Source organism: Mesorhizobium sp. G2-6-1 (genome assembly GCF_055809095.1).
Map to the genome: position 1 here is coordinate 1,209,267 of NZ_CM147896.1, position 115,343 is coordinate 1,324,609.

Annotated in this window: 94 protein-coding genes, 2 tRNA genes and 9 pseudogenes (2 of these 105 cut by a window edge); 43 read left to right on the plus strand and 62 right to left on the minus strand. The window is 56.6% G+C overall.

Annotated elements, in window-relative coordinates:
* From AC0L7S_RS05755 to AC0L7S_RS05775, 5 genes are all read right to left on the minus strand, one after another.
* Window positions 1-366 carry the 5' portion of a DUF4870 family protein gene (locus tag AC0L7S_RS05755; RefSeq protein ID WP_473473471.1) on the minus strand. 21 nt of this gene lie to the left of the window's left edge, so 366 of the gene's 387 nt are visible here — the first part of the coding sequence; the start codon lies at window positions 364-366; its stop codon lies beyond the left edge, outside the window.
* Window positions 363-1,619 (minus strand): FAD-binding protein, encoded by a 1,257-nt coding sequence (locus AC0L7S_RS05760; RefSeq protein WP_473473472.1) that lies wholly within the window; start codon window positions 1,617-1,619, stop codon window positions 363-365. Before AC0L7S_RS05760 ends, AC0L7S_RS05755 begins: the two co-directional genes overlap by 4 nt.
* Window positions 1,620-1,792: 173 nt before the next feature.
* Window positions 1,793-2,185, minus strand: a complete 393-nt coding sequence (locus tag AC0L7S_RS05765; protein ID WP_473473473.1) for an FAD-linked oxidase C-terminal domain-containing protein — start codon at window positions 2,183-2,185, stop codon at window positions 1,793-1,795.
* On the minus strand, window positions 2,107-3,288 hold the full coding sequence (locus AC0L7S_RS05770; protein ID WP_473473475.1) for an FAD-binding protein: 1,182 nt from the start codon (window positions 3,286-3,288) through the stop codon (window positions 2,107-2,109). Before AC0L7S_RS05770 ends, AC0L7S_RS05765 begins: the two co-directional genes overlap by 79 nt.
* A gap of 158 nt (window positions 3,289-3,446) precedes the next feature.
* Window positions 3,447-4,769 (minus strand): DUF3422 family protein, encoded by a 1,323-nt coding sequence (locus AC0L7S_RS05775; protein ID WP_473473476.1) that lies wholly within the window; start codon window positions 4,767-4,769, stop codon window positions 3,447-3,449.
* A 200-nt stretch (window positions 4,770-4,969) separates the two neighbouring features.
* Here AC0L7S_RS05775 and AC0L7S_RS05780 point away from each other — a divergent pair, with 200 nt between their 5' ends.
* Genes AC0L7S_RS05780 through AC0L7S_RS05790 form a run of 3 tightly spaced genes read left to right on the plus strand, consistent with a single transcriptional unit; the run spans window position 4,970 to window position 7,767 of the window.
* Window positions 4,970-5,773, plus strand: coding sequence for an FCD domain-containing protein (locus AC0L7S_RS05780; RefSeq protein ID WP_473474195.1), 804 nt, complete (start codon window positions 4,970-4,972; stop codon window positions 5,771-5,773).
* Between the two features lie 47 nt (window positions 5,774-5,820).
* Window positions 5,821-6,957, plus strand: a complete 1,137-nt coding sequence (locus AC0L7S_RS05785) for an alpha-hydroxy acid oxidase (RefSeq protein ID WP_473473477.1) — start codon at window positions 5,821-5,823, stop codon at window positions 6,955-6,957.
* A gap of 24 nt (window positions 6,958-6,981) precedes the next feature.
* Window positions 6,982-7,767, plus strand: coding sequence for a metallophosphoesterase (locus tag AC0L7S_RS05790; protein WP_473473478.1), 786 nt, complete (start codon window positions 6,982-6,984; stop codon window positions 7,765-7,767).
* On the opposite strand, the gene AC0L7S_RS05795 is transcribed toward AC0L7S_RS05790, so the two are convergent.
* Together AC0L7S_RS05795 and AC0L7S_RS05800 are read right to left on the minus strand one after the other, a co-directional pair.
* Window positions 7,748-7,879, minus strand: a complete 132-nt coding sequence (locus AC0L7S_RS05795; protein ID WP_473474389.1) for a hypothetical protein — start codon at window positions 7,877-7,879, stop codon at window positions 7,748-7,750. The genes AC0L7S_RS05790 and AC0L7S_RS05795 overlap by 20 nt on opposite strands.
* 273 nt (window positions 7,880-8,152) lie before the next feature.
* Window positions 8,153-8,851, minus strand: a complete 699-nt coding sequence (locus tag AC0L7S_RS05800) for a type 1 glutamine amidotransferase (protein WP_473473479.1) — start codon at window positions 8,849-8,851, stop codon at window positions 8,153-8,155.
* 129 nt (window positions 8,852-8,980) lie between these two features.
* Here AC0L7S_RS05800 and AC0L7S_RS05805 point away from each other — a divergent pair, with 129 nt between their 5' ends.
* From AC0L7S_RS05805 to AC0L7S_RS05820, 4 genes and pseudogenes are all read left to right on the plus strand, one after another.
* Window positions 8,981-9,643, plus strand: coding sequence for a hypothetical protein (locus tag AC0L7S_RS05805; protein ID WP_473473480.1), 663 nt, complete (start codon window positions 8,981-8,983; stop codon window positions 9,641-9,643).
* Between the two features lie 31 nt (window positions 9,644-9,674).
* Window positions 9,675-10,409, plus strand: coding sequence for a 16S rRNA (uracil(1498)-N(3))-methyltransferase (locus AC0L7S_RS05810; RefSeq protein ID WP_473473481.1), 735 nt, complete (start codon window positions 9,675-9,677; stop codon window positions 10,407-10,409).
* 174 nt (window positions 10,410-10,583) lie between these two features.
* Window positions 10,584-11,956 (plus strand): annotated as a pseudogene (locus tag AC0L7S_RS05815) (glutamate--cysteine ligase).
* A 157-nt stretch (window positions 11,957-12,113) separates the two neighbouring features.
* A complete protein-coding gene (locus tag AC0L7S_RS05820) occupies window positions 12,114-13,025 on the plus strand; it encodes a DUF937 domain-containing protein (RefSeq protein ID WP_473473482.1) in 912 nt (303 codons plus the stop codon).
* A 187-nt stretch (window positions 13,026-13,212) separates the two neighbouring features.
* Here the strand turns inward: AC0L7S_RS05820 and AC0L7S_RS05825 are convergent, their stop codons facing one another.
* Window positions 13,213-13,497, minus strand: a complete 285-nt coding sequence (locus AC0L7S_RS05825; RefSeq protein WP_473473483.1) for a YjiS-like domain-containing protein — start codon at window positions 13,495-13,497, stop codon at window positions 13,213-13,215.
* Between the two features lie 170 nt (window positions 13,498-13,667).
* Here AC0L7S_RS05825 and AC0L7S_RS05830 point away from each other — a divergent pair, with 170 nt between their 5' ends.
* From AC0L7S_RS05830 to AC0L7S_RS05840, 3 genes are read left to right on the plus strand one after another with little or no spacing between them, the layout of a single operon-like run.
* Entirely contained in the window at window positions 13,668-14,624 is a 957-nt protein-coding gene (locus AC0L7S_RS05830; RefSeq protein WP_473473485.1) for a LysR substrate-binding domain-containing protein, read from the plus strand.
* A gap of 59 nt (window positions 14,625-14,683) precedes the next feature.
* Entirely contained in the window at window positions 14,684-16,264 is a 1,581-nt protein-coding gene (gene xseA, locus AC0L7S_RS05835; protein ID WP_473473487.1) for an exodeoxyribonuclease VII large subunit, read from the plus strand.
* Window positions 16,265-16,291: 27 nt separating this feature from the next.
* Window positions 16,292-17,416: a DmpA family aminopeptidase gene (locus AC0L7S_RS05840; RefSeq protein ID WP_473473488.1), complete on the plus strand. Its 1,125-nt coding sequence runs from the start codon at window positions 16,292-16,294 to the stop codon at window positions 17,414-17,416.
* A gap of 44 nt (window positions 17,417-17,460) precedes the next feature.
* Here AC0L7S_RS05840 and AC0L7S_RS05845 read toward each other — a convergent pair whose 3' ends face one another.
* The 3 genes from AC0L7S_RS05845 to AC0L7S_RS05855 form a co-directional block, all read right to left on the minus strand.
* Window positions 17,461-17,718, minus strand: a complete 258-nt coding sequence (locus tag AC0L7S_RS05845; protein ID WP_473473489.1) for a hypothetical protein — start codon at window positions 17,716-17,718, stop codon at window positions 17,461-17,463.
* Between the two features lie 166 nt (window positions 17,719-17,884).
* Window positions 17,885-17,961: transfer RNA gene (locus tag AC0L7S_RS05850), tRNA-His, on the minus strand.
* Between the two features lie 286 nt (window positions 17,962-18,247).
* The gene (locus tag AC0L7S_RS05855) at window positions 18,248-18,706 is read right to left on the minus strand and encodes a phasin (protein ID WP_473473490.1); all 459 of its coding nucleotides are present in this window, start codon (window positions 18,704-18,706) and stop codon (window positions 18,248-18,250) included.
* 250 nt (window positions 18,707-18,956) lie between these two features.
* Between AC0L7S_RS05855 and AC0L7S_RS05860 the strand changes: the two genes are divergently transcribed.
* A complete protein-coding gene (locus AC0L7S_RS05860; RefSeq protein ID WP_473473491.1) occupies window positions 18,957-22,430 on the plus strand; it encodes an ATP-binding protein in 3,474 nt (1,157 codons plus the stop codon).
* Window positions 22,431-22,807: 377 nt separating this feature from the next.
* Here AC0L7S_RS05860 and AC0L7S_RS05865 read toward each other — a convergent pair whose 3' ends face one another.
* Window positions 22,808-24,778 (minus strand): acetoacetate--CoA ligase, encoded by a 1,971-nt coding sequence (locus tag AC0L7S_RS05865; RefSeq protein WP_473473492.1) that lies wholly within the window; start codon window positions 24,776-24,778, stop codon window positions 22,808-22,810.
* Window positions 24,779-24,991: 213 nt separating this feature from the next.
* Here AC0L7S_RS05865 and AC0L7S_RS05870 point away from each other — a divergent pair, with 213 nt between their 5' ends.
* Window positions 24,992-26,854, plus strand: a complete 1,863-nt coding sequence (locus AC0L7S_RS05870; protein WP_473473493.1) for an AsmA family protein — start codon at window positions 24,992-24,994, stop codon at window positions 26,852-26,854.
* Between the two features lie 20 nt (window positions 26,855-26,874).
* Here the strand turns inward: AC0L7S_RS05870 and AC0L7S_RS05875 are convergent, their stop codons facing one another.
* The 5 genes from AC0L7S_RS05875 to AC0L7S_RS05895 all read right to left on the minus strand — a co-directional run bounded on the left by AC0L7S_RS05875 (window position 26,875) and on the right by AC0L7S_RS05895 (window position 32,285).
* Window positions 26,875-27,693, minus strand: coding sequence for an ABC transporter permease subunit (locus AC0L7S_RS05875; RefSeq protein WP_473473494.1), 819 nt, complete (start codon window positions 27,691-27,693; stop codon window positions 26,875-26,877).
* Between the two features lies 1 nt (window position 27,694).
* Window positions 27,695-28,663, minus strand: a complete 969-nt coding sequence (locus AC0L7S_RS05880) for an ABC transporter permease subunit (protein WP_473473495.1) — start codon at window positions 28,661-28,663, stop codon at window positions 27,695-27,697.
* A gap of 10 nt (window positions 28,664-28,673) precedes the next feature.
* Window positions 28,674-29,813 (minus strand): ABC transporter ATP-binding protein, encoded by a 1,140-nt coding sequence (locus tag AC0L7S_RS05885; protein WP_473473496.1) that lies wholly within the window; start codon window positions 29,811-29,813, stop codon window positions 28,674-28,676.
* Window positions 29,814-29,884: 71 nt separating this feature from the next.
* On the minus strand, window positions 29,885-30,982 hold the full coding sequence (locus AC0L7S_RS05890) for a polyamine ABC transporter substrate-binding protein (RefSeq protein WP_473473497.1): 1,098 nt from the start codon (window positions 30,980-30,982) through the stop codon (window positions 29,885-29,887).
* Between the two features lie 346 nt (window positions 30,983-31,328).
* Entirely contained in the window at window positions 31,329-32,285 is a 957-nt protein-coding gene (locus AC0L7S_RS05895) for a DMT family transporter (protein ID WP_473473498.1), read from the minus strand.
* Between the two features lie 210 nt (window positions 32,286-32,495).
* Here AC0L7S_RS05895 and AC0L7S_RS05900 point away from each other — a divergent pair, with 210 nt between their 5' ends.
* Window positions 32,496-33,416 (plus strand): fatty acid desaturase family protein, encoded by a 921-nt coding sequence (locus AC0L7S_RS05900; RefSeq protein WP_473473499.1) that lies wholly within the window; start codon window positions 32,496-32,498, stop codon window positions 33,414-33,416.
* 17 nt (window positions 33,417-33,433) lie between these two features.
* Here AC0L7S_RS05900 and AC0L7S_RS05905 read toward each other — a convergent pair whose 3' ends face one another.
* Window positions 33,434-34,876 carry a helix-turn-helix domain-containing protein gene (locus AC0L7S_RS05905; protein WP_473473500.1) on the minus strand — a complete coding sequence of 481 codons (1,443 nt, stop codon included), beginning with the start codon at window positions 34,874-34,876 and terminating at the stop codon, window positions 33,434-33,436.
* Window positions 34,877-35,122: 246 nt separating this feature from the next.
* Between AC0L7S_RS05905 and aceA the strand changes: the two genes are divergently transcribed.
* The 4 genes from aceA to pyrC all read left to right on the plus strand — a co-directional run bounded on the left by aceA (window position 35,123) and on the right by pyrC (window position 38,638).
* Complete coding sequence (gene aceA, locus AC0L7S_RS05910; protein WP_473473501.1) at window positions 35,123-36,412, plus strand: isocitrate lyase; 1,290 nt, start codon at window positions 35,123-35,125, stop codon at window positions 36,410-36,412.
* Window positions 36,413-36,459: 47 nt separating this feature from the next.
* A complete protein-coding gene (locus tag AC0L7S_RS05915) occupies window positions 36,460-36,702 on the plus strand; it encodes an SMc00767 family acetate metabolism repressor (RefSeq protein WP_473473502.1) in 243 nt (80 codons plus the stop codon).
* 310 nt (window positions 36,703-37,012) lie between these two features.
* Entirely contained in the window at window positions 37,013-37,384 is a 372-nt protein-coding gene (locus AC0L7S_RS05920) for a response regulator (RefSeq protein WP_473474196.1), read from the plus strand.
* Between the two features lie 156 nt (window positions 37,385-37,540).
* Entirely contained in the window at window positions 37,541-38,638 is a 1,098-nt protein-coding gene (gene pyrC / locus AC0L7S_RS05925) for a dihydroorotase (RefSeq protein WP_473473503.1), read from the plus strand.
* Between the two features lie 170 nt (window positions 38,639-38,808).
* On the opposite strand, the pseudogene AC0L7S_RS05930 reads toward pyrC, so the two are convergent.
* Together AC0L7S_RS05930 and pdxR are read right to left on the minus strand one after the other, a co-directional pair.
* Window positions 38,809-40,400: pseudogene (locus AC0L7S_RS05930) on the minus strand (trimethylamine methyltransferase family protein).
* 181 nt (window positions 40,401-40,581) lie between these two features.
* Window positions 40,582-42,069 (minus strand): MocR-like pyridoxine biosynthesis transcription factor PdxR, encoded by a 1,488-nt coding sequence (pdxR, locus tag AC0L7S_RS05935; RefSeq protein WP_473473504.1) that lies wholly within the window; start codon window positions 42,067-42,069, stop codon window positions 40,582-40,584.
* 301 nt (window positions 42,070-42,370) lie between these two features.
* Between pdxR and pgi the strand changes: the two are divergent.
* Window positions 42,371-43,977: pseudogene (pgi, locus tag AC0L7S_RS05940) on the plus strand (glucose-6-phosphate isomerase).
* Window positions 43,978-43,982: 5 nt separating this feature from the next.
* Window positions 43,983-44,687 carry an HAD family hydrolase gene (locus AC0L7S_RS05945; protein WP_473473505.1) on the plus strand — a complete coding sequence of 235 codons (705 nt, stop codon included), beginning with the start codon at window positions 43,983-43,985 and terminating at the stop codon, window positions 44,685-44,687.
* A gap of 68 nt (window positions 44,688-44,755) precedes the next feature.
* Here the strand turns inward: AC0L7S_RS05945 and AC0L7S_RS05950 are convergent, their stop codons facing one another.
* A complete protein-coding gene (locus tag AC0L7S_RS05950) occupies window positions 44,756-45,916 on the minus strand; it encodes a hypothetical protein (RefSeq protein WP_473473506.1) in 1,161 nt (386 codons plus the stop codon).
* A gap of 224 nt (window positions 45,917-46,140) precedes the next feature.
* Between AC0L7S_RS05950 and AC0L7S_RS05955 the strand changes: the two genes are divergently transcribed.
* Window positions 46,141-46,216 (plus strand) — tRNA-Thr (locus AC0L7S_RS05955).
* A 344-nt stretch (window positions 46,217-46,560) separates the two neighbouring features.
* Here AC0L7S_RS05955 and AC0L7S_RS05960 read toward each other — a convergent pair.
* The 5 genes from AC0L7S_RS05960 to AC0L7S_RS05980 all read right to left on the minus strand — a co-directional run bounded on the left by AC0L7S_RS05960 (window position 46,561) and on the right by AC0L7S_RS05980 (window position 53,216).
* Entirely contained in the window at window positions 46,561-47,799 is a 1,239-nt protein-coding gene (locus tag AC0L7S_RS05960; protein ID WP_473473507.1) for a Coenzyme F420 hydrogenase/dehydrogenase, beta subunit C-terminal domain, read from the minus strand.
* 81 nt (window positions 47,800-47,880) lie between these two features.
* Window positions 47,881-48,654, minus strand: a complete 774-nt coding sequence (gene cysQ / locus AC0L7S_RS05965) for a 3'(2'),5'-bisphosphate nucleotidase CysQ (RefSeq protein ID WP_473473508.1) — start codon at window positions 48,652-48,654, stop codon at window positions 47,881-47,883.
* Window positions 48,655-48,657: 3 nt separating this feature from the next.
* Window positions 48,658-50,562 carry a sulfate adenylyltransferase subunit CysN gene (gene cysN / locus AC0L7S_RS05970; RefSeq protein ID WP_473473509.1) on the minus strand — a complete coding sequence of 635 codons (1,905 nt, stop codon included), beginning with the start codon at window positions 50,560-50,562 and terminating at the stop codon, window positions 48,658-48,660.
* Window positions 50,562-51,530: a sulfate adenylyltransferase subunit CysD gene (gene cysD, locus AC0L7S_RS05975; protein WP_473473510.1), complete on the minus strand. Its 969-nt coding sequence runs from the start codon at window positions 51,528-51,530 to the stop codon at window positions 50,562-50,564. The genes cysN and cysD overlap by 1 nt, the downstream gene beginning before the upstream one ends.
* Before the next feature lie 75 nt (window positions 51,531-51,605).
* Window positions 51,606-53,216, minus strand: a complete 1,611-nt coding sequence (locus AC0L7S_RS05980) for a sulfotransferase-like domain-containing protein (protein WP_473473511.1) — start codon at window positions 53,214-53,216, stop codon at window positions 51,606-51,608.
* 108 nt (window positions 53,217-53,324) lie between these two features.
* Between AC0L7S_RS05980 and AC0L7S_RS05985 the strand changes: the two genes are divergently transcribed.
* A complete protein-coding gene (locus AC0L7S_RS05985) occupies window positions 53,325-54,242 on the plus strand; it encodes a LysR family transcriptional regulator (RefSeq protein ID WP_473473512.1) in 918 nt (305 codons plus the stop codon).
* Window positions 54,243-54,283: 41 nt separating this feature from the next.
* Here AC0L7S_RS05985 and AC0L7S_RS05990 read toward each other — a convergent pair whose 3' ends face one another.
* Both AC0L7S_RS05990 and AC0L7S_RS05995 read right to left on the minus strand, forming a co-directional pair.
* Entirely contained in the window at window positions 54,284-55,582 is a 1,299-nt protein-coding gene (locus AC0L7S_RS05990; RefSeq protein WP_473473513.1) for an aspartate aminotransferase family protein, read from the minus strand.
* Complete coding sequence (locus AC0L7S_RS05995; protein WP_473473514.1) at window positions 55,575-58,052, minus strand: FAD-dependent oxidoreductase; 2,478 nt, start codon at window positions 58,050-58,052, stop codon at window positions 55,575-55,577. The genes AC0L7S_RS05990 and AC0L7S_RS05995 overlap by 8 nt, the downstream gene beginning before the upstream one ends.
* 63 nt (window positions 58,053-58,115) lie before the next feature.
* On the opposite strand from AC0L7S_RS05995, the gene AC0L7S_RS06000 reads away from it, so the two are divergent.
* The 10 genes and pseudogenes from AC0L7S_RS06000 (at window position 58,116) to AC0L7S_RS06045 (ending at window position 69,149) form a co-directional block, all read left to right on the plus strand.
* Window positions 58,116-59,033, plus strand: coding sequence for a MurR/RpiR family transcriptional regulator (locus AC0L7S_RS06000; RefSeq protein ID WP_473473515.1), 918 nt, complete (start codon window positions 58,116-58,118; stop codon window positions 59,031-59,033).
* Entirely contained in the window at window positions 59,030-60,133 is a 1,104-nt protein-coding gene (locus AC0L7S_RS06005) for an aromatic ring-hydroxylating oxygenase subunit alpha (RefSeq protein WP_473473516.1), read from the plus strand. The genes AC0L7S_RS06000 and AC0L7S_RS06005 overlap by 4 nt, the downstream gene beginning before the upstream one ends.
* Window positions 60,126-61,579, plus strand: a pseudogene (locus AC0L7S_RS06010) (aldehyde dehydrogenase family protein). Before AC0L7S_RS06005 ends, AC0L7S_RS06010 begins: the two are co-directional and overlap by 8 nt.
* Window positions 61,580-61,591: 12 nt before the next feature.
* Complete coding sequence (locus tag AC0L7S_RS06015) at window positions 61,592-61,972, plus strand: carboxymuconolactone decarboxylase family protein (RefSeq protein ID WP_473473517.1); 381 nt, start codon at window positions 61,592-61,594, stop codon at window positions 61,970-61,972.
* 116 nt (window positions 61,973-62,088) lie between these two features.
* Window positions 62,089-63,195: a mandelate racemase/muconate lactonizing enzyme family protein gene (locus AC0L7S_RS06020; RefSeq protein WP_473473518.1), complete on the plus strand. Its 1,107-nt coding sequence runs from the start codon at window positions 62,089-62,091 to the stop codon at window positions 63,193-63,195.
* 15 nt (window positions 63,196-63,210) lie between these two features.
* Window positions 63,211-64,326, plus strand: coding sequence for an alcohol dehydrogenase family protein (locus tag AC0L7S_RS06025; RefSeq protein ID WP_473473519.1), 1,116 nt, complete (start codon window positions 63,211-63,213; stop codon window positions 64,324-64,326).
* 152 nt (window positions 64,327-64,478) lie between these two features.
* Window positions 64,479-65,705 carry a M24 family metallopeptidase gene (locus AC0L7S_RS06030; RefSeq protein WP_473473520.1) on the plus strand — a complete coding sequence of 409 codons (1,227 nt, stop codon included), beginning with the start codon at window positions 64,479-64,481 and terminating at the stop codon, window positions 65,703-65,705.
* 289 nt (window positions 65,706-65,994) lie between these two features.
* Complete coding sequence (locus AC0L7S_RS06035; RefSeq protein WP_473473521.1) at window positions 65,995-66,960, plus strand: ABC transporter substrate-binding protein; 966 nt, start codon at window positions 65,995-65,997, stop codon at window positions 66,958-66,960.
* A gap of 90 nt (window positions 66,961-67,050) precedes the next feature.
* Window positions 67,051-68,082 carry an ABC transporter permease gene (locus AC0L7S_RS06040; RefSeq protein WP_473473522.1) on the plus strand — a complete coding sequence of 344 codons (1,032 nt, stop codon included), beginning with the start codon at window positions 67,051-67,053 and terminating at the stop codon, window positions 68,080-68,082.
* Window positions 68,079-69,149 (plus strand): quaternary amine ABC transporter ATP-binding protein, encoded by a 1,071-nt coding sequence (locus AC0L7S_RS06045; protein WP_473473523.1) that lies wholly within the window; start codon window positions 68,079-68,081, stop codon window positions 69,147-69,149. Before AC0L7S_RS06040 ends, AC0L7S_RS06045 begins: the two co-directional genes overlap by 4 nt.
* A 171-nt stretch (window positions 69,150-69,320) precedes the next feature.
* Here the strand turns inward: AC0L7S_RS06045 and AC0L7S_RS06050 are convergent.
* The 9 genes and pseudogenes from AC0L7S_RS06050 to AC0L7S_RS06090 form a co-directional block, all read right to left on the minus strand.
* Window positions 69,321-70,596: pseudogene (locus AC0L7S_RS06050) on the minus strand (4-aminobutyrate--2-oxoglutarate transaminase).
* Between the two features lie 127 nt (window positions 70,597-70,723).
* A complete protein-coding gene (locus AC0L7S_RS06055) occupies window positions 70,724-71,959 on the minus strand; it encodes a xanthine dehydrogenase family Fe-S subunit (RefSeq protein ID WP_473473524.1) in 1,236 nt (411 codons plus the stop codon).
* A complete protein-coding gene (locus AC0L7S_RS06060; protein WP_473473525.1) occupies window positions 71,956-72,795 on the minus strand; it encodes an FAD binding domain-containing protein in 840 nt (279 codons plus the stop codon). Before AC0L7S_RS06060 ends, AC0L7S_RS06055 begins: the two co-directional genes overlap by 4 nt.
* Window positions 72,792-75,155 (minus strand): xanthine dehydrogenase family protein molybdopterin-binding subunit, encoded by a 2,364-nt coding sequence (locus tag AC0L7S_RS06065; RefSeq protein ID WP_473473526.1) that lies wholly within the window; start codon window positions 75,153-75,155, stop codon window positions 72,792-72,794. Before AC0L7S_RS06065 ends, AC0L7S_RS06060 begins: the two co-directional genes overlap by 4 nt.
* A 357-nt stretch (window positions 75,156-75,512) precedes the next feature.
* Entirely contained in the window at window positions 75,513-76,898 is a 1,386-nt protein-coding gene (locus tag AC0L7S_RS06070) for an NAD(P)(+) transhydrogenase (Re/Si-specific) subunit beta (RefSeq protein WP_473473527.1), read from the minus strand.
* Window positions 76,895-77,206, minus strand: coding sequence for an NAD(P) transhydrogenase subunit alpha part 2 (locus AC0L7S_RS06075; protein ID WP_473473528.1), 312 nt, complete (start codon window positions 77,204-77,206; stop codon window positions 76,895-76,897). The genes AC0L7S_RS06070 and AC0L7S_RS06075 overlap by 4 nt, the downstream gene beginning before the upstream one ends.
* 151 nt (window positions 77,207-77,357) lie before the next feature.
* A complete protein-coding gene (locus AC0L7S_RS06080) occupies window positions 77,358-78,116 on the minus strand; it encodes a Rossmann-fold NAD(P)-binding domain-containing protein (RefSeq protein WP_473473529.1) in 759 nt (252 codons plus the stop codon).
* 30 nt (window positions 78,117-78,146) lie between these two features.
* Window positions 78,147-78,368 (minus strand): annotated as a pseudogene (locus AC0L7S_RS06085) (NAD(P)(+) transhydrogenase (Re/Si-specific) subunit alpha); the annotation flags it as partial.
* Window positions 78,305-78,496, minus strand: coding sequence for a hypothetical protein (locus AC0L7S_RS06090; protein ID WP_473473530.1), 192 nt, complete (start codon window positions 78,494-78,496; stop codon window positions 78,305-78,307). The gene AC0L7S_RS06090 and the pseudogene AC0L7S_RS06085, both read right to left, overlap by 64 nt.
* A 313-nt stretch (window positions 78,497-78,809) precedes the next feature.
* Here AC0L7S_RS06090 and AC0L7S_RS06095 point away from each other — a divergent pair, with 313 nt between their 5' ends.
* Together AC0L7S_RS06095 and AC0L7S_RS06100 are read left to right on the plus strand one after the other, a co-directional pair.
* Entirely contained in the window at window positions 78,810-79,145 is a 336-nt protein-coding gene (locus AC0L7S_RS06095) for a GntR family transcriptional regulator (protein ID WP_473473531.1), read from the plus strand.
* Window positions 79,099-79,575, plus strand: coding sequence for a UTRA domain-containing protein (locus AC0L7S_RS06100; RefSeq protein WP_473473532.1), 477 nt, complete (start codon window positions 79,099-79,101; stop codon window positions 79,573-79,575). Before AC0L7S_RS06095 ends, AC0L7S_RS06100 begins: the two co-directional genes overlap by 47 nt.
* A gap of 22 nt (window positions 79,576-79,597) precedes the next feature.
* On the opposite strand, the gene AC0L7S_RS06105 is transcribed toward AC0L7S_RS06100, so the two are convergent.
* Entirely contained in the window at window positions 79,598-80,791 is a 1,194-nt protein-coding gene (locus AC0L7S_RS06105) for a diaminopropionate ammonia-lyase (RefSeq protein WP_473473533.1), read from the minus strand.
* 102 nt (window positions 80,792-80,893) lie between these two features.
* On the opposite strand from AC0L7S_RS06105, the gene AC0L7S_RS06110 reads away from it, so the two are divergent.
* Window positions 80,894-81,394, plus strand: coding sequence for an Lrp/AsnC family transcriptional regulator (locus AC0L7S_RS06110; protein WP_473473534.1), 501 nt, complete (start codon window positions 80,894-80,896; stop codon window positions 81,392-81,394).
* Between the two features lie 142 nt (window positions 81,395-81,536).
* On the opposite strand, the gene AC0L7S_RS06115 is transcribed toward AC0L7S_RS06110, so the two are convergent.
* The 23 genes and pseudogenes from AC0L7S_RS06115 to AC0L7S_RS06225 all read right to left on the minus strand — a co-directional run bounded on the left by AC0L7S_RS06115 (window position 81,537) and on the right by AC0L7S_RS06225 (window position 106,369).
* Window positions 81,537-82,814 (minus strand): ArgE/DapE family deacylase, encoded by a 1,278-nt coding sequence (locus AC0L7S_RS06115; RefSeq protein WP_473473535.1) that lies wholly within the window; start codon window positions 82,812-82,814, stop codon window positions 81,537-81,539.
* A gap of 76 nt (window positions 82,815-82,890) precedes the next feature.
* Window positions 82,891-83,844 (minus strand): LLM class flavin-dependent oxidoreductase, encoded by a 954-nt coding sequence (locus tag AC0L7S_RS06120; RefSeq protein WP_473473536.1) that lies wholly within the window; start codon window positions 83,842-83,844, stop codon window positions 82,891-82,893.
* Between the two features lie 24 nt (window positions 83,845-83,868).
* Complete coding sequence (locus AC0L7S_RS06125) at window positions 83,869-84,639, minus strand: CoA-transferase subunit beta (RefSeq protein ID WP_473473537.1); 771 nt, start codon at window positions 84,637-84,639, stop codon at window positions 83,869-83,871.
* A complete protein-coding gene (locus tag AC0L7S_RS06130) occupies window positions 84,632-85,597 on the minus strand; it encodes a CoA transferase subunit A (protein WP_473473538.1) in 966 nt (321 codons plus the stop codon). Before AC0L7S_RS06130 ends, AC0L7S_RS06125 begins: the two co-directional genes overlap by 8 nt.
* Before the next feature lie 35 nt (window positions 85,598-85,632).
* Window positions 85,633-87,129, minus strand: coding sequence for a pyridoxal-phosphate dependent enzyme (locus tag AC0L7S_RS06135; protein WP_473473539.1), 1,497 nt, complete (start codon window positions 87,127-87,129; stop codon window positions 85,633-85,635).
* A gap of 130 nt (window positions 87,130-87,259) precedes the next feature.
* Window positions 87,260-88,780, minus strand: a complete 1,521-nt coding sequence (cofH, locus tag AC0L7S_RS06140; RefSeq protein WP_473473540.1) for a 5-amino-6-(D-ribitylamino)uracil--L-tyrosine 4-hydroxyphenyl transferase CofH — start codon at window positions 88,778-88,780, stop codon at window positions 87,260-87,262.
* An 8-nt stretch (window positions 88,781-88,788) separates the two neighbouring features.
* A complete protein-coding gene (cofG, locus tag AC0L7S_RS06145) occupies window positions 88,789-89,679 on the minus strand; it encodes a 7,8-didemethyl-8-hydroxy-5-deazariboflavin synthase CofG (protein WP_473473542.1) in 891 nt (296 codons plus the stop codon).
* Window positions 89,676-90,383: a 2-phospho-L-lactate guanylyltransferase gene (cofC, locus tag AC0L7S_RS06150; protein ID WP_473473543.1), complete on the minus strand. Its 708-nt coding sequence runs from the start codon at window positions 90,381-90,383 to the stop codon at window positions 89,676-89,678. The genes cofG and cofC overlap by 4 nt, the downstream gene beginning before the upstream one ends.
* On the minus strand, window positions 90,380-91,387 hold the full coding sequence (cofD, locus tag AC0L7S_RS06155; RefSeq protein ID WP_473473544.1) for a 2-phospho-L-lactate transferase: 1,008 nt from the start codon (window positions 91,385-91,387) through the stop codon (window positions 90,380-90,382). The genes cofC and cofD overlap by 4 nt, the downstream gene beginning before the upstream one ends.
* Window positions 91,384-92,153: pseudogene (gene cofE / locus AC0L7S_RS06160) on the minus strand (coenzyme F420-0:L-glutamate ligase). The gene cofD and the pseudogene cofE overlap by 4 nt, the downstream one beginning before the upstream one ends.
* 8 nt (window positions 92,154-92,161) lie before the next feature.
* The gene (npdG, locus tag AC0L7S_RS06165; protein ID WP_473473545.1) at window positions 92,162-92,827 is read right to left on the minus strand and encodes an NADPH-dependent F420 reductase; all 666 of its coding nucleotides are present in this window, start codon (window positions 92,825-92,827) and stop codon (window positions 92,162-92,164) included.
* A 271-nt stretch (window positions 92,828-93,098) separates the two neighbouring features.
* Window positions 93,099-93,818 carry an ABC transporter ATP-binding protein gene (locus AC0L7S_RS06170; RefSeq protein WP_473473546.1) on the minus strand — a complete coding sequence of 240 codons (720 nt, stop codon included), beginning with the start codon at window positions 93,816-93,818 and terminating at the stop codon, window positions 93,099-93,101.
* Window positions 93,811-94,605, minus strand: a complete 795-nt coding sequence (locus AC0L7S_RS06175) for an ABC transporter ATP-binding protein (RefSeq protein ID WP_473473547.1) — start codon at window positions 94,603-94,605, stop codon at window positions 93,811-93,813. The genes AC0L7S_RS06170 and AC0L7S_RS06175 overlap by 8 nt, the downstream gene beginning before the upstream one ends.
* Entirely contained in the window at window positions 94,605-95,648 is a 1,044-nt protein-coding gene (locus AC0L7S_RS06180; protein ID WP_473473548.1) for a branched-chain amino acid ABC transporter permease, read from the minus strand. The genes AC0L7S_RS06175 and AC0L7S_RS06180 overlap by 1 nt, the downstream gene beginning before the upstream one ends.
* Window positions 95,645-96,517 carry a branched-chain amino acid ABC transporter permease gene (locus tag AC0L7S_RS06185; RefSeq protein ID WP_473473549.1) on the minus strand — a complete coding sequence of 291 codons (873 nt, stop codon included), beginning with the start codon at window positions 96,515-96,517 and terminating at the stop codon, window positions 95,645-95,647. Before AC0L7S_RS06185 ends, AC0L7S_RS06180 begins: the two co-directional genes overlap by 4 nt.
* 551 nt (window positions 96,518-97,068) lie before the next feature.
* Window positions 97,069-98,226, minus strand: coding sequence for an ABC transporter substrate-binding protein (locus AC0L7S_RS06190; RefSeq protein WP_473473550.1), 1,158 nt, complete (start codon window positions 98,224-98,226; stop codon window positions 97,069-97,071).
* 304 nt (window positions 98,227-98,530) lie between these two features.
* On the minus strand, window positions 98,531-99,613 hold the full coding sequence (locus AC0L7S_RS06195) for a D-alanine--D-alanine ligase family protein (protein WP_473474197.1): 1,083 nt from the start codon (window positions 99,611-99,613) through the stop codon (window positions 98,531-98,533).
* A 99-nt stretch (window positions 99,614-99,712) separates the two neighbouring features.
* Window positions 99,713-100,590 (minus strand): annotated as a pseudogene (locus AC0L7S_RS06200) (SMP-30/gluconolactonase/LRE family protein).
* Window positions 100,590-101,228 carry a 2-dehydro-3-deoxy-6-phosphogalactonate aldolase gene (locus AC0L7S_RS06205; RefSeq protein WP_473473551.1) on the minus strand — a complete coding sequence of 213 codons (639 nt, stop codon included), beginning with the start codon at window positions 101,226-101,228 and terminating at the stop codon, window positions 100,590-100,592. The pseudogene AC0L7S_RS06200 and the gene AC0L7S_RS06205 overlap by 1 nt, the downstream one beginning before the upstream one ends.
* On the minus strand, window positions 101,225-102,169 hold the full coding sequence (locus AC0L7S_RS06210; protein WP_473473552.1) for a 2-dehydro-3-deoxygalactonokinase: 945 nt from the start codon (window positions 102,167-102,169) through the stop codon (window positions 101,225-101,227). Before AC0L7S_RS06210 ends, AC0L7S_RS06205 begins: the two co-directional genes overlap by 4 nt.
* Entirely contained in the window at window positions 102,166-102,933 is a 768-nt protein-coding gene (locus AC0L7S_RS06215; protein WP_473473553.1) for an SDR family NAD(P)-dependent oxidoreductase, read from the minus strand. Before AC0L7S_RS06215 ends, AC0L7S_RS06210 begins: the two co-directional genes overlap by 4 nt.
* A 155-nt stretch (window positions 102,934-103,088) precedes the next feature.
* Window positions 103,089-104,437 (minus strand): annotated as a pseudogene (locus AC0L7S_RS06220) (putative bifunctional diguanylate cyclase/phosphodiesterase).
* Between the two features lie 132 nt (window positions 104,438-104,569).
* Complete coding sequence (locus tag AC0L7S_RS06225) at window positions 104,570-106,369, minus strand: GtrA family protein (protein WP_473473554.1); 1,800 nt, start codon at window positions 106,367-106,369, stop codon at window positions 104,570-104,572.
* Between the two features lie 117 nt (window positions 106,370-106,486).
* On the opposite strand from AC0L7S_RS06225, the gene AC0L7S_RS06230 reads away from it, so the two are divergent.
* Window positions 106,487-107,500 (plus strand): glycosyltransferase, encoded by a 1,014-nt coding sequence (locus AC0L7S_RS06230; protein ID WP_473473555.1) that lies wholly within the window; start codon window positions 106,487-106,489, stop codon window positions 107,498-107,500.
* An 8-nt stretch (window positions 107,501-107,508) separates the two neighbouring features.
* A complete protein-coding gene (locus tag AC0L7S_RS06235) occupies window positions 107,509-107,883 on the plus strand; it encodes a GtrA family protein (RefSeq protein ID WP_473473556.1) in 375 nt (124 codons plus the stop codon).
* Window positions 107,884-108,187: 304 nt separating this feature from the next.
* Here the strand turns inward: AC0L7S_RS06235 and ehuR are convergent, their stop codons facing one another.
* Window positions 108,188-109,594 carry a MocR-like ectoine utilization transcription factor EhuR gene (gene ehuR, locus AC0L7S_RS06240; RefSeq protein ID WP_473473557.1) on the minus strand — a complete coding sequence of 469 codons (1,407 nt, stop codon included), beginning with the start codon at window positions 109,592-109,594 and terminating at the stop codon, window positions 108,188-108,190.
* 887 nt (window positions 109,595-110,481) lie between these two features.
* Between ehuR and AC0L7S_RS06245 the strand changes: the two genes are divergently transcribed.
* The 7 genes from AC0L7S_RS06245 to AC0L7S_RS06275 all read left to right on the plus strand — a co-directional run.
* A complete protein-coding gene (locus tag AC0L7S_RS06245) occupies window positions 110,482-111,690 on the plus strand; it encodes an ABC transporter substrate-binding protein (RefSeq protein ID WP_473473558.1) in 1,209 nt (402 codons plus the stop codon).
* Between the two features lie 129 nt (window positions 111,691-111,819).
* The gene (locus tag AC0L7S_RS06250; RefSeq protein ID WP_473473559.1) at window positions 111,820-112,071 is read left to right on the plus strand and encodes an ABC transporter permease subunit; all 252 of its coding nucleotides are present in this window, start codon (window positions 111,820-111,822) and stop codon (window positions 112,069-112,071) included.
* Window positions 112,071-112,679, plus strand: a complete 609-nt coding sequence (locus tag AC0L7S_RS06255; RefSeq protein WP_473473560.1) for a branched-chain amino acid ABC transporter permease — start codon at window positions 112,071-112,073, stop codon at window positions 112,677-112,679. The genes AC0L7S_RS06250 and AC0L7S_RS06255 overlap by 1 nt, the downstream gene beginning before the upstream one ends.
* 108 nt (window positions 112,680-112,787) lie before the next feature.
* Complete coding sequence (locus AC0L7S_RS06260) at window positions 112,788-113,735, plus strand: branched-chain amino acid ABC transporter permease (RefSeq protein WP_473473561.1); 948 nt, start codon at window positions 112,788-112,790, stop codon at window positions 113,733-113,735.
* Window positions 113,735-114,505 carry an ABC transporter ATP-binding protein gene (locus AC0L7S_RS06265; RefSeq protein WP_473473562.1) on the plus strand — a complete coding sequence of 257 codons (771 nt, stop codon included), beginning with the start codon at window positions 113,735-113,737 and terminating at the stop codon, window positions 114,503-114,505. The genes AC0L7S_RS06260 and AC0L7S_RS06265 overlap by 1 nt, the downstream gene beginning before the upstream one ends.
* Window positions 114,502-115,215, plus strand: a complete 714-nt coding sequence (locus tag AC0L7S_RS06270) for an ABC transporter ATP-binding protein (protein ID WP_473473563.1) — start codon at window positions 114,502-114,504, stop codon at window positions 115,213-115,215. The genes AC0L7S_RS06265 and AC0L7S_RS06270 overlap by 4 nt, the downstream gene beginning before the upstream one ends.
* Window positions 115,216-115,221: 6 nt before the next feature.
* On the plus strand, window positions 115,222-115,343 hold the start of the coding sequence (locus tag AC0L7S_RS06275; protein WP_473473564.1) for an aspartate/glutamate racemase family protein. It continues 619 nt past the right edge of the window; 122 of the gene's 741 nt are visible here — the first part of the coding sequence; its start codon is at window positions 115,222-115,224; its stop codon lies off the right edge, out of view.

The window sequence follows — 115,343 nt, forward strand, 5'->3', positions numbered from 1 at the left end:
TTGCGGGTTTTTGATCGGTTCGTTGCGCTGCAACGCCTGAAGGCCAATGATGCAACGGGCAATGATCCAGACGGCGACTGCCAGCATCAAAACAAAGCCGATGACGACGAACATCAGCACGGCTGAAATCAGTGCATAGAGAAAGCCAATCCAGAATGTGCGGATCAGCCATGTGTAGTGATTGTCAATGACGCCACCGGCCTTGCCGCGATTGATATAGGCGAAAACGATGCCGATTATTCCGGTGATGCCAACGACGAAGCTGGCGAGATAAAGAATATAGATGACCTGCACATTGGTGGGGCCAGCCTCCATCCAGCGATCGGTCTGGCGCGGCGTGGGCGGTGTCGGGTTCGTGTCGCTCATGTCGGTCTCCCTTCTGCAAAAGAAACAGTATTAGCAGATGGTTTGCTCGCGGCCATACGCCCCGGATTGAGAATGGCTTTCGGATCGAATTCGGATTTCAAGCGTTGCGACAGTGCCGCATGGGCTGGCGATTGCGGCTCGAAAACAGGCAAGGCCAGGCGATCAGCGCGTGAAGCGCGCACCAGCGTCGCATGGCCACCACCGAATTTCGCGATGAGTGCGCGCAGTTGGTCCGCTTCAGGCTCTCCATTCGGCATGGCCAGCCAGATCAAACCGCCCTGCCAGTCATAAAATGCCTCAACGGCGGCTTGCATGCGCAGCGCCATGACCATTTGATGCCCTTGCGACGGGGCCATGGACACGCGCCACACCGGTTTTTGGCTGCCATCGGCAAACGGCTGGCAATCGCGAATGTCACGCCAAACCGCGCGCGACGCATCACCGGCAATTTCTTCGAGCGGACCGGCATCCTTCAACAGATTTCTCAGACTGCCGATACGATAGGCGACCGAGGGGCCAAAACCCTCGACCCGCAACAATGTTGCCGCCTCATTGCCGAGGCTGGCACCGGCCACGCGCGCGACAGCGGGATAAGGCAGATGCGCGGCGCTCGAAACCTCCGCGCTGGAACCGAGCGCCAGCGCCATAGCGGCTACCGCATTGTCATCGAGCAAACCACGCACAATGAGCGTGGTTTCCATTTCGGCTGCCGGCAGAACCTTGAAGGTGACGTCGGTGAGGACGGCCAGCGTGCCCCAGCTATTGGCCATGACCTTGGACAAATCATAGCCGGTGACGTTCTTGACGACACGACCACCCGATTTGAAGGCTTCACCACGCCCCGAGACAGCATGGATGCCCAGAATATGATCGCGCGCGGAACCGGCTTTCAGACGCCGCGGCCCGTTGAGATTGGCCGCCAATGCACCACCGATTGTACCCGCACCCGCATTGCCGCCCAGCAAAGGGCTGTAATCCATCGGCTCGAAGGCGAATTGCTGGCCGTTTTGGGCGAGTAGTTTTTCAATTTCGGCAAGTGGCGTTCCGGCTTTGGCCGACAGTACAAGTTCAGCCGGCTCGTAAAGCGTGACGCCCGACAATTTCGATGTGTCGAGTGTGTGTTCGGTCTGTAAAGGGCGACCGATGGCGCGCTTTGTGGCGTGACCGACAATTTCGAGCGGCATGTCCTCACCAGCCGCCCATTGGACGATAGACAGCACATCTTCAGCGGTGATGGGGGTAAAAATGGTCATGGGCGTAGGGATAACCGTGCAGAGACGTCGCGTTTTGTCGCGCCCCCTCTGTCCTGCCGGACATCTTCCCCTCGCGGGGGGAGATTTGCGAATGGGGCCGCCGTTGTTGGTCTCCTGCGACGAGGGGGGCAACATAAAAAGCCGTCATTGCAAGACTGGTCCACTTGCCATCATCAAAACCTCGGAATGTCGGGGAACGGCAATTTGCCGCCCGAAATATGCATACGGCCAAGCTCGGCGCAGCGGCGCAATTGCGGAAATACCTTGCCCGGATTGAGCAAATGGTTTGGATCGAAGGCGCATTTCACGCGCATCTGCTGGTCGAGATCGACTTCGTTGAACATTTCGGGCATCAGGTCGCGCTTTTCGACGCCGACACCATGCTCGCCTGTCAGCACACCGCCGACCTTGACGCAAAGCCTCAATATGTCGGCCCCAAACGCTTCTGCCTTATCCAATTCTCCCGGCACATTGGCGTCGTAGAGAATCAGCGGGTGCAAATTGCCATCGCCAGCATGGAAAACATTGGCCACGCCAAGCCCATAGTGTTCGGAAAGCTCACGCATGCCATGCAGCACTTTCGGCAGTTGCTGGCGTGGAATGGTTCCGTCCATGCAATAATAATCGGGTGAGATACGACCGACCGCCGGGAAAGCCGCCTTGCGGCCCGCCCAAAAGTCAACCGCTCGTCTTCGTTTTGGGAGACGCGGCAGGTGGTGGAACCATTGCGAATGGCAATGTCTTCCACGAGGCCGATCAGGTGGTCCACCTCCACACCCGGACCGTCGAGTTCGACGATCAGCAGCGCCTCGACATCGAGCGGATAGTCGGCGTGAACAAAATCCTCCGCCGCATGAATTGCGGGGCGGTCCATCATCTCCATGCCGCCGGGAATGATCCCCGCGCCAATGATGTCGGCGACACACTGGCCACCCTGTTCACTGGTGGGAAAGCCGATGAGCAAGGCGCGCGCCGTTTCGGGCTTTTTCAAAATGCGCACGGTGACTTCGGTGACAACGCCGAGCAACCCTTCCGAGCCGGTCATGACGCCCAACAGATCATAGCCTTCGCTATCCAGATGCTTGCCGCCGAGGCGGATCACCTCGCCATTCATCAGCACCATCTCGATGCCGAGGACGTTGTTTGTCGTCAGCCCGTATTTCAGGCAATGAACGCCGCCTGAATTCTCCGCAACATTGCCGCCGATCGAACAGGCGATCTGGGAGGATGGATCGGGGGCATAGTAAAATCCCTCCTGCTCGACGGCGGTGGTGATGCCGAGATTGGTGACGCCGGGTTGGGCCACGACGGCGCGGTTGGGAAAATCAATTTCGAGGATACGGTTGAAGCGGCTCATCACCAGAAGGACGGCATCTTCCAGTGGCAATGCGCCGCCCGACAACGACGTTCCCGAACCGCGTGGAACAACACGAATGTTGCGCTCGTTACAATATTTCAGAATGCGCGAGACCTGCGCCACGGTTTGCGGCAACACGACCACCAACGGCATCTGGCGATAAGCGGTCAGCCCGTCGCTCTCGAAAACACGCATCTCGTTGAGCGTGTCGACAACGCCTTCACCGGGAACGATAATGCGCATATCGGCGACAATTTCAGCGCGCCGACCGAGCGTCGCTGCATCTGGTTTGGGCATAACGAGGCCGGACATCGGCATCACCTTCGATACACTGGTAAAAAGCTTTTACCAGTTACGCAGGCTGCATGCAAATTGTGCTTTGGGCGAATGGGTTATTGGCATTGCACTGGACTTTACGCAGCGTCAATCTGACGCTGCGCCGCTATGAGCGCGGGCGCTGCGCGACAAGATCACTCCCCTGCGATCTTGCCGGTTTCGGCGTGCTGTCGCCTTATGCGGCGCACCGCCCACCAGACCAGAAGCACAACGATGGGAACGGCTGCGGCGGTGGCGACCTCCGGTGCGAAAACATGATCGAAGGTGGACGCGCCCTTGAAGAGATGGCCAACCAGACCAACGACATAATAAGAAACGGCGGCCACGGACAGGCCTTCCACGGTTTGCTGCAGGCGCAGTTGCAGGCGGGCGCGGTTGTTCATCGAGGCCAGCAAATCGCGATTCTGCTTTTCAACCTCGACATCTACCCAAGTGCGCAACAGCGTGGTGGCGCGGGTAAGTTTGCGCGACAGATTGGCTTGCCGCTCTTCAACGGAACGGCATGTACGCATGGCCGGTGCGACCCGGCGCTGCAGGAAGCCTGCCCAGGTGTCGTAGCCGGGAACGACCTCTTCATCGAGTGCGTCCAGCCGTTCACGCACGATACCATCATAGGCTCGACTGGCACCAAAGCGATAAAGGCTTGACGCCGCATCCGCCTCCAGTTCGGCGGCAAGTTCGGTCAGATCGGCCAACAAGGTCTGACTGTCGCGCGTTTCGGCAACCTTCATCTCGCGGGTGATGATGGCCAGCCGGTCCTCGATGCGGCGAACCCGCCCCGACAGCGACAGGGCAAGCGGCAAGCCCAGCATGGCCAGAGTGCGGTAGGTTTCAATGTCGATAAGGCGCTGTGACAGCGCGCCGGTCCGCGCCGGAGTGAGACCGCGATCCAGCACCAACATGCGGGTCAAACCGTCACCATCCTGACGAAAATCGGTGATAATGGCGGCATTACCGCGTTCCACCAGTGAGTAGCAAAGGCTGGTCGGGTCAAAACTCGCAATCAGTTTTTCGTTCGCCACTGTCCATTTGCGAATTTCGAGCCTGATCCCTGAAATCACCGTGCCGGGCGGGGAAAACCCGTTGCCAAAGGGCGAATCTTCATTGGCCCTGCCATTTCCGGTGAGCGGCCCCTCCCAGAGATAGGTCGAAAACTCCGTGTGGCGCTCCCATTGCAGCGACCCCTTGCCCCATTTCATTGCATGGTGGCGGGCCTGACGGTCGGGAGCGGCAATGCCGAGGCGCCGCGACAGTTCGGAAAGAACGGCCTGATCGACGCTGGAGCCACCTTCGGTCATGAAAGAAAGCTGAACCAGAACACGCGGCTTCTCGACCAGCGGATGGGGTCTGGAATGGACTTCGCCCAATGCGCCGGGGCGTCCCTCATGAGCTGGAAAGCCCATGACGCTGCCCGTCGCGCGTGGCTTGAATTCGAGATTGGATGGTTCGTCCGACACGTCTGGTCCCCGCAAGTCCTGCGTGCAACGCGTTCCTCTAGAGCCAAAAGGCTAAGGACGCAAACGGGATGTACAAGGTCAATCGGCACCTCGGCATGGCGACGCAATCGACACGCCGCTTCAGATTGGATAAATAATTTGACCAGTTGGTGTCGCTGCCTTTATTCTAGGCTGCAAAATTCACCATGGCTGGCATCTCGTTGAACGACATTTTTTCCAAGATCGAGCATTCACGCACGGCCGACGAGGTTGTGCAGCAGATCGAGAGCCTTATTCTCGAAGGTGTGCTGCGCACCGGCGACCGCCTGCCCGGGGAGCGCGAACTGGCGCGCCAGTTCGAGGTTTCACGACCGATCCTGCGCGATGCGCTCAAGGTTCTGGAGTCTCGCGGGCTGATTGCCACCCGGCCGGGCGGTGGCACCTATGTTGCCGATGTGATCGGCCAGGTTTTCTCAAAGTCGGTCGTGGACCTCATTTCAACGCACCGCAAGGCTGCGGGCGACTATCTCGAATATCGCCGCGAGATCGAGGGCATAGCTGCCGAATATGCGGCGAAACGCGCGACCGCAGACGACCTTGCCCTGATCGCACAGATTATGACGCGCATGGAAGAAGCGTATCGAAGCGGCGACTTTGTCAATGAAGCGGAAACCGACGTCGAGTTTCACCATGCGATTTGCGAATGTGCGCACAATATCATCCTTCTGCATACCATGCGCTCGTGCTACCGGCTTCTCTCCGAGGATGTGTTCCAGAACCGGCTGATGGTGTTTTCGATGCCTGGCGCACGCGAGGCCCTGCTTGCGCAGCATCGGGCCATCCACGATGCTGTGAAGGCGGGCGATCCTGAAGGTGCACGCAAAGCCGCGATGGATCACATCACCTATATCGAGCATTCAACGGCGCAAGCCGAACGCACCGGGGACTGGCAACGCGTGTCCCGGCTAAGACTACGGCAGCGGCGGGACCCTGATGAGGCAGAGGCGGCACGGTCGCGTTCCTGACCTCACTTCATCAACATCAATTTTGATCATCACCGAACGGAAAACCCATGAGCGAAATTTTTACCATCGACGACCTCAAGAAACTCGCGCGACGACGCGTGCCGAAGATGTTCTTCGACTATGCCGATTCCGGCTCATGGACCGAAAGCACCTATCGCGCCAATGAGGAGGATTTCGCCAAGATCAAGCTGCGCCAGCGTGTTCTGGTGGACATGACCGACCGGACGCTGGAAACGACAATGCTGGGTGAAAAAGTGTCGATGCCGGTTGCATTGGCACCGACTGGCATGACAGGCATGCAGCATGCGGACGGCGAGATAAAGGCAGCGCAGGCGGCTGAGCAATTTGGCGTGCCATTCACGCTTTCGACCATGAGCATATGCTCGATCGAGGACGTCGCGGAGGCAACGACAAAACCGTTCTGGTTTCAGCTCTACGTCATGCGCGACAAGGACTTCGTTCGCAGGTTGATCGAACGGGCGAAAGCCGCCAAATGTTCGGCACTGATGCTGACGCTCGATCTTCAAATCCTGGGACAACGGCACAAGGACCTTCGCAACGGTCTTTCCGCGCCCCCGAAATTCACGCCGAAACATATGTGGCAGATAGGGACACGGCCGAAATGGTGCCTGGAGATGATGGGCACGAAACGCCACACATTCCGAAACATTGTCGGGCATGTGAAGGGTGTCGAAAACCTGACCTCCATTTCCGAATGGACGCATGCGCAATTCGATCCGAGCCTATCGTGGGACGATGTCGCATGGATCAAGGAAATATGGGGTGGCAAGCTGATCCTGAAAGGGATACTCGACAAGGAAGACGCCGTCATGGCCGTTAAAACCGGCGCCGATGCGATCATCGTATCCAATCATGGCGGGCGGCAACTCGACGGCGCACCATCCTCGATTTCGATGCTGGAAGAAATTACAGAGGCGGTTGGCGACAAAATCGAAGTGTTCATGGACAGCGGCATTCGCTCGGGTCAGGACGTGCTGAAAGCCATGTGTCTTGGCGCAAAGGGCACATTTATCGGGCGGCCGTTCCTCTATGGGTTGGGCGCACAAGGCAAACGGGGCGTCACCAAGTCACTGGAGATCATCCAGAAAGAGATGGACATGACGCTGGCCTTGTGCGGAAAACGTGACATCAAGGATGTCAGCAAGGATCTCCTTCACCGGTAGCTAAAACTCGGAGTTGAAAAACCAGTGACGACGCCAGGTATCCATTTTCTCGACGCCAGCGGGCCACAAAATATGCGTATCTATGCCATCGGGGATGTGCATGGGCGGCTCGACCTGCTTGAAGCGATGCACAAGGCAATTGCTTTGGAACTGGAGCGCGAACAACCGGCAGATTGGCGTATCGTTCACCTGGGCGACTATGTCGATCGCGGGCCGGCTTCGAAGGGCGTTCTCGATTTCCTGATCGAAGCGCGCCAGCGCGACGCGCGTAACGTGATGCTTGCGGGCAATCACGATTTTGGGTTTACCGAATTTCTCGATCAACCCAAGCCGGGTGGGCTTTTCATGCTCTATGGCGGCGTTGAAACGGCGCAGTCCTATGGCATAAATCTAGGTCGGAAAGGGTTGCTGGCGAAGGCGCAGCAAGCGTTACTGGAAAACCATGCAGCCTTAGCCGCCGTCGTGCCACCGGCGCATACCGGATTCCTGCGGGAGCTACTTCTGTCGGTCACTTTCGGCGATTTCTTCTTTTGTCATGCCGGGATACGGCCGGGGGTCGCGCTTGAAGAACAAGTGCGCGAAGACCTGATCTGGATACGTGGTGAATTCCATGCCTGCCCCGATCTTTACCCGAAAGTCATCGTGCACGGTCATACGCCGGTTTTCGATGCCGAGGTGATGGGAAACCGCGTCAATGTTGACACGGGTGCTTATCAGTCCGGGCGCCTTACCGCGCTTGCAATTGATGGCTCAAGCAAACGAATTCTGTCGATGACAATTGACAAGGGTTTTAGCGAAACGCCGTTGTGACGCCATAGCCGTCGACGGCATTGTGCTCGTTCGCGGCGTCTGCGGAATAGATGCCGAGGCCGCCAAGCACGATGGCTGAGAGCATGGCAAAGGACAGAAGTGCTGCTTTCACGGGCGTCATCTCTTGTTGGGCTTTCTGATATTGCAGCACAGATACGATTACCAATGCGTTGAAATCGGCATTTTTAGATAAATTTTAGGAACCAATGGAAATCGGATGTCCCGATTGGCTGTATGTCGCCCGGAAATCGCGAGAATTCATTGCGATTTACGAGCCAAGCAGCGCGGTTTCTAGCGAGCGGACCTGACACAAGCCAAGCGCAAAATGACGAGCCACGGCGGTTTAACTGCTACGTGCCATTTTTGCCACGCGACCGGCGTGCCGTCAGATCACCGCAACCCAGGCACGCGCGATCGCCAATCCGGCTGCATCAGCCGAGGGGGCATTGCGCGCGGTTTCATCATCCAGCCGATCTGCCCAGTCCGGATGTTTTTGGGCAATCAGCGCGGCGAAAATTCCGCTCCAATCCCGGACGACCACCCGATCTGCCTCGAAATGAAACTGAAAGCCATAGACGGCGCGACCGATGCGAAATGCCTGGTTCTCAGTGACATTATTGGTTGCAAGCCGCACCGCATCAGGGGGTAGCGAGAACGTATCATCATGCCATTCAAAGGTGGAAAACCGATCAGGCAGAGAACCCAGCACGGCATCGGTGCGCCCTTGCTGCGTCCGAGAGACATGGTGCCAGCCAAACTCGGTGGTGGTACCAATGGTGTTGGTGGCACCGAAGGCACGCGCGATCAATTGACCGCCAAGGCAAATACCAAGGACTGCGCGATCTTTTCTGGCAAAATCCCTTATCAATTCGAGCAATTCCGGGAAATACGGGTATTGGTCATCAGCGAGGGCATTCTGGCCGCCACCGAGCAGGATCATGGCGTCATGCGCATCCGCGTTGGGAGGAAGCGCCTCGCCAAGATAGGGGAGGTTCATGTCAATCTCACCGCCGACTTCGGCCAGGGCAGGACCAAGTTGACCAATTGCCGTATTTTCGTAGTTCAGGACAACCAAAACACGCATTGGACCCTCTGAGATATTCCGTTGCCTATGACAAAACTGGCTCAAGCGATATCATGAGGGCCGTATACGGGCCTAGAACCGAATACGCCGATACGTTATGCCAAATTCAACCCCGGTGGAGCGCCATTGATGCCATTGCAGAACCGGGTCGATCCGTTTGGTGCCATTCACGCTGTGCCGGAACGCGGTCTTTTTACCGGCAATCGCGGTATTCTCCATGACCCCGATACAAAAACACTGCTGAAACGGCGATGGACGCTGAAAGCCTGGATCATCTGCGTGTGCGAGTTTCGCGGCGTGCGCCGGGTGCCGATGGGACGCAACCGGCAAGGTAACGGCCAATCTCAAGCCAGGGCCGGGTGGACAGAATTGTTCTTCCTCGACGAGGTCACTGCACTGGCGGCTGGCCATCGGCCCTGTTTCTTCTGCCAGCGCGAAAGGGCCAAGGACTTTCTTGGACGATTTGGCGCTGCGTTCGCTGTTTGCGATCCGCGCGCACCGCAGATGGATGCCCGCCTGCATGGCGAAAGGCTGGCATCGGGTGGACGATTGACCGCCATCCCGGCCAATGACCTCTCCAATTTGCCAGACGGGGCGATGGTCGCCGATAGCGGCAAAGCCTATGCCATTTGCAACGGCAAAGCGTTACCCTGGTCGTTCAAAGGCTATGGGCGGGGCATCAATTTCAGCGAATTTTCAGGCCGCTCCCTCCACTTGCTGACACCGGCAACAACACTTGGTGTGCTGGAGCACGGTTACGCGCCCACATGGCACTCAACCGTGGAGGCTTGACGCAACAACGAGCCTGCCGCATTCCTCGAGGATGCGCGCAAACTACAAACTGCAACGAATTTTCGTTCCCGATGACCTGACCAACGGCCATGAATGTGAAACGAACCAGCAGCAAAGCCACTACCTCCTCCATGTCTTGAGACTTGGCGAGGGCGCAAAAGTGCTCCTGTTCAACGGGCGCGACGGCGAATGGTCGGCAACGATCACTTCCAAGACCAGAAAAGCGGCTCGCCTCGAAGTCGGTGAATTGCAGCGTCCGCAGCCGGTGTTGCCCGACCTCATCTATTGCTTCGCGCCATTGAAACAGGGCCGGCTCGATTATCTCGTTCAAAAGGCGGTCGAAATGGGTGCTGGCGTGCTGCAACCGGTCATCACCCAGCATAGCCAAGTGGCGAAACCGGGCATTGAGCGTATTGCAGCCAATGTCATCGAGGCCGCGGAACAATGCGGCGTTCTGGCGGTTCCGCAGGTACGCGATGGCGTAAAACTTGAGAAATTGCTGGCCGACTGGGACCGCAGCCGACGGCTAATCTTTTGTGATGAAGATGCGGACGGCGACAATCCGTTGGCGGCCCTCAAACAGGTCAAGGAGCGCAAGCTCGCCTTGCTGATTGGCCCGGAGGGCGGTTTTTCCGACAATGAGCGCAAGATGCTGCGGGGGCTGCCATTTGTCAGCGCAATTCCGCTCGGCCCGCGCATTTTGCGCGCCGACACGGCGGCGGTTGCGGCACTGGCCTTGATGCAGGCAACCATAGGCGATTGGTGACATGATGCGCGCGCCTAAAAACCCTCAAACACATGGATCGGAAGGTCGAAAATATTCGTCAGGATACGAAATCAATTTCTATTGACACGTATGTCAGGATTTTTCGCTTGATCGGCTTATAGCATATCGTCCAAGTAGCCCGGCGGTTTTACGGGCCGCTATTCAGAGGTACTCATGGCGCGCGACACGACTGATTTCCACCCGATCGAAAGCATCGACGAGCTTGTCGCCTATCTGGCTGTCGGCAACAAACCGCGCGAGATGTGGCGTATTGGCACGGAGCACGAGAAATTTCCGTTCTATATCGACGGCAATGCGCCCGTACCCTACGGCGGCAAGCAAGGCATTCGCGCCATTTTGGAAAGCATGCAGGAAAAACTCGGCTGGGACCCCATCCTTGATGCGGGGCGCATTATCGGCCTTGTCGAGCCGACCGGCCAGGGCGCAATTTCACTGGAGCCGGGTGGCCAATTCGAGCTTTCAGGCGCACCACTGGAGACGCTTCATCAGACCTGCCGCGAGGGCAATGCCCATCTGGCGCAGGTGCGCGAGATTGCAGAGCCGCTTGGCATACGCTTTCTTGGCCTTGGCGGCAGCCCGAAATGGACGCTTTCCGAAACGCCGAAGATGCCGAAATCACGCTATGAAATCATGACGAATTACATGCCCAAGGTCGGGACCAAGGGCCTCGACATGATGTATCGCACCTGTACCATTCAGGTGAATCTCGATTTCGAGAGTGAAGCGGATATGCGCCGCAAGATGCAGGTCTCGCTAAAGCTGCAACCACTGTCGACGGCGCTGTTTGCCAATTCACCCTTCACCAATGGCAAGCCAAATGGTCTGCAAAGCTGGCGCGGCGATATATGGCGCGACACCGACAATCAGCGATCGGGGCTGCTCGATTTCTGTTTTTCGCCTGATTTCGGCTTTGCCGATTATGTCGAATGGGCGCTGGACATACCGATGTATTTCGCGATCCGTGACGGTCACTATCATGACATGACGCATGTGACCTTCCGCCAGTTCATGGCGGGTGCTGCCCGCAACGACATACCCGACGGCATGGCGACGATGGGCGACTGGGCAAATCACCTCTCGACGCTGTTTCCCGATGTGCGGCTCAAGCGGTTTCTTGAAATGCGGGGGCTGACGGTGGACCGTGGCGGCGCATTTGTGCGTTGCCGGCGCTGTGGGTCGGGCTTTTATACGATGAAGAGGCGCTGGCGGCGGCCGAAAGCCTGACAGCAGGCTGGACCTATGAGGACGTTGGGGCAATGCGCGATGCCGTGCCCGAACTTGGCATATCGGCACAGTTTCGAAATGCCTCGTTGCGTGACCTTGCCCGCGAAGTTCTGACCATCTCGCGGCTTGGGCTGACGAACCGTGCCAAACTCAATCATGACGGCTACGACGAAGCGTCATTCCTGCACACGCTGGACGAGGTGGTTAGCCGCGGCACGACCAGCGCGGAGGAAATGCTTTCCGCCTATCACACGCGCTGGGGTGGTTCGATCGAACCGGCTTTTACGGAATATGCCTATTGAGCTTTCATGAGGGGAATATTCTGAAAACCGGATTCCACTTTTCGGTCCGATGCCCGAATACGTTGACTGAGCATCGGAATATTCCGAAAACCGGATTCCACTTTTCGGTCCGATGCTCTAGGCTTGCCATTGAGGAACCGCGCCCGAGGAGAAAAACATGCTTCCCTTGTTCGACATGCTCACCCAGGCCCAGAACGGCCAAGGCATGAACATTCTGGCCAAGCAATTCAACCTGTCGCAGCAGCAAGCGCAGCTTGCGGTGGAGTCGCTATTGCCGGCGTTTTCGCAAGGTCTCAAACGCAATACGGCTGACGCTGGCGGGCTTGGCGGATTTTTGAACGCGATGGCCAGCGGCCAGCACGCGAAATATTTCGAAGATGCGCAAAAAGCGTTCTCGCCGCAGGGGGTCGATGAAGGCAACGGTATTCTGGGCCATTTGTTCGGCTCGAAGGATTTGTCGCGCGCAGTCGCATCACAGGCCGCGCAAGCCACCGGCATTGGCCAGCAAGTGCTGCAACAAATGCTGCCAGCGGTTGCCTCGATGATCATGGGCGGGCTTTTCAAGCAATCAACGAACCAGATGCAGGCTGCCGGCGGATTTGGCGGAGGTAACAATCCCCTTGGCCAGATCATCGAACAGATGATGAAACAGGGCGGTGCCATGATGGGCGGTCAGGCAGCGCCGCAACAAATGCCTGAACCGCAAAACCAGGCAAACAACCCGTTTGGCAACAACCCTCTTGGCGATTCGCCATTCGGCAAGGTTTTGCAGGACATGTTCGGCGGCGCGCAGGCCGCACCTCAAGGTGGCACGCAGCCAACGCAAAATCCACTTGGCGACAACCCGTTTGGCAAGGTGTTGCAGGATATGTTTGGCGGTGGCCAGCAGGCGCCTACTCCAGAGCCGCAACCGCAACGTCAGAACAATCCGGGCGGGCAGCCGAAAAACCCTTATGATGATATTTTCGGCAAGATGTTTGAAACCGGACGCCAGCAGCGCGACGACTACCAGAAAAATGTCGAATCGGTGTTCGATCAGTTTTTAAGCGGCATGGACCGCAACCGATAGAGCAATCTTGAGCGCGGCTATCTATTCATAAAAAAAGCCCGGTCCACCAGGAACCGGGCAATTTTGCAGGCGGCCGGAAGGGTGCCGGCGAGCGTGGGGAGCCTGCAGTATTTCTTTGCCGGATTGAGGGCTTAAGCCGCGCGGCCGGTCAGATTCCCGTTTTCTGAAATCATGCAGAAAATTCAACCTATCGCCGTGCCATTTCCTCAATGTTTTCAGCCCGTTCTGCTACGATGTCACGCAGGAATTCAGTCGGATCGTTTCTGATCGACCTGGAATCTGCAACCGCCAGATCGGCGCGGACAAGGCCGATATCGGCAAGTTCAGCATCGGACATTTCGTCAAGCTGGTAAAAGGCGCGGCGATTTCTAAAGGCGCGAGTGAAATTGACAATGGAATTGGCCACACGCGTCACACCAACCGGACGCGGGGAAATGCGCGATGTTTCGGCAGCGCAATCATACGCAGTCATGTCATTCTCCTTCAGGTTCTCGAGCGCAAACCGTCCGGGCGATGCTGCTCGCCGGACATTGGCTCATTTCACATGGTGTCATGTGGACGATGACAATTTGCAGCGAAACGATTGATAAATCCAACGAATGTTTCTAATGTTTATCATCAATCATGATGATGGATTACCTCATGAAACCGCCACTCGATCTCGACCAATTGAAAACATTTATCTCGATTGCCGACAGCGGCAGCTTTACGCGCGCCGCAGAAGAAGTGCACCGCACGCAGTCCGCCGTGTCGATGCAGATGCGTCGGCTGGAAGAGCGCGTCGGCAAGCCGCTATTTGCCAAGGACGGGCGCACGAACAGGCTGACCGAAGACGGAGAGCGGCTGTTGGCTTATGCGAGACGGCTGATGCAGCTCAACCGCGAAACCCTTGCCGCGTTCGACGACAACCGGCTTGAAGGCACGATCCGCATCGGTACGCCGGACGATTATGCCGACCGCTTCCTGCCGGAAATCATGGCCCGCTTTGCCCGATCCAATCCGCATGTCGAGTTGACCGTCATCTGCGAGCCGACACCCGGTCTGGTCGATCATATCAAACGCGGTAATCTCGATATTGCTCTGGTGACGCACAATGATGCCCGTGGCCAATCCGAGGTGGTGCGTCGCGAACCGCTGTTGTGGGTGAGTTCAATCAACCATCCGACCCATGAGCAGGCGGTGCTGCCGATGGCCTTCGGCAGGCCCAATTGCATCTGGCGGCGCGCCGCTTGCGAGGTCCTCGACGCTGTGGGCAAGGACTATCGTATCCTGTTTTCAAGTTTCTCGGCCACGGTCGTTGCGGCTGCCGTTCTTTCAGGTCTTGCCATCTCGGTGCTGCCGGAATGCGCGCTGCGTCCCGGAATGCGGGTATTGGGCGAAGCCGATGGATTTGGGACACTACCGGATTGCCATATCGGCATTGTGCGTGGTCAAACATCCAAGCACGAGATCGTTGATGCGCTGGCTCGCCACATCTCGGAAAGCCTGGATAACATCTCCGTGCCGGCAAGCGAAGAAGGCGGAAGTTTCGACTTCGCCTCACTTGCCTTCACCAAGATGAAACGAACCAGACCAAACCAGATCCTGCCGGGTTGGTGAGGCGATAATGGAACGATACGGCTCTTGACCGGAGGAGGCAAAAGCTTCCCTATCGAGGCATGAGCGATCCAGTGTCCGAATCACGAACCAATGCCACCGAATATACGGTGAGCGAAATCTCCGGCGCGTTGAAACGCACGGTCGAGGATACTTTCGGCAATGTGCGCGTGCGCGGCGAGATTTCCGGCTACCGCGGGCCACATTCTTCGGGCCATGCCTATTTTGCCCTGAAAGACGAGCGCGCCAAACTGGATGCCGTCGTCTGGAAAGGCACTATGGGACGCCTGAAATTCCGCCCCGAAGAGGGAATGGAGGTGATCGCCACCGGCAAGCTGACTACCTATCCCGGCAGGTCAAATTACCAGATCGTCATCGATAATCTGGAACCGGCGGGTGCCGGTGCGCTGATGGCATTGCTGGAAGAGCGCAAGCGAAAATTGCAGGCGGAAGGTCTGTTCGATCCCGCCCGCAAGCAGCTCTTGCCATTCATGCCGCGCGTGATTGGCGTTGTCACTTCGCCGACGGGTGCGGTTATTCGTGACATTCTCCATCGTATCAAGGATCGCTTCCCGCTGCATGTGATCGTCTGGCCGGTGCGCGTGCAAGGCGAGACGGCGGGTGCAGAGGTCGCTGCCGCTGTTGAAGGCTTTAACGCTTTGGTCCTGGACGGGCCGATCCAGCGACCCGATCTGCTGATCGTGGCGCGTGGGGGCGGCAGTCTTGAAGACCTCTGGGGTTTTAACGACGAGGCACTGGCGCGCGCTGTGGCGGATTCCAACCTGCCGGTGATTTCCGCAGTCGGGCATGAAACGGACTGGACGCTGATCGATCTGGCGGCCGACGTGCGCGCGCCGACGCCGACGGGGGCTGCCGAAATCGCGGTGCCGGTCAAAGCCGATCTCGAAGCAACATTGTCGGCTCTTGTATCGCGGCTACGCGCCTCGATTTCGCGCCGGTTGGAGCGTGAGCGAAATGCCGTGCGGGCAACCGCGCGGGCCTTGCCCTCCGCCGATCAATTGCTGGCGCAGCCGCGCCGACGCTTCGACGAGGCTGAAAGCCGTCTTGGACGGGCGTTGAAAGTTGGCGTTGAACGAAAGCGGGCGCGGTTGACGGCCCAACGGCTGACCACGGCAACTCTGGCGCGACGCATGAATGAAGCGCGGACGCTGATCGGACGCGACCTTGCCCGCGCACAGGCCGCATTTTTTGCCATTGCCCGCGAAAAACGAGCGCGTTTTGCCCGTACCGCCGCCAGATTGACGCCGACGCCGATCATACGGCAGCACAAACTGCACGCCGATGCGCTCACCGCGCTTTCGCATCGCGCAGATATGGTGATGACGGTGAGGCTTGAGCGGGCGCGAGGGCGGCTGACGCAGGCGAACAGGTTGTTGTCGACGTTGAAACTATCCGAACAGGCAATCCTTGAACGCGGTTACGCGCTGGTGCTCGACACATCAGGCAATCTCTTGAAACGGGCGGCTGAAGTGAAGCCTTCGCAAGCGCTGGAATTGCGGTTTGCCGATGGCGTGACGCATGCCGTGGCAAGCGGGGGCACGCCGCCAACCAGTGCGCCAAAGGCTTCAACCAAGCCCGCTGCCAAGCAAAAAGACCCCGGGCGACAAGGATCTCTGTTTTAAGGATCTCTGTTTTAGAGTGTGAATGCGATGACAATTGCCGCAACTTACCGCGCCACGCCGTCAGGTAAACCGAGGTCTCGCGGCTATGGCATCGAGTTCGACGGCAGGCCCGGTCCATTCAACGCCATTACCGATGTTCCCGGCGTAACGGTCGGCTATACGACCCTGATTGAGGGTCAAGGCCCCCTGGTCGTGGGAAAGGGGCCGGTTCGCACCGGCGTGACGGCAATTCTGCCTCGACCTAAATCCGATCTTGCCGTCCCGGTCTTTGCCGGGCTTTTCAGCCAGAATGGCAATGGCGAAATGACAGGGTCGCACATTATCGAAGAAACCGGCGCTTTCGATTTTCCCATCACCATTACCAATACCCATTCTTGCGGAGTTACGCGCGATGCCACACTTGCCTGGATGCAGCGTGAATTTCCCGAAGCGCTGGAAAGCGGGTGGGGGTTGCCGGTGGCCGCAGAAACCTATGATGGTTTCCTGAACGACATTAACGGCCACCATATCGTTGCCGATCACGTTTTTTCGGCCCTCGACAATGCAGCGGGCGTGTCAATCGAAGAAGGCAGTATTGGCGGTGGAACCGGCATGATTGCCTTCGGGTTCAAGGCTGGATCGGGCACGGCTTCGCGCGTTGTCGAATGGCAGGGCGAACATTTTACGGTAGGTGCCTTCGTTCAGGCGAATTTCGGACGGAGGACCAATTTCATGCTGCGCGGCCTGCGTGCCGGTCGCGAATTGACGGAGCCGGCGATTCGCGAAGCTACGCCGCGCGCCGAAAAGGGTTCAATTATTGCGGTGGTGGGCACCGATGCGCCCTTGCTGCCACACCAGATGAAGCGGCTGGCAAGACGCGTTCCGCTTGGCGTCGCCATGACCGGGGGTTATGGCTACCACAGTTCCGGCGACATATTTCTGGCTTTTACCACGGCCAATGGGCAAGCGGCGCTAGGCCGTTCGGGTCAACTTGCCAGCGCAAACTTCATTCCCGACACGGATATCGACCGCTTTTTCGATGCCGTGGTGCAGGGTGTGGAAGAAGCAATACTCAACGCCATTATCGCCAATGAGGATATGACCGGGCGCGATGGAAATTTCGTTCCTTGCCTGCCAAAATCCTGGCTTGAGAAAAAATTTGGCAGATCGTGAAATTTGCCGCGCATTGAACAGCGGCCAAGGCCGCATGCGCTCTATCAGCCGTTAGACTGGTTCTTGGTATCCAACGGGTCTTCCTCAACCTCGACAGCATCTTCAAGACGCGAGGCGATGAGATCCTGGATGTCGCCAACTTCCTCCTGGATGTCTTCAAGCGGAATACCGGCGGCCGCCGCCCTGGCAGCGCATTCACGCGCCAGCGTTTCGGCGTGCTGGTCGATTTTCATGGGCAGAGTGGGTGATTGGCATTTCTCGCCGATCCACTCTTGAAGAAACTTGATCGCATGGTCGCTCATTCGGATGCCTTGTCCTACCTAAGCTGGTTTCGGTGTCGTTAAACGTGCAACATCTCAAAAAGATGCCGTATGCTTTTCAAACTGCGTTCCCATCGATCACGCCTATCATGCCTTGCGTATATGGTGCGATGGAGTTCAAGATTTCAACAGCTTCGTTGTTGGAAAATGGTACCGTTGGCTGGGCTCGAACCAGCGACCTCCGGATCCACAATCCGGCGCTCTAACCAACTGAGCTACAACGGCGCATTGCCCTAGCAAGATCGGTAAAATTCCCATTCTTTGCAAAAAGCTGCGTTGTTCGGCGATGCGTCCTTACGGGTTAATGGAATCTAATTCAAGGCTTTTGGGAGGGCAAAAGGTCGCCTTGTGAGATGCGTGGCCGTGATAAAGCCTTGCGCGTGCTTGTGCTGGCTGCGCTATAGAAAAAGGCCGACGAAAAAACGTCGACCTTTTCAATGCGATATTGGCGGGTCAATAGTGCCTGCCAGTTATTCCCAGTCACCGGAAAAATCAGGCGACCCTGTTCAAATCAAGCAACTTTGAGTTCCTTGAACGCCTTTTCAAAGACGCTCTTGACAGGCTGGGACATTTCTTCGGCAGCTTTCGAAGTAGCGGCCTGGAATTCCTTCGACTGCTCAACGGTCTGCTCGACGCGCTGGCGCAAGAAAGCGGTCTGCAATTCGAAGACTTCCGAAAGCGACTTGGCGCCTACGAGAGCTTCCATGTGCGAGAAATTGGCTTCGGCGGTGGAGCGCAAGGCTGCGATGGTCTTGAGAGAAAGATCGCCGGAAGCGGTCTTGGCTGTCTCGAAGCTTGACTCGAGAGCTTTTTGGGCGTCTTCCGTGCCGGTCTTCATCTTGGCATAAGCCTCTTTCGACTGCTCAACGCCCTTCTCGGCGAAAGCGCGGATCTGGTCGGTGGCCTTGGTAGCGTCAAAGCTTGGGAATTCGACATTACCAATGGTGTCTGTGGTTCTGGATTTGGTCATTTTCCGTCCTTTTTTAGCGTGGCGGCTTTGACAAGAAAGCCATCTTGTTCATGTATGGAGCTCTATATAGAGCATCCTCTTGTGCAATGCAACATAATTGTTGCAACGCAGCATATCAACAGTTGCGCCTGTTAACCACGCGCTCAGAATTCGGGTTCGATTTGCTATGAGATATGGACCTTCGCGTCTTCGGCTTTTATTAACAAAGTGTTAACTGCAACGGTCCGAATTGCGAGGGTCCGCCATACATATGCCGTCCGACAGCTACTCGTTCCTTGACGTCGCCGTTCTCGACGAAATCCGTCAGCGCTTCGCTGCGGGTGATGCGCTGGCTATCGTCTCCGCAAATCTGGAGCAGGTTTTGTGGGCGAACGGGCCGGGCGCTGCACTATTCGGCTATGACGACATAGAGGCTATCATCGGTGCTTCGGCCCGCTTGCCATTGATTGCGCGCCGCCAGGTCATGGCGACCAGTGGCTTCCCGGATATCGGCACCAACCGGGCGCTCTTGATACGCCTGGCCACCGGGCTGTCCAGCCACGCCGTAGCCTTCCATGCCAGCGCAATCACCATGCCCGATGGCGAAAAGGCCGTTCTTCTGGCTGTCCCGGCTGCGCCGGCAGAACCGCTCAAATCAGGCGAGCTTCTCGCACGGGCGATTGGCGGCTTTACCGAAGAAGGCCATTTCCTTGCCTTCGTTGATGGAAACGGTGCAGTTGAAGCCGCATCTGATGGCTTTGCCAGGCTTGCCATTTCACAGCAAACACTTGCCGCGCTTGTTGCCGACGTGGCGAACGAGCGCGATCGCATTGTCAAACGCCTCGTTCCGGCCGGTACTCGCTCCTATCCCGCAGGTCTGGCCCGGTTGACAGATGAGCCGGCGCGCCATCTGCTGGTCGTGATAGACGAGGGACAGTTCAGCAATTTTGCACCTGATGTAATCGCGAGTCGGGAAAATTCCCCTGTTTCCGGCAGCCCGATAGTCGATCCGGCAGCATCGCCCGAGCCGAACGAGCCCTTGTCACGTACCGCAGCCGCCGAGGAACACGGCGAAACCGGCCAGTCCAACATCTACGAAGCGCCTCGGTCTCAGCGTCTTTGGTATGTCGAGGCCGGTATAGATGAAGATGCGCGCAAAGCCCGCTCGAAAGAGAAAGAGCCTGCGCAAGAACCGGACAATGCCTCTGGCGCGCAGAATGCTGGCGCGACGGGCGACAAAGGGGCCGGTTCGACGCAAAGCGAGGCTGATCCTGCCAGCAAACGCAACCTGTCACCGGTCCGTTTCGTGTGGCGCATTGATGAACAAGGTCAATTCAGCGCCATGTCACCAGAATTCGGCGCGGCTGTCGGCCAGCCGGCTGCCGATGTCGTTGGCCGTCGGTTCCATGATGTGGCCACGACATTTGGCCTCGACCCGACAGGCGAGATCGAAGGCCTTCTCGACCGTCGTGACACGTGGTCAGGCCGTTCGGTGCTGTGGCCAATCGCCGGTACGGAATTAAAGGTGCCTGTGGACCTGGCGGCGTTGCCTGTTTACAGCCGCGACCGCGAATTTGAGGGGTTCCGAGGCTTTGGCGTCGCGCGCATGGCCGATGCGGCGGCCGATCCGGAAAAGATCGGCATGGCGCTTGTCCCCAACGGGCATGGACCTGCTGCTCGTGTGGAAACGGTCGAAGAACCGGCCGGGGATGACGTGCCCGACCCCTTCCAGGGGGAGGTTCCGGTGCTGACCATCACGGCGCAACCCGAACGACGCTTCACCGACAAGGTGATTCGGCTTGCCGAGCATCGGCCTGCGACCAGCGACAAGGGACTGTCGACGCTGGAACGCAGCGCCTTTCGCGAAATAGGTGAACGCCTGAAGAAAGAAAATACACCTGCTGCCGAACCGCCTTCCGGCGACGACAGCGCAGCACTTTCCGATATTGGCGATGACGTGGGTGCAAGCGATCCCGTTCAACTCAAGAGTGAACCTTTGCCTGCGCCAGACATTGAGGCTGCGGCCGACCACGACGAGGCTCGCGGCGATGGAGACATTGCTGAAGCGGTCGAGGAGAAGCGCACCGACGGCGCGGACCCGTCGGAAGTCGCGCCCGCGCTACCCGAAGACGAAGAAGCCACTGAAAGAGCAATAGCCGCGCCATCCGTGCAGACGCCAAGGCCGCCACTTCAAACCTCGGATTTCCTGCCTTCGGCTTTTGCGGTCGGCAATATAATCGACGCGCCGGACACGTCGATCCTCAGCAAGCTTCCTGTTCCCTTGCTGATCCATTCCGGCGACGTCCTCCATTACGCCAATGACGAATTCCTGGACCTGGCGGGTTACGAAACACTCGATGAGTTGGAAGAAGCTGGTGGGCTCGACGCGCTTTTTGCGGACCCCTATGACGATGACAGTTCCGATGAGGTGGATCGCAGCCTGCATTTGAAGACGCGAGACGGCCTGGAATTCCCCATCGAGGCGCTGCTTCGCTCGGTACCCTGGCAAAGCGGCAAAGCACTGATGCTGGTCATTCGACGCACTGGCGAAGAACTACCGGAGGATGAGCAGGCTGCTGGCAGCCCCGATCAGGCCAGCGTCCCGTCGCAGCCCGAAATCTCGGAACTCAAGTCACGCATAGCCGAGATGCGAACCATCATCGACACCGCCACCGACGGTGTCGTGCTGATTGCGCGTGATGGGACGATCCGCTCAATCAGCCGACCGGCCGAGGCGCTATTTTCATTTGAAAGCGATGAAGTGGCAGGCAAGCCGTTCGCCTCATTGTTTGCCATAGAAAGCCAGCGCGCGGCGCACGACTATCTCAACGGCTTGTCGGAACATGGCGTGGCAAGCGTGCTCAATGATGGCCGCGAAGTCATTGGGCGCGAAGCGCAGGGGCGCTTTATTCCGCTGTTCATGACAATCGGCAGGCTCCCCAACGAGAGCGGCTTCTGTGCGGTAGTACGCGACATTACGCAATGGAAACGGGCCGAAGAAGACCTGACGCAAGCACGCACGGTGGCAGAGCGTGCATCGTCGCAAAAAACCGACTTCCTTGCCCGTATCAGTCACGAAATTCGCACGCCCCTGAACGCGATCATCGGATTTTCCGAGTTGATGGTCGATGAGAAATTCGGCCCGGTGGCCAATGACCGGTATCGCGACTATCTGCGCGACATCAATCGTTCGGGCAATCACGTGCTCGATCTGGTCAATGACCTGCTCGATATTTCCAAGATCGAGGCCGGCCAGCAGGAAATGGACTATGAAGCGGTGTCGCTCAACGACACGCTGGCTGAAACCGTGGCGCTGATGCAGCCGCAAGCCAATCGCGAGCGCGTCATCATCCGCTCAAGCTTTGCCTCGCGGCTTCCCGAAGTGGTGGCCGATCTTCGTAGCGTTCGCCAGATCGCGCTCAATATCCTGTCCAATGCCATCCGCTACACACAGGCGGGCGGGCAGGTGATTGTCTCGACAGCCTATGAACCAGCGGGCGATGTCGTGCTTCGCGTGCGCGACACCGGGATCGGCATGAGCCAGGCAGAAATCGAACAGGCGCTCAAGCCATTCAAGCAGATCAACGCCTTGAAACGCGGGCGTGGCGATGGAACCGGGCTTGGTCTGCCGCTGACCAAGGCGATGGTGGAAGCCAACCGCGCCCGTTTCACCATCAACTCGACGCCCGGCGAGGGAACGATGGTAGAAGTCGCTTTCCCCTCAACCCGGGTTCTTGCGGAATAGCCTAGAGCAATTCCAGGAAAAGTGTGCAGCGGTTTTCTGTCCAGGATTGCGTATAAACAAAACCTTAGAGCAGTTCAGTGATTCTATCAAAAGCTGAACCGCTCTAGCAAAAAAAGGCGCCCAAAAGGGCGCCTTGAATCAATGGAATCTCGTCACAACAGGCTTGAGCGAATTCTTTTCCTCGCGGGGGAAGGAGGAACGGGATTTCTCCCTCAAGTTACCCGTGACTATCGGGGCGAGGGCCTTAACAAATCCTTAACGTGGCGGCGGAAATTTTACGAATCTGTACCAAAGCTGAAGTTTAGGTAAATTTTTAGGTTAAGCTTTTGTAAACCATAACCATTCCTGTTTTTCCATCAGCGGCGTGCGCAGCCATCCTAATCTGCCAATGCCGCAAGGTCGCGGAAAAGTTCGAGCGCCTCAGGATTTGCCAGCGCTTCCTTGTTCTTCACAGTGCGCCCATGAACCATGTCGCGTACCGCAAGTTCAGTGATCTTGCCGGATTTGGTGCGCGGAATATCCGTGACTGCAACAATTCTGGCCGGGACGTGGCGAGGGCTGGCACCGGTGCGGATTTTCATTTTGATGCGCTTTTCCAGATCGGCGTCGAGATCGACACCGGCAGCGAGGCGAACGAAGAGGACAACGCGCACATCATTGTCAAAGTCCTGACCGATGCAAATCGCTTCCAGAACTTCCGGCATCTGCTCGACCTGATTGTAAATCTCTGCCGTACCAATGCGCACGCCGCCGGGATTGAGGGTCGCATCGGAGCGGCCATGAATGATGATGCCACCATGGTCCGTCCATTCGGCGAAATCACCGTGGCACCACACATTGTCGAAACGCTCGAAATAGGCGCCATGATATTTCTTGCCCTCGGAATCGTTCCAGAAGCCGATGGGCATGGCCGGAAATGGTCTTGTGCAAACGAGTTCACCCTTTTCCTGCCGGATCGGGTGGCCATCGTCATCCCATATGTCGACCGCCATGCCGAGGCCCGCACCCTGAATTTCGCCAACCCATACCGGTTCCGTCGGCACGCCAAGCACGAAACACGAGACAATGTCGGTGCCACCGGAAATCGAAGCCAGATGGACGTCACGCTTGATCCCGTCATAGGCAAAGCGGAAATCTTCCGGCGAGAGCGGCGAGCCGGTTGAGGAAATGGTGCGGACGCTGGATAAATCATGGCTTTCGATTGGACGCAGGCCAGCTTTGCGCACAGAGTCGATGAATTTGGCCGACGTGCCGAAATAGGTCATCTTCTCTGCATCAGCATAGTCGAACAGCACATTTCCATCCGGGTAGAAGGGTGAACCGTCATAAAGCAGCAGCGTGACACCTGAAGCGAGGCCGGAAACCAGCCAGTTCCACATCATCCAGCCGCATGTGGTGAAATAGAAGAAACGGTCTCCTTCCTTCAGGCCAGCATGCAGGCGATGCTCCTTGACGTGCTGGATCAGCGTTCCGCCGCCTGAGTGAACGATGCATTTGGGAACACCGGTCGTGCCGGACGAAAACAGGATGAAAAGCGGGTGGGAAAACGGCAGCCGCTCGAATGTCACATCCTTGATCGCGAACGGCTCCAAGGCTTCAGATAGCGCACTCGCCTTATCGACGGCTTCAGCAACGTCAATCGACGTGCCGAGATAATCGACGATGAGCACTTTTCGGATGCTGGAGAGTTTTTTGGCGACCGTCGCGACCTTGTCGGCCACCTCGATAGCCTTGCCATTGTACCAATAACCATCAGGCGCGATGAAGACGACCGGTTCGATCTGGCCAAACCGATCGAGGACGCCTTGTTCACCGAAATCGGGAGAGCAGGACGACCAGACGGCACCGATTGACGCGGTTGCCAGCATTGCAGCAAGCGCCTCCGGCATATTGGGCATCATTGCAGCAACGCGGTCACCTTGCTTGACACCCAGCGAGACAAACAATTGCTGAAGGCGTGACACAAGCGCGTGCAGTTCGTTCCATGACAGGTGGCGTTCAACCTTGTCCTCGCCGCGAAAGACCACTGCGGCATCGGCACCATTCCTGCTCAAGAGATTTTCCGCGTAGTTCAGGCTGGCATTCGGGTAAAACTGTGCGCCCGGCATTTTTCCGGCATTTGCCAGAATTTGCCCGTCGCCGTCGGTACCCTTGTCGCCAATCACGCCACAGAAATCCCAGATGAGATCCCAGAACGTCTCGGCCTCTTCAACAGACCAGCGATGAAGTTCTTCATAGGAAGAAAACGTCCTGCCCGCTTTCGTTGAAGCCGCCTGCATGAACGCGGTCAATGGCGACGACGCTATCTGGTCTTCAGTGGGCGTCCAAAGCGGCGCGTCAGCATTCATCTTCATGTCTCCATACCGGTATTTTTCAGACAGCCCCCACAGGCGAGAACTTCCTTAAGAAGCCTTAAGCATAAAGCGCCGTGGCAGGGCAAGAATCTCTTCTGCCAGATGCAAGCGTGCATGTTGTGGCCATGATGAGGTCATAAGGGCTTGAAAAGCGCCAAGCACTGATTACACCTTGCGTCTGCGTGGTGGAATGCAAAAAGGGGCGAAATGCCATCAATATGGAAACGACGCAGTTTATGGGCGGGTGGCATCGTTGCCATTTTCGCGGTGCTGGCGTTTGCCATTCTTCCATATGTCGCTTCAACCCAGATTGTTCGCGATAGAATAGCTTGGGAGATGAGCGTCTGGAGCGGGTTTCGCGTTGCCATTGCCGGGCCACCGAAAATAGAGGTGTGGCCGCAGTTTCGTGCGATCCTGACCGACGTGACGCTTTCCAAGTGGGCAGACGCCGACCAGCCGCCGGTCGTGGAAGCCGAACGTGTCGAGGTCGGCCTATCGGCACTTGCGGCGCTGCGCGGCAATGTCGTGTTCTCGTCCGCCCGGTTGATACGCCCGACGATAAGAGTGGAGCGCACGCCAGGCGGCCTCTATTTGCCAGCCGTACCGGCGGGCGGGCGGATAACGCGCCCGATCGAATCCACGCGCGCCCTCGTCAATGCCGACCCGACGAACGCCGATACCATTCCGCTGCCCAACGATTCGCTTGGAACGCTGGAATTCAGCGACGGAAGGGTGCTGACAGCGGTCAACGGCAAGGAAAGCGAAGTCGTCACCGGTCTGACCGGCAAGGCCACATGGGCAGCCTTGAACAGCGAAGCTTCGTTTTCCGCAAAAGGCATATGGCGCGGCGAAAACGTTAATGTGGAGTTGGCATCGCAAAAACCGCTTCTGCTTCTATCGGGTGCCACCGCGCCGCTTTCGATATCGTTCAAGGCACCACTTGCCAGCTTTAGCTTCACCGGTAGCGCGAACCTGTCCGACAACGCCTATATGGACGGGCAAGCCAAATTTACCGCGCCTTCGATGCGCCGCATGCTCGAGTGGTCGGGTGCAACAGCGGTGCAGGGTACGACAATCGGTTCCGTCAGCATATCGAGCAAGGTCTCGGGAAGTCTCGGACGGGTAAAACTCGAAAATGCGGAAATCGTTCTCGACAAAAATCCGGGTATGGGCGCGCTGGATTTCTCTTCGGCCAATGGCCGCCCGGTGGTTTCCGGAACGCTTGCTTTCGACACGCTCGACCTTGGGTCTTTCCTGTCGGCGTTCACACCGCTTACTTCTCCTGATGGGACGGTTTCCGGCGAGATCGACACCAGCTTCGCCGATCAGCTCAATCTCGATCTTCGCTTGTCGGCAGCGCACGTCATGGCAGGCAAGATTCCACTTGCCGACGTTGCTGCGACGGCTCAGGTCAAGGATGGGCTTGCTGTCTTTGACGTGTCCGATGCCTCGGCCTTCGGCGGCCACATCCAGACCAGCCTGCGTTTCGATCGAAACCCCGGAGGCACGCAGGTCGAATTGCGCCTGCTCGCCTCCGATATCAACGGTGGCGCATTCGGGGCAGCGGTAGGAATGCCGCACTTGATGCCAACGGGCGTGGGAACCGTCTCAGTCATCCTGAAGGGACCGGGCAAAGGATGGGATACGATCTTCGAAAATGCGGATGGGTCTATTTCGGCGACGTTCGGACCGGGAACGCTTACCGGGCTCAATCTGCCTGCCTTCTTGAAACGCAATGCAGATGGCGGATTTTTCCCGCTCGACGATGTGATCGATGGAACCGTGGCGATAGAAGGGGCCGAACTCAAGGCAAACATTTCCAAGGGGGTCGTGCGCATCGAAAAGGCAACAGCCAATTCAGCCAACTCCAAAATATGGCTGACCGGCATCATGCCCTATGCCGGACGTGGTCTGGCGCTTTCTGGCGGAATCACGCAACCGGCTGACGCTTCTGCAGCAACGGAAAATCAGGCAGCCGACACTGGTGGCAATCAGGCATTGTTCTTCGTCGGCGGTAGCTGGAGTAAACCTTTTGTCTCACCGATAAGTCGCGTTCATCCGGCAAATTAAGGCACAAGCGGAGCCTGCATTTACATTCTTTGAGCCGCCTGTTCGTCGCGTTGGCGTTGCACCTCGCGGCGCTTGTTTATCAGTGACGCCACGATGACCCCGACCGTAACGATGGCGATCAAGATCGTACAGACGGCATTGATTTCCGGCGTCACGCCGAGCCGAACCTGACTGTAAATCTTCATGGGCAGCGTTGTAGCTCCCGGGCCTGAGGCGAAGCTGGCAATGACCAGATCATCAAGCGAAAGCGTTAAGGCCAGCATCCAGCCGGAAACGATGGCTGGCGTGATGACCGGCAGAGTTATCTGGAAGAAGGTTTTCACCGGTGACGCGCCGAGATCCATGGCAGCCTCCTCCAGCGAGCGATCAAAAGAGATAAGCCTCGATTGAACGACCACCGCCACAAAACACATCGAAAAAGTTATGTGGGCCAAAGTCACGGTCATAAAACCGCGGTCCAGACCAATGGCGACAAACAGAAGCAATAATGACAGGCCGGTTATGACGTCGGGCATGACAAGCGGGGCGAAAATCATGCCGGAAAAAAGTATCCTGCCCCTGAAACGTGTGTAGCGCGTCAAGGTCAGCGCGCCCATCGTGCCGAGAACGGTCGCCACGGTTGCGGAGATAAGACCCACGCGAATGGTGACCCATGCAGCGTCGATCAAGCCCTGATTGTGGAAGAGCGAAACGTACCATTTCGTCGAGAACCCGCCCCAGACTGTAACCAGTTTCGACGCATTGAAGGAGAAGATGACCAATAAGACGATCGGCAGGTACAGGAAGGCAAAGCCCAGAACGATCGAGCTTATGTTGAAGCGTGTCCAGGATGTGTTCATCTCAGCGATCCTGTTCCTGGGCGCGGGCCTGTGATTGCTGGAAAAGCACGATGGGTACGATCAGCAATAGAAGAAGGATGACCGCAACGGCAGATGAAACCGGCCAGTCACGATTGTTAAAGAACTCGGTCCAAAGTGTCTTGCCAATCATCAATGTTTGCGAACCGCCGAGCAGGTCGGGAATGACGAATTCGCCAACAGCCGGGATGAAAACCAGAAAACACCCGGCGATGACGCCCGGCAGCGAGAGTGGAAAGGTAATTTTCCAGAATGCGCTGGTCGGCGGACAGCCAAGATCCGTGGCGGCCTCGATGAGCGTATGGTCCATCTTCTCCAGGCTCGAATAGAGCGGCAGAACCATGAAAGGCAGATAGGAATATACGATGCCTATGAAAATCGCCGTATAGGTGTTGAGAATGATCAGCGGTTCATTGATGACGCCTGCGGCAAGGAGAACCTGGTTCAACAACCCCTCCGGCTTCAATATCCCTATCCATGCATAAACCCGGATCAGGAACGACGTCCAGAATGGCAGGATCACCAGCATCAGCAATGTCGGTCGCAGCGATGCGGGAGCACGGGCCATTCCATATGCGAGCGGATAACCGACAAGCAGTGTGAGGACTGTCGAGATAGCAGCGATCACAACGCTGGTGACATAAGCATTGAAATAGAGCGCATCCTGCGTCAGCCATAGGTAGTTGTCGAAGCTGAACCCGCTGAACTGGCCGAAAAAGCCCGAAATCCCATCTTTGAAATTGAATGCCGGGATATAGGGCGGGATGGCGATCGCGGTCTGCGACAGTGAAATCTTGAGGACGATGATGAAAGGGATAAGGAAGAAAAACAGCAGCCAGAGATATGGAACAATAATGACGAGGCGCGAGAAAATGCCAGCCAGCAGGCGGGCAATACCGGATTTGGGGATTTTTGCAGCATCCGAGGCAGCAACAGCGGCGGCATTCGACATGGGCGGCCTCCTATCGCGTCAGAACGACGCCGGCATCCGGACTGAAGGACACCCAGGCACGATCATTCCATGTCAGCGGATCGTCAGCTATTCGCGACGTGTTGAAGATACTCGCCCGCACGACCTGACCGTCGCCAAGCTTGACATGATAGACAGTCATATCTCCAAGATAGGCTATGTCGTAAACTTCACCTTCGAGCGAATTGGCCACATTGGCGGGCTTTTTCGAAGACACCCTGATCTTTTCAGGGCGAATGGCAAAAGCAACGCTCTCGCCAGCGGTGACGTCGCCGATATTGTCGACGGTGATTTCGGCTCCACTGACACCGGTTATACGCGCGATGGTAGCATCGCGAGCGGAGACCTTGCCCTCGAACATATTCACATTGCCGACGAAACCGGCCACGAACCGGGAACCCGGAGCCTCGTAGACTTCGGCAGGCGTCGCCACCTGCATGACCTCCCCCTTGTCGAGGATGGCGATGCGGTCAGCCATCGTCATTGCCTCTTCCTGATCATGGGTAACGACAACGAAAGTGAGGCCGAGATTTTGTTGAAGGTCCATCAACTCGAACTGCGTTTCCTCGCGCAATTTCTTGTCGAGAGCACCGAGCGGTTCGTCGAGCAACAGAACCTTGGGGCGCTTGGCAACCGAACGCGCCAAGGCGACACGCTGGCGCTGGCCACCAGAAAGCTGATGCGGTTTGCGTTTGGCGAATTGCTCAAGCTTCACCAGTTTGAGCATCTCCGCGACACGCGCCTCGATATCGGATTTGGCCATTCCATCCTGCTTGAGGCCGAAGGCAATATTGCTTTCAACCGTCATATGCGGAAACAACGCATATGACTGGAACATCATATTGACAGGGCGCCTGTAGGGCGGGATGCCGCGCAAATCCTGTCCGTCGAGCAGGATACGCCCGGCAGTCGGTTCCTCGAAGCCGGCCAGCATCCTGAGCAGGGTTGATTTGCCGCATCCTGATGCGCCGAGAAGTGCAAAAAATTCCTGCTCGTAAACAGTCAACGACAGATTGTTCACGGCGGTAAATTCACCGAACTTCTTGGTGACATTTTCGAACGTGATATAGGGTTTGGCGTCTGGATTTTCCCAAGGCGCGAAATCGCTACGAATGCTGCCCAGTGATTTCATACCCACTCCGTTCCCTGGCCCGGTAAGAAACAACCCCGGCAGACATTCTGCCGGGGCATGGTGATCCGCGCCTATTGGCCGGTTACGATTTTCGTCCAGGTACGTGTGAAAACCCGCTGCGTTTTCGGATCGAGTGGTGAGGTCGTGTAGAGCTTGTCCATGGTTGTCTGATCAGGATAGACAGCCGGGTCGTCAACGACATCCTTGTCAAGCAGCGGCTGTGAAGCCTTGTTGCCATTGGCATAAAAGACGTAGTTCGAAGATTTCGCGATGACTTCGGGCCTCATCATGTAATTGAGGAAAATATGCGCTTCCTCGACATGCTGCGCATCGGCGGGAATCGCCATCATGTCGAACCACATCTGGGCGCCTTCCTTGGGAATCGAATAAGCAAGGTTCACCCCCTGATCTGCTTCGGCAGCGCGGTCGCGTGCCTGAAAGACATCACCCGACCAGCCAACCGCCAGACAAATATCACCGTTGGCCAGCGCATTTATGTATTCAGAAGAATGGAATTTACGAATATAGGGCCGGATTTTCAGAAAAAGCTCCTCGGCCTTTGCGATATCGGCGGGATCATGGCTATCCGGGTCGATGCCCAGATAGTTCATTGCCGCAGGAATCATCTCGGTCGGCGCGTCAAGGGCATAGACGCCGCAATCGGCCAGCTTGGCCATTTTGGCCGGATCAAAGAAAACATCCCATGAATCGATCTTGTCCGTGCCCAACGCCGCCTTGACCTTGTCGACATTGTAACCAATTCCGGTTGTGCCCCACATGTAGTTGATCGCATAGTCGTTACCGGGATCGTATTTCTCGGTACGCTTTTTGATAACGTCCCACATGTTGGAGAGATTGGGCAGTTTCGACTTGTCCAGCTTCTGGAACACGCCAGCCTGTATCTGCCGGGCCAGGAAAGTGGCGGACGGCACCACAACATCGTAGCCACTACCACCCGCGAGCAGTTTTGTTTCCAGTATTTCATTGGAATCAAAGACGTCATAAACAACTTTGATTCCTGTTTCCTTGGTGAAATCGTCAATGATCGAACTGTCGATATAATCTGACCAGTTGTAAACATTGACGACACGGTCCTGAGCATGGGCACCGAAGGTGAAGGACGTCACCAGCGCAGATGCTGCAACAAACCAGGTTGCTTTGTGGGTCATGCAATACTCCTTTGATAATCTCTTTTGCCTGGGCGACCTTGCGCCAACACTGTTTGCAACAGCGTGTTCAGATTATTGAGGCTTTTGGAACGCGACAAGCTCGATTTACACTTGACATGACAACCAGCAATTTGTCGCAAAGCAGAGGCTGCGCCGAAGGTCCATGCCATGGCGATGTTCGTTTGACACCATCTATGCTCGTCCAAAAGCCGAACCGCAGGGACAATTGGCAAGATAAGCCTATTTCGTTGTTGCCGTTTTTCCAGCCTGCCCACCAGCCTGCGGACTTGTCAATGACAAAGCGCTGCATGAGCATTCCACATTGCCGGTAAAAAGCGGCTGCGGCCTATTTTGGGGATGGCAGGCCGGTGATGCCGGGACGGACCGGCTTTAGCTGACGCTTATATTCAAAGGCGAGATGAACGAGCAGCGCGACGAATACTACGGTGCCGCCGATGATGGTGCGGCCCGATGGCACCTCGGAGTGAATAAGCCAGACCCAAACGGGACCCAGCAATGTTTCAAACGTGCCAAGCAGGGCAGCCATTGCCGCGGGAACCAGACGCGCGCCTGTCGCAAAAAATGCCAGACCCAGCCCCAGATTGACGACACCGAAGGTGAACAGGAAGGCCATATCGCGCCCAGACACATCGATCGTCGAGGCTTGAGCCAAGGCAAATGTGGCGGCAAGCACTGTGCCGAGGCATGTGGCCGGGGTCATGCGGACATGGGAGAAACGGCGCGTTATCACCGTTGCGGTGGCGAAAGCCACTGCGATCAACACCGCAAGTCCGTCACCTACCGGCGAAACGCTGCCGCCCAGAGAGTCCGACACCATGATGCCAACGCCGCCAATGACGGCGATAATCGCCATCCAGGTCGTGCCGGAAACCCGTTCGCGGAAAATCACCCAGGCAAACAACGCCGCCAGCAGCGGCACGCCCGCCTGCATCAGCAGAATATTTGCCACCGTCGTATAGGCCAGCGCGACGACGAAACTGGTGGACGCCGTTGCAAAGCAAAGCGCCACAACGCATCCAGGAAGCCCCATATTGCGGAAAAGCTGCCCGGTGCCGCGCCAACCATCCCTCCAGATCATAAAGCAAAACAGGAATGCTGCCGCCCACACTGAGCGCCAGAAAATGACTGTCCAGCTATCGCTTGCATCAATGTAGCGGGCAATTGCTCCACCAAAACTCCACGTCAACGCAGACAAGAACACCAGAACGGCACCAAATCGTTCGGTTCGCGGCGAAAGAGCGGGCAGCAGGGACGGAGATGGGGTTGAAACAATGTCAGTCATGGTGGCCATTCAATGACAAGGGGCTGACGCGATCTGTCGTCTCCAATCGCCATAACGCAAACCGAGCGACAGAGCCTGATCCACTCCGTAATCGTGGTTGTGACAGAACCCGGTTGCACCGCCTTGTTTAAATATGGGAGAGGTGGTTGCCCGGTGCGAAAGGCTGATTAAGCATTGCCAAATGCGGCAATGCTTCGAGGAGAAGAACGAATGAAGACCTATAAGGCGCAGGTGAGCCCGCGGGAGATCAAGGAGCTTTGCGCCTTGCAGTCGTGGCGGTCCCTTGCGGCAATTGCCTTCGACTGGGGCGTGATTGTCGCCAGCATTGCAGCAAGCATCTATTCCGGCAGCGTGTGGGTTTATCTGATTGCCGCCTTGCTGATTGCAGGGCGCATGCACGCGCTGGGCGTGATGATGCATGACGGCGCGCATTATCGCATCTTCAGGAATAAAAAGCTGAACGACTGGACCACCGATCTGTTGGTCGCATGGCCGATATTGTCGACCGCGCAGTCATATCGCAACAATCACCTGACGCATCATCAGCATCTGAATACCGACCGGGACCCCGACTGGATTACCAAAATTTGCGATGAAGCCTTCATGTTTCCGCAAACGGTGCTGCGCTTGACTGTCAAATTTCTTGGCTACCTGTTGGCTTTCAATACGTTGCGCGATCTCAAGCAGGCACTTCCCCGGCTCAACAAGAATGATCGCTCAACGCGAACCTACAAGGCAGCACGGTTCGGATTCTATGGCGTGATTTTGGCGAGCTGCATCTATTTCGGGGTGTTTTTTGAGTTCGTCATCTATTGGATCGTGCCCTATTTCACGGTGCTTTTCGCCATGCTCTATGTGCGCAATATTTCCGAGCATTTCGGCGGCATGAATTATGATGAGGAACTTGGCAGCACCCGCACGGTCGTCCCGCATCTTTGGGAGCGGCTGTTCTTTGCTCCGCACAATGTCAACTATCACATCGAGCACCATCTCTATCCGGGCGTGCCGTTCTATAATCTTCCCAAGCTGCACAAGGCGCTGATGCAGGATGATATCTATCGCAACGAGGCGCATTTGACGCGCGGCTACTCGACCGGCCTGCTCAAGGAATGCCTGACCGCGTCAGCGTGAGACGTGATATTTTTCGCCTACTGGAAATCGAAGGCGCTCAGCCCCGTCACCATCTCGTCCAGCCCAAGCGGGCGGGTGACAGGCGGTGCGGCGCGCGCTAGGCAACCGGGGCGTTCGCAAAGCCGGCATGCTGCGCCGACCGGTGTTTTGACGACAGTTGCAGTGCCTGCTTTTCCAATGACTGTTGCAAGTGCGTCGCCATAAACAACCTCATCCTTGAAGGCGATGTCGCAGGCAACAAGCAGCGCGGTGCGGCGTGGCCGCTCGTTGAATGCGCCTTGCGGCCCTTCAAGAGTGCGCGCAATGCAAAGGAATTCCGCGCCATCGGGCATTTCGACCGCCTCGACGAAAATCTGCCCCGGTTGGGCAAAGGCCGCATGGACAGGCAATTTGGGACAACCGCCACCAAACCGGCTGTGGGGGAAGCCGTGGCTGCCCGCTTTGCGAAACGGATGACCGGCATTATCGACTTCCAGCATAAAGAACGGCACGGACGTGGAGCCGGAGCGCTGGAGCATGGTCAACCGATTTGCCGCCTGCTCAAAAGATACGCCAAAGCGCGAACGCAGCACGTCGACGTCGTAGCGTGCCCTATGGGCGGCAGCCTGAAATGCCTGATATGGCATCATCAAGGCATGGGCGGCATAACGCCCGAGTTCAAAACGGGCGAGACGGCGGGCCTCATCGGTGGAAAGCTTCAGCGTCTGAATTTCACCGGCAACCGCCACCGTCATGCGCACCAGGCAAGCTTCCATTGCCACCTCGCGCAACTGGTCGAAAGGCGACAAACGTTCAGACAGGAACAAGCGTTGCGAATGCCGGTCATAGCGGCGGCGCCAATTGGGCATGGTAGCCGTCTGCAAGACCTTCACCACGATGCCATATTCACGCTTCAACCACGCCTTCAGAGCGCCGAACAGGTCTTCGCCGGGATCGAGGAGGTTCGCAAACGATTCCGCTTCTTCTTCGATATTGGCAAAGTGGTTTGCGCGACGCTCGAAAACCTCGTGCATTTCATCAATCGGCAAGCGCGCCCCCGAGAGCGCCGTGCCGCGCCCCTCCCGCGCCAGCAGTTCGTTCAAGTCGGAAAGTCGCTCCGCCTGCTCGCGATAGGCACGGTAAAGCTTGATCATGGCCGCAGCCGCGTTGGGTGCCGCCTCGGCGATCTCGACAAGTTCCTGATCGCCCGGCAATTCACTAGCCAGGAGCGGGTCGGTGAACACCTCTTTCAAGGCGGTGATCGAACCCCGCGCTTCGCCCTGCAATTCGTCGGGCTCGACCTTGTAGACGGCGGCCAGTTTCAGGATGATCTGGACCGTTAGCGGACGCTGGTTGCGCTCTATCAGGTTGAGATATGAGGGCGAGATGCCCAAGCCTTCGGCCATCGCCGTTTGCGTCAGGCCCTTGGCGTTGCGGATGCGGCGGATGCGCGGACCGGCGAAAATTTTCTGTTCAGCCATGATTGGTCTTTTACACTGATTTACAACATATGCTGCACTTGAATGGCGAAGCTGATTTTACAAGATTTACAAATTTACATCGCGCCTATGTAAAAGACAATACAAGTTTTCCCTTATTTTCTGGCATAAATTGCGCTTTCTCTCGATCTTTTCGCATTGCAATGTAAATGGTGTCACACCAAGACGCGCCGATATCTGAATTGGTGCGGTGTGTTTGTGACGAATGAAAAGCTACTGGAGCAAGACATGACTGATTTTTACAACCTCGTCCCCTCCGCCCCGGAAGGTCGCTTCGATGGCGTCGAGCGTCCCTATACGCCAGAAGATGTAAAGCGGTTGCGCGGGTCCATGCAGATCAGGCATTCACTTGCCGAAAATGGTGCCAACCGCCTGTGGGAACTCATTCACGAGGAAGATTTCGTCAACGCGCTGGGCGCTGTGACCGGCAACCAGGCCATGCAGCAAGTGCGGGCGGGCCTCAAGGCGATCTATCTGTCCGGCTGGCAGGTTGCGGCGGATGCCAATACCGCCTCGGCCATGTATCCCGACCAGTCGCTTTATCCGGCAAACGCCGCGCCGGAACTGGTCAAGCGCATCAACAAGACGCTCCAGCGCGCCGACCAGATCGAGGTGTCCGAAGGCAACGGTCTGTCGGTCGACACATGGTTTGCGCCAATCGTTGCCGATGCCGAGGCTGGTTTTGGTGGCTCGCTCAACGCCTTTGAAATCATGAAAGCCTTCATCGAAGCCGGGGCGGCAGGCGTTCACTATGAGGACCAGCTTGCATCGGAAAAGAAGTGCGGCCATCTCGGTGGCAAGGTGCTGATCCCGACAGCGGCGCATATTCGCAATCTTGATGCAGCACGGTTGGCCGCGGACGTGATGGGAACACCGACATTGGTTGTTGCACGCACCGATGCAGAGGCGGCAAAGCTATTGACGTCGGACATCGACGAGCGCGACCAGCCTTTTGTCGACTATGAGGCAGGCCGCACGGTCGAGGGTTTCTACAATATTCGCAACGGCATTGAATCATGCATTGCCCGCGCGGTGGCTTATGCGCCTCATGCGGACCTGATCTGGTGCGAAACCTCCAAGCCCGATCTGGAGCAGGCCAGGAAATTCGCCGAGGGTGTGCGCAAGCATCACCCAGACCAGTTACTCGCCTATAATTGCTCGCCCTCGTTCAACTGGAAGAAAAACCTTGACGATGCCACCATCGCCAAGTTCCAGCGCGAACTCGGCGCCATGGGTTACAAATTCCAGTTCATCACGCTTGCTGGCTTCCATCAGCTCAACTTCGGCATGTTTGAATTGGCCCGCGGGTACAAGTCGCGCCAGATGGCAGCCTATTCGGAATTACAGGAAGCCGAATTCGCAGCCGAAGCCAATGGCTACACGGCGACCAAGCACCAGCGCGAAGTTGGCACCGGTTATTTCGACGCCGTCTCGATGGCAATTACCGGCGGCCAGTCTTCGACAACCGCCATGCATGAATCGACAGAGCAGGCCCAATTCAAACCTGCAGCCGAATAGAATTTCGATAACGCCCATCGGGCAGGCAATAGCTAAGGAGAACCACAATGGCTTCGATCAGTCGCGTCAAGGAACGAGCCGAGGAACAGTCGTCGGCCATGAGTTCGGATCAGCAGGCGACCATCCGCATGCTGGCAAACGATTTGCACCGTCTCAATCAATCCGTGATGAAAGCGGTCGAGGCTGGAGTGTCTGTCGAGCTTGTGCGTTCGGCTCGCCATCACGGCGGCGACGGCAACTGGGGCGACCTGCTCATTCCAGTTATCGTCACGCAACAACATCACGGTTGAGCGCATCCCGCCAGCATTGTTGAACATGAAATTTCCCGTGCATAAAATGTGCGGGGAATTTTCTTTTTCTCACAATCAATTTCCTATTTCGGCGGCATGATTGTCCCGATCGTGATTTCTGCCTTACTCCTGCCACCGACACTTGACAGAAAATTTCATCTCGCTAGAAAACGCTACCCGTTTCAACTCTGCATTGAATATTGTGGCGTTAGGGTTTTATGTCGATCATTGATTCGTGCAAAGATTCGGGGGTTCAGGATTTACCATTTCTAGGACAAACGGAATAACGGGTACGGACTTCTCAAAGGTGATGGTGATCGCCACCTCCCGTATCAATTGCGTGGTCGTATCCAAGATCGTCGAAGCGGGTGGATTGAAGTCGATTTCTGAAACGCCGGACACAGCCATTATAGCGCTGAACAAGGATGTTCCAGGTGTGATTGTTCTTGACGGGGGCATGAACAATGGCGACTGCGATGGCTTGATGCCTACGATATCGGCACTACGCAACACCATCGGCCGGTCAACGCCATCCGTGATCTTTCTTTCAACAAAGGCGTGCACGCCCGAAGATACGGCGTTTGCGAGAATAATCGACATCGTGGTTGCCAAGCCAATCACGCCTGAAAGACTGCAACCAACAATAGAGAAGCTGATTGCACAACGAACCATGTCACGATGATCTGGTGAGTTGTGCGCCAAACCGGGGCACAATGGGGGCGCTCGTCAAAGCGGCCAGGCGCTGAACGCGTGTCGTGTTTGAAGGGATATTACTTCCAAATCTTCCGATCAGGCTTTCAATGTGTTACCGCGCAGGCCACAGAAGGAAGCTCCCTAAATGACGATCGACGACCTTTTCGACACTGCTTTGCCTGCCGGTGGAAAGTCCGAACCGTCAATTACAATCCGCAGGCCGGATGACTGGCACATTCATCTGCGCGACGGGGCGATGCTGCGCGCCGTGATGCCGTTTACAGAAGCGCAATTCGCACGCGGCATCATCATGCCCAACCTTGTGCCACCAGTGACGAGCGTGGCGGACGCACTAGATTACCGGGAGCGCATTCTGGCAGCGCGCTCCGTGAATTGCGATTTTCAACCGATGATGACCTGTTATCTGACCGACGCGACACGGCCTGACGAAATTGAAAAGGGATTTACCGAGGGTGCCTGGATCGCCGCCAAGCTTTATCCGGCGGGGGCGACGACAAATGCCCATAATGGCGTTTCCGATATTGCCGGGCTCGCACCGGTGTTCGAGTGCATGGAGAAGATCGGCATGCCTGTCCTTCTTCATGGTGAATCGACCGACCCGACCGTCGATATATTCGACCGTGAAGACGTCTTCATGGAAACCACCCTTTTGCCTCTTCTCAAACGGCATCAGGGGCTCAAGGTCGTGATCGAACATGTAACAACTTCGGCTACGCTCGACATTGTGCAGGCGCATGCGCCGCGGGTGGCAGGAACGATCACCCCGCATCACCTCGTCATCAACCGGACTTCACTATTCCAGGGTGGATTAAGACCGCATCTCTACTGCTTGCCGGTCGCCAAGCGCGAAAGCCATCGGCTCGCACTCAGAAAGGCTGTCACATCAGGTGCGTCCTGCTTCTTCATCGGATCGGATACTGCCCCTCATACACGCGGCGCAAAACAGGCCGAATGCTGTTCGGCCGGCGTTTTCGCAGGTGCCACCGCATTGCAAACCTATGTGCAGGTGTTCGACGAGGAAGGCGCGCTCGATCACTTTGAAGCGTTCGCCTCCCTGAACGGCGCGCAATTCCACGGATTGAAGCCCAATGAGGGGACCATCACGCTGATCAAGCGCCCGTCCAGCATTTTGGCGGCAGTTGCCATTGATGAAGAAGAGATTGCCGTTTTCCGGGGCGGCGAGGTGTTGCCCTGGTCAATCGGTGAAACGCGCCGCCAGTGATGCGGACAAGATAGCAGGCAGCGCCCAAAGGACGCGCTGATGCCTTCCTGGAATTGCTTGTTCGTTTTACGCAATTCCGGACGGAAAACCGCTGCACACTTTTCCTGGAATTGCTTCTCGTTTTACGCAATTCCGGACGGAAAACCGCTGCACACTTTTCCTGGAATTGCTTACCAGCCCATGCCGCTTCTCGGCATTTTGATGAGATCGCCATGTTTGGCGCGCAATTCATCGTCGATCACGCGCGAAATATGGCGGGGGAACCGCTCGCTCAGAATACGCTTCTTCTCGGCGATGGCGCGCATGAGAATATCGGGGCGCCCTTTCTCGTTCCATTCCTTCGGTGAAAAGCGATCACCGACGGCTGGATAGAAGTATTCGGTCTGCATCAGTTTCAGTGTCTGTTCATTGCCGAGGTAATGGCCCGGTCCCTGCATGCAGACGTCGGTTATGGTATTTATCGACAATGCCTCGTCGGTCACCTCGATACCGCGCACGCATCTCAGGCAATGGCCCAGCATGTCATTGTCGATGATCAGGCTTTCGAGACAGAAGCCAAGTAGCGACGCGTGCATTCCAGCAGATTCGTAGACGAGATTCAGGCCAGACAAGCCAGCCATGACATTGGTGATGCCTTTTTCATAACCTGCCTGAATGTCCGGCAATTTTGAATCCGACATGCCAGAGGCCGAGCCGCCCGGCAGGTCATAATACTGCGCCATCTGGGCACAAGCGGCTGTGAGTACGGCCTGCTCGGCAGAACCGCCCGACATGGCACCGGTGCGAAGATCGGAAACGAAGGGCCAGGTGCCAAAAATTGCCGGATGACCAGGCTTGATCGCGTTCACATAGATCAGGCCGACAAGAACCTCTGACACGGCCTGAACGACAGCGCCGGCAATCGCCGCCGGTGCGGTCGCACCCGCCTGCCCTGCAGAAAGGAGAAGGATCGGGATGCCACCTTCGACACATGCTTCAAGAACGCCGCAGGCGTCCTCGGCAAACTTCATCGGCGGCACGACGAAGCAGTTGGAATTAGAGACAAAGGGACGGGCCCGGAAATTCTCCTCGCCACCAGCGATGGCATAAAGCATCTCCAGCGCCGGTTTCACGTTTTCGCGCACGGTGAACGATGTGCCGACATGCTTGGTGGTGCCCATAAGGCTGGCATAGAGCGTATTGAAGTCCATCTCCAAGGGGTCGGGGATATCACGCGGCACCATTGGGCGCTGGAAAAAATGAATATTATCAAGTCCTTCAACGATGCGGGCGGCATCGTATATGTCCTGCAACAATGATTCACGATATTCGCGTTTCTCGACATCGACCAGATGCACCGCCGCGCCCGCCGTGCCGTAATGCACGCGCGTGCCCTTGATCGTCATATCGTGTTTCGGATCCTGGCCATGCAGCGTAAAATGGCGCGCGGCGCGCTTGATCGTGTCGAGGACGAGATTGCGCGGGAAGCGGATGCGCCCATCCTCTCCGAGCGTCGCGCCAACTCTTGTCAGGGCTTCAATGCATGATGGGACGGCATTGGCGAAACCGACCGTTTCCAAAAGGGTCAACACCGCCTCGTGGACACGGTCGAGATCATTTGGATCAAGTGCCTTGTATCTACCCCCTCAAGGCCCGGCCTGACCGGCCTTACATTATCGGCCAATGGGGCCGCGCGCATTGCGCGCCGCGCCTCGCGGCCTCCGGCGCGCCGGGAGCGCGCTTCCGATGCTTCTTCCTGCTCAGCTAGCGCAACCACGGTCATTGCCCACTCCTCCAGCGTTCAATGAAGCGCAAGCGTGGATGGTGCTCCACCATCCGTCATTCCCATCGCTTCTGACGCATGACTATGGCGCGGCTATTGGGCCAGACTATCCGCCAGTTGGTCCCACCGAATGGGCCAGAGCAGCGAAGGTCTTTTCCGGCAAGCTGACAGGTTGCTCCAGTCAGGCAGCCGCTGGTCTGCGGCCGGCGGCTGTTGCAAGTTCGCGGATGCCCGGTTCGATATGCTGGAGGGCAATGGACGAGATGCCAAGGCGCATGAAACGCGTTGGTTTTGCGTGATCGAAGAAGCGATCTCCCGGTTCTATGATGACGCTGCGGGTGGCCGCGGCGATTGCCAGATCACTTGAATCGACGCCTCTTGGCGCTTCGAGCCACAGAGACGTGCCGCCGGCAGAATTTGTCGCCTGCCAGTCTGGCAGAAAAGCTGACAATGCGTGGACCAATCGCTTGCGCCGCTCTTCGAAAGCCGTCGACAACCGACGCACCAGTGCTTCATGGTGGCCAAGCGACAGGAACAACGCCACGGCACGCTGATTATTGGCCGGAGGATGGCGCAACATGAAACGACGCAAGGCGCGAAGTTCTGCGATCAGGTCCGCCGATGCGACGATGTAGCCAAGCCGCAAACCGGGGGCGAGCGTCTTCGACATGGAGCCGACGTAAACGACACGTCCGGACCGGTCGACGCTCTTCAACGCCTGCTGTGGCGACTCGTCGAGAAGCTGGCTGTCATATCCGTCTTCAATGATGATCTGGTTATGCCGGTTGGCACGCTCCAGCAAATCCTGCCGCCGATCGTTTGAAAGCGGTACCATGGTCGGGCAATGATGGCTTGGTGTGACAAAGACGAAACCCGCATCGGAAGGTATGGCCGAGGTGATGATGCCGGACTCATCGACTGGAACTGGGACCGTTTCGGCACCCGTCAGCTTGAAGATGGAACGCGCATCCGGATAGCCCGGATCTTCCATTGCGACCTTCGACTTCTTGTTCATGAGCAATGTTGCCAGCATGTAGAGGGCATGTTGCGCGCCAAGCGTCACGATGATCTCATCGGGATTGGCAAAGATGCCGCGCCGGGGCAGCAGGCGCGCCTGGATTTGCTCAATCAACAGCGGATCGTCGCGATCTACCATGTCCGAGGCCCAGTTGCGGATTTCGAGCACAGCCAGTGCCATGCGGTTGCATTCGCGCCACTCGGCGGTCGGAAACAATGTCGGGTCGAACTGGCCATAGACGAAGGGGTATGACGATTTGATCCAGTTCTCATGCTTGGCGGGTGGCGGCATGTCGCTCGCCGCGATCTGGCGGCGTGCTTTCCAGTCAATCTCGTTCGCCTGATCGGGTGCCTTCTGCGGCCGCGACGGCGTTGCCAGCACTTCGGGATTGACGAAATGACCCCGCCGCTCCTTTGCCACCAGAAATCCCTGATCGACAAGCTGCTGAAAGGCCAGAACGACGGTTCCGCGCGCCACGCCAAGTTTCTCGGCTAAAATCCGGCATGAGGGCAAGGGCATGGAAGCAGCAATCTGCCTATCGAGAATCGCTGCGACTATCGCTTGTCTGATTTGCGCCTGCAAAGTCTGCCCGGATTCCGCAGAAATCCGGAACAGGCCGGACCAGATCGCCGTGTCGTTTCGATGTGGCATGATAGTTACCTCAGGTGGTCAGTCTTTTTTGCTTTGTGGACCAGAGGAATGTAGCTGTGGCATAAGCCATTGCGCCAATCAATTTTTCTGATTGCTGGGATTTATGCCAGTGATCTGTCATGAGCGCGATCCTTCCCGCCGCGCTCGTGAAACAGACCCGATTCCATTTAGTCGTCCGATGCTCTAGATAAGTCTTGGCCGACATTCCTTTCGGCGCATCCTGGCCTGACCGGCTGACAATCGCACCTCATGATCGGAGATCATCTTGAACCTTTCTCCCTTTCAAGAACTTCTTGCTGCATTGCGTACCCGTCACGCTGCCACCACGGTGAGTGTCCGCGACAGCTTCGCGGCCGATCCGCAGCGGTTTGCGCGGTTTTCTCAAACGGATGGCGATCTGTTGTTCGACTGGTCGAAATGCGCGGTAGATCAAGAGACGATGGACTTGCTGGAAAAGCTGGCAGAAGCAGCCGATGTGAAAGGGCGCCGGGCTGCGATGTTTTCAGGCAAGCACATCAACCTGACCGAGGACCGAGCCGTCTTGCATACGGCACTGCGCAATCTTTCGGGCAAGGGTGTCGTTGTTGACGGCCAGAATGTGCAAGCGGACGTGCTTGCGGTTCTCGATGCCATGCAAAGCTTTGCCGATGCCATTCGCTCCGGCGACGCATTCGGTGCCACGGGCAAGAAAATCACGGACATCGTCAATATCGGCATTGGCGGCTCCGATCTCGGCCCGGCGATGGCGGCACTGGCCCTGGCACCCTATCATGACGGGCCGCGCACGCATTTCGTTTCCAACATTGATGGCGCGCATATCCACGACACGCTGAAGGGGCTGTCGGCTGAAACCACATTGTTCATCATAGCCTCCAAGACGTTTACCACAGTCGAGACCATGACCAATGCCGAGACGGCGCGCAAATGGGTGGCCGAGGCGCTTGGACCCGAGGCCGTCGGCAAGCATTTTGCCGCAGTTTCAACCGCGCTCGATCTGGTGGCGAAGTTTGGCATAGCCGATGACCGGGTGTTCGGCTTCTGGGATTGGGTGGGGGGTCGTTACTCGATCTGGGGTGCGATTGGCCTGCCAGTCATGATTGCGGTCGGGCCGCGAAATTTCCGGGCATTCCTTGCCGGCGCGCACGAAATGGATGAACATTTCCAAACCGCGCCACTGATGAAAAACCTGCCAATGCTGCTCGGCCTGGTTGGCTGGTGGCACCGGGTGATCTGCAAATATCCGGCGCGCGCGGTGATCCCCTATGACCAGCGCCTGTCGCGCCTGCCAGCCTATCTGCAACAACTGGATATGGAATCCAACGGCAAGAGTGTAACCATCGAAGGTGGACCGGTTCCCACCCCTACCGGCCCGCTGGTATGGGGCGAACCCGGCACCAATGGCCAACACGCTTTCTTCCAGCTCCTGCACCAAGGCACCGATGTCATTCCCGTCGAGTTTCTGGCGGCGGCGGTCGGCCACGAACCCGACTTGAAACACCATCACGACCTGTTGCTTGCCAACTGCCTGGCCCAGTCGGAGGCGCTGATGAAGGGGCGCAGCCTCGATGAAGCGCGCGCGCAGATGTTATCCAAGGGCATGAAACCCGCTGATGTCGACAAGATTGCACCGCACCGGGTCTTTTCCGGCAATTGCCCTTCGATAACCCTTGTCTACAAGAAACTCGATCCGCGTACTTTCGGCCGGTTGATTGCGCTTTACGAACATCGTGTTTTCGTTGAAGGCGTACTCTACGACATCAATTCCTTCGACCAATGGGGGTGGAACTGGGCAAGGAACTTGCGACCCAATTGCTGCCTGTCGTGGAAGGTCGGGAAAATGCCGCCACGAGAGATGCCTCGACGGCTGGTCTGGTGGGACATATTCATTCTCTCAGGGACGTGGGGTAACGAGCTTGGCAAACATCAAGGGCATTTTGTTCGACAAGGACGGTACCCTTGTCGATTTTGGCGCGACGTGGTCAAGCGTTGCCGATTTCATGGCTCTTGATGCAGCCGGAGGCAACAGGCCGAAAGCCGATCGCTTACTCCATGCTGCCGGTCTCGACCCTGCCACGAAGCGGTTCAAGGCCGACTCGATCTTTGCCGCAGGAACAAACCTCGATATTGTGCAACTCTGGTTCCCGCAGCTATCCAAAACCGAGCAATTCAGCACAGTCGAACGTTTCAACAAAATCACCACGGACATGGGTGCCGAGCTTGCCGTGCCGCTGGAGGGCGTTCTGGTTGCACTCGCTGCCTTGCACGCAAAGCCTTATCGGCTTGGCGTTGCCACCAATGATTCGACACTGGGCTGCGAAAGAACACTTGCAACATTGCGCATCGCGCAATTGTTCGATGCAGCCTATGGCTATGACGCGGTAGCCAACGCAAAACCCGCCCCCGATACGGTGATCGCCTTTTGCGATCTGACCGGCTTCAAACCGAGCGAGATCGCCATGGTTGGCGACAATCGCCATGATCTGGAAATGGCGCGTGCCGGAGGATGCGGGCTGGCAATCGGTGTTTTGTCCGGTACCGGCACCCGGAACAGTCTTGCTCCGATTGCCGATGTCATCCTGGATTCGGTTGCCGATCTTCCGGCATTCCTCGAGGCTTAAAGCGGTTCAGCTTCTTATAGAGCCTAGGGCCGCTTGGCTGATCCAACCGAGACGATCTCGGTTTGTTTTTACTCGGCGATCGACACCCGAATCTCGTAGATGTCCACCGATTTGCCTTTTTTGTCGAAATCGGAATTGATGGCGATAGTGCCGGCGGCTCCCGCATTCTTGTCTGGAAACTGAACGTCGAAAAGATACTCGTTGCGTTCGTGGCCGACTGCATAACGCTTGCGCCCACAATCACCCAATTCGCCAAAATTGCAATCAATGGAGAGTTGCGTTTCCTCGCCTTCTTCGGCACGGGCGATGACATCGAATACGGCGTGCTTGCCCGAAACCTGTTCAAGGATACCCTGCCCGACATCAAAGCTGACCGCTGAACCCGAACTGCCGGAGCGCACACGCAGGAAGGAACCGGTATCATCCTGCATGACCTCGGCCCTGGCATCGGAAGGAGCATTCACCAGTGTGGGATTGGCTGGTGTGAAAACAGTGATCCACTGGCGAGACTGGTCTGGCAGACCTGACTTTTGCGGCGCGGCGGTCTCTTCAGTTGGTGTGTAGTCTTCATCTTCCAGCGTGGTTGGCTGGGAAGGCAGATTGCCGAGTTCCTCCGGCGTCTTGAATGCCCCCGTCTGGATAGCCCACCACAGGCCAATGCCAGTCGCTGCGAACAATGTGATGCCAAGGAAAATCGCCGTAAGTGGCATTCGCCGTCGGCGCGACCGGCGCACATCGCGATCCGGCATGACCTCGTCGTCTTTTCTGCTCCCTTTCGGCTCCCCCGCAGGCTGCGGCGAACCGGCCAGGGTCGGTTCCGGCATGATGTCGGGCACGACGGGCAAAACGTGAGAATGATCCGTCTCGTCGATCACCGGTGCCGATTCGGCATCCGGTTCCTGCGCTGCCTGTGCCGAAATTGCCTCGACAGCGGGGGCGTCAGGTTGGGAAACGGCTTCGGCTGGCGCATTGACGGATGCGACCTCGTCCGCATTCGCCATGGGCTCCACATCGGGAACAGCCGGCAGAAATTCGGATTCAATCTCGGCGATTTTCACCTGCATTGCCTTGCGGCGATTGATCGCCGTTTCGACAGTTACACCGGGGTTGGCCTGGAGGGCACGGTCGAGCGCCGCAAATGCGGAGCGATAGACCTTCTCGCGGAACGATCGATCCTCGGCATTGCCTTTTGCCAAGGCATTCCGAATGGCTGTTTCGATCGCGTCCAAGCGGGCGTCCTTTTGACAACGGTCACATTTTCATGATCGTTAACCGCTGAATGGCGATCAGGCAACGTCTTATGACGTGCCTTTTTTCGCCAAACCCCTCTATAAAGCCTTTTTTGGCCCATTTGACAGGCTCGACCTGCGTGAAACGAAATGGCGAGACGCATCTTGAATTTACGCTTGCTTGCGGCTATCACCCCCCTGCTTGAGAGTTTGAAGCTCATCATGCCGCTTTAGCTCAGTTGGTAGAGCATCGCATTCGTAATGCGGGGGTCGCAGGTTCGAATCCTGCAAGCGGCACCAGCCAACTATCTGATAAGCCACTTAGATATGAATCCAGCAGTAGCCGGCACAAAACTCCGTTAAGGCTATTAGAGGGTCGTTTGGAATACCCGCGCCAAAGCGAGATGCATTCATATCTCACGCCTGCGAGGATAAGGTATCGTTTGTTCGTCCTTTTGCGCCAACGCTTGCAAGTCTTGACGCAAATATCCGGTATGATGAATTTGCACCAAACCTCGGCCACGACGAGAGCCAGGGTCAGCATTTGGCGGAATCACTGAACCGCTCCAGTATTCGTGTTTACGCAATCCCGAATGGGAAACCACTGCACAGTTTTGAGGGGATTGCTCTAACGTGAGCAGACTTTAAATGTCCGCTGCAAACCGGCCCTGTTGAGCGCGTCTCAATGCGCCCTCAGCCTCAGCCTGGCGTGATTGCTCGTCAATCTGCGCCCCGAGTTCTTCCAATCTTAGTCCGGGAGCGGCCAATACGGGATTTCCGGCAGCGGCAAGGCCAGCAAACCGCGACGACAAGGCATGTTTCTTGCGGAGTTGGTGGGGCTGAAAGTCATCGAATTGGCGTGGGGTTATTTCGTCGCCCAGCACGAGATCGCCAGCTTTGAGCGCTGCTGCAACGAGTTCCGTGCCGGCTTTCGATCGAACGATAATGCCGTTGAAGCCTGCATCCTCGCCGATCGGACTGGCTTGCGGCCAGACATCGGCAGCCGCGAGGTCCGCGGCTTCGCCCAGTGCGTCCGGGCAAATTTTACACCGGGTCTCCAACTTCCAACCCGCTTCATTCTCCCACAATTCCAGATAGCTCTTTTCGAATGCCTGCCCTTTGCTGGTTTCGACGCGAGTTCGACCCGGATTGCCATAACCTCGATACCGAAAAAGGGTAACATCATCCTCCGCGACACCATGCTCCTCCAAAAAGTCCTGCGACTTCTCGAGACGCGATTGCCCGCCGCAAACCAGCGTCAGCCGCAGCTTGCAAAGTCGATCAACACGCTCATCTGTGCGGGCAAGCCGGTGAACCGCACTCAAATCACAGGGTTTGGCAATGATGGCGAAAGTCTCGTTACGCTCCAGTGCCTGCATAAGGCCAGCCAAAGGAGCCACAGGCCCGTATCTCGAACCGGAACTGGCGATAACATCGTGCGGTGTTTCACTCAAAACCCAACGGCTTCGCATGGGGTGCTCGGGGTCGGCCCCAACATGCAGAATAAAATGCACAGCGCCCGTTTTCAGCAGATGGACGCCAAGCGCACTCAGTACGCCACCTGTTGCCGCGCGAAAGCGAAGTTCAGGATCACCCGCCCACGCATAACACATGCTTGAAAAAGCGCCCCATACAAGGTCATTTTCCGGTGTCTGGGTAAATCTCGATTCCACAGCCACGCCGGGGCAAGCAGACAGGAGTGTTGCCTCTTCGGCTTGCGTGAAAGCGTCCACTTGACTGGGACGGAGGCTGCCCTTTGCGGTCATCACCATCTTGATACGGCTATCAGTCACCGCCTCGCACAAACCACAGCCGATACAAAGACCATTGCTCACGACGTCCGATATTCGTGTCGCTGTCTGGGTCTTTTTCAGTTCAGACATCGGTGGCAGTCCGGCATCAACCATGCATTCCACTTTCCAGTCGTTCGAGTGATTCCTACCGTATCTGCTCAGTTGCGTAGATTAAGCGGATTCCAGAACCCTTCCTCTGGCAATAAAAGGACCGTTTCTGTAGTCAGGCTTGCCATAGATGAAGGGCATTCCGTCGGGTCGTCTGACGTCGCCGCCCGCTGCTGTCAAAATTGCATGTCCGGCCGCCGTGTCCCATTCCATCGTCGTACCAAAGCGGGGGTAGACGTCGGCCTCGCCGCACGCCACCAGACAAAACTTCAGGGACGATCCGGTGGAGATCGTACCGGCTACCTTGTTTTTTTCGAGCCACCGTTGGGTATGCTCATCAAGATGGGACCGGCTGGCGACGGCTATCGCGCCCTGATCGGGTACGTGGCGAACCGCTATCGACCGGCGTTCACCGGCGTTCCACTCCATGGCGCCGGAGCACTTTTCGCCTACGAACATGCGGTCCTGCGCCGGTGCATAGACAATTCCCAAGATCGGTTCATTGTGCTCAACGAGCGCGATATTTACTGTAAAGGCGCTGTTTTCGCCGCTCCGCAGAAATTCCTTTGTTCCATCCAGAGGATCGACAAGAAAGAACCGATCGGGCGCAGACAATGTGTGGCTTTCGGCATTTTCCTCCGAAATGACAGGAATGCCAGGCGCTATATTCTTGAGCGCGGCGAGGATGATTTCTTCGGCTGCCTGATCGGCGAGCGTGACCGGAGAGCCATCCCCTTTGACGGTAAAGGATGCACCCTGTTCGCGGATTTCCATGATCCGAGCGCCCGCCAGACGGGCCGCATGTTGCAAAGGCTGAAGGAGCGAAACAACCGACATCCGTTAAATCCTGCCCGAGTTGCGAAGGTATGCGGCAATGCTGTCCACCAGCGTATCAACGTCGGCTTCGCTATTGTTCAGGGTGATTTCGGGATTGAGCGGAAGCTCGTAGTCGGAATCAATACCGGTGAAGTTCTTCAATTCTCCGGCTCGGGCTTTCTTGTACAGCCCCTTGGGGTCGCGCGCCTCGCATACTTCCAGAGGTGCGTTGACAAAGACCTCGACGAACTCGCCATCCTCCATCAATGTTCGCGCCATCTGGCGTTCGGAACGAAACGGCGAAATGAACGAAACGAGCACGATCATCCCGGCATCGGCCATCAGTTTCGCGACTTCGGCGACGCGCCGGACATTTTCCACGCGGTCCTGATCTGTAAAGCCAAGATCCTTGTTCAGGCCATGGCGGACATTGTCGCCATCGAGCAGATATGTGCGCTTTCCAGATGCATTCAGCTTTTGTTCCAGCCGGTCAGCAATCGTCGACTTGCCCGCGCCTGACAAACCTGTGAACCACAGCACACATGAATTGTGCCCGTTCATCCGCATACGTGCCGCCTTGTCGACCTTCATCTCGTGCCAGCCGAGATTGCTGGAGCGGCGAAGCGCAAAGTCAATCACGCCAGCGCCAACGGTTGCGTTGGTGTAGGTGTCGATCATGACAAATGAACCGGTTTGCGGCGCGCGGTTATAGGCATCGAAGGGAATGGCCCTGTCCAATGCGAATTTGCAGTAGCCGACCTCGTTGAGGTCCAGCGTCTTGGCGGCCAGATGTTCGAGCGTGTTGACGTCGATGCGATAGCTGAGGTCGGTGACCTGCGCTGTCGCGGTCGCTGTTGCAAAGCGAACGAGATACCGGCGCTCCGGCAGCATCGCCTCAGCATCCATCCACACCAGATGCGCCGCAAACTGATCGGCAACTTGCGGCGGCGCATCGATAGACGCAATCAGGTCTCCGCGGCTGACATCGATCTCATCGGCAAGCACGAGCGTCACCGCTTGTCCGGTACCGGCTGAAGCAAGATCTCCGTCTGGGCCGACGATCCTTACCACCTTGCTGGATTTGCCGGACGGATAGGCCGCCACCTGCATTCCGCAAGCGATGTGGCCTGACGATACGGTTCCGCTAAAACCGCGAAAGTCGGCGTTTGGCCGATTGACCCACTGCACCGGCATCCGGAAGGCGCCAGTCGCAGCTTGGCGCTGAACATCGATCGTCTCCATGATCTCGATCAGTGCAGCCCCTTGATACCAGGCCATCGTTTCGGCCTTGGTAAAAACGTTCTCGCCGGTCAGCGCGGAAAGCGGGACGGCGTGGACGTCGTCAAGGCCAAGCTGCTGTGCGAGTTGCATGTATTCTTCTGTTATCTGATCGAAAACGGATTGATCGTAGCCAACGATATCCATCTTGTTCACCGCCAGGATCACGTGACGAATGCCGAGCAAAGACACCAGAAAGCTATGGCGTCGTGTCTGGGTGAGAATGCCCTTCCTTGCATCGACAAGAATGATCGCAAGTTCGGCTGTCGAGGCACCTGTGACCATGTTGCGCGTGTACTGCTCGTGCCCGGGCGTATCTGCAGCAATTAACTTGCGCTTGTCGGTCTCGAAATACCTGTACGCAACGTCGATGGTGATCCCCTGCTCACGTTCTGCCTGCAAGCCATCAACCAACAAGGCGAGGTCGATATTCTCGCCCTGCGTACCGAATTTGCGGCTTTCGGCTTCCGTCGAGGAGAGTTGATCTTCAAAGACACTCTTCGAATCGTAGAGCAAGCGTCCCAACAAAGTCGACTTGCCGTCATCGACCGATCCGCATGTCAGGAAACGAAGCTGACTTTTGTGCTCCTGATCGTTGATGTAGGAATCCATATCGAAATCGCGGAGGCTAAATTCTGGCTGGACCGACATCAGAAATACCCTTCCTGCTTTTTCTTCTCCATCGAGCCAATCTGATCCTGGTCGATCAGCCGCCCTTGCCGTTCCGACTGCCTGCTTTGCAGGAGTTCGACGATAATGTCGGAAACGGACACGGCATTTGAGTCAACCGCGCCGGTCAGCGGATAGCAGCCGAGCGTGCGGAAGCGAACGCGGCGCATCTGCGGTGTTTCACCGGGTTTGAGCGGCAGGCGCTCGTCATCGACCATCACCATGATCCCGTCGCGCATGACGATGGGACGCTCAGTGGCGAAATACAGTGGAACCAGCGGGATATTTTCCCGACGGATATATTGCCAGATATCAAGCTCCGTCCAATTGGACAGCGGGAACACGCGCACGCTCTCCCCTTTCGCTATTCGCGTATTGTAGAGGTTCCACAGTTCCGGTCGCTGGTTCTTCGGGTCCCACCGGTGGGACGCACTGCGAAACGAAAATATTCTCTCTTTCGCGCGGGATTTCTCTTCATCGCGGCGGGCACCGCCGAAAGCCGCATCGAAACCATACTTGTCCAGAGCCTGCTTCAACCCTTCCGTCTTCATGACATCTGTATGTGTCTTGGAACCATGACTGATCGGGCCGATGCCGCGCGCAACGCCGGCCTCATTGATGTGCACGATCAGGTCAAGCCCCAGGCGGGCGGCTGTTTCGTCGCGAAACGATATCATCTCCCGGAACTTCCACGTCGTGTCGACATGCAGCAGGGAAAACGGCAGTTTTCCAGGCATGAATGCCTTTTGAGCAAGATGCAGCATCACCGCAGAGTCCTTGCCGATCGAATAGAGCATCACAGGATTGCGAAACTCCGCTGCCACCTCGCGGATGATGTGGATGCTTTCTGATTCGAGGCGGTCCAGATGCGTGAGCGCAGCAGAAGCTTCCCCACGTTGACAGAGTGGCGGGTGTTTTGACTGCACGGGCCCTGTATCCAGAATATTCATGCGGATTCCAATCTGTGGAGCAGTGTCGGAGCGTTACGAACCAGTCCGTCGAGAACCGGAGGTAAAACGCTCAGATCAGGCTGACTTGGCTGCACGGGCTGCGTCGCTGGCGGCCAGCCGATGCCCATGCATGTGCTGGTAGTGGGGCAATGCTTCTTCATAGATAGCCTTCACCGCATCCGGGATGTCTTCAATTGCGATATATTTCCGCTTTTGCGGCTTCAAGCCGTTTGAATCTCGAAGGTTCGCGTGGAATGAACCGCCGTCCCACCAACTCACTTCGTCACGCGCGCCGGGCTCCCAGCTAAGTGCCGCTGGCAAAAAGGGAATACTAACGGCCTCGCACCAGACTTCGACCATGGCATGCGGATCGTGCAGAAGATCGTCGCTGTCCAAGACCGGAGGTGCCTTGCCGAACTTGTCGCAAAGCCGGTCGAACAGGGCACGCTGTTCGGAAAAACCAACTTCCTTTGGGTGAAAGTTCGGCCATTTGTCGTACATTGAAGTGATCGTCTTGGCAGGATCACGGATCAGGAAACTATGATTGAAAAGATCGAGCAGATCGTCAGTCCACATGTGATCGACATAGTGTGGGAAATCCTTGGTAAAGACCGGACCTTGCGCGACCGCCTGCTGTAGTTTTGCCAATACGGTTTCAAGGGTGAGCCCCGGTGTGCGCTTGCTGTCAGCGGTTGCGCGCGGCCAAAGGGGGCTTTCACCTTGATACCAGGCTTCGCCAAACGGTTCATGAAAACAGGTCAGGTCGCCGCGCTGGCGCATCATCCATTCGAATGCGGTCGAGGTAGAGCGGGGCACGGCCCAGAGGGCAAGAATCTTTGTCATGGTTAAAACCTCAGACAAGCGTTGAAAGGAGTTGGCCGCGGCGAGCGGTGGGAGCAATGCCCAGCGTCTTGAAAATCCGCCAATAAAGTGCGGAGTCAGACGAAACGATCGGCTTGCCGACCTGCGCCTCAAGTTCAACCTCGCGCGACACCATGCGTTCAGGTAAACTGTCCGGCCGGCGGAAATTGCACATGCCATTGACCACATAGGCATCGACATTCGGGGCCAGTTCCGCCAGACGCTGCATGGAGCGGTTGGCGGCGTCACCGGGAATATCCACGTCTTTTCGTTCACTTCATCCTGTGTGTCGTACAAACCCAGATCGACAAAGTTTCCGAAATAGACAAGGTCGAACCCCGCCTGTTTGAGAAAGCGCGCAATGCCGTCGCGCCAGTCCGGCCAGTAATAGACGGAATTCAGCGCGATCTTTTCAGCGCCAAGCTCGCGCAAGCCCTCGACAAGACACATTCCGGCCATGTGAAAAGGTGTCTCGTAGGTATCGCTGATCCGGTCGCATATCTGACGAATATCATCGGGTGTCTTGCCCGCAGCGTGGACCCAGTTGGTGCCGACCTGCCCGCAAACATCTGCCCCGTTATTGGCCATGCATTCGACGAATTCTTCCAGCAAATGAAAATTCTTCGTGCGCTGGGTAAGCTGATGTTCGTAATTCGGCACATGCAGCATGCGCCCGTGAACGCCTACGCTTTCTGGTGCAATCCTTAGAAAGTCACTCGGTGCGGCATCGAAATCATGCGGCGGCGCAGTAAAGCCAACCTGATAGGTAAAGAGCTTGTTCCTGGGTGCTGCCCACCGTTCCGGTTTCTTGTATGCGCTCGCCATAGCCACCCCCGTTTCGAACAAATTGGACACGTCAACTGTTCGAAATCTGGGCTATGAACGGCTTGATGTACATTGCCGATTAGGCAATGTTATGATACCATAATTGATATGATATCTCGGCGTTTCAGGATACCATCGACCAGCGCTTTGATTGCATTCGAAAGCGCTGCGAGACATTGCAATTTCAGCCATGCAGCTGAAGAATTGAATACGTCTCAGTCAGCCATCAGCCGACACATTTCTGATATGGAAGCACGCCTCGGCGTCATGTTGTTTCTGCGCGAGAAGAAGCGACTGAGGCTGACCGAAGCGGGAGAGTATTTTTATCGCGCTGTGGTTTCCGGGTTGGAGAATATACAGGCTGCCGGCAAATCAATCAGCAGTTGGTTCGTTGACGGGATAGTTACCGTCGCCTGTACTCACGAAATTTCTCATCTCTTTTTAATGCCGCGTTTCGAGGCGATGCAGGCTGTGGTTGGAGACACGGTTCAAATTCGGCTCATGACGTACGAATATGACGCGCTGGCCGCGTCGCTTGATCCACGCATTGACCTGATGTTTGCCTACCACATGCCGTCCACGGCACCAGAAGGGTGGGTGGCGGTTTTTCGCGAGGCGGTCAGGCCACTTTGCTCCCCGGCATTCGCCGATGCAAACAGAGCAACATTGTCGAAAGATGTCTGCGAATGGGGAGCGTTGCCGTTTCTTCAACTTACCAAGCAGAACAAGGGATGGGCGACTTGGAATGAATGGTTTGCCCTGTCAGGTGCCCCCGACCTGACGCCAAAATTCCTGCGGTTCGACAATTATGTCTATCTTCTTGAGGCCTGCGTCGCAGGGCGAGGCGTCGCTCTGGGTTGGAAACATCTTGCGGACCAGTATGTCGAGCGCGGCGCCCTGGTGGCTCTCGACAGGGAATTCGTGCAATTCGATCGTCAGCTTTTTGCGTTCCTGACACCGCATGGTGTCAATCGCGCCGATGCCCTGAAATGCCTTAATTTTCTCAGATCGCCAGATCTGGATTGATACGGTATGCCAAATTTGAAACAGGCGCGGGGCGCGGCGGCTCATTCACTCAGCAGATGTTCACAGGCGTGTGCAATCGCGTCCTGCGTCCATGACAAGTCCTGATCGGTCAGCGCCAGCGAGGAATAAATCTTGCCGGCCGATTTGAAGATGCCTTGTTGCCGAAGCAATGCATTGAAACGACCTGTCAGCACAGGGTTACCGTTTTTGACGTCGCGATAATTGCGCACAGGTGCCTGGGTAAACACGACATCGAACAAGACCGGGTCGCCAACGATCCGGTATGCGACACCCAACCGATCGAGATTTTCACGCATCATTGCCATGATTGCCTCACCGTTTTGACGAAGACGATCATAGCTACCGGGACGGCGAAGGATTTCCAGCGTTTTCAGCCCCGCAACCGATGCGATCGGATTGCCGCTGAGCGTGCCGATCTGAAGCGTAAAGCCATCCTTACCAACCTTGGCCTTGTCGAAATGCGCCATGATCTCGGCCTTGCCTGCGACTGCGGCCAATGGGAAGCCGCCGCCGACAATCTTTCCAAGCGTACACAAATCCGGCACGACGCCGTATTTTTCCTGCGCGCCGCCATATGCAAGACGAAAACCCGTCACGACTTCATCGAAGATGAGCACGATGCCGTGCTTTTGCGTTTCTTCGCGCAATGCCTCCAGAAAACCCGGCTCAGGCGGGATCAAGCGTTGCAGCGGTTCGACGATCACGGCGGCGATTTCGTCGCGATATTCCTCGATCAGACGCCGCGCGAAGTCGATGTCGTTGAATGGCGCAACGAGCATGTTGTCGCGAACATGTTCACTGATGCCAGCGGAATCGGGCACGCCTTGAGGGAAATTCTCGACCCGTTCAGGATAGAGGCTGATCAGTGCCTCGGCTGACATGCCGTGATAACCGCCTTCGAATTTCATGATCTTCTGGCGACCGGTATGGGCGCGCGCCAGCCGCATCGCATACATGTCTGCCTCGCCACCGGTTGATACGTAGCGCAGCTGATCGGCGCACGGGACGGCCGCGCAAATGACCTCGGCCAGCTCAATGCCGTGCGCATTGCTGGCGAAGAAGGTCATGCCCTTTGCCATCTGCTCACGGGCGGCTTCGACCACTTCGGGATGGCCGTGACCAAGGATCATCGGCCCCGAACCGATCAGGTAATCGACATACTCCTTGCCGTTCTCATCCCATATGCGCGCACCACGCCCCTCGCGGATCACCACTGAGGGGTCGAAATTGCCAAACCCTCCTCCCGGCAGTACGGCAGCGGCGCGTCGTACCCAGTTCTCCTGGCAAAGAGTAGATTCCCTGAGAGAGACTTCAAGCATCGACCCGCGCCTTTTCGGGCTGCTCGACCGGCGTAGTATCGGTGCGGGGGAGCAGATTTTGAGGATCGTATGCGGGATCGCCGAGCACGCGCGCCTTGCGCAGTTCGTTCATGATCATAACCTCAAGCTCGGTTCCCGGCGCTGCGGCCTCCGGCTTGACGTAGGCAAAGGCAAGATCCGAACCGACAGCCGGCCCATAGGCAATGGACGTGACCGAGCCGACTTTCTTGCCATTCAACAGAACCGCTTCACCGCCCTGACCGTCCGCCTTGCCATCGGCTTCGACCTCAAGATAGGCGCAGGTCCAGCGGCGCGTACCGGCCAAGCTTGTTTCGGTCGCCGACTTGCCAGTGAAATCGGGTTTGTCCAGCTTGACGAAGCGCATTACGTCCGCTTCCGGCAAGGTGACTTCGTTGGTAAGTTCGCCCGCTCCCTTGAACATTTTTTCCAAACGCATGGCGTTCATTGCAAACGAGCCGTAATCGGTAATTCCGTGAGGCTCGCCAGCCGCTGACAACGCATCATAGAGTGCAGGCAGGCTGCCTCTCGGGCCATGGAACTCCCAGCCCAGTTCGCCAGCATAGGACATGCGGAAGGCCCACATGGTTTTGCCAGCGACCTCGATCTGCTGTGCGCTCAACCAGGGAAAGCTTGAATTGGTGAGCGAGGCCGGTGTGCATGCACTCAATATGTCGCGCGAGCGCGGCCCATTAAGGGCAAGCGCACCCCAATCGTCGGAAAGATCCGTGATGGTTGCCTGTTCGCCGGGCAGTTTGCAAAATGTCAGATAATCGACCAGACGCTGTTCGAAGAAGGCAGCGCAGGTAAAATAGAAACGGTCGTCGGCAAGGCGCACGATCGTGGTTTCCAGTTCGATACGGCCATTGTCTTGAAGCAGATGTGTAAGGGCTATACGACCCTGCTTCGATGGCAGACGGTTGGGAATGATCCGGTCGATGAATGCGGCAGCGTCGGGGCCGCTGACTTCGATCTTGGAAAAGGCCGAAATGTCGATAATGCCAGCGCCCTCGCGAACCGCCCTGACCTCTTGCGCAACCATCTCATGCCACGGTGCGCGACCGAAAGAATAATAGTCGCGTTGCTCCAGATCGCCGCGCGCGAACCAGCGCGGGCGTTCCCAGCCGAACACCTCCTCGAACACCGCTCCCCTGGCCTTCAGCGTCTCATAGAGAGCGCTCGGCTTAACCGGCCTGGCCGCAAGGCGATTGAGATGCGGGAAAGGCGTCTCATGGCGCAGGAGATAATCCTCCTTGGCCTTCGTCACCTGATAGGCGCGGTCTGCGAATTTCCCGTAACGGCGCGGATCGAAATCGCGCATGTTAATGTCGGCGGCGCCATGAACCATCCAGCGGGCCAACTCCCGCGTCAATCCGGGTCCCCAGCCAATACCGATCTGACACCCGCAATTCATCCAGTAATTGTGCAAGCCGGGTGCCGGACCGACCAGCGGGTTGCCGTCCGGCGGATGTGAAATTGCGCCGTGAACCGCACGCTTGATCCCGAGTTGAGACAGGACGGGCATACGGTCCATGGCATTTTCAAGCCACGGCATGATGCGGTCATAATCAGGCTCGAACAGTTCGTGTTCAGCTTCCCACGGGCACTCATCCAGCCAGACCGCGTTCGGGTTTGCCTTTTCATAGATGCCGATCAGGCCCGATTTCTGCTCCATGCGGATATAGCCGGAAACCAGGCGGTCGTCGCGCACCACCGGCAGTTCTCGTTCCAACTGCTGGAACTCGGGCACGGTGTCGGTGATCAGATAGTGATGGGTCATCGAAGTCGTTGGAATATCGAGGCCGGACCACAGCCCGATCTGGCGGGCATAGGTGCCGCCGGCATTGACGACATGCTCGCACACGATCTCGCCCTGCTCGGTGATAACACGCCACTCGCCATTCGGCTCTGCCCGGACATCGATGGCCCGGCATTGGCGAATGATTTTTGCGCCAAGCTGGCGCGCGCCCTGCGCCAGCGCAAAGGTTGCGCCGGAAGGATCGACGTGACCGTCATCAGGCGTATAGAGTGCGCCGATAACGCCATCGAGATTGTAGAATGGATGCAATTCGGCGATACGATCCGGCTTCACCATTTCCATCGGAAAGTCGAGCGACTTTCCCACGCTCATGGTATGCAAGAGCCAATCGACTTCGTCTTGCGTGTAGGCGAGGCGGAACGACCCGCAGCCATGCCACGTCACCGACTGACCCGTCTCCTTCTCCAGCACGTTCGAATAGAGATCGATGTTGTAGCCGACGCATGTACCCAGAGAAAAACTCGAGGTGGAATGCGTTATCTGACCAGCGGCATGCCACGTCGAGCCCGAGGTCAGTTCGGCCTTTTCCAACAGCACAACATCACTCCATCCCTCATGCGCAAGGTGATAGGCGAGGCCGCAACCCATGACGCCGCCGCCGATGATTACCACCCGCGCATGCGATATATTCATTGCGAAAGACTCCTGTGAAAAGGCTATGGACATGGCTATCGAACAAATGTACTGTTGTCAACAATGAAGAACATAACTGTACCATCTTCTGTCCTTCTCACCGCTGGCGAGGTTCTCAGTGAACTCACCAGCCAACTCCCGATTTTCACGCCCGAATTGCACAAAGCAGCCACGCATGTGCTGGAGAACCCGACGCTGATCAGCGTCAGTTCGATCAGAAAGATGGCACAGGGCGCGGAGGTAAAGCCCAACACGCTCGTGCGCATGGCGCGGGCGCTGGGCTTCGACGGTTATGATGACTTTCGCAAGCCCTTCCGCGAGGAAGTGATTCAGGGCCGTGACAATTTTCCGGATCGCGCCCGCTGGCTGCAATCGCTGTCGAAAGGCGGAAAGCTGTCGGGTCTGTATGGCGAGATGGCGGCGGCTTCCATCGAGAACATCGAAAACCTGTTTTCGGCGACTGGCACCACATCACTCAAAGCAGCGGCAGACGAGATCGTCGGGGCGCGCGAAACATATGTACTAGGCGTCGGCATCGCCAATGCCGTTGCCCGCAATTTCGCCTACCTCGCCAGCATGGCGGTGGATTCGGTGAACGCCATTCCGCGTGACGGCTCGCTACCGGTTGACGGGTTGGTCCGTGCCCAGAAGGGTGACGTGCTGATTGCGATGACCTTCAAGCCCTATCGGCGCGAGGTGGTCGAGGCGGTGGAACTGGCGCTGGCCCACGAACTGACGATCATCGGCGTTTCGGACAGCCCCGCTTCCCCGATCTTGACGCGGGCGAAGCACCGTTTCGTAGTGCCGATGGATACACCGCAATTTTTCACTTCGACGGTTGCGCTGTCCGCCCTGTTTGAGACGCTGATGGCATTCGTAATCGCCGAGGCCGACCCAGAAATCATCAACAATATCGAACGCTTCCATCGGCGGCGCCATGAACTTGGAATCTACTGGAGCGAAGAAGGCAGACGGTCATGAACGTTTCCAATACGCCACCTGTCGTGCCGCTGCGGTCGCTGGAGGCGCGTTACTATACCGACCCGACTATTCACGCGCAGGAAATGTCTGGGCTTCTGGCCAAAACGTGGCAGTTCGCCGGGCATGTATCGTTGCTGGACAAGCCGGGCGACTATTTCACTTTCGAGATCGCCGGCCAGGCACTGTTCTGCATCAGGGACAAGGACGGCGAAGTCCGTGCCTTCTACAATGTGTGCCAGCACAGGGCGCATGAACTGGTCACCGGCACCGGCAATGCAAAGCTTCTGGTCTGCCCGTACCACGCCTGGACCTATGAGTTGACCGGCCAGTTGCGCAGTGGCCCCAATGTCCGATCCGTGCCGGGTTTTGAGCGCAAGGACATATGTCTGAGTTCCGTAAGCGCGGAGATTTTCTGCGGCTTCGTATTCGTCAATCTCGATCCGGATGCGCGGCCGATGGACGAGTGGTTCCCCAAGGTGCGCGAAGAACTTTCAGCGTTCGTGCCGCAGATCGAGCGGCTGAAGCCGCTTGAATGGGTCGAAATTCCGGAAAACTGCAACTGGAAGGTATCGGTCGAAAACTATTCCGAATGCTATCATTGCACGCTCAATCACAACACCTTCGCGACCGGAATAGTCAAGCCGGAAACCTACGACATCCAGCCGCAAGGTTATTGCCTGCGCCACACCACCGAGTGCCAGAACCTCGACAAGATGAGCTATCCCATCGACCTCGATGCCAATGCCTATGCCGGCGAATACTCTTCCTGGTTTTTGTGGCCGACATTCTCGTTCCAGGTTTATCCCGGTAACGTTCTCAACACCTATCATTGGCACGTCAAAAGCGTTGACGAGGTCGTCGTCTGGCGGGGTTGGTACAGCGTCGACGGCGCGGATTCCGAAGTTGTACGCAGGCTTGCCATTCAGGATCGTGCGACGACCGTGGCGGAAGATATCCATCTCGTCGAATCCGTACAGCGCGGTTTGAAAAGCCGCGGCTACAAACCTGGTCCCCTCGTTATCGATCCCAATTGCGGGGTCAATTCCGAGCATTCCGTGCGCGTGCTCCATCAGTGGATGCGTGAGGCTGTCGATGCCTGACATAAAACCCTACTGGCAAAACTACATTGCGGGTGAGTGGGTGGACGGTGGCGGCGGACGCCTTGCTGTCGAGAACCCCGCGACCGGTGAAACGCTTGCCGAACAAGCCATTGCCGATGTTGCCGACGTCGAGCGCGCGGTGAACGCCGCCAAGACCTGCCATGCCTCGGGCACGCTCTCAGCCATGCGGCCTGTCCAGCGCGGGCGCATGGTGCGGGCCATGGGCGACTATCTCCTCGCCAATATCGAGCGCATTGCGCCACTGCTTTCGCTCGAGGCCGGCAAGCCGCTGTGGGAAGCCCGCATCGAGGTGGAAGGTGCTGCGCGTTACTTTGAATATTACGGTAACCAGGCTGAAACCCTTGAAGGTCGTTCCATTCCGCTGGGTGCCGGCTATTACGATTTCACCACCTACGAACCTATCGGGGTCTCGGCTCAAATCATTCCATGGAACTATCCGCTGGAAATGGCTGCGCGCTCACTCTCCGCCGCACTGAGCGCAGGATGCGCATGCGTCGTCAAGACACCGGAACTCGACCCGTTGACCAGCGCCTTCATTGCCGAAGCGGCTGAACATGCCGGGTTCGCGCCCGGTGCAGTTAACGTACTTTGCGGGCTTGGCAGCGAAGCCGGTGCCGCGCTCGCCGGACACAGCGAGGTCAACCAGATTGTCTTTACCGGTTCGGTCGCCACGGGCATTTCCATTGCCACCGCTGCCGCCAGAAACGTGGTGCCATGCGTGCTTGAACTGGGTGGCAAATCCGCGGCAATCGTCTTTCCCGATGCAGATCTTGAAAATCTCGTGGCTTCGGTGCGCTGGGGCATATTCTTCAACGCCGGACAGGTCTGTTCAGCCATGTCACGGCTGATCGTACATGAAGATGTGCATGATGAAGTCGTCAAACGGGTCGCCGATCTTGCTCGCTCGATTTCGACGGGGCCGGGCATCGAACGCGACGCATTCGGACCGAATATGGGTGCGATGATTTCCGCCAGGCAGCGAGACCGCGCCGAGGCCATGTGCCGTGAAGCGGAGCGTCAGGGGGCGCGCGCGGTTGCTGGCGGGCGCAAGCTCAACCGGCCGGGTTTTTTCTCGAACCCACGATCTTCGACAACGTGACGCCTGACATGACGATTGCACGTGAAGAAGTGTTCGGACCGGTGCTGTCGGTGCTCAAGTTCAAAAGCGAAAATGAAGCCATTGAGGTCGCCAACGGCACCGAATACGGGCTCGTCGCGGGTATTTTCGGACAGGATCTCGACCGGGCGATGCGCAGCGCGTCGCGGCTGCGCGCGGGTCAGGTTTTCATCAACGAATGGTATGCGGGCGGCGTCGAGACCCCGTTCGGCGGTTATGGCAAATCCGGCTATGGCCGCGAAAAGGGGCGAGAAGCCCTGTGGAACTATCTGCAGACCAAGAATGTGGCAATCGCCATAAAGCAATAGAAAGGCAAGGGCATGGACGACGGGCTGTTCGAAAAGGGGCTTGCCAAGCGCAAGGCCACCCTCGGGGGCGAGTATGTGGAAAAGAACCTTGCCGCTGCGGACGATTTTACCCGGCCGTTTCAGGAGGCAATGACCGCATGGTGCTGGGGATTCGGATGGGGTGACGATGCCATCGACGCAAGGACGCGTTCCTTGATGAACCTCGCCATGATCGGCGCGCTGGGCAAGATGCATGAATGGGAGACGCATTGCCGCGGTGCTCTCACCAATGGCGTGACCAAGGACGAAATCCGTGCCGCCATCCATGTTGTCGGCATCTATTGCGGCGTTCCCCAGGCGCTCGAATGTTTCAGGGTGGCCCGCAAGGTTCTGGAAGAACAAGGGAAGCTCTAGAGCTTTTAACTCAGGCAGATTTCTGCTCGTTGCCGGCCACAGGCCAGCACTATCGTATGACGCCGCGTGGAGGGAACGGCCTTCGCACACCGGCAATGATCGCAGGGGACGAGTCGGTGAAAATTACGCGTATTTCGGTCTGGCAACTCAATCTGCCGCTTTCGAAACCCTACTGGTTATCGGGCGGGAGGCTGAAATTCGAGAAACTCGACAGCACCTTTGTTCGGCTCGATACCGATGAGGGCATCTCAGGCTGGGGAGAAGGCTGCCCCTGGGGCAACACATATCTGCCAGCACATGGTCCCGGCATCCGTGCGGGCATCGAGACGCTTGCCCCTTCATTGCTGGGCCGCGATCCGCGCTCCCTGGACGCCATCAATCGAATAATGGATGTTGCGCTGCCGGGCCATCTCTACGTCAAGTCCGCGCTGGACATGGCCTGCTGGGACATTCTCGGACAGTTTTCAAACTTGCCGATGTGGCAAATGATGGGCGGCGAGGAGGCGGACCCGGTAGCGGTCAATTCCTCGATTTCCACAGGCACCCACGAGGAGATGATCGGACTGATCCGCGATGCGTATTCCCAAGGATATCGCACGCATTCGGCCAAGATTGGCGGAACCGACCCGGCAGCCGACATCGCCAGGATCGAGGCGATCGAGGCCGCGCTACGCCCGGATGAATCGGTCACTTACGACGTGAACCGCGCATGGTTGCCAGCGGTCGCAGTGCAGACGCTAAACAATGTCGCGTTGCGCGGCTGGGTCGAGCAACCCTGCGAAACACTTTCACAATGCGCGCATGTGGCCAGCCGGGTCACCCAGCCGCTCATGCTGGACGAGTGCCTGCACAGTTTCGACGACCATCTCGAAGCCTGGAGGCTTGGCGCATGCGAGGGCGTGAAGGTCAAGCCGAACCGTGTCGGGGGTCTCACTAAGGCGCGCCGGATTCGCGATTTCGGCGTTTCCGTAGGTTGGCAGATGCATGTGGAGGACCTTGGTGGATCGGCACTGGCCGATACCGCCGCGATCCATCTCGCATCCTCGACACCACGGGAAAACCGCCTCGCGAGCTGGCTTTGCCATCATCATCTTGGCGTTGATCCTGTGCCCGGGCAAGGGGCGCGGAATATCGACGGCTTTGCTACCCCATCACAGGCTCCGGGGTTGGGAGTGGTGCCCGAGTTGGGGAAACTTGGTGATCCGCAATCGGTATACGCCTGAGCAAAGGATAAAACAGTGACTCTTCCCAAGGGTATGCGCGCCGTTGTCCTTACCGGTCACGGCGGCCTGGACAAACTGGAATACCGTGAGGATTGGCCGACGCCATGGCCTGGACCCGGCGAAGTGGTGATAAAGGTTGGTGCCTGCGGGCTGAACAATACCGACATCAACACCCGCACCGCATGGTATTCTTCTTCCGTGACCGAGGGAGTTTCGGAAGCGGGAGGCCGCGGCGGTTTCACCGGCGCGGACGCCAATTCGGGCAGCTGGGGCAGCGCCGCGCTGTCTTTTCCGCGCATTCAGGGCGCCGATGTGGCGGGAACTGTTGCGGCGATTGGCGACGGTGTCGATGCGTCCCGGATCGGTGAACGCGTGTTGATCGACCCATGGCTGCTCAACACCGGCGACTGGCTGGATGCAGGCCGGTCCGGCTATTTCGGATCAGAATGCGACGGTGGCTTCGCCGAATACACCAAGGTTCGCTCCGAAAATGCCGTTGCCGTTACCACTGCACTTTCGGATGCCGAACTCGCAACCTTTCCCTGCGCCTACACCACGGCAGAAAACCTGATCGCGCGCACCGGGCTGCGGCCGGGCGAGACCGTGGTGATTGCCGGCGCGTCCGGCGGAGTCGGCTCCGCCGCCGTCCAGCTTGCCCGCCTTCGCGGCGCTCGTGTGATTGCCATTGCAGGAAAGACCAAAGCCGACCTCTTGATATCTCTGGGTGCTCATGCCGTCATCGACCGCAACGAGCCGGAGCTTTCCACGGCGATCATGGCCGCTGCCGAAGGCCCGCTCGATGTCGCTCTCGACGTGGTTGGCGGGCGCATATTCATGCAACTGATCCTGTCGTTGCGCCAAGGCGGGCGGTATTCTGCCTCAGGCGCCATTTCGGGTCCGATGGTCGAATTCGACTTGCGTCAACTCATCTACAAGGATCTGCAACTTACCGGCGCAACCATCGTGCCGCCAGGCACCATGAAACGCGTGGTCGGCCTGATCGAACAGGGCCTTCTTTCGCCATTGCTGGCCGCAGAATTCCCGCTTCGCGAACTTGCGAGGGCGCAGGAAACCTTTCTGGAGAAAAAGCACGTGGGCAACATCGTTGTTAGCGTTGAACATCAAGACTGACCCCGGAAAATGACGAGGCGTTCCCGAATTTCGCGCAGAAGATGGGCGTGTTCAGCCGGTTTGCGCAGCCGTCTCAATACCGGGCCCCCGTGCGGCAGCGATAGCTTACGCGCTTTCACCGACGATCACTGTGTCCACCGCCGAGAACAACCATGACACTGCCCGATGAGATGCTTATCAACGATAGCTGGAGTGATCTGAGAAAATACCGTGACATGCCGGAAATCGACATGGACCGGCTTTACGCTTACCGCCTCGAAAGGCTTCGCGCGGCCTTGCGCAAGTCAGGCGCGGCGATGTGTGTGCTGGTCAGCCCGATCAGCCTGCGCTACGCGATCGACTATCGCAACTACGGCCTTTTCCAGTCGCATGTGCCGACGACCTACCTGTTCGTGCCAGTCGAGGGCCCGATCGTTATTCATGGCGTCTACGGCCAACCGCCATTGGCCGATGCGGCAAAGCGGGCAAGACCTCTGTCTTTCTTCGATGGCGGTTATGAACTGGCCGACGCGGCGCGTCTGTTTGCCGATGACATCGTCGAATACCTCGCTGAAATCGGAACCGACAATCGACGGGTGGCGGTCGAATATGTCAATCCCAGCATAACGCAGGCGCTGTTGCAGCGCGGCCTGGAGGTCATGGACGGGGTCATCGTTTCCGAGGAAGCGCGGGTGATCAAGTCGCACGACGAAATCGCCTGCATGCGTTGGGCGCTCGGCGTCGCCGAACTCGGCATCGCAAAAATGCAGCAGGCGCTACGCCCCGGCGTGAGCGAACTGCAACTGTGGGGTCTGCTCAACTACACCAATCTGGCCAATAATGGCGACTGGCACGACGGGCGCATGCTGGCTTCGGGACCGCGCATCAATCCCTGGCTGCAAGAAGCCTCGCCGCGACAGGTGGAGTCAGGCGATCTCGTCGGTTTCGATACCGATATGGTCGGTCCCTTCGGTTATTTTGCCGACATTTCCCGTACCTTCCATTGCGGACCGGACCGCCCGACGAAAAGGCAGAAACAGATTTATCAACTCGCTTTGGGCGAGATCGAGCACAATCTGAAGCTGGTGCGATCGGGAATATCGCTAAGAGACTTTCAAGCTCAAGCACTCGTGCTACCAGAAGAATATCACGCCAATGCCTACACCTGCCTCATCCACGGTGTCGGCATGTCGGACGAATATCCGCGCGTCAATCCGGTCTTCGGCGCGCCCAGTCACTATGACGGCGTGCTGCAGACCGGCATGGTGATCTGCGTTGAAAGTTATGTCGGTGCAGTCGGCGAGCGCGACGGTGTCAAACTGGAACAGCAGGTCCTGATAACCGATGACGGCTACGAAATGCTCTCAACCTATCCGCTAGAAGAGCGCCTCCTGGAATGAAGTACAATATGTCCAAGCAGCAAACGCATATGGGGTCGCATCACATCCATCGCTATGCAAGAGTGTTGACCATATCAGTCAATCATTGTGGCCACTGACATAATTCGATGACAGTCCAGCCAAATATTTCTGATAGACATGGCCGTGATACATTTGTAGTATTATCGGCAAAAGAGAGAACAAATGTTCTAGACACCAAAGTTCTATCGCATCCGCTTCAAGTGAATCGCGAGGACAGGGCGGCTAGAATGCATAGTGGAACCATAAACGCAACAAGGGAGCTTCAAACGTGAATAAACTTCTCATAAGTGCCGCCGCGATGGCGATTTCGACAATAGTAGGCGGATCGGCCGCGCAGGCTTGCGGCGACGTCTCGATCACCGAGATGAACTGGGCCTCGGCAGGGGTCGTCACGGCCACTTCGAAGTTCCTGATGGAACAGGGCTATGGCTGCAAGGTGAAGGTCGTGCCATCCTCGACGGTGCCTTCGGTCGCCTCGGTCGCAGAAACCGGCAAGCCGGACATTCTGACAGAACTTTGGGTCAACACCGCCCCGCAATATACCGAGCTTGAAAAAGAGGGCAAACTGATCGGCTTGACCAAGGTGCTATCCGATGGCGGTGTAGAAGGCTGGTGGATCCCTGAATATCTGGCCAAGGAACATCCCGAACTGAAGACTATTGACGGCGTGCTGGCGCATCCCGACTGGGTCGGCGACATGTTCAACAATTGCCCCGAAGGTTGGGGCTGCCGCATTGTCAACGACAATCTCGCCAAGGTTTTCAAACCTGAAGACCACGGAATCAAGGTTTTCAATCACGGTTCGGGTGAGACGCTGGCCGCCTCAATCGCCTCGGCCTACACTGATAAGAAGCCTTGGTTCGGCTACTATTGGTCACCAACAGCGATCCTCGGCCGCTATCCGATGGTGATGGTCGACATTGGCCCCTATGTGGCGAAAGACAACTGCAATGCCAGCACTGACTGCGCCAAACCGATCAAATCTGCCTATCAGCCTTCCGATGTTTGGACTGCGGTGACCCCTTCGCTCAAGGAGCGCGAGCCAGAGGTGACGGAGTTGATGTCGCATGTTAGCTTCACCAACGAGCAGATGAACGAGGTTCTGGCCTGGCAGGAGGACAACAAGGCGACTGCAGAAGAGGCTGCCGTGCATTTCCTGACCACCTACAAGGATGTCTGGAGTGACTGGTTGAGCGACGATGCGAAAGCCAAATTGGCGGCCGTGCTGAAGTAATCTGACCGGTTAGACGCGCGGCGGCGGCTTATGGTCGCCGCCGCGTGATACGTCAGAGCCGGAAGCACCGGTCTTCAAGGGGAGTGTCGCGTGGCGACTTATGACTGGATTTTCAACAGCCTTGCCTTGCGCGATTGGTGCGATGGCGGTGTCGTACCCAAGACCATGTCGATGGCCGAACTTCTGGCAAAATCGGGAGTGAAAACTGACGACGGTTCATGGTGGAACCTGCCATTTCCGTCGCTCGACACACTCAACTCCGCGTGCAGCGCCATGCCCCGAACCCGCGACATGACCGCGGGCGTTGCCAATGCCTTCCTTGCGGCCAAAGATTCCATGCGGCTGGTCCTCGATCCCATCACGCAACCGCTAAGCTGGGCGCTCAACGACTCGCTCTGGTTGTTTCCGTCGATTCCCTGGTTCATCCTGATTCCCGGCCTCGTGATACTGGCGCATGTGGTCGGACGGTCGCGAGGCGTGACGGTTTTCGTGGCGCTGACGCTGCTGTTCCTGGCGGGGATCGACCATTTTTCCTATGCAGTCCAGACGCTGTCGATCATCTTTGTCTGTACGACGATCTGCATCGTTCTGGGCATTCCGGTCGGGATTCTGATGTCACGCAATAACAGGCTACGACAATTCACCATCCCGATCCTCGACATGCTGCAAACCCTGCCGACATTCGTCTATCTCATTCCACTGATTTTCCTGTTCAGCGTCACTGAATCGAGGCTCTATGGTATCGCCATTATCCTCTACGCGATCGTGCCCGTAATCCGGCTGACCGATCTGGGCATCCGGCTGGTAGACAAGGACGTGACCGAGGCGGCCGATGCCTTCGGTATGACGCGATGGCAAAAGCTGATGCGCGTAGAGATCCCCCTGGCATTGCCGAACATCATGGCTGGCGTAAACCAGACCATCATGATGGCGCTGGCGATGGTGGTGATCGCCTCACTGGTCTCGGCACCGGGGCTGGGGGTATTGGTGCTGCGTGGAATCAACAATCTGGAACTGGGCGTTGGGCTTGTCGCAGGGCTGGGCATTGTCTTGCTGGCGATCCTGCTTGACCGGGTCAGCAAGGCCGCGCTTGCGCGCATCCAGCGGGTGCAATCGTCATGACGGGAGAGCCTCAGGACGCAAGCGGCACAATGATCGACGACAAGCCGATCAAGCTGTCCGTGCGCAAGCTTTACAAGATTTTCGGAGCGAACCCGGAGCCAATGGTTGATCTCGTGCAGAGCGGCACGGACAAAGCTACGCTCTTAGAAGAATACCATCATGTGCTGGGCCTTCACGATATCAATGTCGATATGCGCGAAGGTGAAGTTACGGTCATCATGGGGTTGTCCGGCTCGGGCAAATCCACCCTGATCCGGCATCTGAACCGGCTGATCGAGCCGACTGCCGGGCAAGTCTTGCTGGACGGTGCGGATATCACCCATCTATCGGAAAAAGATCTGCGACAACTCCGGCGCAAGCGCATGTCGATGGTGTTCCAGAAATTCGCGCTGCTGCCGCACCGCACGGTTTTGGAAAACGCCAACACCGTGCCTTCGGTGCGTGGCGATGATCCGACAACGTCGAAGGCGCGCGCCGCCGAATGGCTGGATCGCGTCGGCCTGGCCGGCTACGAAGGGCACTATCCCAGCCAGCTTTCGGGTGGCATGCAGCAGCGTGTCGGCATCGCCCGCGCGCTAGCTTCGGAAGCCGAAGTGATGCTGATGGACGAAGCTTTTTCGGCGCTCGATCCGATCATCCGAACCGATATGCAGGGGCTTTTGATCGAGCTTCAGCGCGAACTGCATAAAACCATTGTGTTCATCACCCACGACCTTGATGAGGCGCTGCGTCTGGCCGACCATCTGGTCGTGCTGAAGGATGGCAGCATTGTCCAGCAGGGAGAGCCACAAAACATCGTACTGAACCCCGCCGACGACTATATCGAAAACTTCGTGCGCGACATCAATCGTGCCCGTGTCTTGCGGGTGCGTTCGGTAATGGTACCGGGCACCGGCGGCGGGCCTTCGATCGATTCGCAGGCGACGCTGGAAGATGCGCTGGCAACGTCGCAGGGCGATGCCAGCGTGGTGTTCAGTGTCACCGAAGGCGGACGCCCGGTTGGCCAATTGAAAATGACCGATCTATTCCGGGCGCTGGTGCCGCGCCATGCCGAAGCCAAGACTTGACCGGTACATCACGCAAGTCCTTGGTCGAACCCATCTTCCCCGTCATCCAGCTCATCGTGCACTGATCGACGCGCGCACCTTGTTGTGAACGACCAGCTTGCCGGTAGGCTTCCATTGTCGTGGCAGCGACATATTCCGGTTGTGAACCTTGCGCCCAAGACTGCCCCCGTATCAGCCTCGCGCTTCCCTGATCGAAGCCTCAAGCTTGTCGAGAGCCTCAGTCATGATGTCGTCTTGAATGGTAATGGGTGCGAGGAAGCGCACGACATTGCCATAGACACCGCAGGTGAGCAGGATCAAACCCTTGTCGAGAGCCTTCAAGCGGACCTTGTTGGCAAATTCAGCCGAAGGCGTCTTTTGCCTGATATCGTTGAATTCAATGGCGTTCATGAAGCCCGGTCCACGAATATCGACGATCTCAGGAACGTCATCACGCAACGATTCCAGGCGTTGTTTCAACCGCGCACCAAGGCTATCGGCGCGGTCGCACAATTTTTCGTCCTCGATCACATCTAGAACGGCATGCGCGGCGGCTATGCCCAAAGGGTTGCCGCCATAGGTGCCGCCAAGCCCTCCCGGAGCGGGCGCATCCATCAGTTCCGCCCGTCCCGTCACAGCCGAAAGAGGAAAGCCGCCAGCAAGGCTCTTGGCCATGGTTGTGATATCGGCTGCGACCTCATGATGGTCCATGGCAAACATCTTGCCGGTTCGGGCAAACCCGGTTTGTACCTCATCTGCGATCAACAGGATTCCGTGCTGATCGCAAACCTTGCGCAATGCGCTCATGAATTCGCGCGGGGCTTCATAAAAGCCGCCCTCGCCCTGCACCGGTTCGACGATGATCGCCGCAACGCGTGCAGGATCGACGTCGGTCTTGAACAAACGATCAAGTGCTGCAAGCGAGTCGGCAACCGAAACGCCATGCAGTTCAACCGGAAATGGCGCGTGAAAAACATCGCCCGGCATGGCGCCGAAGCCGACCTTGTAAGGTACCACCTTGCCGGTCAGCGCCATGCCCATGAATGTGCGGCCATGAAACCCTCCGGCGAAGGCAATGACAGCCTGACGCCCAGTTGCGTTGCAGGGCGATCTTGATGGCGTTTTCCACCGCTTCGGCACCGGTGGTGACAAAGATGGTCTTCTTGTCGAACTTGCCGGGCAACAAGCCGTTGAGCCGTTCGGCCAGATGGACATAGTTTTCGTAAGGAACGACCTGATGGCAGGTATGGGTGAAACGGTCGAGTTGCGCCTTGACAGCTTCGATAACGCGCGGATGACGATGACCGGTGTTGAGAACAGCAATGCCGGACGAAAAATCAATGTAGCGACGACCTTCGACATCCCAGATTTCCGAGTTCTCGGCACGATCCGCAAAAATCTGCGTCGTCATGCCGACACCACGCGAAATGGACGCGTTCTTGCGATCGGATATGGCCGAATTATTCATGGCAATGCCTCCAGACACAGAAACCGGCTGTTGTTCTGGCGTTATCTCATATTTTCCACAAGCTTGCAGCAGGCCCTATTCATTGGGCCTGATTTAAGCGAGGGGGCCTGATTTAAGCGAGGTCGGTTTAGCCACGGCCAAACAATCTGGCGAAGAAACGCTTGATGCGAGCCTTGAAAATGGAAGACATCAGCGAACCCGCGTCCATTTCCGTGACGACCGCAGGTGCATCGGACGTTGCGCCGCCGCCAGCTTGATGAGCAAGCTTCGCCTCAAGATTCTGGACAAATACCGCGATCAAACGACCAGCCACATCCTGCACCAATCCTGACCGGCTGAACTGAGCCAAAACACCGGTCAGCGTAAAGCCGATATTGACGTTGACTCGCGTTTCGTCGGGCTTGTCTGCCGGCTTGACCTCGTAGCCGATCAGGCCGCGCGTTGCAGAATTGCTCCGTTTATCCTTGCCGCTGCCGTCAATAGTCCCGGTCCGTGTCGCCTCATTGCGAGTCACGTCAGCAACACCTTGAAATTCCGCCGAAATCGGGCCGACCTTAACCTTGATCTGCCCTTCGACATGACCATCCACCGGTTCACCGGCAAGCGAAGCGCCGGGAAGACAGGAGGCGACCTCACCGACATTTCCGAAGAAATTCCACACAACATCGACCGGATGCGCAACCGTGAAGCTTTCTTCAAAGGTTGTTTGCGGTTTCCAGTTTTTGTCCCGGCTTTTGGCAGGAGCCGCCGACGCAATCGCAGAAACCGATGCGTTTGACGACTGTGCGGCGCGAGATTGCGATGCGGCATCAACAGAAGCCGAAGTGGAGAGAGCGTGCCCCGAACCGGACGGTCCAAGAGCTGTTCGGGCGCTTTCGGGAATGGCTGCGACACCACGCGCGCGCCGGTCCTTGATCACGCTCTGTATGGCGCGCACGATGCCGACATAACCGGTGCAGCGGCATAGATTTCCGCTCATCATTACGCGAATGCCATGCTCCGAGGGAGCATCCATGCGAAGCACGACATCTCGGGCGGAGACAATCATGCCGGGCGTGCAATATCCGCATTGCAGGCCATGTTCGCGGGTAAAGGCGGCGCGCAATTCGGTGGCGATTTCGTCGTCATCCAAGCCTTCGATGGTTGTCACTTCGGCTTTTTCACAGGCAACGGCGTAAGTGATGCAGGAGCGTGTTGGCACGCCATCCACCAAAAGCGTGCAAGCGCCGCATACGCCATGTTCGCAACCCAGATGCGTGCCGGTCAGGTTTTGGGTTTCGCGCAGGAAATCAGCCAGGTGGGTACGCGGTTCTGCAGAAGCGGCTACCGGCTTTCCGTTGACGGTGAGATTGACAGTATTCATGCTGAATTTGCTCGTTCGATAGCGCGCCGTAGTGCAACGACATGGGTTTGCCGGTCGATCTGGTCGGCCATTCCCGCCGCCTCGATCAGTTCGTTTGCAGCACCAGCGTCAAATATCTGGTCGGGATGTTGCGCACGTCCGTCCCCGATGATGCTGCTTGCCTCGGTGACAACAATCGGCCGGGATTCGGTTGCGCCGAAAACCGCGCGGCTGACACCGCGATCGGGATCGGTGAGAAATGCGCCAATGGAGTGGGCGAATTCGCCGGTCTTACGGCAACTCTTGTAGTAGCCCCAGCGCGCAGACCGGCTCAACTTCGGCACCGACAATGACACCATCATCTCGCCGGGTTGCAGATCGGCTTCCAACGCACCAAGCATATAGGCCTCAACCGGAATTGTTCTGCTGCCCGAAGGCCCGCGCAAGGTGACCCTGGCACCAAGGGCTGACAGGATCGAGTGCCAGTCGGCAGAAGGATCGGCGTGCGTAAGACTACCGCCGAGTGTACCGCGATTGCGTACCGCCCGGTAGGCGATGCCGTTGGCAACGGTCGGCATCGCTCCATTCGTCACATCGGGCACACGCCGATCTTCGACATCGGCATGCGTGATGCAAGCTCCGAGAATGAGTTCATCGGACTGCTCTTCCACCTGCCGAAGTTCCTCGATACCGGTGATGTCGACCAGCAAATCCGGCTGCACCAACCGCATATTGAGCATCGGACCAAGTGACTGGCTTCCGGCGACAACCTTGACCGTCAAGCTGCCGTCGGCAATCAGCTTGATGGTCGCGCCGACATCGGCGGGGCGGGCATAATCGAAATTGACCGGTTTCACGCGGGTGTTCCTTCCGCCACTTTCTGTTCGCTCTGAGCCCGCGCCGCCGCAATGGCTTCAAGGACGCGGCGTGGTGTCATCGGCGAATGCAGGAGTTCGACACCAAGCGACTTGAGCGCATCATTGACGGCATTGCCGATCGCCGCCGGAGGTGCAATAGCGCCACCCTCGCCCAAGCCCTTCACGCCAAATTCAGTGTAGGGAGATAACGTTTCCATGTGATCAAGTTTAGGTGCGATGACTTCCGTTGGCCCCGGCAGGAGATAGTCGGCGAAGGTTGATGCCAAGGGCTGGCCGGACGCATCGAAGTTCATTTCTTCATAAAGTGCGGTACCGATGCCCTGTGCCAGCCCTCCGTAAATCTGACCATCGACGACCATAGGATTGATCAGTTTTCCGCCGTCCTCGACGATCAGGTAATCAAGGATTTCGATGTCGCCGATTTCGGGATCGACGGCGACCGTCACCAGATGGGCGGCATAGCTGAACGTGCCGCTGTCGCGAATCGGCTTGAACCCGACGGTCGATTCCAGACCACGAGGATCAACCTTGAAGGGCAGATCCTGCGGACGTCTATACCAGACATGGGCGATTTCCTGCATGGTGACGCTGCCTGCTGGACCAACGACAGCGCCGTCAACAAGCGATACGTGATCGGGGTCGGTTTGCAGCAAATGCGCGCCGATACCCTTGGCAAGACCGGCAATTTCGCGGCACGCCGTTGCGACAGCACCGCCTGCCATGACTGCCGAGCGTGAACCCCACGTTCCGGTGGAATAGGGCGTGTATTCAGTGTCGCCATGGACGAGCTTGATATTGGCGATGTCGATGCCGAGAATTTCGTTGGCGACCTGCGGCAAGGTGGTTTCCATGCTTTGGCCATGCGAATGGACGCCAACGCGCAATTCGAGGCCGCCATCGGGCGTCATGCGAGCGGTTGCCTGTTCAAAGCCGGGAACCATGGGAATGCCCCAGCCGGCGTAAACCGACGTTCCGTGTGCACCTTGCTCACAATAGATGGACAGGCCAACGCCGATCAGCCGGCCATCGGGTTCGCCTTGCTTCTGACGCTCCCGGATTGCGGGAATATCGAACGCGGCAAGTCCGCGCCTGAGCGCCTCGGGATAGTCACCGCTATCGAAGTGCTTTTTGGTGATGTTATCGAACGGCATCTGCTCGGGCTGAACCAGGTTCTTGAAACGCACCTCATGCGGTTCCAGACCTGCCTCGCGCGCTACCGCGTCCAACATCAGTTCCATCGCGTAGCATACGCCGGTTCGCGCCACGCCTCGATAAGGCAGGATCGGGCATTTGTTCGTCGCTACCGACCATGTGCGGCAGCGATAGGATGGAAAGTCGTAAGGTCCGGGCAGGATACTGGCGACCTGCGAACCCTCAAGGCACGCGGAAAACGGATAGGACGAATAGGCCCCTGAATCGACCGTCGCCTCACATTCAACACCGCGCAATTTGCCATCCAGATCGGCATAAGCGGTGATCTTGTAATGATGCTCACGGCAATTGGCGCCGGCGGTCAGATGCTCGCGCCGATCTTCAAGCCAGCGAACCGGATGGTCGAGTTGCATGGCAAGCCAGCCAAGGCAAATATCCTCAGGCAGCAGGATGCCCTTATAGCCAAAGCCGCCACCGACATCGGGCGAAATAATTCGCACCTGGATCTCGTCGAGCCCCAGACATTCAGCAAGCCCGGTACGCATGATGTGCGGAATCTGTGTGCCGGTATAAAGAACAAGCTGCTCCAGCCGCTTATCCCAATAGGCGACTGTACCGCGACCTTCCATTGGGGCCATGCACTGGCGCGCGGTAGAAATTTCGCGGGTTATCTTGATGGGAGCGTCGTAGGCTGCTTCCATATTGACGTCGACAAACGTCTCCAGAAAAACATTGTCACCCCAATGCTCATGCAACAATGCAGAGTCAGGCAGGCGCGCCGCCAGCATGTCATGGACGGCGGGCAATTCCTCCAGATCAACCTCGACAGCCGCAGCAATATCCTCGGCCTTGGCGCGTGAGTCAGCGACGCACACAGCGATCAGTTCGCCGACCTGGCGTACCTTGTCAACAGCCAGCACGGGCTGTTCCGACACCTTGAACCCCGCCAAGGCGGTCACTGCGACGATCGGCTTCACGTCCTTGATGTCGGCAGCGGTGAATACTTTGCCGTTATAGGCCTCGGGAATGCGAATTTCACCAATATTGGCGTGAGCGAGCGGGGAGCGAACGAAGGCTACGTCCTTCATGCCAGCGAGGCGAATGTCGGCCACATACTGGCCGCGACCACGGAGAAAGCGGTCATCTTCCTTTCGCGGCATAGAGGCACCAACGCCCTGCTTAGTCATGTCCGTTCTCCTCTTGCCTCACGGAAAGGTTTTTGCCAGCACCAGCAATGAAGTGATTAGCTGTCGCGATCTATATCATCCTATTTCTAGGATGATAACAAGATTTTTCTATCCGACGCTCCCTTTGTGTCGGATAAATATGACATCACTGTAGCCCGCACTGGAATTAAAAGCTTGCCAGTGCGGGCTGATGCCGGAGGGAAGCCTGAGCAACTTCCCCATTGGACAAGATCGGGAACGATGAAGCCCTCGATCTAAAGCGCTGTGTCTAAAGGGATTCATGCAGAGTACTTTAAGCCTTTGTTTTTGTGCATGTCGTTGTCTGAAAAACCGCTGCACACTTTTGGGCAACATGCACTAAGCCAACTTTACCTCCGCACCCAGTTTCATCAGCGACTGCTTGGCATCGCCGAACAGCATGGAGGTTTTGGGAGCAACAAAGAGATCGTTCTCGACACCCGAGAAGCCCGCGCCTTTGCCCCGTTTCAGGACAATGACACTTTTGGAATCCGAAACATTAAGGATCGGCATGCCATAAATCGGTGAGGCTTTGTTGGTGCGCGCAGCCGGGTTGACCACGTCATTTGCGCCAATGACAAGTGCGACATCCGCATCACCAAAACGCTCGTTGATATCTTCCAGATCGACGAGCTTGTCGTAAGAGATACCGGCTTCTGCCAGGAGTACGTTCATGTGACCGGGCATGCGCCCGGCAACGGGATGAATGGCGAAACGAACATCCACGCCTCGCTTTTCCAGAAGATCCGTGAGTTCGCGTGCCTGATGCTGCGCTTGCGCGACTGCAAGCCCGTAACCGGGTACGACGATGACGCGCCGGGAAAATGCCAGACGCAATGCTGCGTCATCGCTCTCAATCGGCACCATCTCGCCGCCGACACTGGATTCGGCTGCTTCAATGCTCCCGGCAGAACCGAATGCGCCGAAAAGGACATTGGAAAAGGAGCGATTCATCGCCTTGCTCATGGCAATCGACAGGATGAAGCCACTAGCACCATCGAGCGCACCGACCACGATCAAGATGTTGTTGTCGATGGCAAATCCGGTCGCGACAGCAGCCAAGCCGGCATAGGAATTGAGCAGGGAAACGACAACAGGCATGTCGGCTCCGCCTATCGGCATCACCATGAGGATGCCGACGATGGCGCCGATGAGCGCAATCGCGATGAACAGCTCCATTCTGTATGGTGCAAAGACCAGCCAAGCGAGGCTGACAACACCGATCGCGAATAGCGACAGATTGAAGACATTCTGCCCTTTGTAAGTCACAGGATGGCCCGGGAGTATGCCTTGCAGCTTACCGAAAGCCATCAAACTGCCGGTGACGGTCAGCGAGCCAAAGAATACCTCGAAGCCCAGCGCCAAAGTATGCCCGCCGGTAAGATCCAGTATTTTGTAACTGTGTAGATACTCACCTATGCCGACAAGCGTGGCTGCAATCGCGCCAAAAGCATGGCTAAAGGCAATGCGCTGCGGCATGGCCGTCATCGGCACCCACATACCAAGCGGGTAGCCTATCACCGCGCCGACAAAAGCACCCACGGCCAGCCATTCATACGTGACGATGCGTTGATGCAGAAGTGTTGCAGCGATGGCAATCAACATGCCCAGAGCGGCCATGCGCATGCCTCGTCGTGCCGTATCGGGATGACAAAGAGAACGTAGCGCCAGAATGAAAAAGGTCGCCGCCAGCAAATAGGCCAGTTGGATGAAAATCTCGGTCATTGCTGGTCAGCGCCATTGCGCGCTCCCTTGTTTTGACCAAACATCGCCAGCATGCGGTCAGTTATGAGGAAACCGCCGACGACGTTGGCCATCGCGCAGGCGACAGCGACAGTTCCGAGCACGGTGTTGAGCACGCCTTGCTGGGAACCCGCCAGAACGAGAGACGCGACGAGTGAAATACCGGAAATCGCGTTTGTCGCGGCCATTAGCGGCGTATGTAAAAGGGGAGGAATGCGGCTTATGGTCTGGAAGCCGACAAAGCCGGCGAGCAGAAAAACAAAAAGCTGAATCACAGCTGTGGAAGTCATGACGACCCTTTATAAGATTATGACACTTCAAGCGGCACGAAAATGCTGTGCCGACGCGAATATGCGCAGGAAGTGAAGGTTGAATTTGTGGTGCTGTCACCGCAACAACGGCAACGTTCGTTTGCAGTGCCTGGCCCGTTGTCAGTGCCGGTCAGTTCTGTTTCGACCCGAGAAATGCCGGATGGACGATGGCACCGTTGCGGGTGAGATTGGTGCTTTTGACCAATTCATCTTCCCAGTCGACGGCCAGACCAGGCGTTGCCTGATCGACCATCGTCGTGACGAAGCTGTAAAGATTGCGCGCGTAGAGATTTGAAGCGGTCGCGGCGACCCGTGAAATGGTAGAATTGCCGATAATCTTGACGCCTCGTGATGTGACTACGATCTCGCCGGGCTTTGAGCCCTCAACATTGCCACCCTGCTCGACAGCCAGATCGACCAGCACTGAGCCAGCGCGCATGGAATCAATCATCGCGCGGGTGACCAGTTGCGGTGCCTTGCGTCCCGGGATGAGAGCCGTGGTGATAATGATATCTTGTCGACGCATGTGCGTGGCGACCAGTTCGGCCTGCTTGGCCTGATATTCACGCGACATCTCCTTGGCGTAACCGCCCGATGTCTCCGCCGCCTTGAATTCTTCGTCATCGACGGCAATGAATTTTGCGCCTAGCGATTCGACCTGTTCCCTGACGATGGGGCGAACATCGGTTGCGGAAACAACCGCGCCCAGACGGCGGGCAGTCGCGATGGCCTGAAGTCCGGCAACTCCGGCACCCATCACGAAAACTTGGGCGGCGGGGATGGTTCCGGCAGCCGTCATCATCATCGGCAATGAACGGGTATATTCGGCCGAAGCATCAATGACAGCGCGGTAGCCGGACAGATTTGCCTGGCTGGACAAAACGTCCATGCTTTGCGCACGGGTAATGCGTGGCATCAGTTCCATGGCAAAGGCGGAAATTCCCGAACTCGCCATGACGTCCAATGCTGCCTCGGGCCGATGCGGGTCCATCGTGGCAATGACGATCGCCCCCGGCTTGCAGGCGCGAATTGCATCGCTGTTGGGGCGCTTTACTGACAATACGATGTCGGCATCTTTCACAAGTGCAGATGCATCGGAAACCAGATTGGCACCGGCGTCTTCGAAATCTCCATCGGATATGCCGGCTCCACCGCCCGCACCCCCTGGACAGATACCTTGCCACCCAGCGCTTCATATTTCTTGACCGTCTCTGGTGTAACTGCAACCCGCGCGTCGGTCACCGCGTCGGACAAAACCGCAATATGCATGACCATATTCTCCTGAAATTGGCAGGACGACAGACCCGGTGCATGCCACCAGTTGACCTTACGTCCACTCGCACAATGCGGCGGCGCTTCAATCAAGTCAACCTATTTATAGTAAGATAGAATCATTTGACATTTCCACGAAATCGATTCTCTTCCCTACAGGCCGTGGAATTGCTATGGTGCTTCCTCTGCGTCAGGACTTCTCCAAGTGATATTTTCAGGGACAACCCGTGCACAGCACAGACCGGCAACTTTCCGGTGATGGCGTGAGATGCGACTGGTCAAGTCACTCTATTTGCCATAAGATGGTATGATGAACAAACTTGCATCGATCTATGACCGCAGCCGGGTTCCCCTGTATGTTCAGGTGGCGTCCGTCATGCGACAGCGTATCGACACGGGATTTTGGCTCGAAGGTGACAAGATTTCGACGCTGGAGGAGCTTGAACAAGAATTCGCAGTGGCGCGCGTTACCATTCGCCAAGCGATCGAACTGCTAAGGGAAGAGGGGCTTCTGGACGCCCAGCAGGGCCGAGGCACCTTCGTTTCAGGAAAGCCCAAGCACAACCGCTGGCTCAATCTTGCCACCGATTTCGATTCTGATGATCGCTTCGATCAAGGAAAACGTTCTCAAGCGCGTACACATTGAAGAAAACGCACCGATACCGGAATTGGCGGACGGCGAAGGCCAGCCAGCGGACGGGTACACTTTCCTGAGAAGCGTTCAATACAACAATGGCGAACCGTTTTCCGTCGTCAATCTCTATCTTGCCCAGCATATTTTCGCGAAGAGCCGCAAACTGTTCACGCATGTTGCTGCGCTGCCCAACATTGCCGAGATGGACGATGTTACGGTTACGCATGCCCACCAGACGGTGACGATAGGCGTAGCCGACCCTGAAACCGCAGATTTACTCAAGATCGGCCTTGGCGAACCAACTGCCGATTGCCGCCTGATATTGGTGGATGAAAATGGCATAGCCATTTATGTGGCCAACATTCACTACCACAAGAGCTGCTTCGCCCTTCGCATCGACCTGCTTGAGAATGGCGGGAAGCGCCGTTCCAGGAAGTCCTAAAGCACATCGCGTCCAAAGGGATTCATGCAGCGGCAAGGATGGATGCAGCTGGCGCCCCGACGATGGCCTGATATCGCCCTTCATCAGTAGCGCCTTCAGTGTTGATGACAAATATGCGAGCGGTTGCATCAAGACCAAGCTGGCTGCGCAGTTCCTCGTCGGCTGCCACGCGCTGCAACCCAGCGATACCCGCGCCACCGCTCTCGCCAGCAACAATGGCCGGATCACTATCCAGCGGGCGAGCCAAACGGCGCATCGCTTCGGCAGCATCATCCTCGCCAATAGTCATGAAGGCATCGGCGGCACGGCTAAGCACGCGCCATGCCACGAGGGAGGGTTCATAGCACTCCAGCATGGCCATGATCGTTTCCTCGCCATGCGCGACCTTGACTGGCTCACCAGCCAGCGCACTCGCATATATGCAGGCAGCACGATCGGGCTCGACGACGATCACACGGGGACGCTTCTTGCCATAGGTAACCTTGAAGTAGCCAGCCACCGCTGCAGCCAGACCGCCAACACCAGCCTGAATGAAAATATGGGTGGGCGGTTGCGGCAGTTCGCGCATGGCTTCGTTCAGCATTGCCATATAGCCCTGCATGACCATGGCGGGGATGCGCTCGTAACCCGGCCATGAGGTATCGGATACGACGAGCCAGCCATTTTCGCGGCAAATGCGTTCAGCCTCTGCAACAGAGTCATCATAGGTGCCTTCAATGCGGATCATTTCCGCGCCAAAGCGTGCAATCGCCGCCACCCTTTCGTCGGAAACACCCGAGTGGACGAAGATCGCAGCCTTTGCGCCAACAAGTTGCGCGCCAGCGGCTACAGAACGCCCGTGATTGCCGTCAGTGGCACAGCCAACCGTCATGGAGCGAGCTACTTCCTGAACCTGCGGCGATTTCAGTTCACCTATATCGACTTGCCGCCCCAGCCTCTTGCTTGCTTCTTCAAGCACCAGCCGGATTACCGCATGAGAACCGCCAAGCGCCTTGAAACTACCAAGGCCATGGCGAAAACCTTCGTCCTTGACATGAACAGCGCCCACACCAAGTTGGCGCGCCAACCCACCAAGCGAATGAAGTGGTGTTGGTTTATGATTTTCGCGATAGCTCATGAAACGTTCGACCTCGCGAGCCGCCTCAACGCTCAGAGTTTCGGCATCGACCGGATCGAGCGGATAATTGTGATCGGCGTTGGTGTTCAAGACAAACATAGCGGTATTCCTGTTGCGTTGAGAGAATAATATTGCATCTCAACCGTGATTTGTGCTCTATTTGAGAGAGTTTTATGAAACATTTTTGCGCGGAGAGTGCTTTTGCAAAGAAATCACACCGTTACGCCTTCCAGTCTTGATGCCTTCGATCTGGCAATTCTGGAAATCCTACAACGCGACAACGCCACGCCACAGAGGTTGATCGGCGAAGCGGTCAACCTTTCCGCTGCCGCGGTTCATCGCCGTATCCGACGCCTTGAGGCGGACGGGGTCATCACCGCCAATGTTGCCTGTGTGGACCCGGCACGGGTTGGCCGTCCGATCACCATCGTCGTGGAAGTTGGAATCGAGAGCGAACGGCTTGATCTGCTCGATGCAACCAAGCAGAGCTTTTCAAATACGCCTGAGGTACAGCAATGTTACTATGTGACAGGCGAAGCTGACTTTATCCTCATTCTGACCGTGGCTTCGATGAGCGAGTATGAAGCGCTGACCCGCAAACTGTTCTTCGAGAACGACAATGTGAAGCGCTTCCGCACCCTGGTTGTCATGGACAGGATCAGGGCAGGTATGGCCGTTCCAGTGCAGTCAGCCATGAAGTAATATTAAGTGCCATTTTTGCGAACTGGCTTTGGCACCACATGGCGGCCGTTGAGTGTGTAAAAATGGAGCCGGAACAAGTCCGACTCCATTTTCAATCATCTAACATGGTGGTGAATTTAGATCACCCCCATCTCAATCCGGTTTAACGGACAGGCTGCGAATTGCACCAGTCATAGATGCAGAGTGCCATAACCTTGATCGAAGAAATATAATCATCGATCGAGACATACTCGTCATCGGAGTGCATCACCGCGGTGGAACCGGGCCCGAAGATGACAGTGGGCGTGTCGGCATACTGGTTGAGGAAGCGTGTGTCGGCAGCACCTTGACGACCGCTGATCACCGGCTGTTTGCCTGTCAGTTCGGTAAAGTTCTTCGAGACGAGATCGACGATGGGATGATCACGCGGAATCTCGGAAGCTTGCGCATCATAGCCAACGAAACGTACGACCGGCGGATGATCACGCATCCATTCGTCTTCGGCTGCAAGCTTGGCAATCTTGTCGACAAGGCTTTGCTTGACGCCTTCATGGTCTTCACCGGGCACCGTGCCAATGCTGCCTTTGAGCACCGCGCTTGCCGGGAAAGCACTGGGATAGTTGCCAGCCTGGAAACTGCCGATGATGCATGGAAGTGAATCGATCGCGCTCGGGTAGAGCGGGTGTGAGACGGTTGCAACACGATGGTCTTCGAGTTCCTGAACTGCCTTGACGACCTTGTTGCCCAACTCGATGGCGCTGATACCCATGTAACGCTGCTGGATGCCCGCAGGCTTGCCCTGAACGTCGATCTGGAACCAGATGCGGCCAATACAGGCAGGCTGGACCGCAAGATCGCTGGTTTCGCCGGAGATGCCCGCGTCCGCCTTATAGCCCCGGATAACAGTATCGAGTGTGCCGTGGCCACTGACCTCCTCGTCGATGACGACATTGATCAGGACGTCGCCTTTCGGTGTCAGGCCAAGTTCCTTGAGATACTGGACGGCGAGAATGTGGCTGGCCACACCACTCTTCATGTCGCAGGAGCCACGCCCGTAAATACGTCCGTTTTCAATCTTGGCCGACCAGGGATTGTCGCTCCAGCCTTCGCCATTTCCCACGGGAATAACGTCAGTGTGTCCATTGAGGAGCAGTGAGCGACCGCCGCCGGTGCCCTTCAATGTCGCGACAATGTTGGGGCGGTTTTCATAGCCGCGATCCACCGGTCGGTATCCCGGATGTTTCTTCAAGGCTTCCCAATCCGTTTCCCACATGTCGACATCGAGGCCGATCTTTTCCATGTAGCCGGAAACGAATTTCTGAATAGCGGCTTCATCGCCGGTAACGCTTGGAATGGCGACCATCTCCTGAAGAAAGGAGATCGCCTGATCCCGATGTTCATCGATCTTGTCGAGTATCTTCTGGCGGTTGGCATCACTCATTAGGGGCCTCCGAATTCTTTGTGATGGTCTGGCGTGCCCACGCTAGCGCGGACACTCGACGTAATGGCTTATGGTTCTAGAGCGCCTTGAGGCGAGGAATGATCTCGCGGGCGATCGTTTCTACCTGGTCCATCTGATATTTGTAGGGAACGAAAATGATTTTCTGGACGCCGGCATCAATGTGCGCGCGCAACTGTTCCACGCATTCATCGACAGATCCCATGATTGCGCTTTCGCGGGTGCAATCGCTGTGCTCGGGAAAATCCCATTCCTTGTTGAGCCAATCAAGCATATCATCCTGCACGGCCGCCTTGGACGGGCCAATCATGATGGGCAACTGCGATGCGTTGAGCAACGTATCAGGGTCTTTTCCCGCTTCGGTGGCGAAGTTGCGGATTTTCGCCCAGGATTTCTTGAAGTCCTCTGCGCGATAGAAATAAGTCAGCCAGCCATCGCCTTCAGTTGCAGCGCGTTTCAACACGCGATCGACATAACCGCCGATCAGGATCGGGATCTGCTTCTGCGCAGGCTTGGGATACATCACCGCCTTGGAAATCTTGTGGTTCATGTATTCGCCTGTCACCAGGTCTTCGGTCCAAAGGCGGCGCATGATCTCGAGGTTTTCGTCCATGATCTTGCCGCGCTTTTCGAATGGAACGCCGACAGCATCAAACTCGCGCCTGTACCAGCCGGACGCCATGCCCATGACCATGCGTCCATCCGACAATTGGTCGATGCTCGACAATTGCTTGGCCAACGCCACCGGATTGCGAAGGGGAAGCACGAGAATGCCTGTGCCCATCTTGATGCGGGTGGTGCGCGCGGCAATGCCGGTCAAAACCGTCAGCGAATCGATGATCGGAAAATTCGGGTCGACGCCGAGCAACATATGGTCCCACACCCATACGGAATCGTAGCCGAGTTCCTCGACCCGAACGCCGTAATCAACCAGCTTCCTGGCACTCGGCATTTCAGGATACGCGGTAAAATTGCGCGCGGCGATGCCAAAAGTATTGCTTAATTTCGTCATGTAATTCTCTCCAGATGAATCAGATCAAGCTGTGAAAAGCCGTTCGGGATCGAGAGCCCTCAACAGCGTAAGCTCGAGATCGGTGGGTGGTTCGGTGGTAGCCAGCTTCTCATCAAAGATGAGATCGAAGCCGGTATTGTCCTGAACCTGTTCGCGGGTGACGCCGGGATTGAGGGCAAGAACTTTCATGTGACGTGTCTCATCATCGAAACCGAACACCGCAAGTTCGGTAATCACACGATACATACCGCCCATTGGCAGACCGCTTTCGGCGCGACTATCGCCACCCCGGATAAAGCCGGGACTGGTGATGAAATCCACATTCTTCACAAACCGCCGCTTCTCGTGCTTCATGGCAACGATCATGTTGGTAAGGCTGGAAATGTCATTGCCGCCACCCGTGCCGGGAAGCCGGGTCTTGGGGGTGGCCGGATCACCGATATATGACGAGTTCAAATTGCCCCATTGATCGATCTGGGCTCCACCCATGAAGCCGATGTCGACATAGCCGCGTTGCAACAGCAACAAGACTTCTGCGCTGCCCAACACCATATTGGCGCGCTTCGTGCAGCGCTGATCGTTGGTGGAAGGCGGCAGTTTGCCCGGCTCGACGAATGCGCCAACGACGCCTCCCTCGAACAGGATGGTAAGGCCGGGACAATCCAACTGTTGAGCAAGCGTAGCTGCCAGCAAGGGCGTGCCGACGCCCGCGAATACGACCTGACCGTCGCGCAACTGGCGCGCGCTCAGAATCGCCAGAATTTCGGCGGAGGTATAGCGCGGCTTATCAGTCATTGTAGATGCTCCGACCTTTCTGGCTTGCTTCGAGAAGTTCATCCATGCCGATCAGGGAAAGATATTCGTTCCACGATTTCGGGGCATAGAAGTAGCGTTCGAGATATTCGCGCATGCCCTCGACCGGGTCCGCGTTGACCTGCTTCACATAGGCTTCCATGTGCTTCATCATCGGCTCATAAAGGCCGTAGCACTCATGCGGAGCTGAGCCGTAAGGCACTTCCACCACAGCATCGACACAGAAGAACGCAATCTTCGTCTGATCCGGTGCACGGCGTATCTGGTCATTGGAAACGATACGCTCGGTGGTCAGGATCACCTTGTTGGCGGCCAGCGCCAGATCGATATCCATGAACTGTAACCCGTCGATCTGGGCATTGCCATAAGCATCGCAGCGCTGAACATGAATGATCGCAACATCGGGATTGAGAGCAGGAACCAGAAGAAGTTGCTCGCCCGTGAACGGACACTCGATCTGCTTGGCCTCTGGGCGCTGCTTCAAGACATCGGAGCCGAGCATCGGACGCATCGGCATGAACGGCACCCCCATACCGCCAGCACGGAACCGCATGCCGACGCCCATATGGCTCCATTCGTCATAACGCTTGCCCTGCGTCTCGACGTGGTGACGCATCACTTTGGAAAGGCCCCAGAGGATGCCTTGGGCGAACCAGCTGGTAATGATGTGATCAGACACACCGGACCCGAACAGGAGATCGCCATCGGTAGAAACAATGCAACGCGAGCAGGAAAGGTTCTTGCGGCGTTGCCGGATCAATTCCCAGATCATGGCCATAGGCGTGCGCGACATGGTCGAGCCACCAATGCCGACCTGCATGCCATCCTGGACAAGTGAGGCAGCCTCTTCCAGCGACATTACCTTTTCGCGCAGGCTTCTGTCGCGCTGGGAAAGTTCGTTCCTCAGCTGCTTGTAAGGTTTTACCTCAGCTTCGAGCACACATGTCTCCTTTCATAACAATAAGTCGCGCTCGGTCAGTTGAGGCCGACTTCAGCGTTGAATTCGTTGATTAATTTATCCCAAGCGGGAATGGATGCAGCGATACCGTCCCAGAATGACTGGTTCTTGCGGCTGTCGAAATCTTCCAGCGCAATATCTTGCTGTTCGACCCAGCTATAGTAGCCGAGATTAAAAATACGCCGGCGGTCAGGCTGGCCGAGTTCCAAGACATGCTCGTCCGACAACTCTTCAAGGCAGGATGAGAAGACCATTCTCGCATCCGTCGCCGAAAAGCCATTGGCATAGAATTTCGATTCTGTAGCCTGCATCTCCGTCGTGTAGAGACGTGCGCTGTCGGTGGCGATCGTCATGACGACGTCGTCGGGTCCGTAATCCATGTAACGTGCGAGTTTTATCGACGCGACGATATTGGCGAGACCGGAAATGCCGACCTCACCGAAAGCCTCTATAAGATCGGATGCTATATCCGGGCGCTCTGCCAGATAGGCTTTCCCCGTCGGCGAGTTGAACAGCAGATTGAGCTTGTCGCTGAAACGATCAGAGACGGCTATCACATAGTCCGTGTTCATGACGTTATGGATCAGCGGAATATGCTTATCGCCAATGCCCTGAATGTTGTGTTCGCCATAGCCATTCTCAAGCATCGTCGGGCATTCCAGCGCCTCGACAGCCGCTATGCGGGTTCCGAACGTTGCTTTCAGATGATCTCCGGCGGCGATGGTTCCTGCCGACCCGGTGGCAGACACGAAGGCCGCGAGCCGGTTCGCACCGCCTGCGTCGCGCAGATGCGTGAAAACCCGATCGCATGCGCCGCCGGTGCAGGCATGATGGGCCATGTAATTGGAGAAGGCGGAGAATTGGTTGAGGATGACATTTTCCTCATTTTCCGCCAGTTCATGACACTTGTCGTAGATTTCCTTGACGTTGCTTTCCGTGCCTACGGTACGCACGATATGAGAGGGATCCGCGATCCAGCTTTCGAGCCACTCATAGCGTTCGCGGCTCATGCCCTCTGGCAAAACGGCGACGCCGTCGCAGCCGAGAATACGTGAAATCGCCACGCCGCCACGGCAGTAATTTCCGGTCGACGGCCAAATGGCGCGATGGTGATCAGGGTCAAACTGCCCGGTTACCAGGCGCGTTACCAGACCCGCATAGGCAGGCAGAACCTTGTGAGCACCAATCATGGGAAAACGCGAGCCAAGCAACACGACAATGGGCGCCCGCACTCCAGTCAGGGCTGGCGGCAACACGATATGAGCAGGAACATCAACGCGCCCGCGCCGGTCAGGACTGTTATACCAGTGAACGCGCCACAGGTTTTCGGCGCTCGGCGCATCCGGGTCCACACCTTCGAGACGCCGTTCAATGTCGGCGGGCATCGAGGCACGACCCGCAAGCTGGGCAAATGTAGGCAGAGCGATGCCGCGCGCGCAGGCGCGCTTGACGGCCGCGCTTCGTGTCTGCGCATCCGTCACTTCCGGCATGGTCACAAAATCTGGCGCTGCCATTTTCAACCTCTGTCAGTTGTTCGCCACTTCATGCAGCGCTCTAAAAATCTTATCATACTGATGTTAGTAACACTAGCCTGAGATACGAAGATTCCCACACACGGATTCAACGTGCGGTTATCGCGTAGATTCAGCTGGCTTGCGCGCTTTGGAGAACCTCCGGCATCGCAATCTGGTCCTGGAGATGCGCGTGTCCGTGTTCTCCGCCATGAGTTGATGGGTTGCCGTAGATGGTGTTGCGCTGACGCGGCAGACGCCCCGACGTGCGAATGATTTCCTCCATTGCAGGCGGTGTCATTTCCTGTCCATAGCTGGCACCGGCCGATCGCGAAATGCTTTCATCCATCAGCGTTCCACCAAGATCGTTGACGCCTGCATTCAGGCAATGGCGTACGCCGTCCGGACCGAGCTTGACCCAGGAGGCCTGAATGTTGGTGATATGCGGATGCAAGGCGAGGCGCGCCACCGCATGCATCAGGATGGATTCCCGGAATGTCGGTCCCGGACGCGACTTGCCCTTGAGATAAATGGGCGCTTCCATGTGGACGAATGGCAAGGGCACAAATTCCGTAAACCCTCCGGTTTCCATCTGGAGATCGCGTACGCGGATCAAATGACGGGCCCAATGTTCATAGCGATCGATGTGACCGAACATGATGGTCGCGGTGGTACGATAGCCAAGGCCATGGGCGGCGCGCATCACGTCAAGCCATTCATCGGTCTTGATCTTGTCAGCGCACAACAGCGCGCGCACTTCATCATCGAGAATTTCAGCAGCCGTTCCCGGCAATGTATCAAGGCCGGCTTCCTTCAACTGGCGCAGGAATTCGACAACGGGAATGCCGAGCGTTTTGGCACCCTGCCAGACTTCGAGCGGCGAGAAAGCATGCATGTGCATGGCCGGTACGCTGCCTTTCACCGCTGCACAGATTTCCAGATATTTCTTGCCGGTATAGGATGGGTGGATGCCGCCTTGCATGCAGACTTCTGTCGCACCGCGCTCCCACGCTTCGCGTACCCGTTCGGCCACTTCTGTCATTTCCAGATCATAAGGCCGGCCACGCAGATTCTCGCTGAGTTTGCCCTTGGAGAAAGCACAGAACTGACATTTGAAATAACAGATGTTGGTGTAGTTGATGTTGCGCGTGACAACGTAGCTGACAACATCGCCGTTGACCTTGCGTCGCAGATCATCCGCCGCGCGGCAAACAGCGGAAAAATCGGCCCCGCGGGCACGAAACAGCCGCACGATGTCGGCCTCGACTAGTGGCTTGGCGCTCGCCGCCTTGACGAGGATCGACGCGATGTCGCTCGACACTGGCGCGCCGGCGGGAGCCTTGAGCAATGCAATATCGGCCAGCGGCAGCGCATCGGCGCGCCCGGGGCACCAACCATCCGTGCGCGGGCGCCCATCGGCATCAACGAAATTATAGAATGGCGCCCGCATTTTCGGATCGACCCAACGCAGCGCGTCACGAGCGAAGGCTGGATAGATTGCGAGCCGTTCGACGAGGGTTTTACCGGCGGTCTTAGTGGCTGTTTCAAGTTCGCGTAGATGCGGCCATGGCGCTTCCGGATTGACATGATCCGGGGTCACCGGCGACACACCGCCCCAGTCGTTGATACCGGCACAGACCAGTTGGGTAAGCACGCCCGGACTCAGGTTGGGGGAGCCTGGATATTCATTTCCGGCTCGAACAGCAACCTTGCCACGGCAATGGTCCACAAATGGTCCTCGAGCGAAGGTGCTTCAACATTGGCCATGCGGGTGCCAAGTTTTGGCCGGAAATTCTGAACGATGATTTCCTGAATATGCCCGTGCTGGTCATTGATGTCGCGCAAGGCCAGCAACGCGTCGATGCGCTCGGCACGCGTTTCACCAATGCCGATCAAAATGCCAGTGGTGAACGGAACGGCCTGCTTGCCCGCTTCGTTGATTGTTTCAAGGCGTGCCGCAGGCACCTTGTCGGGCGAGCCGTAATGGGCACCACCCTTGGCGCAAAGACGCTGCGATGTGCTTTCAAGCATGATGCCTTGCGAAATCGACACACGGCGAAGCGAAGCAACATCCTCGCTCGTCAGCAATCCCGGATTGACGTGGGGTAGAAGGCCCGTCTCACGCAATACCATTTCGGCCATCTCAGCGAGATAGGATAGCGTTGTCGCATGACCCAATTCCGCGAGTTCCTCACGAGCCTGCCTGTAGCGAAGTTCAGGCTTGTCGCCCAAGGTAAAGAGCGCCTCTTTACAACCGGCTTTCTTGCCAGCCTCGGCGATTGCGAGAACTTCTTCGCGGGTCATGAAGGCGCGCTCACCCTTGCGGGGCGGATGCGCGAAGGTGCAGTAGTGACAAACGTCGCGACAAAGCTGCGTCAGCGGAATGAAGACCTTTCGCGAATAGGATACATCATTGCCATGGGCAGCGTCGCGGCGGGCCGCTGCAGCCGACATCAGCGACGACAAATCCTCGATATCCACGAGTGAAAGCGCTTCTTCACGAGTCAGGCGGCGATCCTGCGCGAACTTGGTAAATTGCAACTGGCCGCTCATAGCACCGATACCTCCTTTGCTGATCCGGCCAAGGCCGGAAAGTACGTGGGCGCCGCGCGCGCCAGGCAAGCGCGCGTATGGCTCGCCGGATTGTTAGTGTGCGTAAAGACGAGGTCCGCAGCGACATCTATGTCGTGGCCAGCGCCTTCAAGGTTCATCGTTATGGGTTCAATCCCGGCAGCGCGCGCCGCTGCAACGTGACGGGCAAAACTGTTCGTTCCGAACATGGGTTGCAGACTTGATGGAGGTGATACGGCCAATATGTTGGTCCCACCGTCGCGAATTGCAGGTGCAATGACCACAGGGCTGAAACGCATGGCAGCAAGCACCGCGTTGAGTTCCGGCAATGTAAGGAAAGGAATATCTGCCGGAACAACCACGACGCCATCCTTATGCGCCGCATCAAGCCAGCGCATTCCATGCGCGATGGCCGCATTGAGCCCGATCTCGTCAGGGTCGGGAATAACGGCGGCCCCGAAAGAATCGGCGACCAGCGCGATTTCCGCGTCGTTGGTTACGACGAGGATGCCCGAAAGGCCGCTAGCGCAGGCCAGCGTTCTCAACACATCACGAAACATCGCCCGTGCGAGCGTTTTACGCATCTGTGAATCGAGCACGTCGGACAGGCGCGATTTGGCCTGATCCAATTGCTTGGCCGGCACCAGCGCCCATATGCCTGCCGGCTTGTGGGTGCTTGCCGTCATTGGCTTGCCCTCGCTGCAAGTTCTTGACCGCAATGGAGTTGATCGGCGAACGCGAGCACTTCATGGGCCAGCCTTTCGCGCTCATCGTCATTGGTCATCAAGGTGGGGGCAACATGAACACGCACACCAATAGTGTCGCGATCGGCTGCATCTGCCTCGTCGATGATGAGGCCATGCAGCAGACCACCATAGTGCTGCGATATGGCGTGCGATGTGGCCGGTATGCCAAGTTCGGCCATGATCTTGACCGTCGGTCCCTTGACCGCCGCTCCGCCAATTATCGGCGATACAGCGACGACCGGCACTTTCGCCTGCTCCAGTGCCGCGCGAATTCCTGGTGCCGCAAGAATAGGATCAATACTCAGAAATGGATTGGATGGGCAAATGATGATGGCGCGCAAATCCGGTGCGCGTAGCGCTTCCAGTACAGCGGCGGACGGCCGGGCTTTGTCGACGCCTTCGAAAACGATGCCATTGAGCTGTGGCGTGCAACGGCGTTCAACGAAATAGCGCTGGAAAGGAAGATACCCCTCGGATGTCGCCACCATGGTGCGTATCGGGTCATCGCACATCGGCAGGATTCGCGCAGGAATACCGTGACGCTCGCCTGCCTCGCTCATGAAATCGGTCAGCGTACGCCCCAAGCTTAGCTGATGGGTGCGCTGAACATGCAAGGCCAGGTCGCGGTCGCCAAGACGGAACCATGTTTCGCCGCCGAGATGATCGAGCGCTTCCATGAAATTCCAGCTTTCATCGCCACGGCCCCAGCCCAATTCCTTGTTGGCGATGCCGCTGAGCGTATAAAGAACCGTATCGAGATCGGGCGAAACCAGCAGCCCGAGATGCTCGAAATCGTCTCCCGTATTGACGATGACCGTGAGATCCGAGCCGAGCGCGCGGGTCAAGCCGAATGCCAGCTTGGCACCGCCAACGCCTCCGCAAAGCGCCACGACACGCCCGTCGGTTTTCGTCGTGATTGCTTGTTTTGCGCCCACCACACTCATCGAAACATGTCTCTTTCCCGGTTCCTGATCAGCGACGATGCCGGCCGACCTGGAGCCGAAGTGCGCACGCCGCGGATATGGACTACGGGAAGCCCTTCATCAGCCTGCCCCATCAAAAGTGACGCTGCCGATGCCAGTTCATCGCCGAAGCCGATCTCGGTTACCTTTAACTCGCGCCCGAACAGATCCTTGCTGCCAACACGATCTACCACCGATGGAATGCCGGCGGCACCTAAGGCCACACCGACAATGCCGTTGCGCCATGGACGCCCGAAACTGTCATTGATGACAATGCCGATATCGACACCAAATTCCACATCCAGACGCCGCTTCAACTCAGCCGCCGAACCGTCAGGGTCGCGCGGCAACAGAAGAACCCGGCTACCGCTATCGCCATGACTGATATTGGATTCATCTATCCCGGCATTGGCCATGACGAAACCAAGCTTATGCGCGGCGATGATGACATTCTCGCCGACCTTCACGATATCCTCGGATTCGGTCAGTACCACCTCCACATGGCGCGGATCTTTTCGAAGCCTGGTTGCGAGTTCACGCGCCCTCTCGGAAGGCTTTACGTCGCTGAGATCGACATAACATCCTTCCGCCTTCGACACGATTTTCTGGGCAAGAACCAGAATATCGCCATCAACAAGCCCGAGACCGCTTTTTTGAGCGCACCGATAACGATCCCGGCGAGATCGTCACCTGGTTCGACCAGCGGGATACCCGGCAAGGCAGTCAATGAAACGGGCGCGACAGGCATTCTTTACGTCATTCCCCGAAGTTGTTTTCGAGACCGGTAATGCTGATTCCAGCACCTGGCACCTTGTAGTGCCGGTTTATCCAGATCAGCACGGAGGTCAGGGCTTCGGCTGCAGCCGAATTGGCAAGCACGCCACCGCCGACGCCGCGCGTTGCGACGGCACCGGCAATCTCAATGACCGCATTGCGCGCGTCTTTGTCATCACTGAAAACGAGCACATCGCAATTGGCACGACCACCGGTGTGAAGTTTTGCAGCGCCGACATTATGGAAGGCCGAAACAACCCTCACCCCTTCGCCAAGCAGTTTTTGTGCGATTTGCGCCGCAGAACCCGCACTCGGAAGCTGGACAGTTGAGACCTTCGGCGGCACCAGCGGAACAGCGGCATCGACAACGATCTTGCCCTGTACCGCATGTTTGATTTCTTCAATAGTCGCATCGTGGCTGGCAAAGGGAACGGCCAGAACAACGATTTCCGCAGCGCTTGCCGCGCCAACATTGTCATCGCCGGATACGCTTGCGCCCAGGCTGGGCGCAAGTGTGGCAGCCTTTTCGCGCGAGCGCGAACCGATCACCACCTTGTAGCCCGCAGCAGCCCAGCCTTTTGCCAAACCTGAACCGAGGTCGCCAGTCCCTCCGATTATGCCGATGACCGGCTTGGAAATATTGGACATTTTTTCAAACCTCATGATTGCATTGTGACGCTATCTTCGCGAAAGCCGCGACGCATTACGGAACTGATCGCCATGCGCTGGAGCTTTGCCATTCACAATACATACTATTAATAGAATGATGATACAAGTTTGATTTACCCGGATAATGCGAATTGCGTGACAGGGGTCTGTCACGCAAGGATTTCATTTCCACGAACCACATCGACACCCGTTCGAGGCGCAATGGTCGATCTTTTCCGGCGAACACATGGCAGTGGTGCACATTGCTCAATCAGGCGTGGGTGAGGCCAACGCCGAGATAGGCTTCGCGCACATGCGGGTCGCTGATCAACTTTTCACCGGGCCCTTCAAGCACCATCGCGCCGACCTCCAGCAGATAAGCGTAATTGCACATGTCGAGTGCTGCGTAAGCATTTTGCTCAACCATGAGGACGGTGGTTCCAGATTCGCGAATGCCACGGATGATCTCGAAAGTCTGCTCGACGATATTGGGTGCCAAGCCCAGCGAAGGCTCATCGAACATGATAAGCTTTGGCCGCGACATCAACGCCCGCCCGATAGCCAGCATCTGCTGCTCGCCTCCCGACAGCGTGCCCGCAACCTGCTTGCGGCGTTCGGCCAACCTCGGGAACAGCCCGAAAATGCGCTCGAGGTCAGAAGCAATCTCCTTGCTGTCCTTGCGCAGATAGCTGCCCATTTCCAGATTTTCGATCACCGACATGTCACCGAAAACCCGCCGACCTTCCGGACAGTGCGCGATGCCAAGAGCCAGAATGCGACCAGCGGACAACCCTGTTATCGGCTTTCCGCAAAAAAGGATTTCTCCCTCTGCTGCCGGAACAAGGCCGGAAATCGCGCGCAAGGTTGTGCTCTTTCCGGCACCATTGGCACCAACCAGAACCACAAGCTGCTTTTCCGGCACCGTCAGCGTGATGCCCTTGAGGGCCGTGACCTTGCCATAGCGGCAAACCAGATTGCGGATCTCAAGCATGCTTAACTCCCTGTCCCAGATAAGCCTGAATGACCTCGGGATCATTCTGGATCTCCGATGGAGTGCCATTGGCAATGATGCGCCCATAATTGAGAACGACGATACGGTCGGAAACGTCCATCACCATCGGCATATCATGCTCGACCAGAAGAATGGTCTTGCCTCTTGCACGCAGCTTGTTCAGCAGATTTATGAAGCGGGAAGTCTCGGAGGCATTCATCCCTGAAACCGGTTCGTCGAGAAGCAGGGCCGATGGATTGGCGGCAAGCGCCAGCGCCACGCCAAGCAACCGTTGATCGCCATAAGGAAGGCTGCCGCCCAATTCGTCGGCCTGATGATCAATGCCGACCGTCTTCAGAACCTCCCACGCCTCTTCCCGCAACGCTTCTTCAGCCCTGCGCTCCCTTGGGAGTGACAGGATCGTGCCAAACAAGCTTGCGGCGGTACGACGGTGCAGGCCGATCAGAACATTTTCAAACACCGAGATGTTCTCAAACACGCTGGTTCGCTGGAAAGTTCGCACCAACCCAAGCCCCGTTACTTCGTGAGGCTTGAGACCTGTAAGTGGCGTGCCTTGAAAAAGAACCCTGCCTTTGGTCGGCTTGAGAAAGCCCGTAATGACGTTGAACGCTGTCGTCTTACCGGCACCGTTTGGCCCGATGAGGCTGACCAGTTCGCCTTCATTGACATGGAAATCAAGATCGGAGATGGCGACAAGCCCACCGAAATGAACAGCCACATGCTCAATGGTGAGGATTGGCCGTGGGGAAACTGCCTGTTCGCTCATCAGCTTTGTCCCTTGCTTGTCTCGAGGGCCAGGGAGCCCGCGCCTCCATCAGCAGCATCTTTCGATGAACCGCCGAACCAGCGCTCTATCGCCGGAACGATACCCTGGGGCAGAACGAATACGATCACGATCATCAAAAGCCCATACAGTATCCATTGGAATTCCGGGCCGACATAGGAGCGGAGAATGACCGGGGTTACGCCAAAGATTACGCCTCCGACGAGCGGCCCTGCCAGCGTTCCCTTGCCACCGGTAATAACCATGATGACCATCGTTACCGTGTTCAGGAACATGAATATCATCGGATCGATGATCTGGATGTAATGCGCATATAGACTGCCTGCCGTCCCCGCCATAGCGCCGGAAACAATGGTTGCCAGAACGAGGTATTTGGTAACGCTGACACCGACCGACATGGCCAGGGTCTCATTCTCGCGCAATGCGATCATGGCGCGACCGAAGGGCGAATAGACCAATCGCTTGATGATCAGATAGGCAATGACGATTGCCGCCAATACGACGTAGTAGTTCGCCGTTTTGCCCCACAATGTCATATAGCCGGTCCAGTCAAAACCTAGCGTAAGCGGCGGAATGCCTGGCAAAGCCAGTGGCCCATTGGTGAGCTCGACCCAGTTCAGTGCGACGAGGCGAACCACTTCCGCAAAGCTGATCGTGACAATAACGAAATAGGCACCGCGGACACGGAAAGACAGCTTGCCGATGAGATAGCCGCACAAGCCGGCAACAATGGTTCCCAAAATCACGCCGATGAATGCAGGCCAAGGCTCATGCGTAATCTGAATGCCGAACAAGGATATGCTGAATCCAACTGATGTCAGCGCGCTCGTATAGGCACCAATCCCGAAGAACGCGACATGGCCGAGGCTGAGCTGCCCGGTATAGCCTAGCAGGAGGTTCAGGCTCATGGCAGCGAGGATGAAAATGCCGGTGACGACCAACGTATGTAGGAAATACTGATCCTGCAGCCACAGCGGCACGCTCGCGAAGAACAGAAAACAAATGTAAGGTATCAGACGTTTCATCCGACGCGCTCCGATCGGGCAAACAGCCCTGTAGGCTTAACGAGAAGAACAACGATGATGATGATGAAGCCCATCGCATCGCGGTATCCGGATGAAATGTAGCCGGCACCGATTTCCTCGGCGAAAGCCAGTATGAAGCCGCCGATCGCCGCTCCGGTAACGCTTCCAAGACCGCCTAGAATAACGATCGCAAAGGCTTTGAGCGATGCCAGATCGCCCATGGTAGGAGCAACCACGAAGACGGGTCCAAGCAGCGCACCGGCAGCCGCAGCCAGTGCGGAGCCGAGCGCGAATGTCATGGTGTAGATCGCGTTGATGTTGACGCCCATGAGAGCGGCAGTGCCGGTGTCCTGGAACGTCGCACGCATCGCTTTGCCAAGCTTGGTGCGATTGATGACCAGATAGGTGGCCCCGATAAGCAGGAGTGCGATGATGAGAACCATGACGCGCAGCCAGGAAATCGAGATCGGACCGATGACCAGCGGCTCCACCGGCAATGGCGAGGCGATGGATTTGGCAACACCGCCCCAAATCAAATGCTCAGTGTTCTGCATCACGATCCAGGCACCGATCATGATCAGCATGGTCGTGTCTATGTCGGCACCGCGTTTTGAGCGCAGCAATGTGAACTCGATTGCAGCGCCCAGCACCATGCCCGCTACAACGGCAAAGGCAATCGAGATGAAGAAATCCATCCCGAGGATAACGGCGAAAAAGTACATCATATAGGCACCGAAGGCGTAAAGTTCGCCATGGGTGAAGTTGACGATCTTCATGATGCCGAAGATCAGTGTAAGGCCGATCCCCAACAGGGCGTAAGTGCCACCCATGATGAGCGCATTGACGAGATGCTGAAGTAGCTGATCCAATGACTGTTCCTATCCCGTTACCCGAACTAACGTCGATTTCTCAGTGGCCGAGGCATATGATTGATATGGACTTCTGCCCGCTCCAGATCGACAGTCACAAGGCCATATTATTTCTCGGAAAGGCGCGCGACTTTGCGCGATCACGCAACCGCATTGGGCCGCGAATATGGCACTATTCAATGTCCGGCATCATCTGTTCCTCCCTGCGCAGGTTCCGATGATGCGAACCTTTGCATTGCCACCGACACCTGATTTGCCGCCCTCTTTGCGACAACGCTACATCACCCACTCATGCACAATGAAATACACAGGGAGCGGGCGGCAATTTTCTGTGTCATACTATCATTAGTATCATGATAAGATAAATATAGGCCTCGTTCAAGCTGTTTTTCTCGAATTCCCAACGCAATTGCCACGTCCTGCCGGGTTTGCGCTGCGACAAAAAGAACCCTCTTGAAAGCATCGCGGCGGGAGCCGCAATTTCCAACCCCTGAAACGAAAAAAGACCCCGGCAGCAAAGCCACCGGGGTTTTTCTGGAACCGCTGGATGATCAGGAGTCCGGCAGTACGATTTTGCCGTCGACGATCGTGATCAAGGTGCCATTTGCCATATACTGGCCGCTTTCCTTGCCTTCTGGACCATCTTTCACGAAGGTCACCGTGCCATTCAGCGTCGGAACTTCGATCTGCCAGAACGCATCCCTGATCGCCTTCGGCTCAGCGACGCCTGCCTTCTCGATGGCTGCCTTGATGACGCGAATGCCATCATAGCCACGATAGCTCTCCGTCAAACCTGCCTTATCGTGACCGGACTTGGCCCAAGCTTCGATGAAAGCCTTCGCCTGATCTGGATGAGGTGTCTTGTCCGGATCCCATGGCGCGAAAAACACCATGTGCTTCGTGTTATTGGCAGCCGACCCAGCCTGATCAATCAACTGATCCGGGTTCTGCGACCCGCCCGTGGTAATGATCTGCTTGGTGATGCCGAGCGCGGCAGCCTGCTTGAGAACCAGCGTCAGTTGCTCCACAGCGGTCGTCACGATGATCGTATCCGAATCGGACGCCTTGATCTTGGAAAGCTGTGCGCTCATGTCCTGAGCAGACTGGTCCATGATCTCGGATAGACCGACCTCAATACCTTCACCCTCCAACATCGTGGTGAAGTCCTTCATGGTGCCGAGGCCCCAATCATTATTGATGCCAAGAAAATCCACTTTCTTGACGGTCAGTTTGGGCAAGAGTGTCTTGAACAGCGCCGCCTCAACCCATGATGGCGGCGAAATACGGAAAATATAAGGATTTCCCTGCTTGGTGATCTTGCTGGAAGACGATGTCTCCACCAGCATTGGCACTTCGTACTGCATCAACTTCGGCATCGCCGCAAGCGTCAGGCTGGAACCCCAGGCACCCATCATCACCGGTACTTTGTCGCTCTCGATAAGCTTTTCAGCAACGGCAGCAGCTTCGGTCGGGTTGCTCTTGTTGTCTTCGATAACCAGTTCAACCTGGTTGCCGAGAATTCCGCCATTGGCATTGATCTCTTCAGCGGCGATTTTCGCCCCGTCGACAATGTAGGTGCCAGATGCGGCGAAAGGACCAGTCAGCGGCTGGTTCACGCCGATCTTGATTGTATCGGCACTTGCTAGGCCAGCCGTACCCATGAACAGCGACAGTGCCATGGATGTTATAATATGCGTGCGTTTCTTCATGAATTCTCCTCCGGGTGAAATTGGCTCAGGACGTGCCACTTACGAATTCACGGCAGTATCGCGGTTTTCGAATACGCCATCCTGCCTTCTTGGTCGTTCGCGGTTTCCTATCGAGAAGGCAGGTGAAATCGGGTGCCCTATGCACTAACGTTCCTATCATCCTATTTTTAGAATGTTAATGCAAATACATTTTTCTTGTTGAAGCTCACCCGTTCGGATGAGTCCGCACTCACGCCATAAAAAGTGGCCGAAGCCGGTCCAGATTGCGATCAATCAACTTGACGGGCGGGCCGCAGCGATCCAGTCAGGCGTCGGTCACCCGCGGCGAGAAAACGCGAAGGCGATTTGCGGCGGCCGCAGCCATCGCATCGGCCAGATCCATGTTCCATTGCGTTTTGCAATAATCCCGGAAATCGAAACATGGCAAACCGGGGCAAACCTCGAACTCGATGAGATGTATGGTGTCGTCAGCCTCCACACGCAGATCAATCGAGAAAACATCGCGCAAGCCAAGTGCGTCGACGAGGCGCGCGGCAATCTTGCGAATCCGTCTGTCCGCCTCCGGTTGCGTCTTGCGAACGGCAGCGAGCACAGGCTCGGCATAGTGTCCGCGCGCCTTCGCCGCCTCGCCTGTTTCTCCATACAAGGCCATACTGTCGGCCATTGTCTGAAAATCCGCCTGGGAATCGACAAAGGAAACACCAAGAGCTTCGACACCGCTATCAGACTGCAGGCCAAGAAAGCTTGCCCTGACATTGCGCCCGCCGACATAGGGCTGCACAAGCGCATCATCGTGATAAGCGTTATATATGCGGCGGCTGATTTCGAGCGCATGAGTGAGATCGTCGCAATGCGAATCCGGCCAGATTCCCACCTTGGCACCCAGGCGGTTCGGCTTGACAAACCATCCGTGGCTGGAGCGGCACGGCTCTACCAGCCACTCACCATTTCGAGCGAGGCCCGCGGCGGGAACAGGCAGGCCAAGCGCACCCAACACCGCGCCTGAGCGAAACTTGTTCTGGCAAAGAGCAAACAGGGAATCGTCGGAGCCTATCGTGAGGAGCCCATTTAGCCGCGCAAGAGCGGGTGACGCACTTCCACGAAAATAGGCAACGCCGTCGGTCAATGTCCAGACCAGCGTCGTCGCCGGGTTTTGGCGGGCGAGATGGCTCGCCGCCTCATCCAGTTCAATGGGTTCGAATGCCACGCCCTGCGCCCTGCAAGCTGCAACCAATGTGTCGAACTCCAACGCAAGGTCGCTCGATTGTGCCAAATATGAAGAAATTTCGGCAGCGGCAGCGCGATCATAGCCGCTGGTGACAAGCCTATCGCGGCAAACGTTCTCCGGCTCGTGGACCAGGATGAGCTTAGGGACCTGCATGGAAATAAACCCGGCAATGTCGATCAATCACAAGCGTAGTTTGACGCTGCTAATTATGTTCGCTTGCTGAAAATCGACATGGCGTCGACGCCGGTTTGACAGAAGTCAGATCAGGACGCGAGGTTCAAAGCGACCGCGTACTGGAATGTCTATCAAAAAGGTCTTTCCAGCCAATGGATCGGCGGCGCGTTGGTTTTTGTCCATCTCAGACCAGGCGGACGTCACAATCAAACGGTCGGCATTCTTGCCAACAAATGCAGGACATGTCGGCTGGGCCGCCGGCAACGCGATCGAGCGCACGAGTTCGCCATTCGCAGCATATGCGGTGATCCGGCCTTCACCCCAGCGCGCATTCCAAAGCGTCCCATCGAGATCAACGACAGACCCATCGTGATTGCCCGTTCCCCCTCCCTGTCGGCAAAAGGTTTAGCTTCACCTTCGGGTAAGCCGGTCTCTGCATTGCATTTCGTTCTCATGAGAACACCCGTTGCCGAATCGGTGAAATAAGCAATCGTTCCATCTGATGAGAACGCGATCGAATTGGGAATGGAAATGCCGGAATAAAGCGTGCGCAATTCGCCTTTAAAAAACCAGTAGATTGCGCCCGCGTGTTCTTCTGTATTCTTGCCCATCGTCCCGACCCAGAATGCACCACTGGGGTGGACCCGTGCATCATTGGAGCGCGTCTTTGGATTGTTGGCTTCAATCGCGGTGTGCAAGCTCAGCTTACCCGTCGCGACATCGCGCACATGCAGGCCGGTTTCCGTGGCGATCAATTGGCGCTTCCCGTCGATGATGGCCAGCGCACTGGCCATCTCGCCAATGTCGTGGCTTGTCGCATCAACACCGGGTGCGCTTTGCTCGATCAATTTTCCATTGGCAATATCGAACCAGAACAAGCTGCCCGTGGTCGGGTCGAATGTCGGACCTTCACCGAGTTCGCAGACATGGTCCGAGAAAATGGAAACTGTTTCAGTGGCCATTAGTTTGCCTTCACCGCTGTATCCCAGCCGGCTACGGCAGCCTGCGCCCGTCGCCGAACCTCTTCCAGGCTCATATCAGGCTTGAACAAGCTGGAACCAAGCCCGAATACAGATACGCCGACAGCCAGATAGGCTGCAAAATCCTTCTCCGATACGCCCCCCACGGCTCCCACCTTCACCTCGGCAGGCAATACGGCGCGCATCGCAGCAATGCCGTTGGCACCGAGCACACTTGCGGGGAAAAACTTCAACGCCGATGCGCCACAACGTATCGCCTGAAATGCTTCGGAGGGTGTAAACACACCTGGCATGGTGACCATGCCATAATGCGCGGCCTGGCGCATCACGTCTGCGTCTATGTTCGGGCTGACCAGCAAGCGACCACCAGCTTTGGCGAGGCTGTCGACATTTGCAGGTGTCAGCACTGTTCCAGCCCCCACGAGTGCCGTCGCAGGCAGCGCCGCAACCAGAGTTGCAATTGACGAAAAGGGATCGGGAGAGTTCAACGGAACCTCGATAGCTTCAATCCCGGCTTCGAATATCGCATGCCCAACTTCGACCGCCTGTTCCGGTTTGAGCCCGCGCAAAATAGCGACAAGGCCTCGCTTCAAATTTGGAAAGACGGTGGGCTGTGTCATATCGCGGCCCCGATCTCGGTCATCATGTGGTTTTGCCGTGCGGCCTCCAGCAGGCCGGAACGTACCGCATCGTCCGCATCAACTCGTCTGACCGTCAATCCGGCAAGGCCGAGGGCCGCGGCGTAGAGTTGACTGAGCCCGCCTGAGGCGACCAAGACAACAGACCCATTTGCCGGATTGTAGCGACGCCGGGCAGACGCAACTTCTCCGCCAATCAGGAGACCCGAAAGGGAAGCCGCAGCATCGTCCGATTTCAAGCCCTGAAGCAGGCTGGCCGCGCGGATCGAAAACAATCTGGGAGTGATATCGCCACCGTCCTTCAGGGCCGCACGACACCAGCGTTGGAAATTAGCATTGTCCGCACCAATTTCTGCGAAGTTGTCACCAAGCGAATGGCGCAAGATCGAATGTGCCGCCAGCACTGAAAACAACTCGCCGGTAGGCCACGTACCAAAGCCTGCGACAGAACCGTCCTCAACCGCTACCCACTTCGAATGCGTGCCCGGCATGCAGACGAGGTGATTACCAGTTGGAGGCAATCCCGCACCGGCAAGTTGCGTCTCCTCACCGCGCATCACATCAGGGCTATTCGAGGATCGTTGTGCAAGACCGGGAATGATACGTACATCGCGGTGCTCGCTCTCAACACGCATCGCGCCCTTCAGGATAGAGCGGATTGACGTTGGCGTATCGACGTAGGGCGCTTCAATCCAACCCTGCCGCGAACCTGCCATGCCACAGATAATTGCCGGAAGTTTTTCTCCTGCGGACAAGGCCGCGAGATGGCCCTGCAGCACAGTTGAAAACCCGATTTCCTGTGCGGCAATCAATCCATCATCACCGCGCCTCTCGGCCAATACGGCTCCGGTCTCATCGAGCAGCCAGACGCGAATACGCGTTGTACCCCAATCAACAGCGGCGATTGCTGGCGTCCCGTTCAAAGCATGCCGCCATCGACTATCAATGTTTGCGCCGTCAGCATTGACGACGCATCGGAGGCAAGAAACAGACAAGGCCCGACCATGTCGTCGGCCTGCATGATCCTGGGGATCGCCTGGCGTTCAACGTGACTATCCAGCTTGTCTTTTGTGACCCACAAATCGCGCTGGCGTTGAGTTATCACCCAGCCGGGTGCAATCGCATTGACCCTTATATTGTCCTTGCCGTAGCGGCCGGCCAGCCCCTTGGTCAGCCCGATAATGCCAGCCTTGGCAGCGGTGTAGGCAGGCATGTCGCCGATATTGAGCATGAATGAGGTCGAGGTAAAGTTGATGATCGAGCCGTGGCCAGCCTCCTGCATCCCGGCGATGACGGCTTGTGCGGTGAAAAAATGCGGCCGGAGGTTGATTGTCTGATTGTCATCCCATTCTTGCGGCGTGACATCTTCTGCCGCATGACGCACGTCATTGGCTGCGTTGTTAATCAGAACCGTGACCGGTCCATGCGCTTTCGCGGCTTGTTGTGTAACGTCGCGCAAGGCTGCAACATCGCGCAGATCTGCTTTTAGATAAAGCGGTCGGCAGCCAGCCAATTTTTCGAGTTCATCACAGAGCGCCCGGCTCGGTTGTTCGGCAATATCTATGAATGCAACCTTGGCACCTTGGCGAACAAAGCCTTCGGTGAGTTTGGCACCTATTCCAGAACCACCGCCGGTAATCAGCACCGATGCGCCTTCAAGGTCGGAAAATCGGGCCGATGGCATCATGAATGTGTTCTCCGATCTGAACCACAGTCAACCGCCGCACACCCTATCCGCAAGAGGCACGCCAGCAAACACGAATTTGCAGATACTATGGTATTTGTCCTACAAAATGTGAAGTGCACTTGCAAGATGCGATAGCGAACCGACCAGCATCAGCGTCAACTTGCGCGTGCGTGTGCTCCAGCACGAAACGTATCGCGCAAGTATCCAAGTGTGGCATCGGCATCGATCGGTTTGCCGAACAGATAGCCCTGCCCGCCGCTGCAACCGAATTGAACAAGCCTATCGGCTTGCGCTTCTTCTTCGATGCCTTCTGCAACAACATCCATGCCGAGGCCCTCACACATTGCAAGGATGGCCCGAATGATGTGCTCGGATGGTCTGTCATCGAGGATGGAGGACACGAATGCGCGATCAATCTTGAGTTTGTCGAAGTGAAATTCGCGCAAGCGACCAAGCGATGATTGTCCGGTGCCAAAATCATCCAGGGAGACCCTGATGCCGACACGGCGCAAGTCTTCGACAATTTTCTCGGCGGACGCCGGATCGTTCATCAAGCCGGTTTCGGTGATCTCTATTTCCAACCTGTGTGGATCGAAGCCGGTGCGATCCAGAATGGAAAGGATGTGGAGCCCGGTGTTTTGATCGACAAGTTGCGATGGCGACAAATTGAAAGACAGGAACAGATCTTTCGGCCAATTTCGAGCAGCCTCGGTCGCCTTCCTCAAAACCAACTGGGACAAAGGGCCAATTATCCCGCGTTCTTCAGCGATGGGAATGAATACGACAGGCGAGACAGGGCCAAGGTCCCGGTCCGTCCAGCGTGCCAATGTCTCAAAGCCGACCGTGCGACGACTGGTGAGATCGACAATCGGCTGGAAATGCGGCTCAACCTCTCCGGCAGAGACGGCACGACGCAGCGCCTGTTCAATACGGGTCACACGCTTGGCCGCTTCTTCCATTTCACGGGTATAGACAACAACCTGACCGCGCCCGCAGCGCTTGGCGTGATATAGCGCTGTTTCGGCTTTGTTGACGAGAATTTCGGTGGTCTCGTCGCCTGAATAAAAAGCGAACATCCTGTGGATGCCGACAGTCTGGCTGTTCGTTCGCCCACATCATAAGGTGCGGAGAGGATTTCGGTCAGCATCCGGGCTCGCTCGCTCGCGGCTTCTTCGCTGAACACCATCGGATACAGAAACGCGAATTCATCCGCGCCAATGCGGCAAACGGTCGAATAGCTGTCCATGGAGGCGCGCAGACGCATCGCCACCTGAATCAATATGTCGTCCCCGGCTTTTTGTCCGAACAAGTCATTGATTGGTTTGAAACCATCGAGATCGAGAATTCCGACGGCAAACGGTGCCGGGTCATCCGACCTGTCGCTAATCAGACGGTCCACCTTGTCGAAAAAGCGCCGATGATTGCCAAGCCCGGTCAATGCATCGGTGAAAGCCAGGTCCGTCCCGTCCCGGTTTATTTGCCCGGTGCTAAACGGCGTCTGCATCGGCTTTCCTGTTCTTGAAGCGTATTTCGGTGCAACATGGCAGCAAACTCTTTAGGAAACGTATCTTCAGCAGAGGAAAATGCACAAAGATAAATGATCGAATTGCGTGTCCCATTCCCGGTTCCAAAACAGTCAAAGCGTTTTACGAACGCGGTAAAGTTCGAGCGGCTCTCCAATCGTTTTGGCAACAGGCTGAAGCCATTCCGGGATTTCGCCTTGCATGAGTTGAGAAAGAAAACCACCGGGCGCAGCGTCAACGATTATGCTGGTGTCGGGATTGTTTCGACATATCGCGACAACGCCGACGTGATGGCGCGTTATGCTCACCCGCGCGGCATCGGCTGAACCCATGAATGTGTCGAGCTCGATCAAATTGCCCTCTACATTGCGATGATAGGGGCCTGCGAGCACCCTGTGCGTGGTGAATACGAGAATCGGTGACCCCATATTGGAAGTCGCAAGCACCGTCGTTTCTGATAACGCAGCCAAAGCCGCAAGGTCCGCTTGAGTGTCGCACAGTTCCGTCAACGGGGGTGCCTTGCTTGATCCAGCCTGGTTTTCAAATGCTGTGGCCGCGGCTGCCGCAACGCCGATCCAAACGACGTTAAGAGATACAAGCCAAGCCGCTACCAGTTTCAAGGAAAAGCCGAGCGATGAATTGGTGCTGGCCCGCATTCGCCAATCGGCTACCCAGACTGAGAGCGGAATGACAGCGAAAGCCACGGCAAAGGTCGATCCACGCACCTGCCATATACTGACCGCGAATGCAGCAAGCAGGATTGCCGCCACGACGCTATCGTGCCTGCGCCACGGTCCGCGGCGGAAGTGAAGCGCCATCAGGAATAGAGCAAGGAGCGGCGTTACGTAGCGCCCCACCACAGAAGCCGGATCTTCGGCGCTCAGCGCGAATACGGAGCGTGCTTCCGAAATATGATCGAGCCATAACTCGCGAAGACGTGGGTCAAGGCTTGCATAGGGCGCGGCAAGGCATTCGGGAAATTTCAGTTTTACTACCGCCGCGATTATCCCACCAAGCACAAAGAGCGACGCCAGGCAGCGCCCTCTTGTGCGGTTTGCTGGCGGCAATGATGCAATCAGGGCAAGACCGAAGCCGGCGACAACAGCCACAACAAACTGCACAGCCGAGAATGCGTCGCAATGCGCCTCACCCCAGGCCGCCGGCCGCACCGTAGATATGAAGACGATTGCTGCTGCGCCCGCAAAACCGAGACCGAACCCCTTGGCAATTGGCCGCTCCGCCGCCGAACCAAAGGCAAGGAACCCCGCCACACTCAATCCGATCGCGGCAACGTAAGGCGCGGTTTCCATGCCCACAGCCAATGTCAGAGCAGCACAAATCCCCGAAACATAGGCGGCAATGCTGTTTTTCGGTGCACCGAGAAGAAATGCCACGCTGGCCATGGTCAGCGCCAGCTGGATATTGTGGTGGTCTAAGGCGCCGGGATCAAATATCCCGATGAAATACAAAGCCGAAGCACCTATGATGACTGCCGGTAGAACGGCACTTTCCCCGCCGACTGTGCGACTTGAACGAACAAGAAAGAAGAGTGTCGCTCCAAAACAGGCTGCGGGCCACAAAACCTTTGCGGCGGCCTCGGCTATTGCCATACTACCCGTCAGTGTGGATACGATCAGGATGATTGCCGCGATTGGCGCGTCGACCAGACGCGACCAATGCATCAGAAACCCGCCTTCAGGCCCCATTCTGTATTGATTGAGGTCAAACCAGTTTTGGCCAGCGAGCAGGTCACGCACTTCGACCAGCCTGAGCAGACTGTCATTGTCGCCACCATTGTCAATCAATGTTGGAAAGCCCGCAACTGCATTGACGGCGAAGGTGACCAGCACTGCCAGGAACACCAAGCATAGATCGCGCTTCCATGCGGAATTCGTGTTCTCGGCAGTGTTCATGGGTGGACCTGTAGAATTGTCGGCAGACTTAAACCTAGCCTTAACGGCTTCAATAAATAGTAAAGTCAATAGAACGCCGCGTTCAGCCCGGCGATCGCAGCATAGCGAGAGGCAGACATGCCAAGTGAAGTTACGGATCATCCGGCCATTGCCGTTCTTTTGCCCTGCTACAATGAAGAGCAGACCATCGCCGAGGTGGTGCAACGATTTCGTGCGGCTTTGCCGGTGGCGGCGATCTATGTCTACGACAACAATTCCAGCGATCTGACCGCCCTGAAGGCGCGCGCCGCAGGTGCCATAGTTATTCGCGAGCCACGCCAGGGCAAAGGCAATGTCGTGCGCCGCATGTTCGCGGATGTCGAGGCAGATATTTACCTGATGGCTGATGGCGATGGCACCTATGCGCCAGAGGACGCACCGCAACTCGTCAACACGCTATTGACGGAACGCGCCGACATGGTTGTGGGAACGCGGCGAGGCGTAACCGACGACGCCGGGCGCACCGGCCACGCATTCGGCAACCGAATTTTCAACAGTCTTTACAAAAATCTGTTCGGACGAGACTTCACAGACATTTTTTCGGGTTACCGTGTTTTCACACGCCGTTTCGTCAAGAGCTTTCCGGCGGTATCGAGTGGATTCGAGATCGAAACAGAAATGTCGGTTCACGCTTCCCAGCTCAAGCTACCGGTGACGGAACTCGCGCTGGATTATGGCCGCCGTCCCGAAGGCTCGTCTTCGAAACTCTCCACCTATCGTGACGGAGCGAAAATCCTTTGGATGTTTGCCATGCTGTTGAAGGAAACGCAGCCGCTGCGTTTCTTTGGCGCATTTGCCACTTTCTTTATGATTTCCGGCCTCGGACTTATGACGCCGGTGCTGTTCGAGTATTTCGAAACTGGATTGGTGCCCCGATTGCCGACATGGGTTTTGTCGATGGTCTTTATCATGCTCTCCCTGCTGATGATGGTTGCCGGACTGATCCTCGATTCAGTGTCGCGGGGTCGAGCGGAGCAGAAACGCATTTTCTATCTTAGCATGCCGTCAAACCGCAGTGAGCGACATGCAGGCACAGAACAGGCTGTTACACCGCAGCTGCCACTGCCGGGCAAACCACGGCGAGCTGCCTGAACACGCCCATGAAACGTCTGGCCCGATTTGTCCTTGCCGGCGGCGTCGGATTCGTTGTCGATGCCGGTGTTCTTGCCTTGCTTCTTTCATTTACGTCGCTTGGCCCCCTGACCGCACGGATCGGGTCGATTGGGATGGCTCTCATCTCCACATGGCTGTTCAACCGTCATCTGACATTCGGGCCAAGTAGCCGCAATATGGTCGTAGAGGGTGCTCGTTACGGTGGCGTCGGCATCGCCACAGCAGCCGTGAATTATCTTGTCTATGCGATAATTCTCTTTGCCTTTCCCGCCACCCCGCCACTTGGCGCGCTTGTCGGCGCATCGCTGGTTGCCATGGCATTCTCGTTTCTTGGTTATTCGCGTCTCGTTTTCGACCGCTAGAGCGGCGTGCATCCAGTTATATCCACAAATTGTGCATTTCCATAAGAACGTAAATTGAGCAGGTCTGGCCCTTATGCCCGCACTGAAAGCACTGTTAAATCAGTTGGTTGGTAATCTGCACTCTGGGGATGGGGTTCTGTGAAATTCACAAACAGGCACGAGCGCGCGAACCCAACCAACTGCCGAAATATCTGTTTTGGTCGCCAAGATGCCCAGTTGAGCTGCAGTCACAACGTTGGTCGAAACACCCAGCTTATATAAAGAGTTGAGAGATATTTGGCGCAGCGACGTCTATAATTGGCTATTATAAATAGCCAATTGATTGCAGGTCCATATACGGCTTTGGTTGCGATCCTAGAAGTTCAACCAATCTATCAAGCCCGGATGCGATATCCGGCAGCGAATGCGCCGCTCCAAGGCACAACCTGATGGCATGTGGTGCGTGGTCTCGTTTTACGGAGAACGCGTCGGCCGTTATCACACGAACGCCATCGCGCAATGCAGACGCAGAGAAAGAATCCATGCGCCACGGCTCCGGTAATTGCAGCCACAGATGATAACAGGCAATTGAGGTGCGGTGGGTATAAGAGCCAAGTATCTGATACGCTAAATCCTGACGCTCGCGCGCCTGTTGGCGATGCCAGGAGATCATCTTGTCGGCATAGCCGTTAACGATCCAATTGGTTACGATCGCAGCCATGAAGGGTGCCGACATCCAATTGCTCATCGTCACAATTTCCTGAACCGAGCGACATAATTTCGGTGGCACGGCCAAGAAACCTATGCGTAGGCCAGGTGCCATACTCTTCGAAGCGCTGGTGAGATAGATCGTCCGCTCTGGAATTATTGCGGCAAAAGGTGCGGGCCTTTCTTCGGCCAAAAACCCATAGACGTCGTCTTCGATGATGTAGAGCCCGTAATGATCGGCTATTTGTGCAATCTCGTGCATCCTGGCTTCAGACATCGTAATCGTTGTCGGATTTTGTAGTACAGGCATGCAATACAGCGCTTTAGGCTTCCTTGTTTCGCATAACTCGCGCAGCGCAGCGGGGTCGATCCCCTCCTTATCCATTGGCAGAGCGCAAAGGTTGATGCCCAGTTGGTGCGCGATTGCTCTCACCCCCGGATAAGTAAGCCCTTCAGTGGCAATCGACTCGCCATGACTGGCGAGCGCCATTATTGCCAGCATCAGTCCGTGCTGGCCACCATTGCAGATTATGACATTGTCGGGATGAGTGCATACGCCGATGCGGCCAAGCCATTGGGCCGCGATTGCACGGTGCGAGAACATGCCGGCACTTGGCTGGTAGGTCAGCAGTGAATCCAATGAGTTTGAACGCGCCAAATCCTTGAGAGTCGATTTGAGAATTTCCTCGGCCTCGCCGATCGCTGACAGATTGAGTCCGAGGTCAATTACTTCCGGCTGCGGCTTTTCCGATACAGTGAGACGGGTTATTTTATCGCGATCATTACCGAAATCATTGACAAACGTCCCGCGTCCAACCTCGCCGACGACAAGGCCGCGCTCGGCCGCTTCGGTGTAAGCCCGTGCAATCGTACCAACCGTTACAGCGAGCCTAAAGGCGAGGTCGCGATGCGGCGGCAGCCTTTCGCTAGGGAGCAGCCGCCCTTCGGCAATGTCACTGGCCATCGCATCGCAAATGGCAAGGTAAATTGGCCCCGCGCCCTTCTTCAGTTCCGGCGTCCACATCTCTGCTCTCGTTTCTTTGACACAATGTCAATAATCGAATTGACACTATTGACCCCAAATCCTACCTTCAACAGCCGTTGAGCACAAGAGGCGTGGGTAACTTGAATTTATTTGATTGAAGTGATTAGGGTAAAATAAGATAGGTATTATACTGATATACGCACTAAACGTAATAGTATTTCCTTCGCTTTGGAGAGAGTATACTTTGACGTGGAATTTGCGTTGATCGAAGCCAATCATTGTTTAGCTGATTTCTGAGAGGCCAAGCCTCACCTGTTCTGGCTTGGAATCCGGCGAGAGCAAGTCGTATATGACATCTCAGCACTTTGGCGCGAATTTCCGGATTGTGACTTTCACAACCAATTCAGCGGTGCATCGGGATGGGCAAGAGTACGACCGCTGACGAATTCGAGGGCACGCACCTCAGACATCATAATCATTGTTGGGTTGTGGGAAACCAGAATGCAATAGAGCACGCTGGGTTTCTTCAATTTACAAAGTTCATGCAACGCTTCTAATATAAGAACCTTGTGGTCCGTGGGCAGGAGACCAAGGTCTTATACCGAGTTGAGGGGCAACGGCTTTGGTGCCCCGATAATTCAGTATTTCTCTAGCCACAACGTCGCTGGACTTAGACGGAGCCATCATTCTCAGAAGAATTCCGTGCTGGCTGCTGTTGCCGCGGTGTCGGAGTCTATGCGAACGGCAACCGTCCTATTTTGACACCGTGTCAATGATATCATTGACTAGAAGACATCATCGCTTCAGTCTGAATATTGCCCGATATTGACCCGCAATCAAGAAGGCAATCAAGAAAAATGACACCGTCATACCGGGTAACCAATTCAGTCCAGTAAGCGACAGGATAAAAATCAGGGAGGATTATCATGATGTTTTATTCCGCAACTCGAAGAAAAATCCTAACGAGCATCGTCTCCGGCCTCGCCGCAACGACGATGTTTATCGGCACTGCGGCAGCCCAAAACGAAACACTCGAACTTGGCGCGCTAGGCGTGATGAGCGGGCCGTTTGCAGGATGGGGCGGCGTCATGTGCCAAACCTTCAAAACGCGTGCCCGTATGTGGAATGAAGCCGGCGGAGTTAAGATCGGTGAGAAGACCTATGATATCAATGTTGTGTGCGTCGACGATCGTGCGGACCCCAAAAGCGCCCAGACAGGGGCGGAAAAGCTGATCGCGCAGGGTATCAAGTACATTCAAGGGCCCAACACGGATACAACCGCCGAATCGGCCAAAGTGGTAATGGAAGCCAATGGCACCATCAATATGCCATATGCCTTTTCGCGCGCGCTCTACACGCCTCCAGCATCGCAATCTATCCTGGGTATGGTTGCATCCTATCAAGTTGGGCCTGTCATTTATAAATGGCTGATGGACAACAAAGGCGTCAAAAATATCGCATTTGTCGCCGAAAATAATTCGGACCCTATTAACCAGCGCGACCAGGGCGTCATTGGCGCGAAGGCGCTCGGATTGAACGTGGTTTCGGGTTCCGAAACCTATGAGTCGGGAACGACCGACTTCTTCCCGGTTCTGACAAAGGTGTTGTCATCCAACCCTGACCACATCGTTTTGTCGGGAGTGTCACCTTCCGATGTTGGTCCGTTGATCAAGGCGGCGCGCGAGCTTGGATTTGCCGGCACGATGAGCACCGAAACCGGGCAGGACCCGGCGGCGATCGCTCAGGTCGCTGGAGCAGCATCAAACGGATTTATCGCTGCTGGCGGGGCCAGCACGGAAGAAATTCGAAGCGAATTCATGGAGCAATTCATAGCGGAATATTCCAAAGACTGGGGTGAGTGGAACGACGTCGCCGGTCTTTATGTCTATGGCCCTGAAATTATGGTCCAAACGCTTCAGGCAGCCGGCCCGGATGCGCTTTCCGACACCGAGGTGTTCAAGTCGGTGCTGGACAAATTTGAAGGCAGCAATCCGTTCCTGAAAGATGGCGGTGTCTTGCATTATGTCGGCAATGCTGACTTCGGTCAGGCTCGTCAGGTTTCCGTACCGATCGTTGTGCAGGAAATTCAGGACGGCGCTTACCAGCCGCTCTTTGTCGGATCGCTCCCTGACTGACCAAGCGGCTTAGCCGGGCGTCATTGTGGCGCTCGGCGCACCTATTCACCATTCCTTGGAAGGCGAGCTTGAAGGCATTCGGAAATCGAGTGGCCAATCAGGCGGCCGGAATTCTGGAGAACGGATCGTATGGAGCAGGTAATCGTCAACGGCTTCGTCGTCGGTACGACTTACGCCCTGATCGCGCTAGGCATTACGATTATTTTCAGCATCATGAATGTTGTCAATTTCGCGCATGGTCAGCTCTATATGATCGGCGGATTCGTTGTCTACTACTCCACTGTAGTGTTTGGGCTGCCCTTCTGGGTCGGTTTGATTTTCTCGTTTGTGATCGTGGGTGCAATCGGGGTGCTCATGGAACTCCTTCTTTTGCGCCGGTAATGCGAAAGGTAAAGCGCGATGAAGTCACCATGCTGCTGGCGATGGGGACTGCGGTTTTCCTGGAAAGTGTCGCGCTGATCATCTTCGGTGAAAAGCAGCGCGGAATTCCCTCGATTGCCACCGGGGTTCAAAGGATAGGCGAAGCCTATCTGCCCAATTCGCGCATTATCGTGATGATCATTGCAGCAATGCTGATCGCCGGACTGATGCTCTTTATTTCCAAGACCCGCCCCGGGCGCGCCCTTCGTGCATTGGCCCAGGACCGCGAAGCAACCGCTTTGCAAGGCGTGAATCTGAAATGGATATCGGCGCTTGGTTTTGGCTTGGGAACTGGTCTTGCGGGATTGTCTGGCGGATTGTTGGTAGCACTCTTTGCCATACATTCCGGCGCAGGCACGGCAATCTCGATCAAGGCATTTATCATGATCATGATCGGCGGCGCAGGGGTGTTGTCTGGAGCTATCCTCGGCGGATTTGTGCTGGGTTTCATGGAGGCAATTGCCTTCGCGCTCCTGCCGGGCTCGGTCACGTTCCTCGTTATTTTCGCCCTCGTGATTCTTTTCCTGATCCTTCGCCCGCATGGCATCATGGGCAAACCTTGGGGCTAAATCACAATGTCGTTTCAGAAAAATCCCACTGACGAAAATCAGCTCATGACAGTTCACGCCAATGCGGCAGTGAAGCACCGGAATTTTGGAATAGCTGTAGCGTGCATCGTGGCCATCTATTTCTTTATTGCGCCCTTTGTGATCGTAGACATGGGCTATGTCACGAACGTGTTGACGACAATGGCCGCCATGAGTTTCATCAGCATGGGGGTTTGGCTGACCTTTGTAATCGGTCGCATCAATCTTGCGCAGGCCGGCTTTGCCTTGATCGGTTCCTACACGACCGGAATCTTGATGTCCAAAATGGGCCTGTCTTTCTGGCTCTGCCTGCCTTTGTCGGGCCTTGTTGCAGCCGGCTTCGGATTTATCATCGGTTGGCCTGTGTTGCGGCTCAAAGGCGTCTATTTCGCGATGATTACACTGAGCCTGACTGAGGCTGCTCGCCTGACCGCGCTCAGCTTTCCGGCACTGACCAATGGGCCGCGCGGCATCGTCGACCTGCCACTCCCGGGAGATTTGGCCATTTTTGGCGTAACGCTCATCTCTGGATTTGAGGTGGGAGATCGCATGTCGTTTTATTATCTGAGCGGTGTGCTCATGACACTCGGCCTCGTGCTTCTGTGGCTCGTTGACACCAGCCGCGTCGGCACCGTCTTTCATTCCTTACGCCAAAACGAGGACCTTGCCGCAAGTCTTGGCATCAATGTCGCAAAGTACCGGGTCGTGGCTTTCATGATCGCCTGTTTCTATGGCGGTGTAGGAGGGTCATTCTTCACTGCATTGCAGAGGAATGTATATCCGCAATCATTTCAGGTAATAGATAGCGTTTACTTTATGATATATTGTTTTGTCGGCGGCCTGGAATTTGTGGTCGGCCCCTTGATTGGCACAATTGTTCTATCGACGATGTTTGAAATATTTGGGGAATTTCAGCGTTACCAGACGGTTCTATTTTCAGGAATCATGATTCTGGGAATTCTTTTCATGCCCAACGGTATCGTCAGTGTGGTTGCCCGGGCTTTTACCAGACCCGATCGTGAGATTAAGGGAACGTGATGCTCAAGGTCTCTCATCTCACAAAAAAGTTTGGCGGCCTGACGGCAGTGAACGACCTTTCCTTCGATCTGGCTGAAGGAGAAATCCTGTCAATCATCGGGCCAAATGGCGCTGGCAAGAGCACTTGTTTCAAGCTGATTTCGTCTTTCCTGAAACCCACCTCGGGGAAAGTCGAGTTCATGGGGCGCGATATCACTGGGATTGGCGTACACAATGTTGTCGCCCAAAACATCGTGCGTACTTTTCAGGAAACCACGATCTTCAAAGATATGACGGTGCGAGATGCAGTTGTTCTGGGGCATCAGAAAGATTGCAAATCGTCGATACTGGGTATGATTTTTCGCTTTCCGACTGCCTTGCGCGACAACGGTGAGGCGCACGAACATGCCATGGAAGTTCTTGACCTGCTGGGCATGAGCCATGTTGCCGATACGAAGGCTGCTGGTCTGCCACAGGGCATGCTGCGTAACCTGGGAATCGCAATCGCTCTAGCGGCGAAACCCAAGTTGATCCTGCTTGATGAACCTTTTGCCGGCCTCAATTCCGACGAAACCAAAGCCGGAGTTCGGTTGGTTCGCAAGATACGTGACAATGGCATCACACCGATCCTGGTGGAGCACGACATGTCCGCGGTCATGTCGGTCAGCGACCGAATCGTCGTGGTGAATTTTGGCGGCAAGATCGCCGAAGGCACGCCAGCCGAAATCCAGCAAAATGAAAAGGTGATTGAAGCCTATCTGGGCTCCGAAGATGAGGAGTTGGGGCTTTGAGCTATTTTTCTGTGACCGATCTCGTCGTGAAATATGGCCAGGTGAACGCGGTAAGCGGCATCAGCATCAATGCCGAAAAGGGTCAGATCATCTCATTGATCGGGGCCAATGGTGCCGGCAAGTCATCAACGTTGCGGGCCATTACGGGGCTGGAACGCCCGCTTGGCGGAAGCGTGGTTTTCGACGGCGAGGACATTACGGGATTGGGGACGGATCGTGTCGTGGCACGCGGTGTGTCCATGGTTCCCGAAGGTCGACGCATTTTCCCGTATATGTCAGTGCGCGACAATCTTCTCATGGGTGCCTATCGACACCGGAACCGGCGAGACGTTGCACGCGATCTCGAAAGTGTGTTGGACAGATTTCCACGGTTGCGCGAACGTTCCAGCCAATCCGGTGGCAGCCTGTCTGGTGGAGAGCAGCAAATGGTCGCCATCGGTCGCGCCCTGATGAACCGCCCGCGACTGCTTTTGCTGGACGAACCCTCGTTAGGGATCGCCCCCATTATTGTGCGCGACATCGCCAAGTTCATTGCCACGGTGAACCGTGAAGAGGGTGTCAGCATCATTCTCGTCGAACAAAACTCGCGCATGGCACTCAAATTGTCGAGCTATGCCTATGTCCTTGAAAACGGGCACATCGCTCTGGAAGGCGTGTCAGACGAACTGGCGAGCAATGATGATGTGCGCAAGGCCTATCTGGGAGGATAATGTATCGTGAAGATCAATATTATTAATCCGACCACAACGCAGGCTTTCGCCAAGGAGAATTTGCAGACTGCCCAGCGTTTTGCCGCTCCGGGGACTACCATTATTTCCACGACAGTAGCCAGCGGCCC

Excerpts from the sequence above, each read along its gene's own strand:
- AC0L7S_RS05760 (WP_473473472.1), bottom strand. The coding sequence starts at position 1,619 with ATGACCATTTTTACCCCCATCACCGCTGAAGATGTGCTGTCTATCGTC.
- AC0L7S_RS05765 (WP_473473473.1), bottom strand. The coding sequence starts at position 2,185 with ATGCGTGAGCTTTCCGAACACTATGGGCTTGGCGTGGCCAATGTTTTC.
- AC0L7S_RS05770 (WP_473473475.1), bottom strand. The coding sequence starts at position 3,288 with ATGTCCGGCCTCGTTATGCCCAAACCAGATGCAGCGACGCTCGGTCGG.
- AC0L7S_RS05785 (WP_473473477.1), top strand. The coding sequence starts at position 5,821 with ATGAGCGAAATTTTTACCATCGACGACCTCAAGAAACTCGCGCGACGA.
- AC0L7S_RS05800 (WP_473473479.1), bottom strand. The coding sequence starts at position 8,851 with ATGCGTGTTTTGGTTGTCCTGAACTACGAAAATACGGCAATTGGTCAA.
- AC0L7S_RS05805 (WP_473473480.1), top strand. The coding sequence starts at position 8,981 with ATGCCATTGCAGAACCGGGTCGATCCGTTTGGTGCCATTCACGCTGTG.
- AC0L7S_RS05810 (WP_473473481.1), top strand. The coding sequence starts at position 9,675 with ATGCGCGCAAACTACAAACTGCAACGAATTTTCGTTCCCGATGACCTG.
- AC0L7S_RS05820 (WP_473473482.1), top strand. The coding sequence starts at position 12,114 with ATGCTTCCCTTGTTCGACATGCTCACCCAGGCCCAGAACGGCCAAGGC.
- AC0L7S_RS05825 (WP_473473483.1), bottom strand. The coding sequence starts at position 13,497 with ATGACTGCGTATGATTGCGCTGCCGAAACATCGCGCATTTCCCCGCGT.
- AC0L7S_RS05830 (WP_473473485.1), top strand. The coding sequence starts at position 13,668 with ATGAAACCGCCACTCGATCTCGACCAATTGAAAACATTTATCTCGATT.
- xseA (WP_473473487.1), top strand. The coding sequence starts at position 14,684 with ATGAGCGATCCAGTGTCCGAATCACGAACCAATGCCACCGAATATACG.
- AC0L7S_RS05840 (WP_473473488.1), top strand. The coding sequence starts at position 16,292 with ATGACAATTGCCGCAACTTACCGCGCCACGCCGTCAGGTAAACCGAGG.
- AC0L7S_RS05845 (WP_473473489.1), bottom strand. The coding sequence starts at position 17,718 with ATGAGCGACCATGCGATCAAGTTTCTTCAAGAGTGGATCGGCGAGAAA.
- AC0L7S_RS05855 (WP_473473490.1), bottom strand. The coding sequence starts at position 18,706 with ATGACCAAATCCAGAACCACAGACACCATTGGTAATGTCGAATTCCCA.
- AC0L7S_RS05860 (WP_473473491.1), top strand. The coding sequence starts at position 18,957 with ATGCCGTCCGACAGCTACTCGTTCCTTGACGTCGCCGTTCTCGACGAA.
- AC0L7S_RS05865 (WP_473473492.1), bottom strand. The coding sequence starts at position 24,778 with ATGAATGCTGACGCGCCGCTTTGGACGCCCACTGAAGACCAGATAGCG.
- AC0L7S_RS05870 (WP_473473493.1), top strand. The coding sequence starts at position 24,992 with ATGCCATCAATATGGAAACGACGCAGTTTATGGGCGGGTGGCATCGTT.
- AC0L7S_RS05875 (WP_473473494.1), bottom strand. The coding sequence starts at position 27,693 with ATGAACACATCCTGGACACGCTTCAACATAAGCTCGATCGTTCTGGGC.
- AC0L7S_RS05880 (WP_473473495.1), bottom strand. The coding sequence starts at position 28,663 with ATGTCGAATGCCGCCGCTGTTGCTGCCTCGGATGCTGCAAAAATCCCC.
- AC0L7S_RS05885 (WP_473473496.1), bottom strand. The coding sequence starts at position 29,813 with ATGAAATCACTGGGCAGCATTCGTAGCGATTTCGCGCCTTGGGAAAAT.
- AC0L7S_RS05890 (WP_473473497.1), bottom strand. The coding sequence starts at position 30,982 with ATGACCCACAAAGCAACCTGGTTTGTTGCAGCATCTGCGCTGGTGACG.
- AC0L7S_RS05895 (WP_473473498.1), bottom strand. The coding sequence starts at position 32,285 with ATGACTGACATTGTTTCAACCCCATCTCCGTCCCTGCTGCCCGCTCTT.
- AC0L7S_RS05900 (WP_473473499.1), top strand. The coding sequence starts at position 32,496 with ATGAAGACCTATAAGGCGCAGGTGAGCCCGCGGGAGATCAAGGAGCTT.
- AC0L7S_RS05905 (WP_473473500.1), bottom strand. The coding sequence starts at position 34,876 with ATGGCTGAACAGAAAATTTTCGCCGGTCCGCGCATCCGCCGCATCCGC.
- aceA (WP_473473501.1), top strand. The coding sequence starts at position 35,123 with ATGACTGATTTTTACAACCTCGTCCCCTCCGCCCCGGAAGGTCGCTTC.
- AC0L7S_RS05915 (WP_473473502.1), top strand. The coding sequence starts at position 36,460 with ATGGCTTCGATCAGTCGCGTCAAGGAACGAGCCGAGGAACAGTCGTCG.
- AC0L7S_RS05920 (WP_473474196.1), top strand. The coding sequence starts at position 37,013 with ATGGTGATCGCCACCTCCCGTATCAATTGCGTGGTCGTATCCAAGATC.
- pyrC (WP_473473503.1), top strand. The coding sequence starts at position 37,541 with ATGACGATCGACGACCTTTTCGACACTGCTTTGCCTGCCGGTGGAAAG.
- pdxR (WP_473473504.1), bottom strand. The coding sequence starts at position 42,069 with ATGCCACATCGAAACGACACGGCGATCTGGTCCGGCCTGTTCCGGATT.
- AC0L7S_RS05960 (WP_473473507.1), bottom strand. The coding sequence starts at position 47,799 with ATGTCTGAACTGAAAAAGACCCAGACAGCGACACGAATATCGGACGTC.
- cysQ (WP_473473508.1), bottom strand. The coding sequence starts at position 48,654 with ATGTCGGTTGTTTCGCTCCTTCAGCCTTTGCAACATGCGGCCCGTCTG.
- cysN (WP_473473509.1), bottom strand. The coding sequence starts at position 50,562 with ATGTCGGTCCAGCCAGAATTTAGCCTCCGCGATTTCGATATGGATTCC.
- cysD (WP_473473510.1), bottom strand. The coding sequence starts at position 51,530 with ATGAATATTCTGGATACAGGGCCCGTGCAGTCAAAACACCCGCCACTC.
- AC0L7S_RS05980 (WP_473473511.1), bottom strand. The coding sequence starts at position 53,216 with ATGGCGAGCGCATACAAGAAACCGGAACGGTGGGCAGCACCCAGGAAC.
- AC0L7S_RS05985 (WP_473473512.1), top strand. The coding sequence starts at position 53,325 with ATGATATCTCGGCGTTTCAGGATACCATCGACCAGCGCTTTGATTGCA.
- AC0L7S_RS05990 (WP_473473513.1), bottom strand. The coding sequence starts at position 55,582 with ATGCTTGAAGTCTCTCTCAGGGAATCTACTCTTTGCCAGGAGAACTGG.
- AC0L7S_RS05995 (WP_473473514.1), bottom strand. The coding sequence starts at position 58,052 with ATGAATATATCGCATGCGCGGGTGGTAATCATCGGCGGCGGCGTCATG.
- AC0L7S_RS06000 (WP_473473515.1), top strand. The coding sequence starts at position 58,116 with ATGAAGAACATAACTGTACCATCTTCTGTCCTTCTCACCGCTGGCGAG.
- AC0L7S_RS06005 (WP_473473516.1), top strand. The coding sequence starts at position 59,030 with ATGAACGTTTCCAATACGCCACCTGTCGTGCCGCTGCGGTCGCTGGAG.
- AC0L7S_RS06015 (WP_473473517.1), top strand. The coding sequence starts at position 61,592 with ATGGACGACGGGCTGTTCGAAAAGGGGCTTGCCAAGCGCAAGGCCACC.
- AC0L7S_RS06030 (WP_473473520.1), top strand. The coding sequence starts at position 64,479 with ATGACACTGCCCGATGAGATGCTTATCAACGATAGCTGGAGTGATCTG.
- AC0L7S_RS06045 (WP_473473523.1), top strand. The coding sequence starts at position 68,079 with ATGACGGGAGAGCCTCAGGACGCAAGCGGCACAATGATCGACGACAAG.
- AC0L7S_RS06055 (WP_473473524.1), bottom strand. The coding sequence starts at position 71,959 with ATGAATACTGTCAATCTCACCGTCAACGGAAAGCCGGTAGCCGCTTCT.
- AC0L7S_RS06065 (WP_473473526.1), bottom strand. The coding sequence starts at position 75,155 with ATGACTAAGCAGGGCGTTGGTGCCTCTATGCCGCGAAAGGAAGATGAC.
- AC0L7S_RS06070 (WP_473473527.1), bottom strand. The coding sequence starts at position 76,898 with ATGACCGAGATTTTCATCCAACTGGCCTATTTGCTGGCGGCGACCTTT.
- AC0L7S_RS06075 (WP_473473528.1), bottom strand. The coding sequence starts at position 77,206 with ATGACTTCCACAGCTGTGATTCAGCTTTTTGTTTTTCTGCTCGCCGGC.
- AC0L7S_RS06080 (WP_473473529.1), bottom strand. The coding sequence starts at position 78,116 with ATGGACGTTTTGTCCAGCCAGGCAAATCTGTCCGGCTACCGCGCTGTC.
- AC0L7S_RS06090 (WP_473473530.1), bottom strand. The coding sequence starts at position 78,496 with ATGCATATTGCGGTTTTGTCCGACGCGGTGACCGACGCGCGGGTTGCA.
- AC0L7S_RS06095 (WP_473473531.1), top strand. The coding sequence starts at position 78,810 with ATGAACAAACTTGCATCGATCTATGACCGCAGCCGGGTTCCCCTGTAT.
- AC0L7S_RS06100 (WP_473473532.1), top strand. The coding sequence starts at position 79,099 with ATGATCGCTTCGATCAAGGAAAACGTTCTCAAGCGCGTACACATTGAA.
- AC0L7S_RS06105 (WP_473473533.1), bottom strand. The coding sequence starts at position 80,791 with ATGTTTGTCTTGAACACCAACGCCGATCACAATTATCCGCTCGATCCG.
- AC0L7S_RS06115 (WP_473473535.1), bottom strand. The coding sequence starts at position 82,814 with ATGAGTGATGCCAACCGCCAGAAGATACTCGACAAGATCGATGAACAT.
- AC0L7S_RS06120 (WP_473473536.1), bottom strand. The coding sequence starts at position 83,844 with ATGACGAAATTAAGCAATACTTTTGGCATCGCCGCGCGCAATTTTACC.
- AC0L7S_RS06125 (WP_473473537.1), bottom strand. The coding sequence starts at position 84,639 with ATGACTGATAAGCCGCGCTATACCTCCGCCGAAATTCTGGCGATTCTG.
- AC0L7S_RS06135 (WP_473473539.1), bottom strand. The coding sequence starts at position 87,129 with ATGGCAGCGCCAGATTTTGTGACCATGCCGGAAGTGACGGATGCGCAG.
- cofG (WP_473473542.1), bottom strand. The coding sequence starts at position 89,679 with ATGAGCGGCCAGTTGCAATTTACCAAGTTCGCGCAGGATCGCCGCCTG.
- cofC (WP_473473543.1), bottom strand. The coding sequence starts at position 90,383 with ATGACGGCAAGCACCCACAAGCCGGCAGGCATATGGGCGCTGGTGCCG.
- cofD (WP_473473544.1), bottom strand. The coding sequence starts at position 91,387 with ATGAGTGTGGTGGGCGCAAAACAAGCAATCACGACGAAAACCGACGGG.
- npdG (WP_473473545.1), bottom strand. The coding sequence starts at position 92,827 with ATGTCCAATATTTCCAAGCCGGTCATCGGCATAATCGGAGGGACTGGC.
- AC0L7S_RS06170 (WP_473473546.1), bottom strand. The coding sequence starts at position 93,818 with ATGCTTGAGATCCGCAATCTGGTTTGCCGCTATGGCAAGGTCACGGCC.
- AC0L7S_RS06175 (WP_473473547.1), bottom strand. The coding sequence starts at position 94,605 with ATGAGCGAACAGGCAGTTTCCCCACGGCCAATCCTCACCATTGAGCAT.
- AC0L7S_RS06180 (WP_473473548.1), bottom strand. The coding sequence starts at position 95,648 with ATGAAACGTCTGATACCTTACATTTGTTTTCTGTTCTTCGCGAGCGTG.
- AC0L7S_RS06190 (WP_473473550.1), bottom strand. The coding sequence starts at position 98,226 with ATGAAGAAACGCACGCATATTATAACATCCATGGCACTGTCGCTGTTC.
- AC0L7S_RS06205 (WP_473473551.1), bottom strand. The coding sequence starts at position 101,228 with ATGACACAGCCCACCGTCTTTCCAAATTTGAAGCGAGGCCTTGTCGCT.
- AC0L7S_RS06215 (WP_473473553.1), bottom strand. The coding sequence starts at position 102,933 with ATGATGCCATCGGCCCGATTTTCCGACCTTGAAGGCGCATCGGTGCTG.
- AC0L7S_RS06225 (WP_473473554.1), bottom strand. The coding sequence starts at position 106,369 with ATGAACACTGCCGAGAACACGAATTCCGCATGGAAGCGCGATCTATGC.
- AC0L7S_RS06230 (WP_473473555.1), top strand. The coding sequence starts at position 106,487 with ATGCCAAGTGAAGTTACGGATCATCCGGCCATTGCCGTTCTTTTGCCC.
- AC0L7S_RS06235 (WP_473473556.1), top strand. The coding sequence starts at position 107,509 with ATGAAACGTCTGGCCCGATTTGTCCTTGCCGGCGGCGTCGGATTCGTT.
- ehuR (WP_473473557.1), bottom strand. The coding sequence starts at position 109,594 with ATGTGGACGCCGGAACTGAAGAAGGGCGCGGGGCCAATTTACCTTGCC.
- AC0L7S_RS06245 (WP_473473558.1), top strand. The coding sequence starts at position 110,482 with ATGATGTTTTATTCCGCAACTCGAAGAAAAATCCTAACGAGCATCGTC.
- AC0L7S_RS06250 (WP_473473559.1), top strand. The coding sequence starts at position 111,820 with ATGGAGCAGGTAATCGTCAACGGCTTCGTCGTCGGTACGACTTACGCC.
- AC0L7S_RS06255 (WP_473473560.1), top strand. The coding sequence starts at position 112,071 with ATGCGAAAGGTAAAGCGCGATGAAGTCACCATGCTGCTGGCGATGGGG.
- AC0L7S_RS06265 (WP_473473562.1), top strand. The coding sequence starts at position 113,735 with ATGCTCAAGGTCTCTCATCTCACAAAAAAGTTTGGCGGCCTGACGGCA.